At 46.1% G+C, this 105989-nt stretch carries 99 protein-coding genes, 2 tRNA genes and 1 other RNA gene (1 of these 102 only partly in view); 71 read left to right on the forward strand and 31 right to left on the reverse strand.

Annotation, left to right across the window (positions count from 1 at the left end):
- The 4 genes in view from LQZ19_RS14315 to LQZ19_RS14330 are tightly spaced (at most 40 nt apart) and all read left to right on the forward strand, a layout consistent with a single transcriptional unit that may run on beyond the window.
- On the forward strand, window positions 1-1252 hold the 3' portion of the coding sequence (locus tag LQZ19_RS14315) for a methylaspartate mutase subunit E (RefSeq protein ID WP_411048356.1). It extends 197 nt beyond the left edge of the window; only the last 1252 of its 1449 coding nucleotides appear in the window; the start codon falls outside the window, past its left edge; its stop codon occupies window positions 1250-1252.
- Window positions 1253-1292: 40 nt separating this feature from the next.
- A complete protein-coding gene (locus LQZ19_RS14320) occupies window positions 1293-2531 on the forward strand; it encodes a methylaspartate ammonia-lyase (RefSeq protein ID WP_411048357.1) in 1239 nt (412 codons plus the stop codon).
- Between the two features lie 2 nt (window positions 2532-2533).
- Window positions 2534-3430, forward strand: coding sequence for a glutamate formimidoyltransferase (gene ftcD, locus LQZ19_RS14325; protein ID WP_411048358.1), 897 nt, complete (start codon window positions 2534-2536; stop codon window positions 3428-3430).
- A gap of 9 nt (window positions 3431-3439) precedes the next feature.
- Window positions 3440-4066, forward strand: a complete 627-nt coding sequence (locus tag LQZ19_RS14330) for a cyclodeaminase/cyclohydrolase family protein (protein ID WP_411048359.1) — start codon at window positions 3440-3442, stop codon at window positions 4064-4066.
- A gap of 178 nt (window positions 4067-4244) precedes the next feature.
- Here LQZ19_RS14330 and LQZ19_RS14335 read toward each other — a convergent pair whose 3' ends face one another.
- On the reverse strand, window positions 4245-5234 hold the full coding sequence (locus LQZ19_RS14335) for a GntR family transcriptional regulator (RefSeq protein ID WP_411048360.1): 990 nt from the start codon (window positions 5232-5234) through the stop codon (window positions 4245-4247).
- Between the two features lie 289 nt (window positions 5235-5523).
- Here LQZ19_RS14335 and LQZ19_RS14340 point away from each other — a divergent pair, with 289 nt between their 5' ends.
- The 17 genes from LQZ19_RS14340 to LQZ19_RS14420 all read left to right on the forward strand — a co-directional run bounded on the left by LQZ19_RS14340 (window position 5524) and on the right by LQZ19_RS14420 (window position 24372).
- Entirely contained in the window at window positions 5524-6459 is a 936-nt protein-coding gene (locus LQZ19_RS14340) for an alanine-tRNA synthetase second additional domain-containing protein (protein WP_411048361.1), read from the forward strand.
- A gap of 8 nt (window positions 6460-6467) precedes the next feature.
- On the forward strand, window positions 6468-7307 hold the full coding sequence (locus LQZ19_RS14345) for a fumarate hydratase (protein WP_411048362.1): 840 nt from the start codon (window positions 6468-6470) through the stop codon (window positions 7305-7307).
- Window positions 7307-7885, forward strand: coding sequence for a Fe-S-containing hydro-lyase (locus LQZ19_RS14350; protein ID WP_411048363.1), 579 nt, complete (start codon window positions 7307-7309; stop codon window positions 7883-7885). Before LQZ19_RS14345 ends, LQZ19_RS14350 begins: the two co-directional genes overlap by 1 nt.
- 22 nt (window positions 7886-7907) lie before the next feature.
- Window positions 7908-8387 carry a YkgJ family cysteine cluster protein gene (locus LQZ19_RS14355; protein WP_411048364.1) on the forward strand — a complete coding sequence of 160 codons (480 nt, stop codon included), beginning with the start codon at window positions 7908-7910 and terminating at the stop codon, window positions 8385-8387.
- Window position 8388: 1 nt separating this feature from the next.
- Complete coding sequence (locus LQZ19_RS14360) at window positions 8389-9330, forward strand: MBL fold metallo-hydrolase (protein WP_411048366.1); 942 nt, start codon at window positions 8389-8391, stop codon at window positions 9328-9330.
- Between the two features lie 3 nt (window positions 9331-9333).
- Window positions 9334-10434: an endolytic transglycosylase MltG gene (gene mltG / locus LQZ19_RS14365; protein ID WP_411048367.1), complete on the forward strand. Its 1101-nt coding sequence runs from the start codon at window positions 9334-9336 to the stop codon at window positions 10432-10434.
- Window positions 10434-12239: a DNA primase gene (dnaG, locus tag LQZ19_RS14370; protein ID WP_411048368.1), complete on the forward strand. Its 1806-nt coding sequence runs from the start codon at window positions 10434-10436 to the stop codon at window positions 12237-12239. The genes mltG and dnaG overlap by 1 nt, the downstream gene beginning before the upstream one ends.
- Window positions 12239-14008 (forward strand): RNA polymerase sigma factor RpoD, encoded by a 1770-nt coding sequence (gene rpoD / locus LQZ19_RS14375; RefSeq protein ID WP_411048369.1) that lies wholly within the window; start codon window positions 12239-12241, stop codon window positions 14006-14008. The genes dnaG and rpoD overlap by 1 nt, the downstream gene beginning before the upstream one ends.
- 58 nt (window positions 14009-14066) lie before the next feature.
- On the forward strand, window positions 14067-14909 hold the full coding sequence (locus LQZ19_RS14380) for a zinc ribbon domain-containing protein (protein WP_411048370.1): 843 nt from the start codon (window positions 14067-14069) through the stop codon (window positions 14907-14909).
- A gap of 6 nt (window positions 14910-14915) precedes the next feature.
- Window positions 14916-15336: RNase P RNA component class A (gene rnpB / locus LQZ19_RS14385), an RNA gene on the forward strand.
- Between the two features lie 46 nt (window positions 15337-15382).
- Window positions 15383-16354, forward strand: coding sequence for a tetratricopeptide repeat protein (locus LQZ19_RS14390; protein ID WP_411048371.1), 972 nt, complete (start codon window positions 15383-15385; stop codon window positions 16352-16354).
- Between the two features lie 11 nt (window positions 16355-16365).
- Window positions 16366-17391 (forward strand): rod shape-determining protein, encoded by a 1026-nt coding sequence (locus LQZ19_RS14395; RefSeq protein ID WP_010258482.1) that lies wholly within the window; start codon window positions 16366-16368, stop codon window positions 17389-17391.
- 6 nt (window positions 17392-17397) lie between these two features.
- A complete protein-coding gene (mreC, locus tag LQZ19_RS14400) occupies window positions 17398-18261 on the forward strand; it encodes a rod shape-determining protein MreC (RefSeq protein WP_411048372.1) in 864 nt (287 codons plus the stop codon).
- Window positions 18254-18757 carry a rod shape-determining protein MreD gene (gene mreD / locus LQZ19_RS14405; RefSeq protein ID WP_411048373.1) on the forward strand — a complete coding sequence of 168 codons (504 nt, stop codon included), beginning with the start codon at window positions 18254-18256 and terminating at the stop codon, window positions 18755-18757. Before mreC ends, mreD begins: the two co-directional genes overlap by 8 nt.
- Complete coding sequence (gene mrdA / locus LQZ19_RS14410; RefSeq protein WP_411048374.1) at window positions 18754-20682, forward strand: penicillin-binding protein 2; 1929 nt, start codon at window positions 18754-18756, stop codon at window positions 20680-20682. Before mreD ends, mrdA begins: the two co-directional genes overlap by 4 nt.
- Window positions 20679-21989 carry a rod shape-determining protein RodA gene (rodA, locus tag LQZ19_RS14415; RefSeq protein ID WP_411048375.1) on the forward strand — a complete coding sequence of 437 codons (1311 nt, stop codon included), beginning with the start codon at window positions 20679-20681 and terminating at the stop codon, window positions 21987-21989. Before mrdA ends, rodA begins: the two co-directional genes overlap by 4 nt.
- A 43-nt stretch (window positions 21990-22032) precedes the next feature.
- The gene (locus LQZ19_RS14420; protein ID WP_411048376.1) at window positions 22033-24372 is read left to right on the forward strand and encodes a TIGR03936 family radical SAM-associated protein; all 2340 of its coding nucleotides are present in this window, start codon (window positions 22033-22035) and stop codon (window positions 24370-24372) included.
- Between the two features lie 99 nt (window positions 24373-24471).
- Here LQZ19_RS14420 and LQZ19_RS14425 read toward each other — a convergent pair whose 3' ends face one another.
- The 8 genes from LQZ19_RS14425 to LQZ19_RS14460 form a co-directional block, all read right to left on the reverse strand.
- Window positions 24472-25230 (reverse strand): hypothetical protein, encoded by a 759-nt coding sequence (locus LQZ19_RS14425; RefSeq protein ID WP_411048377.1) that lies wholly within the window; start codon window positions 25228-25230, stop codon window positions 24472-24474.
- A gap of 66 nt (window positions 25231-25296) precedes the next feature.
- Complete coding sequence (locus tag LQZ19_RS14430; protein WP_411048378.1) at window positions 25297-26022, reverse strand: hypothetical protein; 726 nt, start codon at window positions 26020-26022, stop codon at window positions 25297-25299.
- Between the two features lie 41 nt (window positions 26023-26063).
- Window positions 26064-26756 carry a tetratricopeptide repeat protein gene (locus LQZ19_RS14435; protein ID WP_411048379.1) on the reverse strand — a complete coding sequence of 231 codons (693 nt, stop codon included), beginning with the start codon at window positions 26754-26756 and terminating at the stop codon, window positions 26064-26066.
- 2 nt (window positions 26757-26758) lie between these two features.
- Window positions 26759-28273 (reverse strand): sigma-54-dependent Fis family transcriptional regulator, encoded by a 1515-nt coding sequence (locus LQZ19_RS14440; RefSeq protein ID WP_411048380.1) that lies wholly within the window; start codon window positions 28271-28273, stop codon window positions 26759-26761.
- A gap of 30 nt (window positions 28274-28303) precedes the next feature.
- Complete coding sequence (gene rpsA / locus LQZ19_RS14445) at window positions 28304-30742, reverse strand: 30S ribosomal protein S1 (protein WP_411048381.1); 2439 nt, start codon at window positions 30740-30742, stop codon at window positions 28304-28306.
- Window positions 30742-31494: a pseudouridine synthase gene (locus LQZ19_RS14450; protein ID WP_411048382.1), complete on the reverse strand. Its 753-nt coding sequence runs from the start codon at window positions 31492-31494 to the stop codon at window positions 30742-30744. Before LQZ19_RS14450 ends, rpsA begins: the two co-directional genes overlap by 1 nt.
- Window positions 31478-32023, reverse strand: coding sequence for an SMC-Scp complex subunit ScpB (gene scpB / locus LQZ19_RS14455; protein WP_411048383.1), 546 nt, complete (start codon window positions 32021-32023; stop codon window positions 31478-31480). The genes LQZ19_RS14450 and scpB overlap by 17 nt, the downstream gene beginning before the upstream one ends.
- Complete coding sequence (locus LQZ19_RS14460) at window positions 32023-32784, reverse strand: segregation and condensation protein A (protein WP_411048384.1); 762 nt, start codon at window positions 32782-32784, stop codon at window positions 32023-32025. Before LQZ19_RS14460 ends, scpB begins: the two co-directional genes overlap by 1 nt.
- A 404-nt stretch (window positions 32785-33188) precedes the next feature.
- On the opposite strand from LQZ19_RS14460, the gene LQZ19_RS14465 reads away from it, so the two are divergent.
- Genes LQZ19_RS14465 through LQZ19_RS14475 form a run of 3 tightly spaced genes read left to right on the forward strand, consistent with a single transcriptional unit; the run spans window position 33189 to window position 37093 of the window.
- Complete coding sequence (locus tag LQZ19_RS14465; protein WP_411048385.1) at window positions 33189-34394, forward strand: tetratricopeptide repeat protein; 1206 nt, start codon at window positions 33189-33191, stop codon at window positions 34392-34394.
- A 13-nt stretch (window positions 34395-34407) separates the two neighbouring features.
- Window positions 34408-35745 carry a tetratricopeptide repeat protein gene (locus tag LQZ19_RS14470; RefSeq protein WP_411048386.1) on the forward strand — a complete coding sequence of 446 codons (1338 nt, stop codon included), beginning with the start codon at window positions 34408-34410 and terminating at the stop codon, window positions 35743-35745.
- Between the two features lie 4 nt (window positions 35746-35749).
- Window positions 35750-37093 carry a tetratricopeptide repeat protein gene (locus tag LQZ19_RS14475; RefSeq protein WP_411048387.1) on the forward strand — a complete coding sequence of 448 codons (1344 nt, stop codon included), beginning with the start codon at window positions 35750-35752 and terminating at the stop codon, window positions 37091-37093.
- 26 nt (window positions 37094-37119) lie between these two features.
- Here LQZ19_RS14475 and recA read toward each other — a convergent pair whose 3' ends face one another.
- The 4 genes from recA to LQZ19_RS14495 form a co-directional block, all read right to left on the reverse strand.
- Window positions 37120-38451: a recombinase RecA gene (recA, locus tag LQZ19_RS14480; RefSeq protein WP_411048388.1), complete on the reverse strand. Its 1332-nt coding sequence runs from the start codon at window positions 38449-38451 to the stop codon at window positions 37120-37122.
- A gap of 96 nt (window positions 38452-38547) precedes the next feature.
- On the reverse strand, window positions 38548-39876 hold the full coding sequence (locus LQZ19_RS14485; RefSeq protein WP_411048389.1) for a leucine-rich repeat domain-containing protein: 1329 nt from the start codon (window positions 39874-39876) through the stop codon (window positions 38548-38550).
- Window positions 39877-39983: 107 nt separating this feature from the next.
- Window positions 39984-40781: a DUF445 domain-containing protein gene (locus LQZ19_RS14490; RefSeq protein WP_411048390.1), complete on the reverse strand. Its 798-nt coding sequence runs from the start codon at window positions 40779-40781 to the stop codon at window positions 39984-39986.
- On the reverse strand, window positions 40778-41182 hold the full coding sequence (locus LQZ19_RS14495; RefSeq protein ID WP_411048391.1) for a hypothetical protein: 405 nt from the start codon (window positions 41180-41182) through the stop codon (window positions 40778-40780). Before LQZ19_RS14495 ends, LQZ19_RS14490 begins: the two co-directional genes overlap by 4 nt.
- 3 nt (window positions 41183-41185) lie before the next feature.
- Here LQZ19_RS14495 and LQZ19_RS14500 point away from each other — a divergent pair, with 3 nt between their 5' ends.
- Entirely contained in the window at window positions 41186-42250 is a 1065-nt protein-coding gene (locus LQZ19_RS14500; protein WP_411048392.1) for an omptin family outer membrane protease, read from the forward strand.
- On the opposite strand, the gene LQZ19_RS14505 is transcribed toward LQZ19_RS14500, so the two are convergent.
- The 4 genes from LQZ19_RS14505 to LQZ19_RS14520 form a co-directional block, all read right to left on the reverse strand.
- A complete protein-coding gene (locus LQZ19_RS14505; RefSeq protein ID WP_411048393.1) occupies window positions 42237-42626 on the reverse strand; it encodes a (deoxy)nucleoside triphosphate pyrophosphohydrolase in 390 nt (129 codons plus the stop codon). The two genes, LQZ19_RS14500 and LQZ19_RS14505, sit on opposite strands and share 14 nt — an antisense overlap.
- Window positions 42627-42635: 9 nt before the next feature.
- Entirely contained in the window at window positions 42636-43046 is a 411-nt protein-coding gene (locus LQZ19_RS14510) for a hypothetical protein (protein WP_411048394.1), read from the reverse strand.
- Between the two features lie 70 nt (window positions 43047-43116).
- Window positions 43117-43695, reverse strand: coding sequence for a hypothetical protein (locus LQZ19_RS14515; RefSeq protein WP_411048395.1), 579 nt, complete (start codon window positions 43693-43695; stop codon window positions 43117-43119).
- Between the two features lie 21 nt (window positions 43696-43716).
- The gene (locus LQZ19_RS14520; RefSeq protein ID WP_411048396.1) at window positions 43717-44925 is read right to left on the reverse strand and encodes an LIC_12708 family protein; all 1209 of its coding nucleotides are present in this window, start codon (window positions 44923-44925) and stop codon (window positions 43717-43719) included.
- Window positions 44926-45059: 134 nt separating this feature from the next.
- Here LQZ19_RS14520 and secA point away from each other — a divergent pair, with 134 nt between their 5' ends.
- Both secA and LQZ19_RS14530 read left to right on the forward strand, forming a co-directional pair.
- Window positions 45060-47840: a preprotein translocase subunit SecA gene (secA, locus tag LQZ19_RS14525; protein ID WP_411048397.1), complete on the forward strand. Its 2781-nt coding sequence runs from the start codon at window positions 45060-45062 to the stop codon at window positions 47838-47840.
- Window positions 47841-47846: 6 nt separating this feature from the next.
- A complete protein-coding gene (locus LQZ19_RS14530) occupies window positions 47847-48020 on the forward strand; it encodes a hypothetical protein (RefSeq protein WP_411048398.1) in 174 nt (57 codons plus the stop codon).
- A gap of 35 nt (window positions 48021-48055) precedes the next feature.
- Here LQZ19_RS14530 and LQZ19_RS14535 read toward each other — a convergent pair whose 3' ends face one another.
- Both LQZ19_RS14535 and LQZ19_RS14540 read right to left on the reverse strand, forming a co-directional pair.
- Window positions 48056-49303: an SPOR domain-containing protein gene (locus LQZ19_RS14535; RefSeq protein WP_411048399.1), complete on the reverse strand. Its 1248-nt coding sequence runs from the start codon at window positions 49301-49303 to the stop codon at window positions 48056-48058.
- Between the two features lie 24 nt (window positions 49304-49327).
- Window positions 49328-49834 (reverse strand): hypothetical protein, encoded by a 507-nt coding sequence (locus LQZ19_RS14540; RefSeq protein WP_411048400.1) that lies wholly within the window; start codon window positions 49832-49834, stop codon window positions 49328-49330.
- 100 nt (window positions 49835-49934) lie between these two features.
- On the opposite strand from LQZ19_RS14540, the gene loaP reads away from it, so the two are divergent.
- The 32 genes from loaP to LQZ19_RS14700 all read left to right on the forward strand — a co-directional run bounded on the left by loaP (window position 49935) and on the right by LQZ19_RS14700 (window position 87031).
- Complete coding sequence (loaP, locus tag LQZ19_RS14545; RefSeq protein ID WP_411048401.1) at window positions 49935-50459, forward strand: antiterminator LoaP; 525 nt, start codon at window positions 49935-49937, stop codon at window positions 50457-50459.
- 25 nt (window positions 50460-50484) lie between these two features.
- On the forward strand, window positions 50485-51996 hold the full coding sequence (locus LQZ19_RS14550; protein ID WP_411048402.1) for a polysaccharide biosynthesis protein: 1512 nt from the start codon (window positions 50485-50487) through the stop codon (window positions 51994-51996).
- Window positions 51986-53236 carry a DegT/DnrJ/EryC1/StrS family aminotransferase gene (locus LQZ19_RS14555; RefSeq protein WP_411048403.1) on the forward strand — a complete coding sequence of 417 codons (1251 nt, stop codon included), beginning with the start codon at window positions 51986-51988 and terminating at the stop codon, window positions 53234-53236. Before LQZ19_RS14550 ends, LQZ19_RS14555 begins: the two co-directional genes overlap by 11 nt.
- A 2-nt stretch (window positions 53237-53238) precedes the next feature.
- Window positions 53239-55353: a xanthine dehydrogenase family protein molybdopterin-binding subunit gene (locus tag LQZ19_RS14560; RefSeq protein WP_411048404.1), complete on the forward strand. Its 2115-nt coding sequence runs from the start codon at window positions 53239-53241 to the stop codon at window positions 55351-55353.
- Window positions 55350-55835: a (2Fe-2S)-binding protein gene (locus tag LQZ19_RS14565; RefSeq protein ID WP_411048405.1), complete on the forward strand. Its 486-nt coding sequence runs from the start codon at window positions 55350-55352 to the stop codon at window positions 55833-55835. The genes LQZ19_RS14560 and LQZ19_RS14565 overlap by 4 nt, the downstream gene beginning before the upstream one ends.
- Entirely contained in the window at window positions 55819-56658 is an 840-nt protein-coding gene (locus tag LQZ19_RS14570; protein ID WP_411048406.1) for an FAD binding domain-containing protein, read from the forward strand. The genes LQZ19_RS14565 and LQZ19_RS14570 overlap by 17 nt, the downstream gene beginning before the upstream one ends.
- Before the next feature lie 199 nt (window positions 56659-56857).
- A complete protein-coding gene (locus tag LQZ19_RS14575) occupies window positions 56858-57988 on the forward strand; it encodes a 3-dehydroquinate synthase (protein ID WP_411048407.1) in 1131 nt (376 codons plus the stop codon).
- Between the two features lie 17 nt (window positions 57989-58005).
- Entirely contained in the window at window positions 58006-59568 is a 1563-nt protein-coding gene (locus LQZ19_RS14580) for a BamA/TamA family outer membrane protein (protein ID WP_411048408.1), read from the forward strand.
- 20 nt (window positions 59569-59588) lie between these two features.
- Window positions 59589-61400 carry an aminotransferase class I/II-fold pyridoxal phosphate-dependent enzyme gene (locus tag LQZ19_RS14585; protein WP_411048409.1) on the forward strand — a complete coding sequence of 604 codons (1812 nt, stop codon included), beginning with the start codon at window positions 59589-59591 and terminating at the stop codon, window positions 61398-61400.
- A 19-nt stretch (window positions 61401-61419) separates the two neighbouring features.
- The gene (locus tag LQZ19_RS14590; protein ID WP_411048410.1) at window positions 61420-62751 is read left to right on the forward strand and encodes a UDP-glucose dehydrogenase family protein; all 1332 of its coding nucleotides are present in this window, start codon (window positions 61420-61422) and stop codon (window positions 62749-62751) included.
- An 84-nt stretch (window positions 62752-62835) separates the two neighbouring features.
- Window positions 62836-64632: an ABC transporter ATP-binding protein gene (locus LQZ19_RS14595; RefSeq protein WP_411048411.1), complete on the forward strand. Its 1797-nt coding sequence runs from the start codon at window positions 62836-62838 to the stop codon at window positions 64630-64632.
- Window positions 64610-66271 carry a capsule assembly Wzi family protein gene (locus LQZ19_RS14600; protein ID WP_411048412.1) on the forward strand — a complete coding sequence of 554 codons (1662 nt, stop codon included), beginning with the start codon at window positions 64610-64612 and terminating at the stop codon, window positions 66269-66271. Before LQZ19_RS14595 ends, LQZ19_RS14600 begins: the two co-directional genes overlap by 23 nt.
- Window positions 66272-66285: 14 nt before the next feature.
- On the forward strand, window positions 66286-66774 hold the full coding sequence (locus LQZ19_RS14605) for a KdsC family phosphatase (RefSeq protein WP_411048413.1): 489 nt from the start codon (window positions 66286-66288) through the stop codon (window positions 66772-66774).
- Window positions 66767-67453 (forward strand): acylneuraminate cytidylyltransferase family protein, encoded by a 687-nt coding sequence (locus LQZ19_RS14610; protein WP_411048414.1) that lies wholly within the window; start codon window positions 66767-66769, stop codon window positions 67451-67453. The genes LQZ19_RS14605 and LQZ19_RS14610 overlap by 8 nt, the downstream gene beginning before the upstream one ends.
- Window positions 67454-67523: 70 nt before the next feature.
- Entirely contained in the window at window positions 67524-68711 is a 1188-nt protein-coding gene (locus tag LQZ19_RS14615; protein WP_411048415.1) for a DegT/DnrJ/EryC1/StrS family aminotransferase, read from the forward strand.
- Window positions 68708-69862 (forward strand): iron-containing alcohol dehydrogenase, encoded by a 1155-nt coding sequence (locus LQZ19_RS14620; protein ID WP_411048416.1) that lies wholly within the window; start codon window positions 68708-68710, stop codon window positions 69860-69862. Before LQZ19_RS14615 ends, LQZ19_RS14620 begins: the two co-directional genes overlap by 4 nt.
- 2 nt (window positions 69863-69864) lie before the next feature.
- The gene (locus tag LQZ19_RS14625; protein ID WP_411048417.1) at window positions 69865-70746 is read left to right on the forward strand and encodes an N-acetylneuraminate synthase family protein; all 882 of its coding nucleotides are present in this window, start codon (window positions 69865-69867) and stop codon (window positions 70744-70746) included.
- 42 nt (window positions 70747-70788) lie between these two features.
- Complete coding sequence (locus LQZ19_RS14630) at window positions 70789-71781, forward strand: class I SAM-dependent methyltransferase (protein WP_411048418.1); 993 nt, start codon at window positions 70789-70791, stop codon at window positions 71779-71781.
- Between the two features lie 29 nt (window positions 71782-71810).
- Complete coding sequence (locus LQZ19_RS14635; protein WP_411048420.1) at window positions 71811-72668, forward strand: hypothetical protein; 858 nt, start codon at window positions 71811-71813, stop codon at window positions 72666-72668.
- 131 nt (window positions 72669-72799) lie between these two features.
- Window positions 72800-73615, forward strand: coding sequence for a glycosyltransferase (locus LQZ19_RS14640; RefSeq protein ID WP_411048421.1), 816 nt, complete (start codon window positions 72800-72802; stop codon window positions 73613-73615).
- Window positions 73606-74487: a glucosamine inositolphosphorylceramide transferase family protein gene (locus tag LQZ19_RS14645; protein WP_411048422.1), complete on the forward strand. Its 882-nt coding sequence runs from the start codon at window positions 73606-73608 to the stop codon at window positions 74485-74487. Before LQZ19_RS14640 ends, LQZ19_RS14645 begins: the two co-directional genes overlap by 10 nt.
- Before the next feature lie 8 nt (window positions 74488-74495).
- Window positions 74496-75785 carry a nucleotide sugar dehydrogenase gene (locus tag LQZ19_RS14650; RefSeq protein ID WP_411048423.1) on the forward strand — a complete coding sequence of 430 codons (1290 nt, stop codon included), beginning with the start codon at window positions 74496-74498 and terminating at the stop codon, window positions 75783-75785.
- 26 nt (window positions 75786-75811) lie between these two features.
- Window positions 75812-76627: a hypothetical protein gene (locus tag LQZ19_RS14655; RefSeq protein WP_411048424.1), complete on the forward strand. Its 816-nt coding sequence runs from the start codon at window positions 75812-75814 to the stop codon at window positions 76625-76627.
- A 4-nt stretch (window positions 76628-76631) separates the two neighbouring features.
- A complete protein-coding gene (locus tag LQZ19_RS14660) occupies window positions 76632-77807 on the forward strand; it encodes a glycosyltransferase family 4 protein (RefSeq protein ID WP_411048425.1) in 1176 nt (391 codons plus the stop codon).
- Between the two features lies 1 nt (window position 77808).
- Window positions 77809-79476 (forward strand): hypothetical protein, encoded by a 1668-nt coding sequence (locus LQZ19_RS14665; RefSeq protein WP_411048426.1) that lies wholly within the window; start codon window positions 77809-77811, stop codon window positions 79474-79476.
- Window positions 79463-79882 carry a GtrA family protein gene (locus tag LQZ19_RS14670; RefSeq protein ID WP_411048427.1) on the forward strand — a complete coding sequence of 140 codons (420 nt, stop codon included), beginning with the start codon at window positions 79463-79465 and terminating at the stop codon, window positions 79880-79882. The genes LQZ19_RS14665 and LQZ19_RS14670 overlap by 14 nt, the downstream gene beginning before the upstream one ends.
- Window positions 79879-80745 (forward strand): glycosyltransferase family 2 protein, encoded by an 867-nt coding sequence (locus tag LQZ19_RS14675; protein WP_411048428.1) that lies wholly within the window; start codon window positions 79879-79881, stop codon window positions 80743-80745. Before LQZ19_RS14670 ends, LQZ19_RS14675 begins: the two co-directional genes overlap by 4 nt.
- A 32-nt stretch (window positions 80746-80777) precedes the next feature.
- Window positions 80778-81785, forward strand: a complete 1008-nt coding sequence (locus LQZ19_RS14680; RefSeq protein ID WP_411048429.1) for an NAD-dependent epimerase/dehydratase family protein — start codon at window positions 80778-80780, stop codon at window positions 81783-81785.
- Entirely contained in the window at window positions 81778-82608 is an 831-nt protein-coding gene (locus LQZ19_RS14685; protein ID WP_411048430.1) for a hypothetical protein, read from the forward strand. The genes LQZ19_RS14680 and LQZ19_RS14685 overlap by 8 nt, the downstream gene beginning before the upstream one ends.
- A 28-nt stretch (window positions 82609-82636) precedes the next feature.
- Window positions 82637-84307: a hypothetical protein gene (locus tag LQZ19_RS14690; protein WP_411048431.1), complete on the forward strand. Its 1671-nt coding sequence runs from the start codon at window positions 82637-82639 to the stop codon at window positions 84305-84307.
- On the forward strand, window positions 84304-85380 hold the full coding sequence (locus tag LQZ19_RS14695) for a glycosyltransferase (RefSeq protein WP_411048432.1): 1077 nt from the start codon (window positions 84304-84306) through the stop codon (window positions 85378-85380). Before LQZ19_RS14690 ends, LQZ19_RS14695 begins: the two co-directional genes overlap by 4 nt.
- Window positions 85381-85387: 7 nt before the next feature.
- A complete protein-coding gene (locus LQZ19_RS14700) occupies window positions 85388-87031 on the forward strand; it encodes a hypothetical protein (protein ID WP_411048433.1) in 1644 nt (547 codons plus the stop codon).
- Here LQZ19_RS14700 and LQZ19_RS14705 read toward each other — a convergent pair.
- The 3 genes from LQZ19_RS14705 to LQZ19_RS14715 all read right to left on the reverse strand — a co-directional run bounded on the left by LQZ19_RS14705 (window position 86996) and on the right by LQZ19_RS14715 (window position 92027).
- On the reverse strand, window positions 86996-88219 hold the full coding sequence (locus LQZ19_RS14705; RefSeq protein WP_411048434.1) for a CDP-glycerol glycerophosphotransferase family protein: 1224 nt from the start codon (window positions 88217-88219) through the stop codon (window positions 86996-86998). The genes LQZ19_RS14700 and LQZ19_RS14705 overlap by 36 nt on opposite strands.
- A 77-nt stretch (window positions 88220-88296) precedes the next feature.
- Complete coding sequence (yidC, locus tag LQZ19_RS14710; RefSeq protein WP_411048435.1) at window positions 88297-90957, reverse strand: membrane protein insertase YidC; 2661 nt, start codon at window positions 90955-90957, stop codon at window positions 88297-88299.
- Window positions 90954-92027, reverse strand: coding sequence for a glycosyltransferase (locus LQZ19_RS14715; RefSeq protein WP_411048436.1), 1074 nt, complete (start codon window positions 92025-92027; stop codon window positions 90954-90956). The genes yidC and LQZ19_RS14715 overlap by 4 nt, the downstream gene beginning before the upstream one ends.
- Before the next feature lie 79 nt (window positions 92028-92106).
- Between LQZ19_RS14715 and LQZ19_RS14720 the strand changes: the two genes are divergently transcribed.
- From LQZ19_RS14720 to LQZ19_RS14735, 4 genes are all read left to right on the forward strand, one after another.
- A complete protein-coding gene (locus tag LQZ19_RS14720; protein WP_411048437.1) occupies window positions 92107-92802 on the forward strand; it encodes a CDP-alcohol phosphatidyltransferase family protein in 696 nt (231 codons plus the stop codon).
- Window positions 92799-94247 (forward strand): undecaprenyl-phosphate galactose phosphotransferase WbaP, encoded by a 1449-nt coding sequence (gene wbaP / locus LQZ19_RS14725; RefSeq protein ID WP_411048438.1) that lies wholly within the window; start codon window positions 92799-92801, stop codon window positions 94245-94247. The genes LQZ19_RS14720 and wbaP overlap by 4 nt, the downstream gene beginning before the upstream one ends.
- The gene (locus tag LQZ19_RS14730; protein ID WP_411048439.1) at window positions 94248-95018 is read left to right on the forward strand and encodes a DUF6675 family protein; all 771 of its coding nucleotides are present in this window, start codon (window positions 94248-94250) and stop codon (window positions 95016-95018) included. It abuts the gene before it with no gap.
- A gap of 192 nt (window positions 95019-95210) precedes the next feature.
- A tRNA-Gly gene (locus LQZ19_RS14735) sits at window positions 95211-95282 on the forward strand.
- Between the two features lie 42 nt (window positions 95283-95324).
- Here LQZ19_RS14735 and LQZ19_RS14740 read toward each other — a convergent pair.
- From LQZ19_RS14740 to LQZ19_RS14770, 7 genes are all read right to left on the reverse strand, one after another.
- Entirely contained in the window at window positions 95325-95549 is a 225-nt protein-coding gene (locus LQZ19_RS14740; RefSeq protein WP_411048440.1) for a hypothetical protein, read from the reverse strand.
- A gap of 83 nt (window positions 95550-95632) precedes the next feature.
- Window positions 95633-96457 carry a helix-turn-helix domain-containing protein gene (locus tag LQZ19_RS14745; RefSeq protein WP_411048441.1) on the reverse strand — a complete coding sequence of 275 codons (825 nt, stop codon included), beginning with the start codon at window positions 96455-96457 and terminating at the stop codon, window positions 95633-95635.
- Window positions 96458-97006, reverse strand: coding sequence for a (d)CMP kinase (gene cmk / locus LQZ19_RS14750; protein WP_411048442.1), 549 nt, complete (start codon window positions 97004-97006; stop codon window positions 96458-96460).
- Window positions 97003-97869 (reverse strand): YicC/YloC family endoribonuclease, encoded by an 867-nt coding sequence (locus LQZ19_RS14755; protein WP_411048443.1) that lies wholly within the window; start codon window positions 97867-97869, stop codon window positions 97003-97005. Before LQZ19_RS14755 ends, cmk begins: the two co-directional genes overlap by 4 nt.
- Entirely contained in the window at window positions 97866-99347 is a 1482-nt protein-coding gene (gene murC / locus LQZ19_RS14760) for a UDP-N-acetylmuramate--L-alanine ligase (RefSeq protein WP_411048444.1), read from the reverse strand. The genes LQZ19_RS14755 and murC overlap by 4 nt, the downstream gene beginning before the upstream one ends.
- A 174-nt stretch (window positions 99348-99521) precedes the next feature.
- Window positions 99522-100286 (reverse strand): pseudouridine synthase, encoded by a 765-nt coding sequence (locus LQZ19_RS14765; protein WP_411048445.1) that lies wholly within the window; start codon window positions 100284-100286, stop codon window positions 99522-99524.
- Complete coding sequence (locus tag LQZ19_RS14770; protein ID WP_411048446.1) at window positions 100283-101119, reverse strand: RsiV family protein; 837 nt, start codon at window positions 101117-101119, stop codon at window positions 100283-100285. The genes LQZ19_RS14765 and LQZ19_RS14770 overlap by 4 nt, the downstream gene beginning before the upstream one ends.
- A 98-nt stretch (window positions 101120-101217) precedes the next feature.
- Here LQZ19_RS14770 and LQZ19_RS14775 point away from each other — a divergent pair.
- The 7 genes from LQZ19_RS14775 to LQZ19_RS14805 all read left to right on the forward strand — a co-directional run bounded on the left by LQZ19_RS14775 (window position 101218) and on the right by LQZ19_RS14805 (window position 103992).
- Window positions 101218-101289 (forward strand) — tRNA-Glu (locus LQZ19_RS14775).
- Window positions 101290-101416: 127 nt separating this feature from the next.
- Entirely contained in the window at window positions 101417-101755 is a 339-nt protein-coding gene (locus tag LQZ19_RS14780; RefSeq protein ID WP_411048447.1) for a hypothetical protein, read from the forward strand.
- 98 nt (window positions 101756-101853) lie between these two features.
- Window positions 101854-102051, forward strand: a complete 198-nt coding sequence (locus LQZ19_RS14785; protein ID WP_411048448.1) for a tyrosine-type recombinase/integrase — start codon at window positions 101854-101856, stop codon at window positions 102049-102051.
- A 596-nt stretch (window positions 102052-102647) separates the two neighbouring features.
- A complete protein-coding gene (locus tag LQZ19_RS14790; protein WP_411048449.1) occupies window positions 102648-102959 on the forward strand; it encodes a hypothetical protein in 312 nt (103 codons plus the stop codon).
- A 94-nt stretch (window positions 102960-103053) separates the two neighbouring features.
- The gene (locus LQZ19_RS14795; protein WP_411048450.1) at window positions 103054-103449 is read left to right on the forward strand and encodes a hypothetical protein; all 396 of its coding nucleotides are present in this window, start codon (window positions 103054-103056) and stop codon (window positions 103447-103449) included.
- Between the two features lie 65 nt (window positions 103450-103514).
- A complete protein-coding gene (locus tag LQZ19_RS14800; protein ID WP_411048457.1) occupies window positions 103515-103697 on the forward strand; it encodes a tyrosine-type recombinase/integrase in 183 nt (60 codons plus the stop codon).
- On the forward strand, window positions 103681-103992 hold the full coding sequence (locus LQZ19_RS14805) for a type IV toxin-antitoxin system AbiEi family antitoxin domain-containing protein (RefSeq protein ID WP_411048451.1): 312 nt from the start codon (window positions 103681-103683) through the stop codon (window positions 103990-103992). The genes LQZ19_RS14800 and LQZ19_RS14805 overlap by 17 nt, the downstream gene beginning before the upstream one ends.
- Here LQZ19_RS14805 and LQZ19_RS14810 read toward each other — a convergent pair.
- Window positions 103987-104391, reverse strand: a complete 405-nt coding sequence (locus LQZ19_RS14810) for a hypothetical protein (protein WP_411048452.1) — start codon at window positions 104389-104391, stop codon at window positions 103987-103989. The genes LQZ19_RS14805 and LQZ19_RS14810 overlap by 6 nt on opposite strands.
- Window positions 104392-104838: 447 nt before the next feature.
- Between LQZ19_RS14810 and LQZ19_RS14815 the strand changes: the two genes are divergently transcribed.
- On the forward strand, window positions 104839-105096 hold the full coding sequence (locus LQZ19_RS14815; RefSeq protein ID WP_411048453.1) for a hypothetical protein: 258 nt from the start codon (window positions 104839-104841) through the stop codon (window positions 105094-105096).
- Between the two features lie 54 nt (window positions 105097-105150).
- Here LQZ19_RS14815 and LQZ19_RS14820 read toward each other — a convergent pair.
- Window positions 105151-105989, reverse strand: an 839-nt coding sequence (locus LQZ19_RS14820; protein ID WP_411048454.1) for a tyrosine-type recombinase/integrase, incomplete at its 5' end; no start/stop codon positions are given.

Consider the following 105989-nt stretch of genomic DNA (forward strand, 5'->3'; position numbering starts at 1 on the left):
GGCCGGGGTTGCCCTTATTCCGGAGCATATCAAGCTGCTGACCTACCTCCAGGACAAGGGTGAAGCGGATCTGCTCCCCACCACCATAGACAGCTATACCCGGCAGAATCGGTTTCAGAAGGCAGAGGAGGGGATCCAGGAATCGATAAAGCAGAGCAAGTCCATGCTCAACGGCTTCCCTGCGGTGAACCATGGGGTAAGCGGATGCCGCCAGATCATAGACGCCCTGGACACCCCGGTGCAGGTACGCCATGGCACCCCCGATGCCCGGCTCCTTACGGAGATTGCCTACGCCGGGGGCTTTACGAGCTACGAGGGCGGGGGCATTTCATATAATATTCCCTACGCCAAAAATGCGGATCTGGAAAAAACCATACGGGACTGGCAATACGCCGACCGGCTTACGGGTATCTACGAGGAAGCGGGGATCTCCATTAACCGGGAACCCTTCGGCCCCCTTACGGGCACCCTGGTACCCCCCTGCATTTCCCATGCGGTGGCCATTATCGAAAGTCTCCTCGCGGCGGAACAGGGGGTTAGAAACATTACCGTAGGTTACGGCCAATGCGGTAATCTGCTTCAGGATGTGGCGGCCCTCCAGACCCTTCAGACCCTTACGGATGAATATCTCCGGGACAAGGGCCATGGGGACGTGAATATTACTACCGTACTCCACCAATGGATGGGGGGCTTTCCCCAGGACGAAGCCAAGGCCTTTGCGGTCATATCCTGGGGCAGCACCGTTGCTGCCCTGGCTCATGCCACTAAAGTTATTGTAAAAACCCCCCATGAGGCTATGGGGGTCCCTACCATGGAGGCTAATGCCCAGGGGCTGCGTTGTACCAAACAGATTATCACCATGCTGGGGGAACAGACCGTGGATACCAACTCCCTGATGGACGAGAAGCTTATCATATCCAGCGAAACCCGGTGTCTCGTGGATAAGGTCTTTGATTTGGGAGGCGGGGATTTAGCCAAAGGGGCAGTCCGTGCTTTTCAGGCGGGGGTCCTGGACGTACCCTTCGCACCAAGCCGTTTCAACGCAGGAAAAGTGCTGCCCGCCCGGGACAATGAGGGGGCCATACGTCTTTTCGATCCCGGCGCCCTGCCACTTACTTCGGAACTTCTGGAATTCCACCGGAACAAAATAGCTGCCCGGGCCAAGTTTGAAAAACGGGACGCTTCTTTTCAGATGGTGATCGATGATGTCTATGCCATCAGTAAGGGAAGGCTCGTCGGAAGACCAAACTGAAAAACCGGGGAATTATAGAAATATAGAGGAGTGTTAAACTATGAAGATTGTAAAAGCGGTTTGCGCACCCGGAAGGACGGGATTCTTTTTTGATGATCAACGGGCGATCAAACAGGGCGCCAAGGCGGACGGGGCGAGTTATGCCGGGACGCCGGTAACAGCGGGGTTCAGTTCGGTACGCCAGGCAGGGGAGGCCATTTCGGTGCTGCTCGTTCTTGAGGACGGGCAGATTGCCTGGGGAGACTGTGCGGCGGTGCAGTATTCCGGCGCCGGCGGGAGGGACCCGCTCTTTCTGGCGAAAGATTTTATCCCGGTTATCGAAAAACAAATTTTCCCCTGGCTTGTGGGGAAGGATATAAGCGCCTTCAGTTCCCTTGCCAAGGAACTGGAACAGATGAAAGTTGATAAGCGGAGCTTCCATACGGCCATACGTTACGGAGTATCCCAGGCCATATTGGACGCAGCGGCAAAGTCGAGCCACAAACTTATGTGTCAGGTGGTGGCCGGGGAATACGGATTGAAGCTGCGTCCCGAACCTATCCCAATTTTTACCCAGAGCGGGGACACCCGGTATGATAATACGGACAAGATGATTCTCAAGGGCGCCCAGGTATTACCCCACGGGCTTATCAACAATGTTAAGACCAAGCTGGGCGAGCATGGGGAACTGCTCCTGGAATACGTACAATGGCTGCGGGACAGAATTCAGAAACTGGCGCCGGGAAGCGGCTATGCGCCGGTATTGCACCTGGACGTGTACGGCACCATAGGCCAGGCCTTTGGTAATGATAACTATCAGAAGATGGCGGATTACCTTGCGGTCCTGAGCGAGGCGGCCAAGCCCTTCCGTCTGCGTATCGAAGGTCCCATGGACATGGAAGAACGGGAAAAGCAGATGCTGGCCCTGGCGGCGCTCACCAAAGCTGTGGATGATCGGAATATTCCGGTAGAGATTGTGGCGGATGAATGGTGCAATACCCTGGAGGATATACGCTACTTTGCGGATAACAAGGCCGGCCACATGGTCCAGATAAAAACCCCCGACCTGGGTGGCATAGGCAATATTGTGGAGGCGGTGCTTTACTGCAAGGAGCGGGGCATAGGGGCCTACCAGGGCGGTACCTGCAACGAAACCGATCGTTCCGCCCATGTCTGCGTCCACCTGGCCATGGCTACCCGGCCGGACCAGATCCTCGCCAAGCCCGGCATGGGTGTTGATGAGGGATATATGATTGTCCACAATGAGATGCAGCGGATCATTGCGCTGCTAAAGGTGTAACTGTGGCGAAAATTGTAGAGTTTATACCAAATTTCAGCGAGGGCCGAAGGCAGGACGTAATAGATCTGCTGGTAAAGGAAGCCCGTAGTGTTCCTTCGGTGATGCTGCTGGATTATTCTTCCGATACCAGTCACAACCGCAGTGTGTTTACCATGGTCGGCGATCCTGCCGGCATCGCAGAAGCGGCCTTCCGGCTTTGTAAACTGGCCGGTGAAAAAATCGATCTTCGGGAACACCACGGCGAACATCCCCGGATGGGGGCGAGCGATGTATTCCCCTTTGTTCCGGTAAAAGAAGTGAGCGTAGCGGAATGTGTGGAATTGTCCAAGGCCGTTGCCGAACGTATCTGGAAGGAATTACATATTCCGAGCTTTCTCTATGAAAGTTCGGCGACCCGGCCTGAACGCACAAACCTTGCCACGGTTCGCAATGGTCAGTTTGAAGGGATGCCGGAAAAACTGCTGAAGGAAGAGTGGGCCCCGGACTACGGTGAGCGGAAGATTCATCCCAGTGCGGGAATCATGGCCATAGGCGCGCGGCCTCCGCTCATTGCGTACAACGTCAACCTCGGTACATCGGATATCAGGATTGCCAATGCTATTGCAAAAACCATCAGGGGTTCAAGCGGCGGTTACCAATACTGTAAGGCCATAGGGGTCATGCTGGCAGAACGGAATATAGCCCAGGTTTCCATAAACATGGTGAACTTTGAAGGAACGCCCCTGTACCGGGTATTCGAGGCTATCAGGGCCGAAGCAAAGCGCTGGGGGGTTACCATAATCGGCAGCGAGATAGTTGGGCTGACCCCCGTAAAAGCCCTGGCGGACTGCGCTGAATATTATCTGCAAATAGAGAACTTTGATTACAAAAAACAGGTTCTTGAAAATCATCTGCTCTAAGGGGTTTATATGCTCATAGATCTTCCGGTGCACGAATTTATACAGGACATGAAGTCCGATTCCCCGGCGCCCGGTGGCGGCAGCGCATCCGCCCTTGCGGGGGCGCTTTCCGCCGCTCTGGGAATTATGGTTACCAACCTGACCACCGGTAATACCCAATATGCGGGGGTCGAAAAAAGGATACGGGAACTGCGGACTGAACTGGAATCGGTTCTCAAGGATCTGGAGCGGTATGTTGATGAAGATACCTTTGCTTTTAATGATGTGATGGCCGCCTATAAACTTCCCAAAGAAGGCGATGAAGAAAAAGCAATCCGGCGGGATCGCATTCAGTCAAGCATGAAAACTGCCGCCGAACTGCCGCTGCTCGTAGCGGGCTCCTGTCTGCGGGCTTTGACAGCGGCGGTAGAATTACTGCGTATTGGTAACAGCAATGCCGCCAGCGACGCCGCTGTTTCAGGCCGCCTGGCCTATGCGGCGCTCTGGGGCGCCGTTTACAATGTGCGCATCAACCTGGGTTCCATCAAGGATGCTGAATTCAACCGGGATAAACGGGCGCAGATTACGGCTCTGTTAAAAAAAGGGGAGGAGCTTACCCTTGAATTGAGCCGCCTTGCGGATGAAAAAATGCCCTGAAAATTTCGCTGATCCCGGAAGCGATAAACTTACGAGGAATAACGAACCGCAAAGTCGAATAAGTTTTTAAAGGAAAACGTCCTCTTTCCCCCCTTCCTTCTTCGCCCTCTTCGCCTTTGCGGTTCGTTATTCCCCTTAAGTTCACGATGTTATGCATGGCTGGAATAGTACAGGTGTTTTAACTCTTATCCTGATTGGTCTGGTAAATCCGGTTGATCTTTTCTTCCAAATACAGCAGCGACCCCCGTTCAATGTTGTAAAGGTAATTAATAGGCATGTGACTTCCCAGACAGGATTTAAGGATTAGATCCTCCTCCGGTGATGTAAAAAGAGAATAATTGGGCGGCAGGATCAGACGGTCGCATTTCTTTATCATCTTGGCCAGACTGTCCCCATCGTTAAAGTAGGTTTTCAAAATGGGATATTTCAGCTTACAAAATTTATCACAGGTGTTGAGGATGAGCTGGGCAAAACGCCGGCTGGCACAGGCGATACCTACCCGTGTATCCGTAGGTATGGTCGCCAAATCCACAGCGGTATTCACGGCTACGGTCATGACCAGCCGGACGGGCTCATAGCCCGGCGCTATCTTGCCGCACAGATCCTCGTAGTGGGTTGGGGTGGTTACCACCAGATCCGTGGCTGGATCAAAGGGGGCCGGCGACTTGAGAAGATCCTCCAGGTGGAACCTGCTAATATCCGTGTGGGGAAGCCCCAGTATCTGTTCAGACATGGCGCTTAAGGCTTCGGGGCAGCAGTCTACCGCCGCCACACTTACAAAGCGGACATGCTGCTCCCTTTCCCGCAGCTTCAGATCCAGGAAAATCCGTGTATCCTGGGGAGAAAAGGAAAGCTCTTGCATACGGTTCAGAAGGGAGTCGATGGCGTCCATGGCCTGAGCTTTAGCCCCCTCGCCCCTGGTTTGCTTTGGGATGCTGACGAAGGTACCGCTCCCCCGGGTTTTTCTTACAAGTTCCGTCTGCTCCAACGCATCGTAGGCATGTTTTATGGTACCCTGGGAAATACCGCTTTCAATTGCGAACTGGCGTACCGTAGGAAGTTGGTATCCGGGGGGTAGGCTGCCCCTGGTTATAGCCCCGGAGATCTGCTCCACAATTTGCAAATAGATAGGCATATCAGACGAATTATCAATATGTATCTGTAACATTTTCACCCTACTTTATTAATTGATATATATCAATTTGTACCATATTTTTGATTTCGTCAACAATTATTTAGTATAATTCTCAAATATATGTCTATATCTTTGTCGAAATGGCGCCGGCGGGGGCGGTGAATCCCCATTGCGGGATATTCTGGAATTCCCCCCCGGAGAAGACCCGAAGGGGCTTCATAGGGGGATTCTACAGGCATCCCGCAGTGGGGATTCACCACCCCCGCCGGCGTCTTTGCCACAGGGTTCTTCATTTTTTCAGGATATTGTATTATCCTGAGTCATGCCTTATTTAGATCCGATACAAAAAAGCTATCTCTATTCGGTTTTCTTTGCCCCCCGGGGTTTTGAACGCATGGCCGATCTTGGGATGCAAATAGCCCAGCAGTACCTAAGTCCTTTTGACAAACTTATTGGCCTGGTGGGACTTGCGGGCTCCGGTAAAAGCATGATGATTAAGGGCATGTTTCCCGGCCTGGAACTGGTAAACGACGACGACGGGGTAAATATCCGTCCCCTGCCCCTGCTTGAAGCGGGGGAGGAAACCACCCGGTTTTACAGCGCCCATACCTATCATGTGGATATCCATTTTGAGGCAGCCTTTACCCAAATGCACGTATTGGCTCAGGCGATTCTTGACGCGCTCAATCTGGGGAAGCGGGTGGTGGTGGAACACTTTGATCAGATCTATCCCTTCCTCAACCGTAACGCCCATCTCCTCATCGGCATCGGTGAAGAGGTAATTGTCACGAGGCCAACCCTCTTTGGGCCTGAACCCCAGGATATCGCGGGTATTGTTTTTAAATCCCAGCCTTTCCGGCGCATGACCCATTCTGCGGAGGATCTCTGCGAATTCGTCATGCGTAAGTACGGCCTTACGGAACCCTTTATCCATTCCGATGTCCGCCATGGTTTTATATTCAGCTTTCAAAAAAAACCAAAATTGGAAATCGGCCTTGATGAGGTGGAGCAGGAAGTAAATCACATGATTGCTGCGGATATCACCATCTCCTTTAAGGACGATACCCATATCCATATTGGAGATGTATTGTGGCTTTGCCACGGTCCCCGGATGCATGTCCGTAGTACCGGTGAAATAAAAAAATTCAGCCTGAACAGGGAATACCTTACGGAACCCATCACCGGGCGTTTCCTCCTGGTGGGGCTCGTGGGCGACAGGGTGGATCAGACAATGAAGGATTTGAATAAGATAGGGTAGGAGTACTTATGCGGATTGTAAAGGCGGCATTGCTCACGGAGGCGGTAAAACGGCTCTGTATAGGGGCTAACCGGAACCTGCCTCCGGATGTGCGGGAATGTATCAGAGATTTTCGTTTAAAAGAAACCTGGCCCGTGGCTCAGGACGTATTGGATAAGATCATCGGCAATTTTGAGCTTGCGGGGGAAAAGCAGGTTCCCATATGCCAGGACACGGGGATGGCCTGCGTGTTTTTGGAGCTGGGCGCCGATGTCCATATTGAAGGGGATTTGAACGCCGCCATTAACGAAGGTGTGCGTCAGGGCTATCAGGAAGGCTACCTCAGAAAATCTGTGGTAGGGGATCCCCTAAGGCGGGTAAATACCGGAGACAATACCCCGGCTATGATCTCCATAGATTTTGTGAGCGGAGATAGTATCACTATTACGGTGGCCCCCAAGGGCTTTGGCAGCGAGAATATGAGCCGGATCAAAATGCTCCGCCCCTCCGACGGGGTGGAAGGGGTGATAGACTTTGTGGTTTCCGCCGTGGAAGAGGCGGGGCCCAACCCCTGCCCGCCTATTGTGGCAGGGGTTGGTATAGGCGGTACCTTTGACAAGGCGGCCCTGATTGCAAAAAAGGCCCTGCTCCGCCCCCTGGGGACCCATAACGCCGACCCCTATTACGCGGATCTGGAAAAAACGCTGCTGGAGAAAATCAACGCCCTGGGTATAGGGCCCCAGGGATTCGGCGGGTATACCACCGCCCTTTCCGTGGCGGTAGAAACCCTGCCCACCCATATTGCGGGGCTGCCCTGTGCGGTAAATATCAACTGCCATGTTTGCCGCCATGCCCGGGAGATAATCTGATGGAATACCATATTGACCTGCCCCTAACCATGGAAAAATCCGCCTCCCTCAAAGCGGGGGACAGGGTTTATTTAAACGGGATCATCTACACCGCCCGGGACGCCGCCCACCAGCGGCTCGCTGCACTGCTGGACCGGGGCGAACCGCTTCCCTTTCCTCTGGAGGATTCTGTTATTTATTATGTAGGCCCCACTCCGGCTGCTCCGGGAGCAATTATCGGCTCCGCAGGACCTACCACCAGTTACCGCATGGACGCCTATGCTCCCCGTCTGCTCAGCCTTGGGCTTCGGGGCATGATAGGGAAGGGTAAGCGCTCCAAAGAGGTGATCGACGCCATGCAGAAAGCCGGGGCGGTCTATTTCGGGGCCATAGGCGGCGCGGGAGCCCTCCTTGCCCAATGTGTCCTGGAAGCGGAACTAACCGCCTTTGAAGACCTGGGCGCCGAGGCTATACGCCGTCTTAGGGTCAAGGACTTTCCCGTGGTAGTAGTCATCGACAGCAAGGGAAACAACCTCTACGAGCAGGGCCGCCGGTCCTACCTAAATCAACTGCTTGTAAATAAACCTGTTTTAGGGTAAGAATAGTCTCCATGGAGCCGCTATGCCGGTAGACAGACCTTTTTATGCCCAGGGACTTCGTTTTTCCTGCGCCCGTTGTTCTGAATGCTGCCGGATCGATCCGGGTTTTGTATTTTTACGGAAAAAAGATACGGAAATTCTGGTTTCGGCCTTAAAAATGAAATATACTGAATTTGTGGAGTTTTATTGCCGGTGGGTACCCGATTTAGATGGGGTTGAACAGCTTTCCCTAAAAGAAAAAGCTAATTTCGATTGTATTTTCTGGAAGAATGGATGTTCTGTATATGAAGCTCGGCCTCTGCAATGTCGAACTTTTCCCTTCTGGCCGTCCATTCTCCAATCTACCGATTCCTGGGAAGCCATGAACTGCCCGGGAATGAGAAAGGGGGCCTTGCATTCCATGATGGAAATAGAATCAATCCTGACCCGGCAGAAAGCGGAGCCTTTTATTAAGCGAGCTGTCGTTTTCGATAAAGCTATTAAAAAATCGGGGGAAATATAGAATGCGCATCCAATTTTGGGGTGTCCGCGGGTCCCTTCCGTCACCGCAATTACCATCGCAGATAAAGAGCAAGGTTTTTGCTATTCTGGAACGGCTCACTCCGGAGGACCTTCTTAGCCCCGAAAGCCGGGAACGTTTTATCTCGGAATTGCCCCCTTGGCTTTTTGGAACCGTTGGGGGGAATACACCCTGCGTATCCCTTAGCAACGGGGATCCCAAGAATCGTATTATTTTTGACTGCGGTTCCGGCCTTAGGGAAATGGGTATCGCTATGGCCAGGGAAAAACCCTTCCCCACCCATTACGATGTCTTTCTTTCCCACCTGCACTGGGATCATATCCAGGGGCTGCCGTTTTTCGGCCCCGCATACGATCCTACGGTAACCATCGATTTCTACTCCCCCATGAAAAACCTTGAAACCGCCCTCTCCGGGCAGATGAGTTCCCCCTATTTCCCGGTCCATATGCAGTCCATGGGTTCCCAAAAGGATTTTCATCTCCTGGAAGCGCCTTCAGTCATAGGGGATATGGTTATTACCTATAAAAAACTCAGCCATCCCGGGGATTCTTATGCCTTCAGGGTTACGGACGGAAAAAACCGGTTTATTTACGCCACCGATACGGAGCTTTCCACTGAAGTTTTTATAAAAAATGAGGAAAACGCCTCTTTTTTTGAGAATGCGGATCTGGTGGTAATTGATTCGCAGTATACCCTGGGGGAGGCGATTACCAAATACAATTGGGGTCACAGCGCCTTCAGCATGGGAGTCGATTTTGCCGCAAACTGGGGGATAAAACACCTGGTTCTTTTTCACCACGATCCTACTTATGATGACCGAAAACTCTTCAACATCCTCCAATCTGCCCGGTGGTATATGGAGCGGATGAATATCAGGGGGATAGAGATATCCCTCGCCATGGAAGGAATGGAGATAACCCTCTAAGTCATGGCAAGGAAACATACTACTCGTTTCGTCATTACGATAGTCAGCATCCTGCTGGGAACCCTCCTGTTTTTTGCCGCCCTGATCGTGGGGTGCCTTATCTATTTTAATAGCCCGCCGGATAAGCCCCCGGTAATTACCCAGGATGATCCTACCCTCAGAATCGATGAATCCGGCGCTAACCCTTTGGGTCAAACGGTCCGGCTGGAGCTTCGGCCGGGGGAGAGTGTCCGCTCCGTGGGGCAGCGGATGGAAGATGCGGGGATTATCCGGAACCGGTATTTCTGGGAGTTACTTTCCCATGTGGATAAGGAATACCTTAAGGCGGGGATCTACAGTCTTTCCCTTCCGGCAAGTCAGATGGAAATTCGTTCCGTCCTGGTTTCCGGTAAGCAGCTCCTAATCCGGGTTACGATTCCCGAGGGGGTAACCCTTAAAAAGACCGCCCCAATCCTCGCCGAAGCGGGGATCTGCGCCGAGGAAGATTTTCTCGCCGCCGCTTCCAATAGGGAGACCCTGGACAGTTACCGGGTACCCGGGGCCACCCTGGAGGGCTACCTCTATCCGGACACCTACCTTTTCCCCGAAGCATATCCCGCAAACCTGGTGGTAAAGGCCATGGCGGATACCTTCTTCAAGCGTCTGGCGGAAATACAGCCGGAAGCCCTTTCCCTGTCCCCGGCGGAGCTCAATAACCGGGTTATCCTGGCCTCCATTGTGGAGCGGGAGTACCGGGTGGCAGAGGAGGCGGCGCTCATGGCCGGGGTCTTCTACAACCGCCTGCGCATCGGCATGGCCCTCCAGTCCTGCGCCACCGTGGAATACGTGATCACCGAAATCCAAAATAGGCCCCACCCGGAACGGCTCTTTGACCGGGATACGGAGATCCGTAATCCCTACAACACCTACATGGTTCCGGGCCTTCCGCCGGGTCCCATATCCGCCCCGGGAGCGGTGGCCCTGAACGCCGCCTTCCACCCCGTTTCCAGCAATTACCTCTACTTTAGGCTGGTAAACCCCGCCGAAGGCCGGCATTATTTTTCCGAAACCCTGGATGACCATATCCGGGCCGGGGTCCTCTACGTTAAAAGCAGGAATAGCTGATGCCGTATATTGCCGATTCAACCATCCGGGAGCTCAACGACAAACTGGATGCGGTGTCCGTGATAGGCGATTATGTACGGCTGGAAAAAAAAGGCGGGCGGTACTGGGGGCTCTGCCCCTTCCATAATGAAAAAACCCCCTCCTTTACGGTGAATCCGGACATGAAGGCCTACCATTGTTTCGGCTGCGGTAAGGGCGACTCGGTGATAAATTTCGTTATGGAGATGGATAAACTTTCGTTTCCCGAGGCCGTCGAAACCCTTGCCAAGCGTATGGGCATCGAAATAGTCTATGAAAACGCCGGCCTTCCCCAGAAGGATGATGGGAAAAGAGCCCGTCTTGATGAATTAGCCGAACTTTACCGCCGGGTAGCGGTCAGTTTTCATCATTTTTTGCTGGAAAAGTCCGAAGGAGAGGCGGCAAAGCAGTATATTATAGCACGAGGGATAAGTACAGAAATGATAGACCGCTTCCGTCTGGGCTATGCGCCTGCAAACAGAACCTGGCTTTATAAATTTTTATCTGATAAGGGCTATTCCGCGGGGCTTCTTGCCTCTTCCGGGTTGTTTTCAAAAAACTACAACCAGAGCGCCTTCTTTTCGGACCGGCTCATCTTCCCTATAGCGGATCGCCAGGGCCGGACCGTGGCTTTTGGCGGGCGTATTCTTTCAGGTGAAGGTCCCAAGTACCTTAATTCCGGGGAATCGGATGCATACAAAAAGCGGGAAACCCTCTTTGCCATCGATCTGGCAATACCGGAGATCCGTAAAACCAAGGCAGCCTATATTGCCGAAGGCTATATGGACGTGATAGCCCTGCACCAGGCGGGGATTACCAACGCCGTGGCCCCCCTGGGAACCGCCTTTACGGACGAGCAGGCCAGGCTCCTTAAACGATGGGCGGAGCGTATCTACCTGCTCTTCGATACCGACGAAGCGGGGCAGAATGCGGCCATAAAGGCCATTATGACCTGCCGGAAAAACGGCCTGGAAAGTTTTGTGGTAACCCCGGATATGGACGGCATGAAGGACCCTGCCGATATTTTGAAAAATTTCGGCGCCGAGTCATTGCAAAAAAGTGCGAAATGTTTTATAAATGACTTTGAATACCTTTTAAAAAGGAGTGAGTCTCTTTTTGATCTTTCCGATTCCATAGGGAAGTCCCGGGCGGTCGCTTTTTTGTTTCCGTATTTGAAAACCATGGATTCAGATGTATCCAGGGATTCCTGTATTGGGGCCATAGCGGATGCCCTGGGGGTTGAACGGCAGGCAGTTGTATCAGACTTCCGCCGCTTCAGTACCGGGCAGGGAGGAACAGTCCAGGCAAGTAGTGATTCCGCTTCTCAGCGGCCGCTTAGTCTGAATGATGAGCTTTTTCTGCTCACCGCAGTTTTGGTAAACCATGATTTGTACCCTAAACTGCGTTCGGCGCTTATTGTCGAGGATTTTGATGACCCTGCAGCCCGGGAGCTTTTTATAGCCCTGGAGGAATGGTTCAGGAACGATATGCCCGGAATGGATGATCTCCTATCCCGGATAAACGATGGAGCCTTGCGGAATTTCGTCATTCAGCAGGGAGTTTCGGAGGCGTTTTCCATAAACCCGGAACGGCTTGTAAATGACGGGATCAGGAAGGTAAGGCAAAAAAGGCTGGAGCGCAGACTGGCCAGGATTATTACAGAACTGCGGATCACAAAAAATGAGCAAAACCAGGATAAGTTCCCTAGGGGAAGCCGACTTGAGGATTTGCTCGCCGAAAAAGTGCATCTTGATGCCGAATTACGTCTACTTAAGGAAGCTAACTAATGACGGAATTGCGCACGCCGAATGTGGCTACGCCAGACATGGCGCTTGATCCTGCTGTTGTAAAGCTGATTGAATACGCAAAGGAAAAGAAAACCCTTTCCTATGATGAACTTTCCGATTTTTTGCCGGAGAATATCGTAAATTCCGACAAAATTGAACAGGTTCTTATCCTTCTGGACGCGAATAATGTCCAGCTTATTGATGAGGATATCCTGGGAGAGGATGAAGCGGAACCGCAGGTCCGGAAAAAGGAAGAGGCGGAGAAAAAACGCCTGGTCTACAACGAGAAGGAATCCTCGGTGGATGATCCCATCCGGCTGTACCTGAGGGAAATTGGAAAGGAAAATCTCCTTACCGCCGAACAAGAGGTGGAGCTGTCCAAACAAATGGAGAGCGGGGAAAATATTATCAAGGGTGTTATCAAGAAATCGGGGATGGTTATCCCTGAATTTTACCATATCGCCCAGCGGGCCTTTTCCAAGAAGGACCCCCGGGAATTAAGTCTTACCAAAAAGGAAGCCACCGAATACCTTACCGAACGCCGCCGCTTGAACCAGTTCTACAAGGAAACCCTCAGGGTAATCGGAGGGGATCTGAAGAGTTATATCGAAAACAAGCGGCGGATCATCACCCGGGGTGGGGATATTTTCGAGGATCAGGAGCTTAGCGGACTGAGGATCCGTATCCTGGAGGTGATCGAATCAGCGGAAATCCATCCGGAAGAAATAGTGGGCTTTTCGGATAAATTTGTCCAGGCTTCAAAAAAAATAAAACGTTATAAGAAAGAGCAGGAACGGATAGAAAAGCGGCTCCGGGTAGGTTCCCTCAAGGAATTGCGGGCTCTGGGCCGGGGTCTGACAATCAAAGAAGACCGGGAGCGGTTGGAGTCCGGCCTGGGGCTTACGTCCGACGAAATTAAGGAACTTATCCGGCATATCCAGGTTACGGAGAAAAAACTCCGCCAAATGGAATCGGAATTTGAGGAGTCTATCGAAGATATCAACCTCATGGCCAAGGAGATAAACCGCGGCCGGGTGATGATGAAAAACGCCAAGGACCGGCTTATCAAGGCCAATCTCCGGCTGGTGGTTTCCATTGCAAAGAAGTACACCAACCGGGGGCTTCATTTCTTCGATCTGGTCCAGGAGGGGAATATCGGCCTTATCAAGGCGGTGGAAAAATTTGAATACCGCAAGGGCTATAAATTCTCCACCTACGCCACCTGGTGGATACGGCAAGCCATAACCCGGTCCATTTCCGACCAAGCCCGGACTATACGGGTACCGGTTCACATGATAGAGCAGATCAACAAGGTTGTCCGGGAATCCCGGCAGCTTATGCAGGTACTGGGCAGGGAACCCTCGGACGAAGAAATCGCCGAACGGCTCGGCTGGACCGCTTTGCGGGTAAAATCGGTAAAGAACGTGGCCCGGGAACCTATCAGCCTGGAAACCCCCATAGGGGAGGAAGAGGATTCCCTGCTGGGGGATTTCATCGAGGACAAGGATGTGGAAAATCCGGCGAATCAGACCGCCTTTACCCTGCTCCAGGAGCAGCTTTCCGGGGTGCTTTCCACCCTGCCTGCCCGGGAGCAGGAGGTCCTCAAGATGCGTTTCGGTCTGGACGACGGCTATTCCCTCACCCTGGAAGAGGTAGGGCTCTATTTCAACGTTACCCGTGAACGGATCAGGCAGATTGAGGCTAAGGCTCTGCGGCGGCTGCGGCATCCCAGGCGGAGCCGAAAACTGAAGGATTATTTAGATCATTAAAGTCTTGATAAAATACTTTAACAAGTATGATTTTGTATACAAATGAAGGGGAATATACATGGTAATGGAAGATGTTTTTGAAAAGTTGCGGGCTCTGCAAGATATCCTGTCGGAAAAAATAACCTTGGAACGGGATATTCAGGAGATACCGAAACTACTGACCACCCAGGAAGAGCTTCTGTCCCGGCTTAAGAAATCTTTTATTGAAAAGAACCAGGATTATGAAAAGGCCAAGCTTTCCGAAGGGGATTTCAGGAATCTTCTGGCACTGGCGGAATCGGATCGGGAAAAAGCCGAAAAAAACATGGATTCCATCAGCACCCAGCGGGAGTATGAAGCCCTGGATAAGGAAATACGGGATGCCACCGAGAAGGAGCAGCAATACCGTAAGGAGCTTCAACGGGAGGAACGGGTTCTGGCGGATCTGGATGAACAGATGAAGCAGAACGCTTCTCTTATTGAGCAGCAGGAAAAGGAACTGATGGATCGCCGGGCGGGTAATGATGCGGAGGTCGCGGAAAAGAATTCCAAGGTTGCCGCTTTGGGGACGGACGAACAGGCCCTTATCCCCGGGCTTGATCCCGAGGTGCTCTTTAAGTTTGAACGGATCATCCGGAACAAGGGCGGCCGGGGTATTGTGGCTATCAAAGGCGGGGTCTGTATGGGCTGCCATATGATACTTCCCGCCCAGTTTGCCAATATGGTTCGTAAGCGGGAAGAAATTGTCTTCTGTCCCTATTGTTCCCGTATCCTCTTCTACGAAGAATCCGATCAGGGTGAAGAAGAATTCTTCGATAACGAAGACGCCGGTACCCTGGCCGACCTTGATGACATGGAAGACGACGAATATGATGAGGATGAGGAAGAAGAAGAAAAGGTCAATATCGACTACGAGGAGTAAATTTTAACGATGAACCAGGTTCCCGCACCGTGGATTGCTGCTTTTGCTGCAATAAAGCGGTGAGGAAAGTCCGGGCTCCATAGGGCATGATGCCGGGTAACTCCCGGGCGGCGGGGTGTAAGGTCCCGCCGACAGACAGCGCAACAGAAAGCAAACCGCCAAGGTATTTTTGGTTTACCAAAAATACCCGGTAAGGGTGAAAGGGCGGGGTAAGAGCCCACCGCGGGGGCGGCAACGTCACCGGCACGGCAAGCCTCATCAGGAGCAAAGTCAAGCAGCGTCCAGTGCCCACTGGTTTAGACGCGGGTAGACTGCTCGGGACCTAGTCCCGGGAGGCCGTCCGTAAGGGCGGTCCAAGATAGATGGGAACCGGAAATAGCCCTAAAGGGCTATTTTTACAGAACCCGGCTTATGGTTCATCGTTTTTTTCGTAATTGACTTTTTACCATAAATAGTGTTAGATCAATTAAAATATGTTTAACGAACGACCACGGTCCGAATATGGTCATCAGGCCCGCCTGAAGCAGACTTTCAAAACCGCCTTATTGGTTATATTGGCGATTATCCTCTGTATTTCTTTGGTTTTTGTTTTATATGGCTGGAAGAACAAGTTAGGGACTGAAAAAAAGGAACTATTACGTCTTTGGGATGAGGGCGCCTATGATAAAGCCTTTGAACAGAGTCGTACGGGGCTTGAGGAAAAGCCCATGGATTATTTTCTTTTAACCCTGCATGGGTTTGCATCATACCAGCTTGCCATTGCCCAGATCAATAATTTTGATACCCTCACTTATATTGATGAGTGTATTTGGTCCCTCAGAAAGGCACTCCAGGTAAAGAACGATGCTAATGACGGGCGCCTTCAGTATGTTTTGGGAAAGGCCTATTACTATAAAGGGACGGGATATGCGGACTTAGCCGTCCAGTTTCTCGAAGAGGCCCGGGATTTATCGTATAACGCCGTGGATATTCCGGAGTACCTGGGGCTTGCCTATGCGGCGATACAGGATTACCGGAGCAGCGTGGAGGCTTTTTCCCAAGCCCTGGTTCCGCAGGCAGATGATGGCGGAAGTACATCCGATTATCCTTCGGATCTGCTTCTTTTAGCCATAGCTCGTTCCTATATAGCCCTGGAGGAGCCGGAAACGGCAATGGCCTATCTTCTGCGCTGTATAGAAACATCCCGGGATTCCAATACGGTTATTGCCGGCCGGCTGCTTTTGGGAGATATTTTGGCTAAGGCCGGAAAACCGGAGGATGCGGAAGCGCAGTTTCAGGCTATATTGGATGAGGATGGTGAAAATGCCGAAGCCCACTTCCAGTTGGGTGAACTATATGAAGAACGGGGGAATAGAACCCGGGCTCGGGCTGAATGGCGCCGGGCGTGGAATATTGATTCTACCCATGCTAAGGCACGCGAGCGGCTTGCGCGCTTGTCTAATTAAGAGGAGGGCTTATGTTTGGAAGGAATTCTTCAGATATTGGTATTGATTTGGGGACCTGTAATACCCTGATTTATATACGCGGAAAGGGGATCGTCATCAACGAACCATCGGTGGTAGCGGTTGAGCGGGGGACTAAACGGGTGATGGCCGTGGGGACAGACGCCAAGCGTATGCTCTGGAAGACGCCGGAAAATATTATCGCCATACGGCCCATGCGGGATGGCGTAATTGCGGATCTTGAATCCACCGAAAAAATGATCCGGTACTTCATTTCCAAGGTACTTCCCCGGTACCGGTTTATAAAGCCCCGTATGGTTATCGGTATCCCCTCGTGCATCACCGAAGTGGAGCGCCGGGCGGTTGAGGAAAGCGCCTATAAAGCCGGCGCCCGTGAGGTGATGGTTATCGAGGAAAGCCTCGCCGCCGCTATTGGCGCCGACATTCCGATTTTTGAACCCGCCGGACATATGATCTGCGATATCGGCGGGGGGACAACGGAAATATCGGTCATATCCCTGGGCGGCATGGTGGTCACCAGCGCCATACGCCTTGGGGGCGATGAATTTGACGAGGCCATTATCAAACATGTTAAGAGTGTCCATAACCTCATCATCGGGGAGCAGACTGCGGAACGGCTTAAGATTGAAATTGGGAACGCCTCGCCGGATAAAACCATTGAGAAGGTCGAAATTAAGGGTACCGATGCTATTACCGGCCTTCCGCGGCGCTTAGAAATAGATTCTGTTGAGGTTCGGGACGCTTTGAAGGACCCGATTACCCAAATCGTCGATGAAATTAAGGCAACCCTGGGAAAAACTCCTCCGGAACTGGCGGCGGATATTGTAGAACGGGGTATCGTTATGACCGGCGGCGGCGCGCTTCTCAAGGGCCTGCCAAAGCTCATCTCCAAAGAAACCGGAGTCCCGGTAATCCTGGCGGAACATCCTCTGGATTGTGTCGCCCTGGGTGCGGGAAAATACTTTGAAAATGCCAGGGGTTTCAATAATACCCGCAGCATCTATGATGATCTAAACTAAAAGTTTATGGCGATGAACGGAGACCGCAGAGGCAAAGGCCGATTTACCGCAGAAGTCTATGTTTTCATAGCCCTTAGCCTGGTCTCTTTTTCTATACTCCTCTTTTCAACCCGCAGTTTTATTGTCGATTTTCGGGATGTGGGGCTTTCTCTTTTTTCCGGCATACGGGGGAGCATCTACGGTGTTTCTTCATTTGTTTCGAGAACCGTTCTCTCTGTTCAGGAACTTGCTACCCTGCGGCGGGAATACGCTGAATTGACGGATCGCATGACCCGGTATGAACAGCTTGAAAGGACCTCTACGGAGATCCGACAGGAAAACAACCGCCTCCGGGAACAGCTTGGCTTTGCGGAAACACTCCAGCTAAAGTATGTCCCCGCCCGGATAATAGGCCGCGATCCGGATAATCTTTTTTTGGCCCTGGTTATTAACAAGGGTAAGCGTGATGGACTTGAAAACAATATGCCCGTCATTGCATACCAGAACGGAATCCAGGCCCTGGTGGGTAAGGTTGTCCAGGCAGGGCAGTTTGAAAGCCTGGTCATACCGGTCTACGATTTGAACTTTTATGCATCCGCCAGACTTGCGGACTCCCGGTACGAGGGGTTAGTTGAAGGTCAGGGAAATCCGGAAAAAGCATTACTAATGCGTACCATCCCGAAACGGGCCCGTGATGAAATTAATTACGGAGATCAGATCATTTCCAGCGAAATAGGCGGGGTTTATCCCGCGGGTATTATCATAGGCAGGGTAAGTGGAATTCTGTACCAGGAAGGTGAAACTTCCCTGGCCGTAGAATTGGAGAGCGCCGTTGATTTTTCCCGGCTGGAATATGTATTCGTAATAGATGTGGAATCCATCAATGGGTAAGAATGTTATTTGGGCAACAATTTTTGCCCTCCTGGCGGCCATTCTTCAATCGACCCTGCTTTCCCGGTTGGCCATATACCATGCGGTGCCGGATATTGCCCTGGGGATCCTGGTCTTCAGCGCCTACAATAACGGTACCATGACCGGACAGCTTACGGGATTTTCTTCCGGCCTTCTTTTGGATTTTATCTCCGCTGCCCCCCTTGGACTTAATACCCTTGTACGAACCATCGTGGGCGCCTCTGTGGGACTTATGAAGGGAACCTTTTTTTTGGATACCCTGCTTCTTCCCATGGCCCTTTGCGGGGGGGCCACCCTTATAAAAGCTTTGTTTTTTTGGATACTCCACCTGTTATTTGCCCCAGCGGTACCGGCGTATGCTGCCCAGAGTCCCATCCTTTGGGTGGAATTTGCTCTCAACACTTTAATTGCACCCTTTTTATTCGCCCTATTAAAGTTATTTAAACCCCTACTGGTGGAAGGGAGAGATGGTTGATACGGCCAACAAATTTTCTCGAGGAAGATAAAAAACCCGAAAAACGGATATGGTTTCTCCAAATAATTTTTATTCTTATTTTTGTTGCCTATTCATCGCGGCTCTTTGCGATGCAGATCCTCAGTGGTGATGTGTATCGAACCCAAGCGGCGGCTATAGCCCGGAGGACCTCGGTTATTCCTGCCCAGCGTGGGGAAATCTTTGATCGTAACTATAATCAACCCCTTGTTCTGAACACGGATTCCTTCGCGGTAAGCATTACTCCGGCGGATGTTCCCCCGGGGGAAATACCAAATCTAATTGCCCGGGTTGCGGAGATTACAAAAATCAGCCGGCTACAGATTGAGGAAAGGATACCCTCGCAGTATTATTATCTCTATCAGCCTGTGGAAATTGCGGCCAATGTCCCATTTTCAACCATTGCCGCCCTGGCGGAACATCGGGATTCTCTTCCCGGGGTCTCCTGGCAATCCAAGCCCATGCGGAATTATGTTAATAATATCGGCAGCCTTGCACATATCGTAGGGTACGTGGGGAATATCACCCGGGATGAGCTTACCATGCTTTATAACCAGGGATATCAGCAGGGCGATGTGATTGGAAAGGCGGGTATTGAAAAGCAGTATGATGAAATACTGCGTGGAAAAGAAGGTTCGGAAACCCGGACCGTGGATGTTCGCGGCAGAAGGGTAGGGGATACCAATAACCTGCGCATCCCCCCCGAGATGGGAAAAAATCTTGTATTAACCATCGATAGTTCAATTCAAACCCTGGCGGAAAAAGCCCTGGGGGAGCGGATGGGAGCGGTGGTGGTTTCACGTCCCAGTACCGGAGAAATTCTCGCCATGGTCTCATATCCATGGTACGATCCCAATATTTTTAATAGCAATGAATTGGGGACCGAATATCAGTCGCTGATCAACGATCCTAACAAGCCCTTTATTAACCGGGCAATCCAGTCCAGCTATCCCCCGGCCTCAACCTTTAAAATCGTCATGACCACCGGGATTCTGACGGAAAATACCTTTCCCAGGGAGCAAACCATTGAATGTCCCGGCGAAATCTCCTATGGGGGCCGTAATTGGCACTGTCATATCAATTGGAACGAATATGGTCCCCGTCGTCACGGGCGGCTCAATCTGCAGCAGGCAATGGCACAGTCCTGCGATATTTATTTCTGGGCGGTAGGCCGGGATCATCTGGGTGTTGAGCGGATTAATTCCTATTCACGGCAATACGGTTTTGGGGAAATAACCGGCACGGATCTGCCCGGCGAAGTAGCCGGGTTTGTTCCCACCCAGCAGTGGAAGGATCGCCGTTTCCATGAACCATGGGTTCCGGGGGATACCATGAACATGTCCATTGGTCAGGGCTATACCCTGGTTACCCCCATTCAAATGGCCAATATGGTTTCCATGGTGGTTAATGATGGTGTCATCTATAAACCCCACTTACTCAAGGAAGTTCGGGATCCCCTTACGGGGGCAGTGGAAAAAGCCGTCAATCCCACGGTACTCCGTAAGAGCGATATTGATCACGATGTTTTTGAGACCGTCCGGAACAATATGCGCAGCGTTATGAGCGAAGGTACCGCACGATTCCCCCTGAATATAAGCGCCGTGGAGATAGCCGGAAAAACCGGTACCGGAGAAGTTGGGCCGACCCAGGGACGTCACTGGCATTCCTGGTTTGCAGCCTATGCCCCCTATAAAACTGATAATCCCGAAGAACAGGTGGTTGTATCTATTATTGTGGAAGCAACGAATACTTGGGAATGGTGGGCCGTCTATGCTTCGTCAATCATTTTTCAGGGGATCTTTGCAAAACAGAATTACGAAGATGCCGTTGCTGCGCTGGTTATCGATCAGGGACCTGTTTTTAGAGCGGTCGTGCAGGGGCAGCTCACGCAGGGGCGCGGGGAATGAAACTCCGGAATTTTCTTGAAATAGATTTTCCTCTTATTTTTTCTGTAATAATTCTGTCTATTTTCGGTATTCTTTTTATCTATTCATCCGGGGTAACCTCTGCGGGGGTTTTAGTTTCCAACGAATATATACGGCAGATAATCTGGGCTATTGTGGGGCTTATCGGCGCCTTAGTTATCGCCATGGTAGATTACCGGCGCTTTTATGATCTTTCAATCTATCTATATTTGGGTACCATAGCACTTTTGGCATACACCTGTTTGTTTGGCCGTTTGGTTAATGGAGCCCGGGCATGGATTGGAGTTGGATCATTCGGCATACAACCTTCTGAATTTGCCAAAATCACCACTATTATTTTCCTGGCCCAGTACCTGGACAATTCAAAAAGAAACAGAAATAGTTTTGTTCGCTTTTTCTTTTCTTGTGTCATTGTTTTTGTGCCCATGGTAGTGATCCTCCTGCAGCCGGATTTTGGCACATCCCTGGTATTTATTCCCATATTGCTGGTAATGACCTTTATCGCCGGTATGTCCCTGCGGTATGTGCTTTTTTTAGGGGCCTGTATTGTATTTACCGCCGTGTTTATGGTCCTGCCTCTTTGGCAGAGCTATATTTTGCGTCAATCCATGCCTTCTATGAATATCCTTAACAATACAAAATTTGTGATGATTACTGTCCTTGCCCTGGGTATTATTGCTGTCATCGGTCTTTTTGGTTTTTTACGGTATAAAAAAAGATATTTTTACTGGATCGTTTATTTCACCGCTATAATAATTCTATCTCTTGGGGTTTCGTTTTTTTCACATAAGGTTTTAAAAGATTATCAGATCATGCGGCTCATAGTATTCCTGGACCCCAATGTGGATCCCCGGGGGTCGGGGTGGAACATTATCCAGTCAATTACCGCCATCGGTTCCGGAGGTTTTATGGGCAGGGGTTATCTCCAGGGTACTCAAAGTCATTACCGTTTTCTGCCCCAGCAAAGTACGGACTTTATTTTTTCTATTTTCTCCGAAGAATGGGGCCTCCTTGGAGGACTTTTGGTATTCACCCTTTTCTTAATAATATGTCTGCGGCTTGTGCGGATCATGAAGACCACATCGGACCCCTTCGGTTCCTATATCGCCGCAGGCCTATCCGCCATGTATATCTTCCATTTTCTGATTAATGTGGGAATGACCATGGGGATCATGCCGATTACCGGTATCCCCTTACTGTTCATGTCCTACGGAGGATCAGCCCTAACCTCCGCCATGACCGGAATTGGCATAGCTTTGAGTATTTATACCAGAAGGTTCCAGCATTAAAACTGTTACCCATATAGACCCCTTAAAGCATCCTGGGGAATTATTGCTAAACGTAGAGAAGCCCGCCCGATATACCGGTGGTGAATATGGGCAGCTTGCCAAGCCGCAGTCTGTCTCGTTACTAAATATGCTCATTGCCTTTCCGGATCTGTATGAAATCGGCATGTCCAACCAGGCTTTCAGGATTATCTACAATGGACTCAATTCAATACCCGGAATTTCCTGTGACCGTGCTTTTGCCCCGGCGCCTGATTTTGAAGAACTCCTCCGTTCCAATAGTATTCCCCTCTATGGCCTTGATACCGGGATAAGCCTGGGCAGTCTGGATATTTTAATGTTTACCCTGGGATATGAATTGGGTATAACCGGAGTCCTCACCATGTTGGACCGGGGTTTTATTCCCCTTAAACGGACTGAAAGAGAGGAGGAGGACCCCATCGTAATTATGGGGGGCCCCTGTGTTTCCAATCCCCTGCCTTATGAACGCTTCGTCGACGCCTTTTGGATAGGTGAAGCTGAAGCCGGCTTCTTTGATCTTGCAGCAGAATTGCGGGATCTGAAACTGGCGGGAGCGGGAAGGGGGGAACTCCTGGAAAAACTCCAAGCCCATCCCTCTGTTTGGACCTGGGGAAAAAAACAGGCAGTTCGTGCGGTGGATTCCCACTTTGCATCCCGTCCGGCGGTCTTTCCGGTTCCCAGTATAAAAATTGTTCAGCACCACGGGGCGATAGAAATAATGCGTGGCTGTCCTAACGGCTGCCGTTTCTGTCATGCCGGTATCTGGTACCGCCCCATGAGGCAGAAGAGTGCAGATACAATCCGGCAGGAGGCGGCCGCTTTTATCAATATCGGCGGCTACCGGGAAATAAGTCTTTCTTCCCTGTCCACCGGGGACTATCAGCATATCGATTCCCTGGTAGGATCCCTGAACGATGAATACGCTTCCCGGCATATTTCCTTTCAGCTTCCCTCCCTGCGGGTATCAACCTTTTCGATGCCCCTGTTAGAAAAAGTGTCGGCGGTGCGAAAAAGCGGGCTTACATTTGCGGTGGAAACCCCCATAGAGGCCTGGCAGATGGCAATCAACAAAGAGGTAAGCAGGGATACTGTTGTGGCTATTTTGACCGAAGCCAAACGGAACGGCTGGCGGGGCGCCAAATTTTATTTTATGATAGGTCTCCCGGTGGGGGATAGTGAACGGAGCGAAGAACAGGAGATTGTGGAGTTTATCCTGGAAATTGCCCGCCGCACCGGGATGAATTTCAACATCAATGTGGGAGCTTTTGTACCCAAAGCTCATACGCCCTATCAGTGGGCAGCCCAGATTGATGCAAAAACAGCCCGGGCTAAGATTGAATATATCCGCAATACCTTAAAAAAGCGCGGTCACAAGGTTAGTTTTAACGATCCCTTTATAGCGGTAATTGAGGGAGTCCTGAGCCGGGGAAACGAACGGGTAGGGGAGCTTATCGAAAAAGCCTATGAGCAAGGCTGCCGCTTAGACGCCTGGGATGAATATATAAAGAAAGATGTCTGGGCCGATCTTTTAGAAACCCATGCTCCTTTGGTTCAGGCTATCCATACGGCCGGCAACTTAGAAGAGCCCCTGCCTTGGGATTGTATCAACAGCGGTACAGCGGCATATTTTCTTAAACGTGAGTATGAAAAATCAAACCTTAAAGAATTTACATTACCATGTACAAATAATTGTACTAATCCCTGCGGAAATTGTGCTAAGGAAACAAAGGTAGTATACAATAATATACATCATGATAATTTACATTATGATATACCCCTGCTAGATGAAGCTAAAAAACAAGACCCGATAACTCTGAGAATTCTATTTTCATTTGAAAAACAAGGTACTGCCGTTTTTCTGCCGCACCTGGCCTTGATTGAATTATTCTCCATGGCCTTTATGCGCGCTAATATTCCGATATTATTTACCCAAGGATATAATCCTACCCCAAGACTGGATTTTGCTTCCCCCTTATCATTGGGCATCAGGGCCAACGCTGAAATTGCCACCGTCGATTTAAACTTAAGTGAGGGCGCCGATTTTTCCGCAGAAGATTTTCTTAAAAAAATCAATAAGAATCTTCCCGGGGGCATTATTGTCAAAGAAGCCATAAAAGTCAAAATCCCTACGGGCAGCAAAAAACATTCGGTTCCTTCATTGCTCTGGGGCTTTGAATACCAAGCTCCGGAGAACGGTTCTGATTTTATCCCCGTATTGGAAGAAAAAAATTACCGCACCCTACGAATAAATCCGGGATACTCCATATTCAATTTAACCCGCAAAGCAGTCCTGGCGAAAAGCTTAGGGGATACAAGTAAGCACGACTCGTATTTTAACGTTTACCGGTCTCTTTATCCCGATTGATAAAAAAGACCCCCGATTAAACTAGACAGAATATACATTATAGCTAGTAAAATAGTCACATTAAAACCCCTACAGCCTTTTGGACACCCTTCTTGCCTTTTACAGGTACTCCTTTCCGGCTTCTATTACCTTATCGAGCACGGCAAGCTCGTCCGAATGTACCGCATCCTCTTCAATATGGGCATCCAGAGAAGCCTCAACTTCTTTAAACTCCACATCCGTTAAGTACCGAAATTTGAATAGCTTCGGAAGCGGTTTGTCAAAGCCCTGGAAGAAAACGGCCACAGGCATCCCTGCTAATAACGGCTTAGCCAGCAACATCAAGGCCGCAAAATAAATGGCCTCACTTTTGGATACCCCTTCCACCGGAATCGGCGCTACCTTTCGGTCGTAACTTCCTACCCAATAGTCAACCAAGGACTCATAAAAGTCGTAGCTGGTTCTTTTAACAATTACCCCAGGGCCAAACACGCGCTCTGATTCGGCCTTCCACAGCTTGGCCACGAGCTCTTTCGGGATATAATCCCACGTGTACGCCGGTGAAAAGCGCTTCAAATATACCGAAATATCATCTACCGAAACTATTGGTTCTTGTACCAAGCTATTCATCGAAATCAGTCTATTGAGCTGCTCCGGACTGATTTCCGACGGCCCTTTATGCAGGATCTCACCAACAAGCAGGATGCGCTGTAACTGGGGGTCCCCACTCTCCACAATGGCCCGAATCACCTTGGAATCTTCCGGAATAACCTTCCCCCGGGAAGTCCAGGTCGCCCCTGCTGCCGAAGCTTCAAGCTTCTGATACGCCTCTGTTTGCCGTGCAGCATTGAGCACGATTGAAAAAGCTTTCTTGTCCATTAATTCCTCCTCCTGTCTTTTTCGACCTTTTCGACTTTGCGGTTCATTATTGTACCCACAACGGAATCAATCGGGTAAACGAAATATACCGATAAAGGTTGGCGTACTATAAACCGGAGAAAAATTGTTATCCATTCCATAAGCCATAATATACATAGACACATAGGTATATTTTGGGCCGGAAACCGAATTATTATTTGCAATGTCCAGGTTGGTAAAGGTATTCTGGTTAATAAAACTACCGGTATTTAAATCGGAATGGTTGGTAAAATACCGGTTACCCGCATAGGGGTTCATAATGCCACTCTCGGAATAACGCCAAAGGTTAATCGGGGTAAGCGTCCGATTTACACGGGTATCACCGGGAAAAAAGGCCGGCCGTAAAGGAAAATTTCTGGCAAAATCCAAAGTGATAATGCCCGACGAAGAACCTAAATAGCTTTCAATAGAGTTATTTTCTAAGGCCAGGGGATAATATTTCCGGTTAGAAAAAATACTACCCATGGTGGTGGGTACCACCGAATTGTCAGTATTGGTATAGGGATAAAATGCGTAATAATCGGAAAATAAAGAGGAATTAATTCGCTCCAATTGTTCAGTAGAGACAGTTCCTTCAACCAATAATCCGCTGATATAAATACGATAATAAATTATAAAATAACGAAAGTAATAGGGTTCACTGGGAAGCCTGATAAAAGCCTGTGTATTGAGTGTCAGTGGAATTCCCGGATCTACCGGCTCAAGGTACATATATTCTTCAATCCCGCAGGATCCAAGAATACTAAGTACCAAGACGGATAAAAATAACCGGAAAAACCGGAACCCTTTTGCCATTAGGATCCGCTGTTTGACAGGGTTATGATCCGGTCCTGCGCCAGGTTAACCCAGGTAGTCTCGTTTGCCCATTTTTCTGATATAAGCCTATAGGCTTCCAAGGCAGCTTGCGTATCGCCCTGGGATTCGTTAAGCCTGCCGATCGAGAACTGGGCACGGGCAGCGCCGGGAAAATCGGACACATGGGCGGCGCTTTCCGAATAGAAGCTTATAGCCTCTGCCAGGTTCCCCTGCTCTTCCGCTGCTACCGCAGCATTGAACAGAGCTACCGGAGCCAGGTATGATTTTCCCGCCAGCTTGGCGGAACGGGTCCATGCTTTCTCCGCTTCCCCCCAGTCTTTCCTTTCCATATATATTGACGCCACCAAGGAATAGGCCCGAGATCCGGCATAGCCTGAATGTTTTTCCCCAAAGGCGCTAAGCTCATCCAAGAGGGCCCGGACTTCCTCCGCCTTTGAAGCTTCGTTAATATCAATTACCAGGATATCATAACGCTGGGAAAAATCCTCAACAGCGTTAATGGCCTTTTCCTGCACCACATCCCGAATGGTAAAACCAGTGATAAAACCTATCACTATTACGACCGCTAATATCATGGTAATCAGCAGCTTCTTACGGTTACGCTGAATGAAATCAGCCAGACCATCACCAAAACTGCGTTTTTCCTTTGTTTCTTCCCTTGTTGTTGCCATAATTAATTCTCCTTAATGTTCATAATATCTAATTCTTTTATTAGCCGTGATAAATAAGTCCTTTGGATATCCAGGGATTTTGCGGCCTCAGTCTGATTCCAGTTATTTTCTTCCAGAACCTTTTGAATAAAGTGAGTCTTAAAAACATTGATCGCCGTTTTAAGATTCCTGTCTCCTTCATCGGTATCAGTTTCATTACCGAGCTTAAGGAAAAGATCCTCCTTCCGTATCCATGAATTTTTTCCAATAACGCAGGCCCTTTCGATACAGTTTTCCAATTCCCTGATATTCCCCGGCCAGGAATAGGACAACATGGCCTCTATTGCTTCATTAGAAAACCCAGCAAACTGTTTTTTGGTTTCCCGAATAAATTTCTTAAGAAAAAATTCCGCCAGTTCCGGAATATCCTCGGAACGCTGCCGCAGGGGCGGAACATAAATGGGTAATACATTCAAACGGTAGTAAAGATCACTGCGAAACTCTCCCTTTTCAACCTGGTCTTCAATATCCTTGTTGGTGGCCGCCAAAATACGCACATTTACTGTTACCGATACTTCGGAACCGATCTTCTCGAATGTCTTTTGCTGGATAACCCGGAGCAGTTTTGCCTGAAGCTGGAGGGGAAGATCCCCAATCTCGTCAAGAAAAATGGTACCCCCATCCGCCAATTCAAAGCGGCCCCGGCGGGTCTGGATGGCCCCGGTAAAGGCCCCTTTAACATGACCAAAGAGCTCGCTCTCCAAAAGGCCTTCCGGAAGGGCTGCGCAGTTTACCCGTATAAAAGGCGCCTTTGCGCGGGGGCTGCGGAGATGTATCTGCTCGGCAAATATTTCCTTCCCTACCCCGCTCTCCCCCAGGATCAGTACCGAAGAATCGGTTTTGGCAATCCTATCAATGATATCGATCTTTTCTATGATGATGGGGCTTTTCGCAATCATGGTGTGATAGCCCTTATCGTTTTTAATCTGATCCTGCAGTGATTCTATTTCTACTCTGACTTGTTCAAAGTTCCGGGCGTTCTGAATGGCTAAGGCCGCCTGGTTAGCGAATATTTCAAGCCATTCAAGATCATCCTGGGTAAATATTTTATTTTCTTTTTTATTTAACAGCTCAATAACACCGATACACTCATCTTTGCTGCGCATAGGCACCGCAAGCATGGTCGTGGAAGGATATCCTATCCGTTCAGAAATAGAACTTAGGTGACGTTTATCATTGATAACATCATTAACTATGATAGATTTATTATGCTGAGCAACCCATCCGGCTATACCCTCTCCGAATTTTACGGTGAACTTTTTTACCTCCGCCCCCTTGGTACCCAGGGCTATTTCAAAACGGAGCTCCTGGTTTTCACGGTTTACCATGAGGAGGCTTGAAGCCTCCCCCTCGCATAACCTGGTAGCGGACTCAAGAATTTCAGTTAGTAGTGAATTGACGTCCGTATAATTGGAATTAATGAGAGCATTAATCTCAATCAGAGTGTTAAATTTCTGAACGTCTATAGCTGACAGCATAAAGCGAACCTTTGGTTCGAGCGGTCTATCTTACCCCTCGGGAGTATTTTTTGATTTTAAAAAATCCCCAAGGGTAAAGGTAGAACCATCGGATTCTTCAGCCGCCATGTACCGCGATAACTCATCTCGCTGGACCTTCTTCTGATAATCCTTGATAGAAAAAGCTACCTTCTGCTTATCCGGTTGCATTTCTAAAACCACCGCTTTTATTTTATCCCCAACATTGTACTTTTTAAGAAGTTCATCCGGGTCGTCCTCCCGGTTTTCCGGAAGGTTGGATTTATGAATGAGCCCCTCAATACCGCCGGGTACCCGGACAAAAACACCAAAGTCGGTGACCGATGAAACTTCGCCCTCAACCAGGGAACCCGGTTTATAACTGGAGGCGAAACTCTGCCAAGGATCTTCCGAAAGCTGTTTAACACCCAGCCGGATGTTTTTGTCCTCCGCTTCAACACTGATAACCATGCACTCGATTTCCTGGCCCACTGAAAATTCGCTTCCCGGATGTTTGATCTTTTTAGTCCAGGAAATATCATCCCCGTGGAGGAAGCCGTCGATTCCCTCTTCCAGTTCGATAAAGGCCCCGGCATTGGTAATCTTTGCTACCTTGCGGGTAAGCCTGGTCCCTACGGGATACTTTGCTTCTATCTCGCTCCAGGGGTTTGGAGTAACCTGTTTAAGCCCAAGGGACACCCTACCCGCCTGGAGGTCGTAACCCAGGATCATACATTCGGTATCGTCACCTATGGAAAGTACTTCCTCAGGCTTCTGTATCTTTTTTACCCAGGAGAATTCTGAAATATGCACCAGCCCTTCGATACCCTCTTCAAGTTCCACAAAAGCGCCAAAGTCGGTAAGTTTGGTTACTTTACCTTTGATAATATCGTTGACGTGGTATTTATCCTCAAAATGGACCCAGGGATCATCGGAAAAATGCTTTAACGAAAGGTTGATCCGCCTTTCCTGAGGATCAATGCGGATTACCTTGAGGCGTATCTCCTGACCCTTCTTAACAAAATCCTTGGGCCGGGTTACATGACCCCAGCTCATATCATTGATATGGAGCAGGCCGTCGAAGCCCCCCAGATCGATGAAGGCGCCAAAGGAAGTAAAACTCTTTACCGCCCCGCTTACATCATCCCCGATCTGAGTTTTTTCAAAGAAATCCTTCCGTTTTTGCTCGATTTCTTCTTCGAGCCATTTGCGGCGGTTTACTACAATATTAACTTTTCCATCCGAATAGAGCCGTTCTACATAAAAATTGGTTTTAAGCTCCAGGAGCTTCTCCGGCTTATCTACTTTCTGGGCATCGGACTGGCTGATAGGCAGGAAAGCCCGTACTCCGGCGCCAAGATCCACATCGTATCCGCCTTTGACAAGCTTTTCGATGGTCCCCACTACCATGGTATGATCCTGAAAGGCCTGGCGTAAATTCTTCCAAAAAAGCTTTACATCCGCTTTTTGCTTGGAAACAATCACTTCGCCGTATTTATTCTCCTTTGCTATGAGAATAACCGACACCACATCCCCTACCTTGGGAACTTCAGCGAATTCTCCAATGGGGATTTTCCCTTCGGATTTATACCCCACATCAATAAAGACCTGATCAGGGGTAACCTGAATGACATGGCCGTCTACCAGCTGCCCCTCTTCGAGCTGTTCAAGGCTCTTGAGATACCTTTCCTGCAACTGCGTCTGAATATCGTCCTGAGAATTTGCAGGTTTCTGCGCGTTTGATTCTTCTATCGGACTAGTGTCCACCGGACTACCGTCCGCACCCACTTCCAACTGGCCCATGGTTGATCCTTCTATCTGTGTATTTATTATTTCTTTTATCAATTTCTCATAAACTTGGCTAATGGTCAAGTCCGAAGTGTCCAAATAACGCACTCCGGGAACGATTTTAAGGCTTCCTTCGGCTTTATTTTTGTCAATTTCGTCCCGCTCCCGGATAGCGGCAAGGATCTCCTCCAAACTGAGCTTGGAAACCCCCTGGCCAAAACGCCGCTTTGCCCGGGCTTCCGCCGAAGCGTCCAGGTAAAACCGGTATTTTGAATCGGTAAAAACCACGGTGGTCATGTCCCGGCCCTCTACCACCACATTTAAGTCCCCGGCGATTGCCCGGATAAGATCATTTACCAAGTGCCGTATGGGTACATGCGCGGATAGGGGGGCGACAAATCTGTCGATTTCGTCGGTGTGGAGCAGGGAAACCACATTTTCCCCCTCCAGGTATACATCTCCGTCCTTGTACGCAATACGTGCAGACTTGGCGAAACCCAAGGCTGCTGTTTGATCCAGGGGATCGATATGGCTACGGATACAGCCCAGGGTAATGGCCCGATAAAGGTTCCCCGAATTGAGGTAGGTAAAGGGCTTTTCCCCCGGCAGTTTCAGCTTTTCCGCTAAATTCTTGGCGATGGTACTTTTTCCCGATCCCGCAGGCCCGTCAATAGCAATAACCACTATGTTCTCCTCTGCAACAAAATTTCTTTTTCTTCCTCTGTAAGAGCTCGGGACTCCCCTACCCCAAGGCTGCCTAAAACCACCGGTCCTATTCTGATGCGATGGAGTTTGCTGGGGTGCAGGTGGAAATGGGAGAAAACCCGGCGGATCTCCCGGTTTTTGCCCTCAATAAGAACCACCCGAATAGACTTTCGACCCAGACGTTCAATTTCCGTGGAACGATAGAAGACCCCTTCGATTTCCAGGCCCTTCTCAAATTCTGCAATCATGGTATCCGGAATGGGTCCGGTGGCTTCCACCAGGTACTCTTTTTTAATTTTCGCCGAAGGATGGCTTACCTTTGCGGCGAAATCACCGTCATTGGTAAAGATGATAAGCCCCGAAGAGCGGTAATCCAGGCGGCCAACGTTGTACAGCCGTTCCCGGGGCATGGGGAGCAGATCCTTTGCAAGGGACCTGCCCTGGGGATCCGAGGAACTGCATATGTACATAGGCGGTTTATTGAGGACCAGATAGTGGAATTTCGTTTCGATTTGCAGGGCGATTCCATCCAGGCGTATATCATCGGTGGGTAAGACCCTGGTACCCAGAACGGTTACCACATTGCCGTTTACGCTTACCCGGCCGGAACTGATGAGCCCCTCGCAAGCACGGCGAGAAGCTACCCCGGCATGGGCGAGGTAGACCTGGAGCCTGAGAGCTGCACGAGAAACTTCGTTACAAGCTGCGGTAGTATTATCCGTTAAGTTCAAACCGTTCGGTCTCACTTTCGCTTAGTTTGGGTAAATCGGCGATACTTTCCAGGCGGAAAAATTTGAGGAATTCCCTGGTGGTACCATACTGGACGGGCTTCCCGGGTATGTCTTTTTTTCCCACCTCCCGGATAAGCTCTTTTTCCAGGAGCAGACGGATCATATTATCCGCAGAAACACCCCGCATCGCCTCAATCTCACTACGGGTGATGGGTTGTTTGTAGGCAATGATGGAAAGAGTTTCCAGAGCTGCCTTGGAAAGCTTGGATTCGTTCTTTTTGCCATACCGTTCCCTAAGGTTATCCCAGTATTCCTTCTTGGGAGATATCATGATTCCCCCGCCAATTCTGGACAGTTCTACCCCGGAATCTTCCCGGGCATAGCGTCCTTCCAGATTGCTTAACGCCTTTTGAATCACATCCTTGGATAGGCCGGATATGCGGACTAAGCCCGCTTCATCCAGAGGATCCGCCTCTAGGTAGAGGATGGCTTCTATCAATGCTGTTTCTTTCTCCGTCCGTATATCCATTACGATGAAGCTCCCTCTGCCGGAACTGTGCCAAAGCCCACCCCGGGGCGTATCAATATATCCCCAAACATGCGGTTCTGCAAAACTATAACCATCCTGAGTTTTACCGCTTCCAGCAGGGCCAGGAAGGCGCATACAATATCCATGATAGAACCATTTCTGACCACCAGATCGGTAAAGTTACACTCCCCCTTCGTCTCCAGAAATTCGGTAATAAGGGTTAGTTTTTCGTTAATCGAGACTTCCTCGTACATGTCGAGGATCCGTTCCCCGGGAAGATTGGACATGATGGACGAGAAAGTTTTTACCAGTTCCCAGATATCCACCTTTTCCCAGAGTTCATCCTCCGCAAAAGGCAGGGCCCGCTGGAGTTTTTTACGCTCCATGACCCATTCGGCCTCTTTTTCCTTTTCTTCCATTAAATCGGATAGTTTTTTAAACCGCTGATACTCGATGAGTTTATCCACCAGTTCTTGCCGGGGATCTTCAATATCGTCTTCCAGGTCCAGCTCAATGGGCAGGAGCATTCTGGATTTTATATACAGTAGGGATGCCGCCATGGCGTGGAATTCGGTAAGATCCTCCAGATCAAGCTGGGTGACAAAACGGAGATAATCCAGATATTGCTCGGTAATCTGGGCAATAGGAATGTCGTACAGGTTGACTTCATTTTTTTTGATGAGGAAAAGGAGAAGGTCCAGGGGGCCTTCAAACTCGTTTACTCTGAAGTTGTGGACTACGGAGGTGTTTGTGGTATCCATCTGTGGGTAGTATACGCGGATTGGGGGTGGGTAGTAAAGTACCCGCCTTGCCGGATTATGTGGCAAAGACGCCGGCGGGGGCGGTGAATCCCCGCTGCGGGATGCCTGTAGAATTCCCCTATGAAGCCCCTTCGGGTCTTCTCCGGGGAGGAATTCCAGAATATCCCGCAGCGGGGATTCACCGCCCCCGCCGGCGCCATTGTCAACTTAGCTGTACGATACAGAGAGATGTGCTAGCGGTTTCTGGGGCTTATCACCTTGCGGTGATTTCGCTGAAGCGGGCGCTGCTTGTTTGGTGTGACGGGTGGAGCCATACATAGCTTATTTGACAAAATTGCTTAGGAGTAGTATACTTTTTTCGGTTTTCTTTGCCTGAGAATTATTTTGGGGAGGGATTAAGTATTATGGGTATAATTGTGCCAAAACATGCCTGTCCGCCCCTAATCTTCTTTCTTGTTTTTTCGATCCTGTCATGTTCAACGCCGCCTCATGCTCCAATAAACGTCTTTAACGGGCAAAGTTCGGTATCAGTAATAGAACAAAATGCGGCGGAAGATGCAGAATCCGGAATACCTTCAATAGATAACGCTATAAAACAAATTGCGGCAACCATTGAAACCCGTTTGTCACAGGATGTGCGTATTGCGGTGGTTAATGTTAGCTCGCCTTCTGTCGTTTTTTCCGATTATGTCATAGAAGAGCTTATTATGGCGCTTATGCAAAACCAGAAACTACGGGTGGTTGACCGCAATGCTTTTAATTTTGCCTTTGTGAACACCGAGATTAATTTTCAGCTATCGGGGGCCATAAGCGACGAGACCCAGGTCTCTATCGGAAAGATGATGGGCGCACAATCGATAATGACCGCCTCGCTTATCGACCTGGGGGACGCCTACCGTCTGCGGGCGGCGGTTCTGAATGTTGAAACCATGGCAAGGGAAGCAACTGCCAGCACTGATGTGCAAAAGGACAGCAGGATCACTTTTCTGCTTACCACAACCGAGCTGCAGACACGAAAACAAATAGAAACCCCCGAAACCGCATACGATTACCGCAGGCGGGGCAACGAATATCTCCATGATAGAAAAGAATACGACCTGGCCATAGCCGATTTTACCAGTGCAATACGGTTAAATCCCCTTGATGCGGATGCGTACTTTTTCCGCGCATTAGCTTACACCAGAAAGGACGATTTCGATAAAGCCCTGTCCGATTACACCGAAACCCTGCGTCTTAATCCAAAATACGGCGCCGTCTATGCTTCACGGGGCGGGGTGTATGCACAAAAAAATGATTACCGGAATGCCCTTACGGATCTATCGGAAGCCATCAAGATAGACCCGAATGACGCGGTCGCCTATAACAACCGAGCATTAACCTATATCTATACTAAGGACTATACGCTTGCCCTTGAAGATCTTAACAAAAGCATATCCCTTGATCCTGCCAAGCCTATTTTTTTTGAAAACAGGGCGTATGTTTATGTTCATCTTAAGGACAAACAGAAGGCCGTTGAAGACCTTGAAAAGGCTTATGTCCGTGATCCCGGCAATGAGTTTATACACAATAGACTTATTAATTTGCGGGATTATGGTTTGTGGCGTGAATAACAGGAGTGTTAAAATGAAGAAATACTTTTTGCTGTTTTTGTTTCCGCTCTTGGCCGGATGCAGTTCGACGTACTATTCACAAAAAGCATCAGGTTATCAATCTGCCCAAAAATGGGAAAAAGCTATTGAAAATTATTATCGAGCAGAGAGCGCCACAAAAGACAGGCATGAAATTGCTGAAATAGATTACCTTATGGGTTTGTGCTATGTTGCTATGGAAGAATATTCCCGCGCATTAAATCGTTTTCTTAATGCGATTTTATGGCATCCTTCTGATAGTGCGTATGATAAGGTTCGTTATTTCAGAGCTTCTTATGACACTTATTATAAGCTATATGAACTATATAATGAAAATGGTGATCACAAAGAAGCATTCCGCTATCTTAATGACGCGATTCTTACTAATGCTTTAATGACCCAGAATCAATATGATACATGGAAACAATTTTTACAGGATTCTGAAAATACAGATAAGAGTCGTGTGGAAAAATCTCGTGGAATAATAGTATTTGATATTGACAACAAAGATAATGGCGAGGAACATGATTTTTTTTTCGAAGACAATTTTATTGATAAGTTTGCCAGGAAATATTATTTATCCGCTTTTTCTGAAGGGAATGTCCTTTTACTGCCGGAAGGCAACTATACTTTTCCTTTATACTACAAAAAAGGGAATGTTCAAAGCCCTGTCATGGACTTAAATACAGCTGTCCTGGCAGGGCATGTTTATACATTTGACACCGTTGCGGATAATCAGCAGGTTACTATAAGTTTTGTTGATATTACAGAAAAAGAATTAGGACGCGCCCCTGATACCAATCCAAGTGCAACGGTATCGCAAATCTATAGATTTAATACTGAAAAAACAGCTGTTGCGAGCAGTCAAAGCAAACCTGCAAGCCCCGCAACACCCAGTAATTCTTCAAATAATACACAGATAGTAGACTTGACTGGCCAAACCGACAATGAATTTACCATAACTGCGGGTAAAACATATAAACTCAAATTTACGCCGGAGAATAGAAGAAATGATGGTCTATGTACACATGATATTGTCTTAGATGTCCTGCCCGGTTATAAGTCGGTCACGCTTTATACAGAGGGAACACTTGACACCATTATAGATCAGCACCCTATGTATGTTACGTCTGACATATTACTCAGTTGGGGTAAAATTTCTGTCGACCCCAGACCTCAAGGCGTTACCAGTATTGATAATATTTCAGAAACAAACCGTAACAGCCGTATGTATCTCCCCTCTATTCCCGCAAACAGAAAAATTCTCCTGATCATATCTGAAGAATCCGGCAATGAAGGAACATATACCCTCGTTGTAGAAGGAACACGGTAATTTAATGAATAGAACATTAAAAACTGCAAAAAACCGTATATTTGTTGTCCTGTTGTTTTTATGCGGCGCACTTCTTAATGCCCAATCAAGGCGGGTTCAGAATCTTGATGAACTTATAAAAATAACCGCCCTGGAATTAGAAACCCGTCTGCAGGGGAATACCCGGCTTGCAATAACAAATATCCGATCCGATTCCGCAGCCCTTTCGGATTATATAATCGAAGAACTGTTTATAGCCCTGAGCGATAGCGGCAAAATAGCCGCCATTGATACAAATACCCTTAACCGTTCCCTGGCTGATACCGAAATTAATTTTCAGCTATCCGGATCTGTGAGTGATGAAACCCAGGTATCCATTGGAAAACTGCTGGGAGTTCAGCAAGTGCTCTCCGGCTCTTTTGCAAAAAACGGAAATGATTATCAATTACAAACAGTTCTTCTTGATGTGCATACAAAAAGGCAGTCCAATTTACCGGCCTTGGCGGTGGCCGGTAACCAAAGAATAAATGTCCTGATGGCGCAAAAGAGTGTTCAGGAGCCCCTGGTTGCAAAAAATCCGGTTACTGCCATTGAATTTCAAAGACGAGCAGAAATGCACCGTAAAAATAAGGATCATACAAATGCTATTGCGGATTTAACAAACGCAATTGCGCTTGGTCCGCAATATATAACCGAAATATATCTTAAACGTGGAAATGAGTATCACAAAATTAAAAGTTTTGAACTTGCAATTGCAGATTTTACCCGGGTGATAAATCTGAATTCAGACTATGCCGTCGCTTACCGTAATCGCGGCATGTCTTATGCAGCGGTGGGTGAATATAACAAAGCCTTATCCGATATTACCCGGGCGATACAGATAGCCGCAAATACCGCCAGCATGTATAGTGCCCAAGGAATAATACATGCCGCTATGGGTGAATATAATAGCGTAATTGATGATGCAAATAAAGCGCTTGCCATTGATCCGGGAAACACTATGGCCTATACCTTGCGAAGCGACGGCTATTATTCAACCGGCGAATTTGATAAATGCATAGAGGATCTGCAGCAGCTTATCCGCCTGGAACCGGGTAATATTGAGCATAAGAATAAGCTTTGTACAGTGCTTATTGAACGCGGAACATCTTATGGGCAGCAAGAGGAACATACAAAGGCCCTTCCCTACTTTAACCGGGCAATAGCTTTAAATTTGCCAAGGGCGGACACTTATGCCAACCGGGGCATGGCATACTATTGGCTCGGCGACATTGAGAAGGCCTTTGCCGACATGGCAAAGGCCGCTCAACTTGATCCCAATAATACACAGATACGATCCACGCTGGAGCGATTCAGCCGATTACGGTAAAGGCTTCACCGGGTTATTGCAGTTGGTCAAAAAAGGTCCTCGTCTCCCTTCCCGGGTTTCCGGCCTATGGAGATGGTCTCCGTGGGGGCGGGTTTGTTTAGGGGAGGTCTGCCGCGGCCCCGAGAGGCTGCCGGCGCTTCCGATGAGGCCGGGGGTGTTCCCAGGGTAATGCCTGCGGGGGGTTTTGGTGCGGCTGCTTGAACAGCGGTAGCTGCTGCTGCAAGACCGGCGGCCGGCGGCGGAGTAGGCGCTTCTACAGGAGCCGCTGTCTGGGTGACGGGGTTTAGTTTTCCTTGACCTTGCGGGGAGAAATCCCGGCCGGGGAACATGATTTTCCGGAGCTTCTGTTCCACCTCAACGGCGAAGGCAGGGTTTTCTTCCAGGTATTTTTTTGCATTTTCCCTGCCCTGGCCGACTTTTTCTTCGCCGTAGGAAAACCAGGCGCCTTTTTTTTCGATGATATCGTATTTGACCGCCGCATCCAGAAGGCTGGCTATGGCGGAAATGCCCTTACCAAAGATTATTTCCAGTTCCGCCTTCCTAAAGGGCGGGGCCACCTTGTTCTTTACCACCTTGACCCGGACACGGTTGCCCAGGGCATCCTCATCGCCGCTCCCTTCGATGGTCTCAAACTTACGAACGTCCAGACGCACCGAGGCGTAGAATTTAAGGGCATTACCGCCGGTGGTTGTTTCGGGGTTGCCGAACATGACGCCGATTTTCATGCGGATCTGGTTGATGAAGATGAGGATAGTCCGGGACTTTCCGATGGTGGCGGTGAGTTTTCGCAGGGCTTGGCTCATGAGCCGGGCCTGAAGGCCCATGTGGGCATCCCCCATGTCACCCTCAATTTCCGCTTGGGGGGTTAGGGCTGCCACGGAGTCCACCACGATTACGTCTACCGCGCCGGAACGGACCAGGCTTTCGGTGATTTCCAGGGCCTGTTCACCCGTATCGGGCTGGGAAATCCAGAGTTCATCCGTGTTGACCCCCAGATTTTTGGCGTAAACCGGGTCCAGGGCGTGTTCAGCGTCCACAAAAGCCGCCACACCGCCCATTTTTTGGGCCTCCGCGACAACGTGGAGCGCCAGGGTGGTCTTCCCTGAAGATTCCGGGCCATAGATCTCGATGATCCGCCCCCGCGGAAAGCCGCCTATCCCCAAAGCTTCGTCCAGGAGCAGTGCTCCCGAGGGGATCACCTCTATGCCTGAGGCGTTAATATGGGCGCCCAGCTTCATCAGTGACCCGGAACCAAATTGTTTTTCAATCTGGAGCCGGGCAGCCTCCAGGGCCTTCTCTTTTTCTTCGTTTGAGGCCAGGGGGTTTCCCCTGGTTTTTTCTACTTCATTCTTCGCCATGCTTTCTCCCTCCCCTGCAATACGACGCTACGGATGATTTTACTTTATATCGTAAAAAAAATATAGCGAAGCCGCAGGATTTTCCATTGAATTTTTTTAAGGTAATGCCCTTACCTTAGCTTTTAAGGCATCGGTCCAGCCTATGGTTACCGTATTTTGATACGTATCAATAGCCGATGGTGGTACGTATATAATCCCCGGGTTTTTGTCCGCAAACACCGTCTTCCCCAGTTCAGGGGGCGTCTCCCCAAGGATGAGACATTCAAGGCTGGTACAGCCTGCAAATGCCTTATCGCCAAAAACGCCGACCTGGGGCAAATAAACAATGGAAAGGGATGTACAGGAATTAAAGGACTTTTTTTCAACTTTTACAGCCCTTGGCAAAAATACCGATGTAAGGGCGGTACAATTATTAAAAGCTCCGATTGTATCACCGCCGTCATTTTCTATACGTTCCACGTTATCCAAATATAGCGTTTCAAGTTTGGCGCAGCCGTTGAACGCCCCATGAGAAATGGTGGTAACCCCGGGCATATCCGCTGAAACCAACGCGGAACAACCCACAAAGGCATTGACGGGAATGGTTTTTAATTCAGGGGGTAAAATGAGCGCCCGTATTTTGGCCTTATTGGGCGCCTTTGTTAGGGTAAATTTGTAAAACAATTCCCCGAAGCAGTCACTGAGGTCCAGAGCCGCATAGCGGTTTAAAACCGTATAGAGATCTATCAGATTATTTTCAGTTGCCGTGGACTTGGAGCTTGACAAATTAATACCCCCTACCTTGATGATATAAGGGTTTGCCTCGGTATTGGTTTGTTGTGCCGTAAGATAGTCCTGTAACTCTCCGGTACCGGTCAATTCTATCGGGCTCGGAAATTCAGAGGTGTCAAAGTGATAGGCTGGTACGATGGTTTCCGTTTCGGGATAAATGTTCAGAATCTCAGTTTTAGCTATCCTGGGGTACAGAGAATTCAGACTTAGTTCCAGGCGGTAACAGCCGGGAGGCAGGGTAAGGGAACCTGTACTGGCGACGCCGGCATAATTCTCCCGGAGATCCAGGATAAGCCTGGGCCGGTATTGACCGGCGCTATCCAGCCTGGATAGGGTCATCAGGGCGGACCGGACCTGATCCCCGGGAAATTCCACGGTATAAGACAGGGTTCCGTCGGCCCCCTCCCCTTCAGGAGATTCCGCCTCATGGTCATCCGTATCATCCCCATCATCTGAATCATCGGGGTCCTCCGGGTCTTCGGCATCTTCCGCATCCTCGGGATCCGATGTTTTATCCGAAGGCTTTTTATCTTCCGGACTTTCCTGGTTAACCGGCCCATTCCCAATAGCGGGATTATCCGGACTATCGCATGATCCCAAAAACAGCAGAACCGCGGATAGCCAAACCACAGAAACAAAACACATTCTTTTCATAAAACCTCCCCGTAATACCCCTATTAGGGGGGGAAGGTAAAATTTGCTTTAGTAATAGATAATTTTTTTTATTTTTTTTCGATATCCTCAGCCGGAACCGCAATGCTCTAGCGGATAAACCAGGAAAAGACCGACTGGAAGAGTCCGATAAGGGCGCCCAGGATTGCGCCAAAAATGTTAATCCACTTGAGCTGGTTAGCCATTACATCCAGAACGATATGTTCCACCGAAAGCATGTCCAGGGAATCGATCCTCGCGGAAACCAGGGCTTTAATATTGATAGTCTTTAACAGGACAGCGCTTTTTTCTTCCAAGGATTGGAGGCTCCGTTCCGAAATTTCATCCCCAAGGAATGTTAGTATTTCCGCTTGTATGTCCCGGTCCTTCCGGATTTCATCCAGCTGACGGATAAGGTCGTCGATAATCTCCGGCATCCGGTCATGGAGGGTGTTGTCAAATTGGCCGGCGGTTAAAAAGAAACGCTGAAATGCGTTTAGTCTAAGGATTGCGTTGTTCAGAAAAACCCGGCCATGAATTTCCAAAAGCCGGTGAATCTCCGGTTTTTTCAGAAAATCGGCAAGAGATTTGGCAGTATCCGGGGCGTTTATTAGTTTTTCCATATATCCGACTATGGCAGTCTTAAGTTTGCTCTGCACATCCTCCTGCCGCAGCCGGGCAACAAGTATTTCCGGAGTCAGGAGCTGCCGCTCCACAATGGCGCCAATATTTTCCGCCAACTTATGCCGCTGCCGGGGCAGTATCCCAGGGGTAAATGGCAGGCGGATGCCGAAAAGCCGGACCTCCTTTAGGGGCCGGAACAGCATTTTTATGGCCACCGCATTGGTTACATACCCTATCACAGCCCCGATAAGGGGGGGGATAAGCCACATCAGGCGGGGGGTCATCGGAGCTCTGGTCCGCTGCTTAGTGATTCCGAGGCGGTCATAGCCTGGGCTTCATTATCATATATCTGCACATCCGCTTCTTTAATCCAGCCTCGATAGGTGGTATTTACCCGGATCCAGGCTTCCGGAGCCCCACGGGTGGTTATAATCCTGCGTTCCAGGATCTCCGCCACAGAACCCCGGCGTAAATAGCCCAGGGAAACCGATTCGGGGGCAGGTTCGTTCTGCACATGGGTATAGGAACTGCTTATCACCCCGTAGCCGATTACTGAACGGGATAGGGGGGGAGTGACAGGCGGAATAAGGGGCATTTCTTCAGAACCGTGCTTACAAGCTCCAAGAAGAATAACTAAGGTAAGGGCCAACACTTGACCAGAACATAAAGATACACCTACTCTCATAATATGAAAAGTATATACGCCTTTGCATTTTTCGTCAGTATGACTATTGGCGTATTTCCTGTTTTAAGCTATGGCCAGGATGCTATAGACTTTACTATTTTCAAGACCCCCTACAGGGTTTCTCTGGCTACCGGGGCAGGGGTACTCCTGGGGCAGTCCGAAGAAATTGTCTATAAAAATTCCAATACGGATAACAAACTCAGCCAACTCCTCTGGGACCTAAAACCCCTGGTATATATTGGTACAGCCCTGTCTTTTTCCCGCGCCAACCCCCTTGCCGGTCTTGGCGCCGTGACGGATCTGTCGGTCAAGTTCGGGCTTCCCCTTTTAAGCGGAACCATGGAGGACCGGGATTGGCAAGATTCTAATCCCGATTTGCTGACCAATTTTTCCTCCCATGACGCCTATATCCAAGGGGCTATGCTTCTGGATTTTTCCGGAGGGATTGCGATCCCCATTGTTTCAAGGGTGGTAATAAAAGTCTTGGCTTCCTTTTCGTACATGCGTTTTTCCTGGATAGCCCGGGATGGCTATGCCCAATACAATGAAAGCGGCTGGAATTCATCGCTGCCGAAAACATATTCTCAAGGAACCGGTATCAGTTATGATCAGGAATGGCTTATCCTCTCCCCAGGGCTTGGACTTTTCTGGCCTTTTTACCGATCCTTAAATCTGGATTTCCGTTTCTTTATCAGTCCCCTGATATTCGCCAATGATCTTGATAACCACTTTTTTAGAGATCCGAATGCTTTCGGGGACGGCGACATATTTCGGGCAAAGAAAAGTGAGCGATATTTGCAATTTACCGACCATACCCGGGATGGGATATACCTGGAACCATCCCTGAATTTAACCTTTTCCCCCAACCCCTACCTATCCCTGCTTTTTCATGGTTCCTGGCGGTATATTAGCGGCGTCCGCGGCGATACGTATACATTAAAGACGGGTCCAAATACTACTACCCCATTTAAGGATCCGAATAGCGCCGGAGTCGGTTATTCAGCCTTTGACTTAGGGCTCTTTCTAAAAATCGCCCTTCCCTTGGGGAGGCTTTCTAAGAAAAACTAGCCTTTTTTAAAGCCGGAACCAGCTTGAGATCCGAATCGACAAAGGGCAGCCGCTCAATTTCTTCAAGGGCAGCCCAGCGCCATTGGGTATGTTCCGAAAGTTTGAAATTGGTGTTAGAAAAAAAGATACGATAGGCATTTACCCTGCGCTCGATCCCCCGGTGTTCGAAAACGGCGCTTCCCAAAAAGGCGCCTATAGTAATGCCCACTCCGAATTCCTCGTCGTATTCACGTTTGAGGGCCATTTCGTCGGATTCCCCTTCTTCCACCTTGCCCCCGGGAAATTCCCACCTATCCCCCATTTCCCCGCCGCTGATGCGCTGCGCTATGAAGAAACGTCCATTATCCCAGGCGATTCCTGCGACTGAAGTATGCAAGGGGGAACCCTAAAGGAAAAGAACCGTGGGAAAGAGGAAATGAAGGGCCGCGGCCGCCAGGGCAATGAAACCTATCCATTTTTTATTATGTATCAAAAGCTGTTCAATCTTTTCGGTATGTTCCGGTTCCAATGTGGACCGGCTGCGGTAATATTCAAATACCAGGACAAACCCTGCAAGGAAACCCGCCAGGGCGGGAATGAGGTCCCCAATGATCTGCACATCCCCCTGGACCGAAGAGAGGATTTTCAGAAACCCCATCACGATGGTCAGTACCCCCAGGATAAGCCGGAAACTTTCATTTTTGAGGGACAGGCGGAACCCGGAATCCAGACTGGTATCCTCTTCACCGGTATCAACCACAAGGGTATACCCCGCCAAACCGTTCAAAAGGATGGACAAAAAATAAAACTGAATCATACCGTTCCCCACATTTTATAAACATACCGTAATAATGCCCTTCGGTCAAGAAAGAGATAAAAAGGAGGCGCTATTTGGTTTTGACCCGGGTAGAAGCCCTCTGATCCCCTACCTGAAAAAGGAGCATATAATTTTCCGCACTAAAGGGCAGAACGAGACGGTATTCTTCCTCAGGTTCCATAGTAAAAAAGATCTGTCCGGTAAAAACAGGAATATCGGCGGGATTTGTTTTTCCCGATGTCTTTAGAATCGGGGAAACCCCCACATATGCCTCTCCGGTATACGGGTTTTCCTCCCCCTCGGCAATGCTTTTATTGATAGTGATAAAGGATGCATCCCGGCTGCGGCCGGCGCTGATTTTAAGGTCATTGCCCTTAAGGGTAATAACTCCCCAGGGAGCTTGCAGGGCCGAAAAAATCATGATCATGGCCATGACGATCAGGATGGAGATTAGGAGAAATATATGGGATTTTGTGGAAGTGAGGGAATGGATAAACCCGCCCTTCACCAGCCTCTTTTCATTAAGAGCCTGTACCGCAGGGGATGCCCGCTCAAGACGGCGTTCCCTATTATAGTAAAAGATCAGTTCCCGGTCCAGGTTTTGGAGGGGATCGTCGTTTTCTTTTGGTTCCTTTTCCTTTGGTTCCATATATAAACTCCATGCACACCCCTATAGGGGGCTGCCCTCTTCCAGTAACTTGTCGGTGCGCCACCAGACCAGTTTTGCCTGAAAATCTGTGGCAAGGAGGGCTGATAGGATACCCTCGGCGGAGATAGTAAAAGCATTGTATTGGAGCTCCTCATCCTTTACTTGGATAAAGCCCCTGCGCTGTTCGTGGGGATCCTCAGAGAGGATCATGATGGAATACCCTTCCTCCACCGGAAAGATGAGGAATACCCGGTCGTTTTTTACCGTCCCCAAAAGAGAATAGAGGAGTTTTTCTGTGATGCGGCGGTTGTTTTCAATAACAGGGTGCTCGAAAAAAGGTACCTCAATGGTACCGCTGTAGGTTCCCTCTTCCACATTCATTATCCAGATTACGGAACTATCCGGTTCCGCCCCAAGCTTGGTATTGGTGGATTCATCAAAGGTTTCCCGGTAATAATCAACTTTGATAAAGAGCTTCCGGCTGTCCGGGGACACCGCAATAGTATCTATTGAAGGAAATACGGGCATCCGGTCCGGGGGTATGGGGATAATTTCATTTCGCAGGGGAAGAAAATACAGCAGGGTTCCATCGGCGTCATACCAATAGATATTCCAGCCCGTGGGCATACGGCAGACAACGGCGAATTCATCCTGCACCGAAACGCTGATCCGTTCGATTTTGGGAAAGGGTGATCCCCCTATTCCCTCCTTACCGAGATATTCCACAAAACGACCATTGTGGTCGAAATGGAGGACAATGGCGTCCTCAATGATCCTATTTTCCGCGTCAAAACTACGCCGCTCATAGGGAAGCCGGTCCTCCACATAGATATGTTTGCGGGTATCCACGGTGATGTTTCCCGGTTCTTCCAAAGGATAGGGAAAAGCCCCCCGGGTTCCCACCCCTTCGGTTTCCACATCGGTCCGCAGTGTCAGGGGCGGCGGGTTGCTCTTTTCGTTATAGATCATGAACAGGAGATCCCCGTAGGAGGTATAGTGGACCACCTTTCCCCCGTTACCGTCGGCAATATAGAACAGGCCGTCCCTCATTGCCAGGGAAGTTTTTCGGTTGCTCCGGCCCCCCTCAAGGTTGTAGAGATCAATCTGATCCTCTAAACGACCGATCTCCAGGGCAAAATGGTCCTCCCGGGCAATTGAAACAAGACCCTGCCGGGTACAAGCGCTGAAAAGCATAAGGGGAAAACAGACAAGCAGAGGATGCAACTTCATAAATAAAACCTTAGACCAGGGGCGGCGACGTGTCAAGGAAGAAAATGTAACCACGGACCACACAAACGTGTGGTCCGTGGTTACATTCCTCATTCCTCTTGCCAATAAGCCCCTTTCAGCGGTAAAGTAGTACTATGTTTGAAAAAATCGTAAAAGCCCTGTTCGGCTCCCAGCACGAACGGGATTTAAAGGCCCTTTTGCCAATATTACACTCGGTGAACGAGAAGGAAGCCTGGGCTGCGGCTTTGCCCGCAGAGGAATACCCCAAAATGACCTCCCTGTTCCGGGAACGCTACGCCAAGGGGGAATCCCTGGACGCTATGCTCCCGGAAGCCTTTGCCCTGGCCCGGGAAGCTGCCCGGCGGAACCTGGGGGAACGGCCCTACGATGTGCAGGTCCTGGGGTCCATCGTGCTCCACCAGGGAAAGATCGTAGAAATGAAGACCGGGGAAGGCAAAACCCTGATGAGCGTGGCCGCCACCTACCTCAATGCCCTGAGCGGCAAGGGTGTCCACGTGGTTACGGTGAACGATTACCTGGCAAGCCGGGACGCCGAATGGATGCGGCCGGTTTTCAGCTACCTGGGTATCACCGTGGGGACCATCCTTTCGGACATGGACAACGACCGGCGGAAGCTGAACTATGCCTGTGACATCACCTATGGAACCAACAACGAATTCGGCTTCGATTATCTCCGGGATAATATGCGCTGGGACCTGGAAGGACGGGTCCAGCGGGGTCACAGTTTTTGTGTGGTTGACGAAATCGACTCCATACTTATTGACGAAGCCCGGACCCCCCTGATCATCTCCGGGGCAGCCGAGGACGATACCTTCAAGTACGCCGAGGTGGACAAGCTCCTGGGTACCCTGGAGGAAGTGAAGAAAAAGGATAATGGCGAATACCCCGACGAAACCCAGGGCGAAGAGGTGATCGGGGATTATAAACTCAACGAAAAAAATAAGAACATTTCCTTTTCCAACACCGGCATGGCCAAACTTGAGGATCTGCTCCAAAAGCGGAACCTGATCAAGGGCGCCATTGTGGATGAGGAAAATTTTGAGTACCTCCACTACTTTACCCAGGCCCTGCGCGCCCACAAACTCTTCCATGTCGATGTGGACTATGTGGTCCAGGATGGGCTGGTCCAGATTGTGGATGAATTTACCGGGCGTATTCTCTATGGCCGCCGCTACTCCGACGGTCTCCACCAGGCCATTGAAGCCAAGGAACGGATCAAAATAGCCCAGCGGAACCGGACCCTGGCCACCATTACCTTCCAAAATTACTTTAGGTTGTATGAAAAAATATCCGGTATGACCGGTACGGCAGATACTGAGGCGGTAGAATTCGCCAAAATCTACAATCTGGAGGTGGTGGTCATCCCCACCAACCTGCCCGTAACCCGTAACGACCAGGACGATGTGGTTTACCTGAACGAAGATGAAAAGTTCGGCGCCCTTTGTACGGAAATTGCCGAGGCTCACCAGAAGGGCCAGCCCATGCTGGTAGGTACGGTTTCTATCGAAAAGTCGGAAAAGCTTTCGGGCCTTCTTACCCGCAGGGGTGTACGCCATGAGGTGCTTAACGCGAAAAACCACGCCCGCGAGGCCATCATCATTGCCGAAGCGGGTTCCAAGGGCGCCGTAACCATTGCCACCAATATGGCAGGCCGCGGTACGGATATCAAGCTTGGGGGCAGTCCGGAACACCGGGCCCGTAAGCGCGCCGGTACCGACGCTCCCCCGGAAAAATACGTGGCAGTTTACAAAGAAGAATACGAAACTTGGAAAAAGGACTACGAAGAAGTCAAATCCCTTGGAGGTCTCTATGTGATAGGTACGGAGCGTCACGAAAGCAGGCGTATCGATAACCAGCTTCGGGGCCGTTCAGGCCGCCAGGGGGACCCGGGACGATCGAAGTTTTTCATTTCAATGGATGATGATCTTATGCGCCTCTTCGGCGGGGACAATATCAAGAATCTAATGGCCAAGATCGGTATGGAGCCCGGTGAACCCATCTACCATCCCTGGCTCAACAAGAGTATTGAGAAGGCACAGAAAAAGGTAGAGGAGCGGAACTTTGAGATCCGCAAACACCTTCTGGAATACGATGATGTACTAAACCAACAGCGAAAGTTTATCTATGAACAGCGGGATGCTATCCTCCGGGACGTTAATCTGCGAAACAGGGTAAACGAAGCCACCGCCGATATGGTGGAGTCCGCCCTGGGGCGGTACCGTAACACCCAGCGGCAGGATCAGGGGGAAGCACTAAAAGAACTAACGGCGTACCTCAAAGAAAAATTCGGCCACCCTCTTCATATGGAAACCACAACCAAGGATGCCCAAACTCCGGAAGCCCTCAGTGCGGTGATCATACAGGAGCTGGAAGCGGACATTACCAATAAGGAAAACCTGGTAGGTGAAGAAGGCATAAACCATTTTATCCGGGGGCAATACCTCCAATTAATAGACCGGAAGTGGCTGGATCACCTGGAAAATATGGAAGGCCTCCGTGAAGCGGTTTACCTCCGGGGCTATGCCCAGAAAAACCCTTTAACGGAATACAAAATTGAAGGTTTCCAGATCTTTGATACCATGATCGACACCATCCGTGAAGAAATCGCCTCCCGGGTACATCTGGTCCGTATCATGGCGGCGGGTGAACGCACCACCGGCCGGCAAACCACCCTGGGTACCGCCCAATCAGCCAGCCACGGCAGCATCGGCGCATTTGCTTCCAGCGGAGCTGCGCCTAAAGGCGCCGCTGCAGGAAACGGCCGTCCCTCCGGCCCCTCTTCTCGTTCTGAACCTGATGCGGTTACGGTGGTTCGTTCAGTACCTAAGGTCGGACGAAATGACCTCTGCCCGTGCGGAAGTGGCAAAAAGTATAAATTCTGTCATGGTAGGTAACCCGGTGTGGCAGAACCTATTCTTGACCCACAAATAAAAAAGAAGAAAAACCGCAAGGTCGCAGAAGGCGAAGAAGAAAACTACCAGGAAATACAGGAAAGCCCCATGCTTTCCCCCCCCTCTTTCGCCTTCTGCGACTTCGCGGTTAGAAATTTCTTCGTGATAGGTAATCATGATTGATTTGTGGGTCAAGTTTAGCCCTAATCGGGGGGGATTTACTGATACCTCACAAACGCATCCGGATACCCATTACTTTTAACCCGTTGTAAAACCGCACCGCTTTCTCCCAAATTAAGGGGCCCAATAAGCAAACGATAAACATGGCTATTAAGAGAACCGTCGGGCTGAACCGTCAGCGGATAGCTCTTGATACGGGCGGCCACGACTTCAAGGGTATCAGGCTGGGTAAAGGCGCCAATCTGTATGTAGTACTTACCACCTTCCAACCGGTTGCTTATGGGAACTGAAAAAAGCGGCTCTTTAGGTAACGACGGCTGTTGAGGAACCACCGAAGCTGTCTGGGGCACGGGGGCAAACACTACCGGAGGGGTAGATCGGGATGCAGGCCGCTGGTGCGGAGGAATAGGGCCGATAAAAAACCGCGGGTCCAGATAGGTATCATCCTTGGATGGCTCCGGCCCGGCATTCCGGGGTGAAACAGACCCTATTTCGGTTCCCGGCGTTATGCTTACCGCACTCTGGGGAGGACGTTCCTCAGCGGGAACAAGGGTAATCACCGGCGGTGGCGGCGGCGGTATTAGTACAGCCGCAGACGGTGAAGCCGGTTCGGGCGCCGGTACTGCAATCAGGGCGGGCTCAGGAACCGGAGTTGGAGCCGCCTCCGGATAAACAACTTCCGCAATAACCGGTACGGGCTCAACTTCTTCGGGAACCCAGTTAGGCCGCGCCTCAACCTGCACAGAACCATCGGCAGGATAGCTTACCGATGGAGGGGTATAGGTTTCGGGTTTGTTTACAACGTCACTGTAAAAACGATCCGCCGGGGTTGCAGATGCAAGATCCCCCGTTCTGGCGGTTCGTACGGTAGCACTGACCACCAAGGGCGTATTGGGCACGGCATTGACCTGATCCTCAGGGTTTCCCGATGATTCGCGGCCATCGGTAAAGCGGGAGTAGGCGACAGGGTCCGAGGGTTGGGTCATGCGGATACGGCCTATACCCCGGGTTTGTATGCCTATGGCGGTGGCGGCATTCCGGGAAAGCATGGCCAGGAGTCCCGGCGAATCCAGGCTGGCGGCTACGATTACCCGGATGGTCCTGCCGTTTTCCAGATTCGTTACATCCACCACCGTATTGCGGGGAAAGGAATTGGTTGCCGCATAATAAGCCCCTTCGGGAAACTCTCCCGAAGTGGATACCGCAGCGGACCCTTCCCAAACTGAAGCGCCAATAAAAATCAAGGCAGCCGTTAATGCGCATAGGGCGATATTGATTTTTTTCATTCTATGTTCCTATCCTTTTTTCTGTTAATCTTTCAGATGCGCCGCTATAGCCCTGGCCGCGCGCATGGCACTGGCCAGATCATCCGTATCGGTGGTACGAATTTCGGCTGCGGGAGTATATTCCTGGGAAAATATGAAACGGTAGGGCTCTGTTTTAAAAAGCCTGATGGAAATACTGCGCGGTTTTGGAAGCTCTATCCCGGTCTTTGGCTGGTTCTGGTAATCCAGTACCGCCAGGATGAAAAAGTCCGCTCCCCCATCAAGGGCTTCGCCCAGGGAGGCCTTTGCCTCATCGGGAAGGTTTTTTTGAGGCTTTTCCGAGACCCTCAAGATTGGGGTGTTGCTCACAATATGGCCGGTATCGAAAAATACACCCAAAAGGGCATCTTCCCAGAGCCTTGAGGACTCTATGGCAGGAGTCTCCGCCTTTAGCCCAGTCTCAATCACCATAAAAGAAACCGTGGCCCCCTGGGCAGAAACGGCTAAGACCACGGTCAAAAATGCAACGATACTAATATTTTTTATAAACATGGCGAACCCCCCTTAACCTATCGGCATAAGCAGCTCTAATCTAAAGCAGCGGAACAGAACTACTGGCTAAAAAATATATAGTATGCTACTCTTTTATTTGATGAAGTACTACGCTATTCAGGTAAAAACCAGGGCCGAAGAAAAGTATATCCGGCTTTTTAACGCACTGCATCCGGATATAAGCATAAAAACCTATTTTCCCAGGCGGCAGATTGATATACGGCGCCAACATAAGATTACCCATACAAATACGGGAATATTTCCGGGCTATGTTTTTATTGAAATTGACGATACAGAGGATCTTCATACCTACCAATGGGCTTTTCGTACCACCGACGGGTTCTACCGTTTTCTGAAATCCAACCAAAACATCTGCGCCCTCCAGGATAAGGACCTGGAACTGGTGCTTCATTTTATTAAAAACGTCGGTCCCCTGGCAGGAAAATCAAAGGTCTATTTCGATGAAAATTCCCGCATAGTAGTAACCGATGGACCACTAATGGGGCTTGAGGGGAAGATCATAAAGGTCGATAAAAGAAAAGGGCGGGCAAAGATCAAACTGGACCTGTATGACGATACCTTTGCCATTGACCTGGCTTTTGAGGTGATAGGGACAAAGCACTAAGTTTCTGAGAGGGGGGGGATGATATATGGATACACAAAAAACAGGACGTCTGTACATTATCGGAGCAGGGTTTGCCGGTCAAGCCCTGGCAAATGAGATTAAGACAAAGGCTATTTTCGGGGAGGTCGTCGCCTTTCTGGATGACAATCCCGATACCATAGGCCGCAAAATCGACGGTATCCCGGTTCTGGGGCCCATTAAGGATGTAGCCCGGCTCCTGCGAATGAACCCTGCGGACGAAGCTATCATAGCCATGCCCGGGGCTTCCCGGGAATACTTAAAAGAAATCTACGGCATACTCAAACGGGCGGGCTTTATGCGTATCCGGATACTCCCGGGTATGTCCCAGAGTGTCGAAGATGACGCCCACCTGATCCAGACCCGCTCCATCGACCCCCAGGATCTGCTGGGCCGTACCCCGGTGGCGGTAAACCTGAAACAGAGCCTGGCCTACCTGCGGGGTAAGCGGGTACTGGTTACCGGCGCGGGGGGGTCCATCGGCAGTGAGCTTTGCCGGCAGCTCCTTTCCGGCGGGGTGTCCCGGCTCTACCTGTTTGGGCATGGCGAAAATTCCATCTACCAGATTGACCGGGAACTGAGGCTCCTCCAGGAAGAGGGGGTTGGCGAAAAAACCACCCTTATCCCCATCATCGGGGACCTCAAGGATCGGGAATATATGGATTTTATCCTGGCCCGGCTCAAGGCTGATGTTATCTTCCACGCCGCTGCCTACAAACATGTACCCATGATGGAAGAAAACGCGGTGGCGGCCATCGAAAACAATTTCTTCGGTACCGACAATCTGATAAACGCCGCCCGGCATAGCGGGGTAAAGCGCTTTGTCTTTATTACCACCGACAAGGCGGTGGACCCCGTTTCGGTTTACGGCGCATCCAAATACCTCTGCGAGCGGCTGGTCCTGGAGGCAGCGGCCAAGGCGGCGTTGGAAGCTGAAAAAACAAACTATATGGTGGTACGGTTTGGGAACGTCCTGGGTTCCCGTGGTTCCATCATGCCCCTTTTCCAAAAGCAGATCGAAAAAGGCGGCCCGGTAACCATCACCCATCCGGAGATGCGCCGCTATTTTATGACCATCCCCGAAGCCTGTTCCCTGGTGCTCAAGGCCGGCGGAGTCGGCGAAAGCGGCAAGCTCTACCTGCTGGATATGGGGGAACCGGTACGGATCCGGGACATGGCGGAACAGATGATACGCTTCTACGGCTTTGAGCCGGAAGAGGAAATTAAGATCGAATATATCGGTCTGCGGCCCGGGGAACGGCTAGACGAGGATCTCTGGGGAAAGGATGAAATCCCTCTGGATACCGAATTCAAGCGGATACGCCGGGTGGAGCGGAAACGGCCTTCCACGGTTGATCCGGAGGATTTGCTGGAAAAACTTAAGCCCGTGGTCCACTTTGATCCTGAAAAATCGCAACAGTACCGGAACACTACCCTTCTCCGGGAAATTCTGGAAGATGCCATTCCCAGTCTCATGCCTCTGCGCCTTGCCCAAGGGATCACGGTTAATGGGTACTAAAGAAACCGAAGGTTCCAATATACCCTTTGCCCGCCCTTTTATCGGAAAAGAAGAGGAAGAAGCGGTTCTGAGGGTGCTCCGTTCCGGATGGCTTACCACCGGAAAGGAGGCGCTGGCCTTCGAAAAGGAATTTGAAGACTTCCTTTCCGAAAGTTCTCCCGGCACGTTGCGCTGTTTAGCGGTGAATTCCGCAACATCCGGTCTCCACCTTGCCTTGGAAGCCTGCGGCGTCGGGCCCGGAGATACGGTGCTGGTACCTTCCCTCACCTTCACCTCCACCGCCGAAGTGGCCCGTTACTTAGGCGCCGAAGTGGTCTTCGTGGATCTTGCCCCCGGTTCTTTCCTTATGGACCCGGCTGCCCTGGAGAAGACCCTGGACCGCCTGTCCCGGGGCTTGCCTGCGTACGGCGGGCTAAAGCCCGATGGCCGCGGCGATTTTGGTCCCACGGGAAAGCCCCGGGCGGTGATCCCGGTCCACTACGGCGGCCTCCCCTGCGATATGAAGGCCATCATGGAAATTGCCCGCCGCTATGACGTTAAGGTAATCGAAGACGCCGCCCATGCTTTCCCCTCAAGATTGAAGGACGGCAGTTTCGCGGGAACCCTGGCCGACGCCGGGGTCTTTTCGTTTTACGCCACCAAGACCATCACCACCGGCGAAGGGGGGATGGTGGCAACCCGGGACCGGGCAATCGCAGACCGGGTTGCCGTAATGCGTTCCCACGGCATAGACCGGGCGGTGTGGAACCGCTATACGGACCGGAAAGCCTCCTGGTATTACGAGGTGGTAGAACCGGGGTTTAAGTATAACCTGCCGGATCTTTTGGCCGCCCTGGGAAGGGTGCAGCTAAAACGCGCCTGGCGCCTTTTGGAAGAACGGCGGCAAATAGCCGCCCGGTACAACGACGCCTTTGCGGGGGACAATCGTTTTATCCTACCCCCAACGGGAGATGAAAATGCTTGGCATCTCTACCCCCTGCGCTTAAACCTTGCAAATTTTGACCTTTCACGGGATACTATGATTGAAAGGCTTCAGGATAGGGGCATCGGAGTTTCGGTACATTTTATTCCCCTGCATATTATGCCCTATTACCGAAAACGGCATAATCTTCTTCCGGAGGATTTTCCCGAATCGCTAAGACGGTTTAAGGGGATCATCTCCCTTCCCATTTGGCCCGGGATGGAGCAGGATCAGATTGAAAAGGTCATCGCCGGGGTTAAACAGGAGTACAGGACATAATTTTGAAGGAAAGGCCAGGATTTGTTTCAGACATTTCGATCCGGGGAACCCTGAGCGGGTTAACCATCCGTTCAACGGTTTCCAAGGGCAGGCTTAATTCCATTGATTGTCCCCGTATGCCCGCTTCGTATACCCTTATCCGGGCGGAGGATATTCCCGGAAAAAATCAGCTCTTTGACCTTGCCGTTCCGGTTTTGGCAAAGGATGAACTTTCCTATTTCGGCCAGCCCGTAGCCATCCTGGTAGGCCCCGACGAATCGCGGCTGGAAGAATTTGCAGCCCAATGCCGTGTCCATGCGGAAGAAGAATTGCCGGTTCTTTCCCTCAATTCTCTAAAGGATGAGGATCTCTTTGCCCGGCGGGAAATAATAATAGGCGACAGCGATACTATCCTTGGGGCAGCCAAATCCGTGATAAGCGGTACCTACAGAACCGGTATACAGGAGCATTGGTATTCTGAACCCATTGGGGCCATCGCGGTGTATTCAGAAAAACTGTTGATCCATACGGCAACCCAATGGCCCTTTCATGTCCGTAATTCAATAGCCCAGGTTTTAAAAATTGATCCCCGAACGGTTACGGTAGAACCGGTGGGCAGCGGAATCCCCATGGACGGAAAACTGTGGTACCCCTCCCTGGTGTCCTGCCATGCCGCCCTGGGGAGCTGGCTCACAAAAAAACCGGTACGGCTCCTATTGACCCGGGAAGATGATTTTCGGTATTCCCCAAAGCGGAACAGAACCGAAATCCGTATTTCCAGCGCCCTGGACGATCAGGGCCGTCTGCTGGCCACCGAAATCCATGCCCTCACGGACATGGGCGCCCAGGGTGTCTTTACCGATGAGATCCTGGACCGGGTCTGCCTGGGCGCATTGGGAAGCTACAAGCACCGGAATGTAAAAATCACCGGTTCCGCCGCTAAAACCAATGTTCCCCCCGAGGGGCCCTTTTCGGGGTTCGGGCTTTCCCAGGGCTTTTTCGCTATGGAGCGGCATATTTCCCGCATCGCCGATACCCTTAATCAGGATCCGGCGGACTGGCGAAAAAACAACTCCTTTGGCCGTCAAAAAAACCTTGCCATAGGCGCCCCCATTAAGGACCCAATTCCCCTTGATGCGCTGCTGGATACCGCCGCAGCCATGAGTGACTATCATCGTAAATGGGCCTCCTATGAGCTGCTTCGGGATCGCCGCCGGGCAGAAGGAGAGGGGGATCACACTGACTTTCCGCGAAGTCCGACGGAAGCTTTCCGGGGTATCGGTATAGCCTGCGCCTATCAGGGCAGCGGATTTTTGTATAACAGCGGTGATAAGGCAAGCTACGCGGTGGATGCTACCCTGGATAAGGACGGTGTCCTGGAGATAAAAACCAGTATAAGCCCTTCCAACAGTGATGCGTTTGATATCTGGAGGAGCATAGCTGCGGAAAGCCTGTCCCTGGAGGCTGCTGCGGTCCGCATTGTTTTTGGCTCCACCGATGATACCCCCGATTCGGGACCGGATACTCTTTCCCGAAACATAAGCATCCTCACAAAATTGGTGGAAAAAGCCTGTGGGGATATCCGGAAGCAGCGTTTTCGGGACCCCCTGCCCATAACGGTACACCGGGCCTATCGTCCCGCAAAGGTTCCGAACTGGGAGGGCAAGCTATTCGATGCCCAATCCCTCTCCCTGCTCAGCTTGGGGGCAGCGGTGGTGGAAGTGGAAGTGGATCCCTTAGAGTATACCCCAAAGATCCGCGGCGCCTGGCTTGGGGTTGATGCGGGAAAGATACTTTCAGAAATCCGGGCACGGCGTTCCTTGAAATTTTCGATTATCCAAGCCCTGGGCTGGGCTTCCCGGGAACAGCTTTCTTACGTGGACGGCCAAATACCCCTGCGGCATATCTATGATTACGATATTCCCAGCCCCCAGGATATTCCGCATATTCAGATAGATTTTATATGGAATGATACGGTAAAGGCCAAGGGTATCGGAGAATTGCCCTATAGCTGTATCCCCGCAGCTTATGTGCAGGCGGTATCCCAGGCTATGGATTATCCCTTTGAAAAAATTCCCATAACCGCCCGGGATGTATGGGAAGCGATTAAGCTAAAAAAACGGGAGGGAGAGGCATGACCCTGGGGTTTATCCTTAACGGTGAAGACGTTGTGGTAAAGGCCGATGCGGATCGCCGGCTTATTGATATTCTACGAAACCATTTCAAACTCCTCGGAGCTAAAGAAGGCTGCTTAAGCGGGTCCTGCGGAGCCTGTTCGGTGATCTTTAACGGCAAGGTGGTTCCTTCCTGCCTCATACCCGCATTCCGGATCAGGGGAAGCGAAATCATCACCATAGAAGGATTCTCCCAAACCGATGAATACCAGGATATTAAAGAGGGTTTTTCCCGGTCCGGGGTGGAAAACTGCGGGTATTGCGATGCGGGGAAAATACTCGCCGTAGAAACCCTATTGGAAGGAAATCTCCGGCCCACCAGGGATGAGATTTTAGCGGCCTTCAAGGGCATTAAGTGCCGTTGTACCGAACCAGATAGTTTGATAGAGGGTGTATTAGCCACCTGCGATATCCGGCAGCGGAGGTTATATGGACGCTCTGCATAACCAGGTATTTTTCCCCTCCTCCCTGCCTGAACTTTTCTCCGCCTGGACCCGGTTCCCCGACGCTGTCCCCTTTGCCGGCGGCGCCGAGCTGCTGCGGAACCAGGGTAAGCAGGTCCTCAGCCTCCCCCGGAATATCCTTGCCCTGGAACAATTGGATGAACTCCACCGGATTACCCGGACCGAGCGGTACCTGGAAATCGGCGCCATGGTTAAGATCAGCGAGATCATCCGCCTGGGGAAGACGGTGCCGGAAGCTCTTACCCAAAGCCTTTTAAACATAGCCAGTCCGCAGATGCGAAACCTCATAACCATAGGCGGCAATATCTGCAACCCCTTCCGCCGCCTGGATGCCGCCGCTCCCCTGGTTGCCCTGGATGCCCGGTTCGAACTACGGACCGCCGACGAAATCCGCTGGGTTTCCGCTTCCCGGTTCTCCACGCTTCCCGGCCCATTGGCCCTTAACCCACAGGAACTGCTCACCCGGATACGTATCCCCCTGGAACAATGGCAGTATTCGCTATATAAAAAATTCTCCGATCAGTACCCGGTGGATGAATCCGGGGGCGGCGCGGTATTTATGGCCCGTATACAGAAAAATATTCTTACGGATCTGCGGATGGTTTTTGCCGGACAGATTGTGCTTCGGGATAAAAACAGCGAAACCGTCCTTGTTGGGAAGCAGCTCCCCCTGGATCGCCGGGATGCGGTACATTTTTCAGAACTCTGGAAGACCTTTCTTTCGGCGGTAGAGATCCCGGGATTCATGCTCCGGGCGAAGCTCTTCAATTTTGTTGAATCCTGCATTTTAAGCCTTTCTGATTAGGTCCTTTCTATTGAAATTCCTATATCCCTATGTTATATTGTCCAGGAACTGAATAAACATACGGTATCATAGAACGTGTTTCGGCCGTCTATGCTCTGTCGAGTGTGCCAAATCTCGTTTTATGATTTTTTCCGGAATTTTATCCGAAAAAGGTCTTTCTTTGCCCTAATTTCGAGTCTGCTATGAAGGTTTTACGAAGATGAAACAGAGGGATTACAGTTTTACCTTTGGTCAAGCGCTTTCACAGGTACATATATTGGAGCAGTTCCCTCTGCCGGCGACCATCCTGGAGGATTCCGGAGCCATCCCTTCCCAGGGCATTCTTTTGGTATGCGATACCAATACGGAGTACATAGCAAAAAAGATCCGGGGATCCCAGAATCTACCCCTTTGCGTTCTTGAGTGCGGTGAAGCAGGGAAATGTTGGACATCGATTGAGCGCATCATTACTGCGGCAAAGAGCGCCGGGCTGGGACGGGACGGGCTTTTTGTCGGAATAGGCGGCGGCGTCATCACCGACATGACTTCCTTTGCAGCTTCGGTGTATATGCGGGGCGCCCGGCTTTGCCTTATTTCTACCACCCTTCTGGGAATGGTAGATGCCGCAGTGGGCGGGAAGACCGGGTTTGACCTTCTGGGTATAAAAAATCTGGCGGGGACCTTTTTCCCCGCCTCCCATATTTACATGCCCATGGATGCGTTAAAAACCCTGCCCTCCGGGGAATGGAAATCCGGAATGGCGGAACTGATAAAGACTGCCGTGTTGGATTCCGCTATTTGCAACGAAGTTTCCCGCGCCGAAACACAGGTTTCCCTGGATAAGCTTAAAGCGCTGGGACCCGTCAGTATTGCTAACGGCATCCCTTCCGCCCTTGGGGAACTGATCGAACGGGCAGTCCTGGTCAAAGGCCGGATCGTGGAAGCTGATCCTAAAGAGCAGGGTACGGAACGTGCGCTTCTCAACCTGGGCCACACCTTTGGTCATGCCCTGGAAGCGGCCGCCGGGTTAGGAAAGCTTTCCCACGGCGAAGCAGTAGCCTGGGGCATGGTCCGTTCCTGCGAGCTGGGACTGGCCTTAGGAATAACACCGGAAAACCGGGCTCGGGAAATTACCGAGATCATCGCCGCCTACGATTATGAAACCGCCGCTCCCCATCCTGCAATGAAGGATGCCGCATTTTTCATGCAAGCCCTTGCGGGGGATAAAAAAAAGAAAGCCGGTAAACTTACCTTTGTTGTTCCCGATGCACAGCGGGCGGTGTTGGTTTCGGCGGATAGAATAGAACCTCAATTTTTAGAGCAAATAATCAAAGGAGAATTACAACACTGATCAACAAAACATCTCTTTTGATTTTTCTGGCATTCTTTAGTCTTCTTACATGGATGCCCCTCTTCGCCCAGGAAACTTTGGACGATGGACAGTTTTCAGAATCATCCCCGGATTTACAGCAGGATTACGCCGTTCCGCCGGAAGAGACCGTATACTTCATACAGAAAATTGATTTTACCATCAATGGCCGCACCCGCCCATTCGCCCTTATGGATAAGGTGGATTTGGAAATCGGGGAACGCTTGCATGGACAGCGGGCTCTGGAAACCTACATACGGCGCAGGACCCAGGTGCTGCGAAACCAGCGGGTATTAGAAGCGGATCAATCCAGGATTGAGTATATCATCGGCGAAGCCGGGGCAGACGGCCTGGTTCCGGTGGATCTCACGGTCTATACGGCGGATACCTGGAATTTCATTGTCCTCCCTGAACCTAAATACGATTCCAACACCGGTCTGTCCCTTACCTTAAAAGCCCGGGATTATAATTTTTTAGGAACCATGAGTCCCCTGGCGGTCAACCTGGGATACAAATTGGAGGATAATAAAAATTCCGTTTTTTTAGATATAGATTCGGATACCCCCTTTCAATTATTCGGCTATACATGGAATTTAAATTTTGATAATAGTTTTATATATACCGAAAACGATCCTTTCTACTATAAAAACACCACGGGTATTTCCCTTGAACTGCCCTCCTGGGCAAAAAGCACCTTTACCTTTGGGCTGAACCAGTCCTTTATTCTCAATGAAGAGACCAGTGATGATGAAAAGCATAGAATCGGTACCAGCGAAGAATTTTTTCCCGACGTTTGGTTCATGTCCAGTGAAGCCTACGTGCAATGGAAGATACCCACAGGAGTTGAGGTTGGTGATTTTGGGGATCTGTCCTATACGCCGAAAATTACAGAGAAGATCAATTACCGCCCCGGCGGGGATATCGGGGAATACCGGAGAGGTCCGGCAACCATCTTCAGCCATAGTTTTGGTTTTGGACAGACTAACTGGAAAGGGAATTACCGATCAGGTATTGATGTCAAATTGGAAAACGAAAACGAATTCAACAATTACTCCTTAAAATGGGACAACGATCTGAAATTTACCGCCATAGGACATTTCAAGATAAGCTCATTCTTTGGTATTTCCAGCCGGTTTCAGTACCGGCAGTACTTTAACAATCCCAATATTGAAGCCGGGGATGTCCTGCGGGGCATGATGGATGATTCCCTGCATGCCGACGCCATGCTTTCCTTAAACATGGAATTTCCCCTGAGGGTACTCCAGTTCCTTCCTTCCCAGTGGTTTGGATATCGGGCTCTTCGGCCGTTTAATTTCGAGCTGCACTTTGCGCCCTTTATTGATTTAGCTTTGTTACGGGGAGAAGATACCCATGGCGAGACCTACTCTTTTAAAGAAATTATTCCTACCGGTGGTTTTGAGTTTATCGCCTATCCCCTTTCATGGCGCAGTTTTTATATACGGGGTAGTTTAGGATGGAATTTACAGAAACTAATCCAGAATAAAAAATTGCCATCCGGAGATTTTCGGGAAATATATATCGGCGTGGGTCATTTTTATTAAACTGACAGAGGAGAATTATTATGCAGGCAGTTATTCTTGCCGCAGGTATGGGCAATAGATTAGGGAAATATACTAAGGATAATACCAAATGTATGCTCCCCATTAACGGCAGGACCCTTATAGAACGGGCTTTGGATGCCCTGGATATAGGGGGAATACGTAAATGTATTATGGTTGTGGGATATAAAAAGGAAAATGTTATAGCCTTTCTTGGGAAAAAGTACAAAAATATTTCCATAGAATACGTATCAAATGACATTTATAATAAAACTAATAATATATATTCTCTCTACCTTGCCAAAGATTATTTGCTGCAGGATGATACCCTGCTCCTGGAAAGTGATTTGATCTTTGAAGAAAAGCTCATATCGGACATGCTCCAAAATCCGGAACCAACCATTGCTGCGGTAGCGCAGTACGAATCATGGATGGATGGTACGGTGGTTAAGCTTGCGGATGATAATATTATAGCCAGCTTCATACCTAAAAAAATCTTTAACTATGATGAAAAGGAAACGTATTATAAAACGGTAAACATCTATAAGTTCTCAAAAGAATTCCTGCGGAACATTTATGTACCCTTTCTGGAAGCCTATTCCCATGCCATGGGAAACAATGAATATTATGAGCAGGTATTACGGGTAATCACCACATTAGATCAACATGAGCTTAAAGCCTTTATCCTAACAAGACAGAAATGGTATGAAATTGATGACATCCAGGATAAGAACATCGCCGAAGTAATTTTCAGCGATACTGCCTCCGAACGGCTTAACCGGATTACGAAATGTTACGGCGGGTACTGGCGGTTTCCCCGTTTGCTGGATTTCTGTTATCTGGTTAATCCTTACTTTCCCACAAAACAGATGTTTAATGAAATGAAAGCCTATTTTACAGACCTTATCGCATCCTATCCTTCGGGCCTCAATACCCAGAATTTGCTCGGGGGAAAGCTCTTCGGGATAGATGATTCGGCTATCCTGGTTGGAAACGGAGCGGCGGAACTGATCCGTGCTGCGGCGGCCACCTTACGGGGTTCACTGGGGGTTATCTACCCTACTTTCAACGAATACCCGGAAAGTTTTGCGGAAAACAAAATTGTTCCACTGATCCCTGAAGGTTTTTCCTATTCTAAAAAAGATCTTTCTATTTTTGCCGAAAAATGTGATATGCTCCTGTTAATAAACCCCGATAATCCCACAGGAAATTGTATCCCCGCCGGAGATATCCTTGATCTTCTGGACGAATTAAAGACGAAAAATAAAAAATTAATTCTGGATGAATCTTTTATAGATTTCTGCGATTTTGATGGGGAGTCTTCTCTTTTAAAACAGGACATTTTAGATAAATATCCAAACCTTATTGTTATTCGCAGCCTGAGCAAAAGTTTTGGCGTTCCGGGAATACGATTGGGAGTTCTTGCCTCGGGTGACAAAGAATTTATTAAAAAAACCCGCTCCCATATTCCAATATGGAACATCAATTCCTTCGGGGAATATTTCCTGCAAATCATCGGTAAATATATCAAAGATTACCGCTTCTCCTGTACAGAGCTTATCAGGGAAAGGGAGCGTTTTAAGAAAAATCTGGAAAACATTGGTTTCCTTAAAGTTTACCCCTCCCAGGCAAATTATTTATTTTGTCAAATAAAATCCAACATTACTGCCCGGGAATTAGCGGAACATCTTTTGGAACATAATGATATACTGATTAAGGATCTTGCGGGCAAGAAGGGTATCCCGGATGCGTCCTATATACGGATTGCGGTACGAGGTAAAGAAGATAATGATAAATTAACTAATAAGTTAATGCTGTTTTATAAGCAGTTATAAATATTGATTAGGAATTAAAATGGCAAATATTGTCGTAATAGGTACAGGTTATGTGGGTTCTGTTTCCGGCGCCTGTCTCGCAGATTTTGGGAATTATGTAACCTGCGTGGATAATAATATTGATAAAATAGAAAAACTAAAAAAAGGGATTATTCCCATTTATGAATCGGGGCTTGATGCCATTGTGGAACGTAATATTATTTCCGGCAGATTGCGATTTACCACCAATTTAGCAGATGCGGTCAAATCAAATAATGTAGTATTTATCGCCGTTGGCACTCCGCCCAGGGACGATGGAAGCGCCGATTTAAGTTATGTGGAAACTGTTGCCAGAGAAATAGGGAGGGCAATAGAATCCTATACGGTGGTGGTAGATAAAAGTACTGTTCCTGTGGGAACAGGCCGAAAGGTAAGCGATTGGATCGGAGAAGAACTTAAAAAAAAGGGCGCCGATATCCCCTATGATGTGGTTTCCAACCCGGAATTCTTAAGGGAAGGTTCTGCGGTACAGGACTTTACCCATCCGGATCGGGTAGTTATCGGTACAGAAAGCGAGAGGGCCCGAAAAATCATGAAAGAAGTGTACCGCGCTCTTTATCTGAATGAAACTCCTTATATAGAAACCAACCGCGAATCGGCGGAGATGATTAAATATGCCTCTAATGCGTTTCTGGCGCTTAAGATCACCTTTATTAATGAGATAGCCAATCTTTGTGAAAAAATCGGCGCCAATGTACAGGATGTGGCTAAGGCCATGGGCCGGGATGGACGGATAGGCGCCAAATTCCTTCACCCCGGTCCCGGATATGGCGGTTCGTGTTTTCCCAAGGATACCCAGGCCATGGCCAGGATAGGCCGTGATTTTGGTTCCCCCCTTTCTTTGGTAGAAACCACCATAGCGGCCAATGAACGGCAGCGGCTCAAAATGACGGATAAGATTGAGGCCGGTTTCGGCGGACCCGGTTCCCTGGCAGGGAGAACCATCGCCATCCTTGGGTTAGCCTTTAAGCAGGATACGGATGATATGCGGGAATCGCCCGCCATTTCTATCTGCGAAGGGTTGGTAAAGCGCGGGGCCAAACTTCGGGTTTGGGACCCGGCAGCCATGAAAGAGGCAGTATGGCGTCTTGATGCCATAAAGGACAGTGTCTTTTTTGCCAATGGGGAATATGATGCAATTGAAGGCGCCGGCGCCCTGGTAATCCTCACTCCATGGAATCAATTCAGAAATCTTGATTTAGTGAACATAAAGAAGGCACTCACCCTCCCCCTCTTTTTCGACCTGAGAAACATTTATAAGCGGGAAGAAGTTGAAGAAGCGGGTTTGCAGTACTTTTCAGTTGGAAGATAGCAACTATGATAACCACCTATTTTGATATGCCTGGAAATATCATTCATGTTTGCTGATAATAATGAGACATTAGGATAAATTATAATGAAACTTGGATTGATCCTTTCGTTTTTTAACAAACATGAAAAAAACCAACTTATTTTAGTGCTTTTTGCAATGCTCATCATGGGGTTTATCGAATTAATCGGGGTTGGTTCAATCGGACCTTTTATTTCAGTAATATCCAATCCTGATATGATACATTCAAATACATATTTAAATAAGGTATATGAGATTTTTAATTTTTCATCCGATGCCGATTTTACTATTGCTTCCGGTGTTTTTGTTGTTATTGTTTTAGCGCTTAGTAATTTATGTCTTTCCGGAATTAATATTCTTATTTACTTTTATTCAGCCAAAAGACGACATTCTATCAGCATGCAGCTTTTTGAACAGTACCTACGGCAGCCGTATATTTTCTACTTAAATGTAAATACCGCCGATTTATCTAAAAATATTCTGAGTGATGTAAATACCTTTGTTAACAATATACTTATTGCTTTTCTGCAAATTATATCAAGTTCTATAATTTCTTTATCAATTATTATTTTATTGATCGTTTTAAATCCCTGGTTAGCCTTAATTCTTAGCTCAATACTTGGATTTTCATATATTGTTATTTTTTCCTTTGTAAGAAAACTATTGGCAAGAAAAGGAAAAGAACGGGCACAACAAAATTTTTTAAAGTATAAATACATAAATGAAACCTTTGGGGGCATTAAGGATATAAAAATATTGAGCAAAGAACACGTATTCGTAAAACTATTTTCCGGACCTTCGAAAAATTTTTCTATGAATGATGCAAAAATTGATGTGATTAATGAATTCCCCAAGTATTTACTTGAAACAATCACATTGGGCGGAATAATTATGGTTATTGTCGTAATGATACATACCGGAGTAAAAATTGATGCATTCCTTCCCGTTCTAACAGTTTATGCTTTCGGGGCATATAGACTTTTGCCTTCACTTCAAAAGGTATTCAGATCCGTATCAAACATTAAATACTATTTCCCTATCGTCGAAACACTCCATAAAGACTTCAATGGATTACCCAAACAAAATGAATTGGTAGAAAACGTTCAAAAAATGGATTTTTTTAACAATATCAAACTTGAAAATATAGTTTTTTACTATCCACAAACTAACAATGATATCATTAAGAATCAGAGTATTACTATCAAAAAAAATACATCAATAGCAATTATTGGCCCAACCGGATGCGGAAAAACTACTTTTATAGATATAATTTTAGGATTATTGGAACCCCAAAGCGGAAAAATATCTATTGATAATACTGAAATTAATAGTTTTAATATAAAAAAATGGCAAAAAAATCTTGGATATGTACCTCAATCTATATATTTAACCGATGATACGATCAGAAATAATATTGCCTTTGGAATTGCTCCTGATAAAATAGATGATAATGCAATATTTAGGGCTGCACAGTTAGCCAGTATTCACGATTTTATTAGCAGCGAACTCCCTGATGGGTATAGTACTATAATCGGAGAGCGCGGCATCCGATTATCCGGTGGTCAGCGGCAGCGTATCGGAATTGCCCGGGCAGTTTACCATGATCCTTCAGTTCTTATTCTGGATGAAGCTACCAGTGCTTTGGATACTTTGACGGAAAACGCGATTATTGATGCTATTAAGAATTTAAACCATAAAAAAACAATAATTATGGTTGCGCATCGTTTAACAACTGTAAAAAACTGCGATATAATTTATTTAATGGGAAAAGGAATTATTGTTGATTCAGGAAGTTTTGAAGACTTATATCAAAGGAACAGTGAATTTAAAAAGATGTCCGATGGAATTAATCATGATTTATAGATATAAATTTATTTGTTTTTTTACATTCTTAATATTTTCTTTTAAAATCAGCGCCCAAGAGGTCTTGCTGTCAGATAACGAGCGGTTTTATGATTTTCTTGCGTTGCAGGGGATAGTAGAACGCCCTTATTTAAATTTCAGAACCTTATCAGATTCAATTTGGATAATTGATAAAGATGTGATCCACCCTTGGACAAGTTTAAATTTAGGTAAAAAACGAGTACTTAATAACGATATTTTTATGCGCATATATGATACTGAATTATTTACGTCATATAATTCATCCATTCCTTATGGTCAAAATGACGGAGCCCTTTGGCAGGGAAAAGGAATAAATTCCAGTATTACCGGCGGCGTCAGATTTGAAGGTTATGGAATAGAATTTACTTTTAAACCACAAATTAGTTTTTCACAAAATCTTAACTTTAATTATATTACCCCTGCTTATGTAAGTAATTCTGATTATGATTTTTCGAATAAAGCGGATAGATTTGGCGATTATGGTGTAAAATATATTGATGCGCCGCAGCGATTCGGTGATGAACCTTTTTTTATATATGACTGGGGTGACAGTGAAATTAGATATGTCTGGAAGACAATAACCATTGGTTTTGGAACAGAATCAATTTGGCTTGGGCCTGCACGCATTAATCCTATTATCCACTCGAATAACGCCCCAACATATCCTAAGCTAGATCTGGGCGTCCGAAAACAGCCGGTAACGATTCCGAAGTTGAATTGGTATATCGGCGATATAGAGGCTCGCGCATGGTGGGGATATTTATCTGAATCTGAATATTTTGATAATGATACTTCAAATGACCATAATCTTATAACCGGTTTTTCTTTTTCCTATGCCCCGTCATCTCTACTAAAGGGTTTAACCATAGGAATAAATCGTATTATGCTGACAAAATGGGATGAGTTTGATTTCACAGGCATTTTTGATTTACTTAATCCATTAATGCAATCATCTTCTACGGGATATGATGAAAGGGATCAACGCGCTTCAATGGTCTTTAGTTATTTATTTCCAAGCGTCGGGTTTGAGTTATATTTTGAATGGGCAAGAAACGACGGAACCGGTAGCGGAATTTATGGTTTAATCAGAAATCCCTTTCATACTCAGGCTTTTACATTAGGGGGTAGAAAGAATATTATATTTAATAGCGCTTTCCAGGGAGAACTATTGGTAGAAATAACCAATCTGGAATCCACAAGAGAGTATGAATTTGCTTATCCCACTACTTTTTATGCTCATCATATTATTACACAAGGGCATACGAATAGGGGACAATGGATTGGTTCCGGATCTGGTTCAGGTGGAAATAGTCAATATTTGGGTTTTACCCTTTTTTATAAAAAAGGGTATTCAGCTTTATTTATTCAACGAGAAGGAATTAACAATGATTATCTTTGGTTTAGAAAATTTGACGAACCCCTTTCGGAAAAATTTGAGGAGGATTATAATTTCAAAGCATTTTTATCCTTTGGGATTAATAATTATCTAAACATATATTCCCATTTTGGTTTATTTTCGAGTATTGTATATACTGAAATCATTAATCCAACATATGATCATCATAATAAATACGATATGAATTTTCGCGCATCCATTGGCGTTAAATATATTTTCTGAATAGGTTTGAATTAATGGCAATAGAAATATCAGATATACCATTAAGCTTAATTGTTTATGACTTTGATGGGGTTATGACTGATAATACGGTAATAGTAGGTGAAGACGGCCGGGAAAGCGTTATTTGTAACCGTTCCGATGGATTAGCCGTTTCAATAATAAAAGAATGGGGGCTTCTCCAAATTATAATTTCCACTGAAGAAAATGATGTTGTTGCCTGTCGTGCTAAAAAATTAAAGATCCCCGTAATTCATGGAATAGCAAAAAAAAATGAGGCTGTTTTTGCCTATTGTAAAGATAAAAATATAAAACTAGAAGAAACTTTATATATTGGCAATGATCTTAACGATCTTGAAGCAATGCTAGCCGTAGGTTATCCTGTATGCCCTAATGATGCCTATAGGGAAATAAAAGAAATATCCAAGCTTATACTTCCTGTTAATGGGGGGCACGGGGTAATTCGGGAATTATTATATTATTTAAAGAAAGGGAAACATGACTAAGAATATTATTGGGATTATTCCAGCCCGTGGCGGGTCGAAGGGTATACCCCGGAAAAACATAATTAATTTTTGTGGTAAACCTCTTCTCTCTTGGACTATTGAGCATGCCAAAAAAAGTGATTCAATACGAAATGTTTATGTATCTACTGACGATAATGAAATTTCTGATATATCTTTTCAATATGGCGCGAATGTAATACGCCGTCCCCCTGAAATAGCGGGAGATACCGCCAGTTCAGAATCGGCGCTTATTCATGCCTTAAATGAAATCGAAAAAAAAGAAAAAAAAGTTGATCTAATTGTTTTTTATCAGGCCACGTCCCCTCTGCGGCAGCCTTTTGATACTGACAAAGCCGTAGATCTTTTTTATCAAGAAAATGCCGATTCTCTTTTTTCCGCAACCACGCTTGATGATTTTACTATTTGGGGAGAACGCGATGGGATTTTACAAAGTATAAATTTTGATTATAAAAATCGTGGAAGACGTCAGGATAGAAAACCAAATTTTCTTGAGAACGGATCTTTATATATTTTCACACCTGAGGTTTTACGGAAAGAGAATAATCGTATCGGAGGAAAAATTTCAATATATATAATGCCTTTTTGGCAATCCTACGAAATAGATAGTTATGAAGAAATTGAGTTATGCGAATATTACATGAAGAAATGTCTTTTGTAAGTATAGAGCAGAAAAACAATGCAATCCCATCTTAGAAATTAGAAAATTATTATTCATGGAGGAAGAAATCATGACAATTAACTGGAGTGGACGAGCTTTTGATTACAATGATGAAGAAATTGCCGTCTTAGTGGAAGCAGCGCGGCATGCGGATCCTTTGACACAGGGGAAATATCTTGAACAGTTTCAGAAAGATTTTTCCGCGTATCTTGGTGTAAAAAATTGTTTCGCCGTAGCGAATGCAACTAACGGACTCGATTTAGCTGCAATATTATCAGGATTAAAGAAGGGTGATGAGGTTATTCTACCAGGGCATACTTTTTGTGCTTCGGCCATACCCTTTGGCAGAACAGGAGCAAAAATAAAATGGGCAGATATTGATCCTGAAACCCGCCTTATTTCTGCTGAATCGATTGAGAAACTCATTACAAAAAAAACAAAAGTTGTAGTACCTGTCCATCTGTATGGCCTTATGGCAGATATGAAGGCTATTATGGCCCTTGCCAGAAAGTATAATCTTTTTGTTATAGAAGATTGCGCCCAGTCTATCGGCGCAGAATTAAGTGGAAAAAAAGCCGGGACTTTTGGCGATTGTGGTGTATTCAGTTTCCATGGTCAGAAAAATCTTACTACCCTTGGTGAAGGAGGAACAATAGTTGTTAAGTCCGCCGCATTAGCAGCAAAAATTCCCGGATTACGCCATAACGGAGCACGTCCATATACGCAGAAACGCGAACATTACTGGATTCCTGCGATGTCAAATGTTGATCTTGATATTGAAGGAGTATGGCCATATAATTTCTGCTTAAGCGAACCTCAATCCGCTTTAGCTTCCGCTGTTTTGAAACGTTTGGACAGTATGAATGATAAACGTATTGCACGGGCCGAATACTTCAGAAAAGAACTTGAAGAATTTCCGGAGATTTCATTTCAGAAAGTACGAAAGGGTTATAAACACATTTATCATTTACTTTCCGCAAAATATGACGGTAAAATATTTGGAAAGTCAAATAATGATCTTATAAAGTCTTTATTTTATGAATATAATATTAAGGCGATTGTTCAGTATTATCCATTATATCGTTATCCTTTATTTCAAAAGATGGGATTTGGTAAAGCAAATTGTCCAAATACGGATGAATTCTACGATAATATGATTTCATTTCCCTTTCATCTCTGGATGAGTGATGATGAATTTTCTTATATTCTTGAAAGTACAAAAAAGGCGCTCAAAACGCTTCGCGGAGGTAAAAAATGATTCAATTTGATGCAAAAGCAAAAATTGTTATTTCCGATTCTTTATCGGAAGATATTTTTGCTATTTTACAGGAAGAAAGCGCATCGGATATTGTAATTATCACCGATGCCAGTGTGGCGGATAACCCATCAATTAAGAAATTAAAATTATTTCTTGAGTCTAAATTTAAAATCCGTTACGAAACTATTAAGGTAGTAGAGCCGACAACTGACATTGTAAACAAATATACCAGCGAATTCAGAAAAAATCCTCCGGATTTGCTCATCGGTATTGGTGGGGGGAGTACCTTGGATCTTGTTAAGGCTCTTTCGGTCATGATTCTTCATGAAGGACCCGTAGAAGATTATCATGGTACAGGAAAACCTTTTACCCGGGGAATTCGTAAAATATTAATCCCTACTACTGCCGGAACAGGCAGCGAAGTAACCAAGGGCGCTGTTCTTGTAAATGAGAAAACAAAATTTAAACGGGCCATTGGCGGTAAATATGTCACCGCAGATTATGCAGTTTTAAATGCCGATTTAACCATAACAATGCCTGATACGGTAACCGCATGTACCGGCATGGACGCTTTGGCCCATTCAGTGGAATCCTATACCGCGAAATGTTCAAATGAAATCACCCGTATGTACTCTTTGCAAGCATTCTCACTTATCTATAATTCCTTACCAAAAATCTTTGAAGACAAAAATAACCTTGAATACCGGCGTAATGTTCTTCTGGGAAGCAATCTTGCAGGCTTTGCAATATACAATTCAGATACAGGCGCTTGTCATGCCCTCTCCTATCCTTTGGGCATATATAACCATGTTCCCCATGGATTTGCGGTTGCAACCTTGTTTCCTGAAGTTGTCGCTATTAATGTTGGAAAAGGCTGCAATCTTTACGCAGATCTTTATGACCGTATAGCCGGTGCTCCCCGTCTTGAAAATCCTGCTGAGAAATCAGCGGCCTTTGCAAAAATGATTGCTTCTTATAAACCATTAAGTTATTTGGGGAAGAAATTTCGTGATTATGGAATAGATGAGACAAAGATAGATTTTCTTGCCGAACGTGGCCTGGATTTAAAATCTGCTCTGAATAATAACCCAATAGAATTTACTTTTGAAGATTCTAAGAGTGCATTTCTAAAGGTCATTGGAGGAAAATAATTATGTCAAAGAAAAAAATTATCCTTGAAAATAATTTATCTATTGGAGATGAAGAACCTATTTTCTTTATTGCAGAAATAGGAATTAATCATAATGGAAACATTGAAATTGCCAAAAGGTTGATCGACGCTGCTTTTGCAACCCAATGGCATTGTGTAAAATTTCAAAAAAGAACCCCTGAAATTTGTGTTCCGGAGCATCAAAAAAATCTCATGCGGGATACCCCATGGGGTCAAATGACCTATTTGGATTATCGTTTTAAGGTTGAGTTTGAAAAAAAAGAATATGATTATATAAATTCTTATTGTAACGAAAAACCCATCCTTTGGACTGCCTCTGTATGGGATACAAAAAGTCTTGAATTTCTACTTACTTATAATATCCCCTTTATTAAGATACCATCCGCAAAAATAACGGATATGGAACTTCTTACAAAAAGCGCCCAATCAGGAAAACCAGTGTTTATTTCAACCGGTATGAGCACTTATGAAGAAATAGATGCTGCCGTAAACATTCTGGAGAAACATAGCAAAAACGGCTATGTGCTTTTTTATACCAATTCAACCTACCCTACACCACCGGAAGATCTGAATCTCCGTCTTATATCTGAATTGAAAAAACGCTATGACTGTATAATTGGATATAGCGGTCACGAATATGACTTAGAGCCTTCAGTTATTGCTGCTACTCTTGGAGCAAGGGTTATTGAACGACATATTACACTTGATCATACACTATGGGGTTCTGACCAGTCTGCTTCTCTGGAAATTCATGCTATGGATTTATTGCGAAAGCGTATAAAAGATCTTGATACAATTTTAGGAGATGGGATAAAACGTATTTCTGAAAAAGAAATGGCTGTAAAGAAAAAATTGAGAGGGTAAATATCAACAATTAATGAGTATAAAAGGAGTTATTTGAATAGCATGGAAAAAAACATAGTAAATAATCAATGTCCGATCTGTAGTTTTACTTCAAATACTTTTTCATCAATAGAATATCTTAATACGCTTTTTAATACATCCATCTTCTTATCAAAGAAAATTATAATTTGTCCGGAATGCGGATTTGGTTTTTTGGATTCTTATTTTGAACAAAATGATCTTAATCAATTTTACGCAAACCACTATAGATATGGATCGGTTTTTCAACGCTCTGTTTTCAGTGATGCATTTCGAATACCATATCGAGCTATTGCACAACTATTATTAGTAAACACATTTATTTCACAAGTTAAGGTAGAAAATATATTGGATATCGGTGCCGGTCATGGTGATATATTTGATATTGCTAAAATTATATTTAATAAAAGTCAATATTATGCATTTGAACCTGATAATAGTACACAAGTAAAATTAGAGAAAAAATATGTTAATATTTTCAAAGAATTATTTTCGGCAAAAAAAGATTATGCTGATATAAAGCAACGTTTTGATATAATCATAATGTCACATGTTTTAGAACATTTTAATGGACATGATATTTTATCAGTATTGAAAAATATATCATATTTATTATCAAACAAAGGAGTAGCACTTATTGAAGTTCCAAATGATGATATGGAATATAATGGGAAACATCGTGAAAATGATGCTCCCCATCTATCTTTTTTTACCATTGAATCCTTAACCAAGGCAATAAAAAACTCAGATTTAGAACTTTTATATATAACTACTTGCGGAATAACATTAGAAGAAGAATTTAATATACAATCAAACATAACACAAAAAAGCAAATTAAAAGAGATAGTAAAAAAAATACCTTTGTTAAAATGCTTTTATACGTTTTTAAAATTTATTATTTCTATTGTTAAATATATGCTCCATAAACATGACTATAGAATGATAATATCTAATAAATATTTTATGTATGGTGATGATCGTATATGGATAAGAGCAATTGTAAAGAAAAAAAATTAAATATGAATAAATTTTCTATTATAAATATCATGAAAACATTTGTCCTTTTGTTAAAAACTATCCAATTTTGTTTTCGAGTACTGGTTAAAGAGGGACTAAAAAATTATGTTGCAGAAATTGGCCCAAATAGTATGCATCCATCAAGAGAACTTGCTGTTTTTGGGAATGGTCCTTCTGTGAAAGGTATAGTGAATGAAGAAAACAATTTTAATTTTCAAGATATGGATGTTTTTGCTACTAATGACTTTTGTTTCGATAACATATTTACTGAAATACAACCGAAATATTATATCCTGTCAGATCCTGTGTATTTTTTACCTGAAAGTCCTCTTAAAGATGAAGTCGATAAAACGTTTAATATTCTAAATGAGACTGTCGGCTGGCCAATGTTTCTTTATGTCCAGCTTTCCACACAAAAAGCGTGTCAGGATAAGATTTATAACATAAATATTAAAGTTATTCCATTTCATTCTTTTGAATATAACGGATACCAGGGGTTTAGAAATTGGTTTTTAAAACATGGGTTATGCAGTGAAAGTTATGGTACGGTCGTGCTTAATGCTGAACTTATTGGGATTAATATAGGATATAAAATAGTATATCTTTTTGGTGTGGAACATACATTTTTTGATAATCTCTACATTGATGAAAATAACAGACTTTGTAGTGTTATAAGACATTTCTTTGATGATAAACCGGTATTAAGGCCAATTGTTAATTATCATAATTTAGGTAGGGAAACCAGATATACCATGTCAGAATTTCTTGAAAGAAATGCTAAATTGTTCCATGGTCATGAAATACTAAGAGAATACGCTGACTATTGTTCTGTTAATATATATAATTGCACAAAAAATTCATTAATTGACGCATATGAAAGAAAATGAAAATCAAAAACACAATAAGTAAATATTTTCCGTACATTATAAAACAATGGCGCATTCATAAATTTCATTGTATTAGTACAAAAAAGTATTCAAGAGAAATAGATCGATTTTTTAACCATATAGAATCTTCAATGCTTTTATATAAAAATAAAAGACAAATAGATAATCTTATTTTGTCATTTACATCCTTCCCTGCCCGGCTGCAGTTTATTGAGTATACTTTATTTTCAATAATACAACAAACCATAAGGCCGAAAAAAATTATACTTTGGCTTTCTTCCGACGAATTCCCGAAAAGGGAAAAATCAATCCCGGAAAATGTTTTAAGATATAAGCCTTTTAATTTCAAAATACAATTTGTAGAAAAGAATTTCCGTTCTTATAAAAAACTGATTTATTCATTAGAAAAATACCCTGATGATATCATTGTTACTTTCGATGATGATATTTATTATAAACCTGATTGGCTAGAAAAATTATATAGTACTTATAGTAATTTTCCTAATGATATTATATCACACCGTGTACATGCAATTTCTTTCAAAAATAACCATATCGATTTGTATCAAAATTGGTCAGAAGGAAAAATAGGCGCATCCTTTTTAAATTTTTTTACCGGAGCCGGTGGAATACTCTATCCGCCCCGTTCACTTTATGATGATGCTGTAAAATCTGAGTATTTTATGAATCTCTGCCCTTCTGCCGATGATATATGGTTTTACGTTATGGCCTTGTTACAGAAGACACTTATCCGTAAAGTAAAAAATGGCTATGACAAAGCAATTGATTTCGACTATGTGTTTGATAGAGATTATGTCACTATTCCAAAACTTACAAATATAAACCTTGACGAGAACCGGAATGATATACAGTTTAAGGCGGTATTGGAACATTACGGTATATATGAGTCATTCTATGCCTTGTATGGTGGAAATACGTGTTACTAAACCGTATAAAACGAAAACTTATCAAGATATTTTTCCGGGAACAATGGTCGTTATTACTATGCAATCAGGATGGGGATATTCTGAAACACATTATTCCGCCGCAGGATCGGATATGGGCGGATCCTTTTCCGGTTGAATCTGGCGGCAAAACTTATATTTTTATTGAAGAACAGATTGGACATGGTAATGGGACTGTTGGCTTTATTGAATTACATTCTGATTTGACCTATTCGTCCTTTGTTCCTATTCTGGAGAAAGAATATCATCTTTCTTTTCCGAATATATTTAGTTTTGAAAAAAATGGATATATTACCTGGTATATGATTCCTGAAACTCATGAAAATAAGACCATTGATTTATACCGAGCGGTTGATTTTCCATTCCACTGGGAATTTGAAACGACTCTAATAGACACGGTTGATGCCAGTGATACCACTTTGTTGTTTTTTAATTCATACTATTGGCTTTTTACAAGCATAAGAACAGGAGGAGTATCAAAAAATCAGAATCTATCTATTTTTTATTCTGATACTTTTCCTTCACAAAAATGGATCCCACATCCCGGTAATCCGGTATGTTCCAGTTTTGAAAACAGCCGTATGGCTGGCGCTATCTTTTTTAACAAAAATACCGGAAAGCTCAATCGCCCTTCTCAAAATTGTTTAAACGATTACGGCCGGGAAGCCAACATAAATGAGATAATTGAGTTAACTCCCCTTTCTTATAAGGAAGAACGGATTAGCGCCATTTACCCGGAGCGCGATCTTCATGCTGTCTGTACCCATACTATAAATTATTCCGATACGTATCTGCTGCGGGATATAAAAACAAGAAATTTACGATTCCTCTCTCAAATAAGCTTAAAGGCGTAGGAGTTTATATGTCATTTCCACAAAATCCGTCTATTGTTGTTATTGGGCTTGGCTATGTCGGACTTCCATTGGCGATTCAATTTGCACATAAGTATAAAGTTACCGGCTTTGACATGAAAAATCAAAGGATCAATCAATTAAACGCTGGCCATGATAAGACCGGTGAAGTATCTGATGAGAGTCTTATCGCAGCTAAATCAAACATAAACTTTACATCTGATAAAGAAAGTATAAAATATTCTGATGTATATATTGTGGCAGTTCCGACCCCGATTACTCGTAACAATATTCCCGAACTTCACCCTCTTACGGGCGCCTCGAATACGGTTGGCAAGGTTATGAAGAAAGGCGCAGTGGTTGTATTTGAATCGACCGTATACCCGGGCTGTACCGAAGAGGTCTGTGTTCCTATTCTGGAGGCCGAAAGCGGGCTTAAGTTTAATCAGGATTTTTTTATCGGCTATAGTCCTGAACGTATTAATCCCGGCGATTCGGTGCATACAATTGATAGGGTTGTAAAAATAACCAGCGGAAGCACCCCCGAAACTGCCGATTTTGTAAACAGAATATACTCTTCCGTAATAAGCGCCGGTACGTATAAGGCATCATCGGTTAAGGTAGCCGAAGCGGCAAAAATAATTGAAAATACCCAGCGGGATTTGAATATCGCCCTTATGAATGAACTAGCGCTTATGTTTGCGCGTATGGGGCTGGATACCATAGAGGTTCTGGAGGCTGCGGGAACAAAATGGAATTTTTTGAATTTCAGACCCGGGTTGGTCGGAGGCCACTGTATTGGAGTGGATCCCTATTATTTGACCTTCAAAGCTCAAGAACTCGGTTATCATCCTGAGGTAATTTTGGCAGGACGCCGTCTGAATGATAATATGGGTGTTTATGTTGCTTCTGATCTTGTTAAATTGATGATAAGGCATGGAATGAAGGTTGTGGGCGCCAGAATATTGATTTTAGGTATTACTTTTAAAGAAGATTGTTCCGATGTCCGTAATACCCGGGTTATTGATGTGGTTCATGAATTAGCTGAATATGGTTGTAATGTTTCAGTATATGACCCCTGGGCAGATCCTGATGAAGTCAAGTCAGAATATGGCTTGGACCTATTGCCCGAATCACCGGAAACAAATATTTCTATAAAAGAGCCATACCAGGCATGTATACTGACGGTAGCCCATCATGAATTTAAAAATCTTAATCCTCGAAAATTTCTTATTCCAACCGGCGTGGTGTATGATGTGAAAGGTGTTTTGCCTAAAGAAACTGTGGATAGAAGATTATAAGCTGTTATTCATAAGGGACGAAGATAATGATATATTACCGCACAAAAAACGGTATTAAACTTGCGGAAATTTGGTATAATCCGGCGGAATTGCCAGACAAAAAAGTTGATATTCTCAGATACAGGTTTGTTAAAGAGAAACATGTTAAAGCCACTTCTATTGAAGAAAAATATACCCTCCTTTCGGATTTAACAAACGATGAAAAAGAGTTATTTTCAAAAATACATAAGAACACCAAATATAAAATTAACCGCGCAAAAGAACGAGATAATATTGAATGTAGTACTTTTTTTGCGGCGGATGAAAAAAACACTGAAAAATTATCCCAATATCTTGACTTTTTTAATACCTTTGCCGATTCAAAGGGCCGTTCATCCGCGGCTCTTTCCGAATTTGAACAATTTTTTGAAAAAGGAACCCTATATATAAGAAGTGCAATGAAGGATAATACGATCCTAGCAATGCATGCATATATTGTTTCTGATAATATTGCAAGACTTCATCAATCCGCTTCTCATTTCCGTGATAGTGAAGATTCTGAGTACAGAAATCTTGTTGGCCGGGCAAATCGTTTTTTGCACTGGGACGATATGATGTATTTTAAAAGTTTTGGCGTGTCATGGTATGATTTTGGCGGATGGTATGCTGGTCATACTGATAAAGAAAAACTTCTTATAGGGCAATTTAAAGAATCGTTTGGCGGAGAAAAATGCCGAGAATATTTGTACATTGTTCCTGTTTCTGTTTTAGGGAATATTTCAGTGTATGTTCATGCCGTATTTAGGATCGGGGAAAGAATAAACTGGCGTTTTAAAAAAACATTCAGAAAGATATTTAGGTAATATAATGACCATACTTGGAATTTATTTGCTAAACCAGATCAGAACCGGCGGCAATAGAAAGTATCTTGAAATTGTTGAAGGTCTAGCTTCCCGTGGTGTTACTGTTTTTGTCATTATGAATAGTTTTTTAGACTATACCCCGGTTAATTTTATTAAGATTGAATTACCTATAAAATATGGTCAACATAAATTCCCTCCGGCTTCTTTTTTATTCAAGAAAAACGTTAAGGAAAATATTAGACAAATTGAGGAGTTCATTTCTGGATATATCAATACTTCTGTTGATTTTATTCTAAGTTTTGGAGATACACATTTAAAGTCCGCATTGTTTTTAAGGAAAATATTTAAGGCTCCCCTCTTTTATGGATTCAGAGCCAATGATATTGATCGGGCGCATATATTAAGGGCCTATGGAGGAATGAGCTTACTGGAATATTTATTTTCTATTCTTTATGAACCTATTAATCGGTACAGAGAAAAACAGGTTGCTAGGAATGCCGAATTGATAAGCTTTCTTAATAATTCTGACAAAAACCGTTTTATTGAACGAACAGGATGTTCAGAATCGAAGATAACCGTTATTCCTAACCACATAGGATTACCTCGGTGTACCCCTGAATTTAAAAATAAGAATCATTCTGAAGAAGTTAAAAACATTGTCTATGTTGGTTCACTATCTGCTGACAAAGGGCTTTGGGATCTATTAAAAGCCATAGCTATTTTAAAAAAGGATGGTTATACAAAACCTCATTATTATATGCTTGGTAGACCGGAAAATATTAATCCAACCCTTAATCTTATTAAGGAGTTGGATATTGAAGAACTTATATCAATTGAAGGGTATAAAGACCCATTTCCGTATTTTGCAAAATATGATCTTTTTATATATCCTTCTCTTTACGATTCTTTCGGTAATGTGGTAACGGAATCTCTTCACACAGGTTGTCCTGTTATTGCTTCTTCGGTTGGAGGAATTACTGATATTCTTTCTTATCCGGAGTTACTATTTAAGTCCGGAGATTTTCAGGAAATTGCCGATAAAATAGAACTCTGTATAAAGGATAAGGACCATTATCATAAAATACGCCAATTGTGTTCAGAGAGAGCTGAAAAATATTATTTTGACTGGGCTGAACGATATGAAAATGCTATGAAGGCCTATAAATTAAAGGTGGATTAAGATGAGTAATCTCATAATGCAGATAAAAAAAGATGCCGATTTGTTAGCATCATTCTTTATTCTAATAAAAAATAAATACCATTCTTTAAACCTAACCTTTTATAATATGATATCTAACAGAAGGAGAAAATATGTAACATTTTATATGGGGCTTTTATCAATATATATTTCCCTAATTACTTATTTTATGAACAGCCTCATATTTACCGATAATATCAGAACAATAAAATCTCTTGTAACAACATTATTTTTAATATTTATTATATTTAATTTGCTTAAATTATTTTGTATAAAATTAAAGGACTTTTATATTCCTATAAATTCAGAAAGGAAAGAAATTAGAAAATTAAGCGTTCTTTATATCTCCTTAATTAGTTTTTTTGTTTTTTTTATTTTATTTCTTATAAATTTTCCGGGTATCCTTACAACGGATAATATAAATCAATGGAATCAGATTCAAAAATTTGAATTTGTTAATTGGCACCCTGTTATTCATACTTTTCTCATGTGGCTCCTGTCAAGAGTCATTAACCATTACGGGTTTATTATTTTTTGTCAAATACTACTATTTAGCGTAAGCATCGGTGTATTATTGGCAACATTTGAATCTTGGGGTTATTCCCGCAAATTGATTTTGTTTATATTATTTTTTCTTGCCTTGAATCCTATGGTAAAAAATATTCTTATGTTCGCTTATAAGAATACCGTTTTTACTATATTTTTGACCTTTACAATAACATCATTAATTAATATCTATTTTTCAAACGGAAAATGGCTTAATTCAATTTTAAATATCTTAAAACTATCCTTCTGCATCGCCATGATGACTGTAATTCTTCACAATGGAATACTATACACCGGACCGTTAACATTATTAATAATTGTCATTTATGCATGGAAACAGAAAAATATTTTACTCACAATTCCCATTATCGTTGTACTCGTTTTCTTAATCCGTATACCCTTATATAAATCACTTGATGTTACATACCCTAATAATGAAAATTCAGAAGTGGTTGGTCTTCTGATGACTATCATGTGTGATGTAATGGTAAAAAATCCGGATGTTATGCCGGTTGAATCAAAAAGATTCTTACTTGAGGCTGAAACTAAATCCCAATGGATGAAAGAATATGAATTAGGTAATTATTCATCAATTAAGGGTAAATTTGATGAAACAAGAATCATTAACAACATTCCAACAGAACAATTTTTAAAAATGTCTATCGATACTATTATGGCTGATAAAAGAAATTCATTTCTAGCGTTTCGCAATCACACTGCCTTTGTTTGGGAGTTATTTCCACCGGAAAACACTTTTATTAGTGCGCCATGGAAAGATGCACTTTTTAATGAAACAAATAAAATTAAAAAAATTGCGGGTTTCATTTCAGTTGGTTATGATAATATTATAACATCAATTTTACCTATAGGTTGGTTCTTTGCGAATAATGGCTGGCAGTTGTTGCTACTGCTATTTGTCGGTTTAATTGTATTTTATAGAGGAAATCATAAAGCTGCATTTTTGTTCATACCATTGCTTTTTTTTACATTCTCTACAATGATGTTATTAAGTGCTTCTGATTTACGCTATTTCCAGTATAATTCGGTAGTTATATTACCGTTAACAGTAGCTTTACTTTCAAGAAATAAAAATGTCTCTAATTAAAAAGTTATTCAATAAAGAAATTATCAGTTATGGCATATGGGGTGTCTTAACTACTATTTGGAATATCGGGATATTTCAGTTTTTTTTCTTTATCGGCATTGACTATCGAGCCGCTAATGCTATTGCGCTCATTACAACAAAAATAATAGCCTACATAGTTAATAAATTATTTGTATTTAAAAGTCATTGTAAAACTAAAAGGGAATTATGGGCGGAAATATTTCGTTTTATCGTTACAAGAGGTATTACTATGGTCATTGATTTTTTTGGATTAATTTTATTAAATTATATAATTGACCCAAAATTTGGTAAAATTTTAACAACTATTGTTGTTGTTACTATAAATTATATCTTTGGTAAACATCATGTTTATAAGGTAGGTAAAGAACCGGAGGGTGTAAAATGATTTCAGTCGTAATTCCCGTATACAACGAAGGAAATGCAATAAAAAATACGGTTATCGAAATTCGGAAAATATTTGAAACCGAAAATATCAACGAATATGAAATAGTTCTTGTGAACGATGGTTCTACCGATAATACCCCTAATGAAATAGAAGATTTGGGGTGCACGATAGTTACTAACCCGCATAACATTGGTTATGGTTTTTCATTGAAACGAGGCATTCAAAAGGCAAAGTATGATATAATTGCCATTACCGATGCTGATTTAACGTATCCCTTTGAATACATACCTCAATTTTTGAAAGAATTTGAGAAAGGTTTTGATCTTATCGTTGGGGCGCGTACAGGAAAGAATTATAAAGAATCTTTTCTGAAGGGTCTATTAAGGATGCTACTACAAGGTTTTGTAGAGTTTGTTGCGGGTAGAAAAATTAAAGATATTAATTCAGGCCTTAGAGTATTTAGTAAACAAGCAGTCTTGCCTTTCTTTAATAGATTGTGTAATACATTTAGTTTTACGACTTCTCAAACTTTAGCTTATATGATGAATGGTAAATTTGTAAAATATATTGATATACCTTATCACAAAAGAGCAGGGAAAAGTAAGGTAAAACTATTTAAAGATTCCGTTCATACTATGCAATACATTATCGAAGCTGCCGTTTATTATAATCCTCTAAAGATATTTAGCGCATTTAGTGTATTCTGCATACTGCTTTCTATTATTGGTTTTATATTTTCGACTACCTTGAATATCAATGTTGGTTACTATCTTGGTATTGGCGGCTTGTTAGTTTCATTAATTATTTTCTGTATAGGTTTGTTGGGGGTCCTTCTGAAGCAGATAATGGATAATCAGAAATAAGCCTAAACCCAGTAACTAAAAAAGAGTAATTTATGAAAATATTAATCACCGGTACTGCGGGTTTTATTGGTTATCATTTAGTTAAAAACTTGGCAGATAATAATGAACAGGAAATTTGTGGAATTGATAATATTAATAATTATTATGATCAAACGATTAAGTATGCCCGGTTAAAAGATACTGGAATTGAACGGGAAGCAATCAAAGATATTTTACCTGTACAAAGTAATAAATATAATAATTATCAATTTATAAAAATTGATCTTGCTGATAAGGAAAATCTGGAAAAAATATTTATTAAATATAAACCTGATATTGTGGTAAATTTAGCCGCCCAGGCGGGGGTTCGGCATTCTTTAGAAAATCCGGATGCGTATATTCATAGTAATATTAATGGTTTTTTGAATTTACTTGAATGTTGCCGCTTTAACCCGATAAAACATTTAGTTTATGCAAGTTCGAGTTCAGTTTATGGGAATAGTGCAAAAATTCCTTATTCTGAAAACGACAAAACAGACAGTCCTGTTTCCTTATATGCCGCTACAAAAAAATTTAACGAATTATTGGCGTATTCATATAGTCATCTTTACGGTATACCTGCAACAGGACTGAGGTTTTTTACCGTTTATGGACCATATGGCCGCCCCGATATGGCCCCAATGCTTTTTACAAACGCAATTTCTAAAGGCGAGCCAATCAAAGTATTTAATAATGGCGTGATGATGCGGGATTTTACTTATGTCGATGATATTATTGAGGGGATTGTAAGGGTAATTAAAAAAATCCCTGAGAATAAACCGCCTCACAAGGTCTATAATATTGGATGCTCAAATCCTGTGAAGTTAATAGACTTTATAAATATTCTTAAAGAAGAAATTGGCAAGGAAGCGCATATGATTATGTTACCGATGCAACAAGGTGATGTCTATCAGACATATGCGGATACGAGATTGTTGGAAGATGACATTGGATATAAGCCAAACACTTCGTTAAAAGATGGGATTAAATTATTTGTTGAATGGTATAAACACCATGCCTAAAATAAGAAAAGGCCTAATAACTATTGCCATTGGCAAAAAATATGCCATACAGGCAAAGTATCTGGCCTATTCCTGTATGCTGCATACACCCCATACCATCCGGGCGGTCATTACCGACCGCCCGGCCCTGCTTACCGGTTATTTTGATATCCTGATACCCTATAACCCGGAGTATGGAGATCCCTTTGCCGCCAAAACCATGCTGCATAGGTATACCCCCTTTGAAAAAACCCTCTATCTGGACGCCGATTCCCTGGTGATGACTGGCATAGACTCCTATTGGGAAGCCCTGGAAACCCGCTCTTTTGCGTATACCGGGGAACTGGTAAAAGAAGGGGAATGGTATTTTGATATAAAAAAAGTAATGGCCAAATTATCCCTGCCCTGGATACCGAAGTTTAACAGCGGTATGTTATTATTTGATTCAAGTGAAAAATCAAAGGTCATTTTTGATACGGCAAATGATTATATGGAAAATCATGGCGAACTTGAGGTATCCTTCTTCAGAGAGAAGATGCTTCCCGATGAGCCTTATCTTGCTATTGCACTGGCGAAGCAGGGAGAAAAACCCTATACGGATTATGGCCGGTTTTCCCGTACCCTCATAGGCGCGGATCATATTCATCTGGATTCTATCAAAGGTTTTGCTTCTTTTATAAAAAGGGGCGTACAAGTTTTTCCTCAGGTAGTTCATTTTTGCGGACGGTTTGGACAGTTTCTTTATCTTTCCGAGAAAATAAAGCTTTATTTTTGCTTTAATCCGCCTCTAAAAACATTTTTTAATTGCATTTTCACTATAATAAGAAATATGATGAACAGGTAAATTAATTGATATACTGTTGGAAAATTATATGAAATCAATAAAAAAAGTATTTATCCTACTTTTCGTTCTATGGTTCTCTTTACCGGTGTTATCCTTTGGCGAAACCTACTTTATTGATTCGCCGGAAGTAGGTACCCTGCGCTACCTGTATAGCAGGGCGAAAAAAGTTTTCCCCTTTAGCGCCTTCCCGGTTCATGGCAGTGACCTTCTGGATATTGCAGAGAAGCTTCCCCCTCTTTCTTCTGAACAGGATCAACATCTTCTTGACAGTTTGGTTGATGAATTTAAGAAACAACAGGAGAAAAATATTTCGCTTAAGGGAGACCTTGCGGTTTCCTACGAACACCGCCTGCGTACTGCTTCTGTATTAGCCGATAAGGGGCTTGTAAAAAATGGCATGGATTTTCAGCGGCAGTACCTTTCCGCTCCGCCGGTTTTTGACCTCAGCGCCGGGATAGGAACTTTTACCGGCATTCTTGTAGAGGCAGATATTGCCCTGCGCCAAGCCTGGCACGATGATTATGAGCCGGTGAATAATTTTCTTTTCCCCGCGCCCGATTCCGAGCTGGGTATCAACTTCGACATCCTTAACAGGGGGATGCTATTCTGGAACGGTAAACATATTAATGTCGGTTTAGGCAGGGATAAGGTTCATTTTGGAAATACCCCCGGGGGAACCCTTTACCCTTCCGCATCCCTACCCTATTTGGATGGTCTTAGAATATCTACTCCCATTGGACCATTTACCATGGACTATGCGCTTTCCACTATTCAGGCAAGACGAGCAAAAAAACTAGAAGGAAAAGAAATATTAAAAGGGACTTACACCGGTGATGATTACGATGCGTATGACCATTTTGGTTTTATGATGGATGAAAATCCTACTACTATTTTAACTGCCACTCATCGTTTTCAATGGAATTTTGGGCAAGTAAAGGCGGGGATTGGGGGAACTGTGGTATACGCCCGCAGCAATAATATGTTCCTCGCAACCGATTTTATTCCGATACAAATTTGGCATAATGCGGATGTGCGTCCCAATAATCTTAATATGATGCTTGATGCTTCCTGGGCATTGTGTCCCGGCTTAACTCTTTCGGGAATTGTTGGATTTGACGATATTAACGCCAATTTTATTGGGATTAATGATACGGAAGTGCCAACCATACCGGCGGGAATTCTGCAGCTGGAATATGATCTATTAACCCCTGCGTTAAAGGCAAATTTCCTTTTTGAGGCGGGCGCCACACACTTTCTCTGGGGCAATTATGGTTACGATGGGGAACCTGAGGACGGCAAACCCTGGGGAGGGGTCTATCTTGCAAGGGCTATATACCGTTATTCGCCAAATAATGACGGTGTGCTGCTGCCTTTAACAAGCCCTTACGGACCTGGGGTGTATTGGGGCCGTATAACAAGCAGTTTTACTATTTCTGATATGCCATCTCTTAAAATCGGCGCCGATTTATTATTGTTAAAAAAAATACGGGGGGCAAACCTTGTTACCACCGGGTATAATAATGGCGGTGTGGCGGATGAATCCCAATACTGGTTTTTCTCCCTGGATTTACCCTGCTCGTATACATGGGAGTTTCTTCAATTTTCCTTTACCCCTGCGGTACTGGTAAATAACGGAGATATTGGTTTTGAATTTAACCTGGGTGTAAGATACAATATTCAAGGGAAAACATACTTTTGATTACCGTCCTGGTCTGCTATGAACGTATTTCCCTCTTCCATACCATGGAACCATTTTTTATTAAAAAGTTCCGCCGTCTATTTTATTTTACCCAGTCGGCTGAATATTGCCTGACCCGGGATAAAAACAGCATCCTTTTTATGGAGCGGCGTTTTCAGTACCGAGATCCCAGAGATTTAGTCGATGGAGAGTTTGATCTTATTAAACGATTACGGGATAAATATAAAACCATAGTTTTTCTAAACGGCCAACCTGAAGCCGGTACTAATCGTCTGGATCTGCTTCCTTATGTGGACCGGCTTTTTTATAAATCCGTATTCGCTGATCTCAGTAATTATTCTAAGGATCTCTATGCGAAAAATCTTTTTACCGATTACTACCATCAGAAATATGGCATATACGATAAGGATAGGGAATACCGGTATAAGCCCGCCATAAACCCGGAAGATACTAAACGAATTGAACTTTCCTGGAATATCGGTGTTGGGGATTATCCCCGCAGGAATTGGCCCCAGCGTATGGGGACAGTATTAGCCCGGGCGGGTCTTCCCGATCTGGGACGGGTTTTTAAAACCGGGCATAGGCCCCCTTCGGATTTTTCAGGTTCCGCCAGGACTATTGCGGTTCATGCCCGGATCGATCCCGTATCCTGTGAATCCATCGCATACCAGCGGCGTTTATACCTTGAAAAAATAAAAGATGATACGCGTTTTTTAACAGGAATGGTTTCACAGGATATTTATTACCAGGAACTACGGGATGCAAAGATAACCCTATCCCCCTTCGGTTGGGGTGAAGTCTGCTTCCGGGATTTTGAAGCGATTATCTCCGGCAGCCTGCTTCTAAAGCCCGATATGTCCCACCTAAAAACCTGGCCCGATGTGTATATTCCCTATGAAACTTATGTTCCTACCAACTGGGATGGAACGGATATTTTAGAAAAGGCTGAAATCTATCTTAAAGATGATAGGGAACGGCGGCGTATCGCCCAAAATGCCTGGGAACAATACTGCGATCAGCTGTGCAGCCTTGAAGATCGGTTTATTTCACTTTTTAAAGATATATTAGTATAAGAGGAAGATGATGAAAAAAGTATTTGTGAGTGTGTTTTTTTTAATATGTATTTGCATGTCCCTTATTGCCGAGGAGGCGCCGGAAACAGATGCTAAGCATAAGGTATTGATCCCCGCCTTTGATGCCATGGATATTGACTTCCTGAATATTGGCATTGGGGTCGAATTGGGGATTAAAGAGGAGTCCTTCTACAATGCGAATAATCTTCGCATGGATTTTGTTACCAACCATTTTAGCTTAGTGGCAGATCTTGCCATGTCTAATGATCAGAAATATGCGCCCGCCCGGGTAATGATCCCCGAAGGAAGTTTTATGGGGTATTACTTCTTTATGAATGAAGGCGGACTCAATTTTAATCTATGGAATTTCAATTTTGACCTTGGCCGGTTCAGGATCTACGATGTTGTGGATTCACCCTACTCCCTGTTTATCAACTCCCTTGGTCATTCTACCAATACCATGAATATAAAATATGACGGGCCGCGGTTTCTCTACCAGACCAAATGGATAGAACTCAATTCCCGGAACGCCGTTTCCAGCCCGGCGTGGGATGAGTACCATTACAGACAGGAAAATGGTATACCGCTTCCCGGTGAAATTACGGATCATCCGGATCCGGAACCGTACCCAGATTCTCCACAGGAACTTGGTTTTCCGGACCGGGGGGCGAATTATAAGATCTACGCAGTAAAGGTGGGGGATTGGCGGCTTGGGTTTTTAGATGCAGCGGTTTATACCGGACGGTCCTTTGATTTTGAGTATTTTCTCAACCCTATTCCCCAATATTTTATACAATATGTAAAGGTCACTCCCGGACGCCCCTGGACTACCGATGCAAATGAAAACAATATGTTTGGTCTTTTTTGGGACATTGATAAAAAGGACCGGTGGAGCGCCTATGCCCAGGTCTTGGTTGATGATTTCAGCCTTGAGTTTCTGAAATTCCTGTACGATGGATTCTCCGATAATCCATGGAAGGCTGCCTGGGCTTTAGGCGGAAGGCTTCATACTCCCTACGGCTGGTTTGGGTTTCACCATGGCGGCGCCCTTAAGTATACCTTTGAACCCATAGGATCCCCGGAAGGCCGGTATTCCGGGGATGATACCAGGACTGCCTACGGATACACCTACTATCCTGAAGCGCAGTACTACGATGATGAAAATAACGGGAAACTGGTTTCTATTCTAATCAAAGATAATATGATTGGTTATAAACACGGGGAAAACAATATTGCCTTCCAAGTGGATTATCAGAACAAATTTTCCGGTTTTCTGGTAACATCGGAACTTGAATTCTCCCTTACCGGGAACAGTTCCCTGGCCAATCCCTGGCAGGATTATACCGCCCGGTCAAGAATACCCAGTGGAGAAAGAGGGACCCGGATACTGGATGATGCGGAGCTTGAAAAACGTCTTGAATTCAGGGTGAACGTTTCCCGCCATATCGGCCGTTGGAATTTTTATGCCGCCACTGCTCTTGGTGGAATTTTCAATAAACTTGAGCTTAAACCGGCCGATATAACTATGAATTCATCCCCCGATTCCGATAGCGGAGTTGCCGACAGTATAATGATATGGAAGGCATCGCAGGATAATGAATTTATTTTTCGATTTTCAATTGGTTTCAGATATAGCCTGGGGGTGCTGTAAAGTGCTAATCGCATCAACCACTCTTTTACCCGCTTCTCCAGGATACATATAAGCTTCGTTCCGTAAGTTCCCGCTTATTTCTTTCTTCTCCCCTCCTCCGATAATTCTATCCAGAAACCCCTCTATTTCCTCAAAATTATCCTCGTTCACCGCCGTTCCCAGGTTTCGTATTGCCCGGAAGGTCCAGGCTTCATCTTCGATGTCCGCCAAATCGTATGGCCGTTTATCAAAATCGAATCGGGGGTAAATTACCGGGCGGTCAAATAAAAATACATAATCAAACACCACCCCTGAAAAATCGGAAATAAGTGCATCGGCGCGGGACAGGGCTATCAGGTTTTCTGCGTCGAAATTCCATTCCACGTTTTTATAGGAATCCAAGCTTTTCTGCAGCGCTTCTATGGTGTTTTTTTCTGAAATCATACTTTGCGGATGGGGACGGATAATTACCCTGTAGGAAGATTTAGCAAGGGGCTCCAGTAAGCGTAAACCGTAACGGCGCATAATACCGTTTGCCCCCCAGGACGGCGCTACCAAAACTGTTTTTCTATGGTCCCCCTCTTTCGGCAATTCTTTTATATGCTCCGCCATTACATCAAGGTAGGTACAACCGCTTACAAACAGCTCCTTACGGGTTGTACCCCGCTGTTCCTCCAACTTCCGTATATCCTTTTTTTGATATTCGCCGGTTAAAAAAACTGAATCATAATAGTCCAAGCCGAAAAGACGGTAGGTGGTTGTGTCGGTAACCGTGTGGAGTATATGTGCATAATGCCCTACCCCCGGGGACCGCTTAAGCTGAAGCACATCGAGACCGGGTGTAGTCATAAGGCAGATATCGGCTTCAAGAAAATTTAAAAAACTATATGCCGCGTTTCCTTTCCCGATAAACTTCTTTTCCAATAAGCTACCCGGCGCTTGAAACGACAAGCCCGGATCATCTTCACCGCTGGTATAATAAACACAGGGCATCCCCCGGAGGATCAACTCTTCAAGTACCGGTTTAAATACATTCCAATACTGTTTCCCTTCGGAATAGATAACCAACGGAGGCCGTGCTGCCGAAGCGGTCTTAGCATTACGCTTACTGTTTTTATTAAACAAAGATCCGGTTTTAATTTTAATAAGAATATTCTTAAAAAAGAAAAAAACCGTAACCGCCAGACCTGTTAAGAGTGAAAAAAGCATACTCCCTGTGCCGGGATCAATATATGCATAAAGCGGAAGAGGCAGTATTAGTGCAAAGAACAGTATATATATTTTTTTCATTGTTTTACTTTCTGCCAGGGCTCCCATGAATCGGCGTTAAAAATATTTGGGGCTATGAGTTTTCTCTTTCTGCTTAGATTGAGAAAAATCGGTCCATGGCGGCGGGGTTGAAAAGAAACTGCATTTACAACCGTCAACGGTCCATTTTTTGGAGACGACCCTATGGGTGTTCCCAGATAGGGATTTACCGGATTGTCCATATCCGCAGTCACAATGGTACTCATATCGGCGTTGGTCATAAATTCACCGGATATGGACAAGGTTCCATGAACGCCCGGTTGTTTTACCATTAACAACGGGTTATAGGATGTCATATCGGTATATTGAAAAATATCCGTACTATACCCATCTCCATGATCGGCAACGATAACGATCCGGGTATTATCATAGACATCCATCTCCTTTAATGAATCTATCCAACGGCCCAGGGCTTTCATGGCAGCCATGAAGGTGTACATATACGATGTGTTATCTTCAGAACCAAATATGGCGATTTCCTCCGGACTGTAGCGTATTGGTCCCGGTACGGGTATTAAGTCTGCGGTATAAGCCCCCGGTTCATGGGTGGTCTCGTTCATAAAAATATTTAAAGTATCGGCTCCGGTATCGGCGGCGCAGACATCGGATAGATAGTAGAGGCCCGCATATTCGGTAAGTCCCCGGCCATAGGCATTTGAAGCCCCGTCTCTCCACCAGCTTCCTTTATAGTGAATGCCGTACCGCAGGACCGGCAGCGCAATCCTGAATAGCCCATACCGGAATAGAATATCAAAATCAAAACTATCAATAAGCCGTTCCGCTTCATGGGGGAATTCTTCCATAAAACGCCGGTCAAATCTGCCATCCAAATTATGGGCGCTTACATTCTTCATACCGCTGAAAACGGTAAGGTCCGGAACAAGTTGGAGGTTTGTCATGGCCGGGTCCGTAATGGATACCCGGTATCCCGCTTCACCGAAAAGTTTCGGTAGCATGGTAAGCGCCTCATTCACCTTGTCTTTCAGGTTTACCGTATCCCTGGCATTGATGTTTTCGGGAGAATAATCATACCCCCCCATCATCGCGGGGAGCCCAACAATGGTACACTCGCCGAAGGACATGGTATTGGGATACCATGTAAATCCGTCAAGTTTTTCCGCCAAGCCCGGCATCTGTTCCAGGGCGGTATAAAGGGCTATGCCCGTAGCTCGATCAAGAAACACAACAAAGTTATTAGTTCCTGTCCTTGTAAGGGGAAATACCGCCCGGGATATGTCCCGGGAACCGGTGGTTTTCTGTAATCCGGAAAGCTCTTTCGACTCGCTAACGATACTGCTAATATTAATAATGGTTAATAGCAATACCGCTATGGCGGTGGCGTTGAAAATTGATGAAACAATTTTCTGTAAACGGAAAATAATAAAAACACCGCTTATACCGCAGGCGATAAGCATCGCGATAATGTTCGCCCAAAGAGGAAAGGCGTTTACAATTGCTTGAGTATCCTCAATTTTAAAACTATTGGTCATGGCCCCATAGGAGGCGCTCAGGGCAAATAAACAAATGAGGGCCAATATGACTAATAAGCTGAATGTGAAGGAAAGGATGGTCCGCACCGATTGGCTTGCAAACAGCCAGATCAACAGGGGCAGCAGTACAAAAAACGCAAGGCTTTGCAAAAAGGTTCGTATAATAAATTGTAACGGATCGTTAAAGTCCGCAACCGATGCGGCAATAACCTGCGCGGGAATAAGGACGCCGATGAGCAGACAGAGCAGAGCGAGGGCGGAAAAATACAACCTAGAGCAGTCCGCCGCGGGCAATGGGTGGGCGGAGATTATATGGATAAGCCCCTTCCAAATAAAGGGAGCGGCCAGAAGGACGAAACCCAGACCGGTGAATAAGAAGACATACCGGTCGATATCAAAAGCGCCGGACAGGGACCCGATTATCAGGAGGAGCGCAAAAACTGAGATCACCAATTGAAGCGCCTTACCGGGAGCTTTCAGTTTAGCGCAGGCGATATTTTTTCCCAGGGAGAACACATTATTGCAGGTCCAGTAGAGAACAAGTCCCGAAGGTGAATTATAGAGCAAAATTAAAAATAAAAAGGATATTCCAAAGAGCTGTATCTTTTCCCGTTTACCCAACCCCTTGGTGTAAATGAAAGCTGAAGCAATATTTACCGCAGTCATGATAATGGGCATGATATTAAAAGCGCGGCCGCCAAACTGTATAAGCCCGTCGGGAAGACCGAGGTTCCTTAGCAGCAGGAATGATTCGCCGTCAAGGGACGGAGTATGGGATAAAAATTGATAGGCTGCGAAAAAGAAAGGAATCTGCAATAAAAAACCAAGGCTGGATCGCAGGGCATAGAGGGGGGAATAGCCCATCTGACGGTAATAGGTATTGATGATCAGCTGCCGCTCATCACCGAAAAAAACCGCACGGATATCCGCAAGCTTCTTTTTCATCCGATCCTGAAGTCCGCGTTCCTCCTGCTGCCAGCGGTCGGCAACCGTGTAGATAGGCAGCAGCAGGGTATTTACCACAACGCTTAAGCCGATAATGGCCAGCCCGGCGTCATAAAAGGTGCGGTTAAAAAGCACAAAGAGGAATTCAATGATAGCCCGTATGGGCCAGATACAAAGGGTATACAGTATATCTGTTATGTTCATGACGATACCGCAAGGGCCGTATATATAGTACCGTAGCCCTCCCCCATCTTTTCAACCGAGTAATCGGTTCCCACCATGTTTCTGCTTTTTGCTCCCATGGCAATAGTTTTAGCCTGATCCCGGAGCATACGGCCAAGCAGCTCTATCCCTTCACGCGCATCCTTAAAAAGATATCCGTTTTTGCCGGAATTAACCAGATCACGGTTTCCCGGTACATCCCGTAGTAATAATGCGCAGGAACCGTTCATGGCCTCCAGTACCCCAAAGGGAAGGCCCTCCCAGGCGGAAGTGGAAAGGTACACCAGGGTTTCTGCTAAATAGGAATCCACCCGTTGTTTGTCCACCCAGCCGGTGATGGTACAGTTTTTCGATTTCAGCGTATCCGCCAGGGGCCCCTCCCCGACCCAGCAAAAGGGAACGCAATCGGCATCAAAGGCCGCTGCAATTTCATTAAACAGGGCCGGATCTTTTTGGGTACCCGCAATCCCTACAAAGCTGACGAGACGGGGAAACGGAGCTTTCCTTATTGGGGTAAGGGCAACCCCATTGCATACATAGAGGGTTTTTTTTCCAAGGGGGGCGTATATTTCCGCCTCCGATTTGCCGCATCCTACCACGGTTCCCCCAAACCATCCGCCTACCTTTTCCAGGAAGCGGAAAAGCCGCCTTTTGAGGGACCCGATATCGGTACGGATAAAAGCGGCGCAGTGGGGGGTATAGATTACACGGGATATACCGAGAAGCCTGCACGCTAAGCGCCCGAGGAAGCCGGCTTTTGAGGAATGGAGGTGGATTACCGTTTCGGGAAGCCTTCGGTAGGGTTTTAAAAGGCGGATCAATGCTCCAAGGGCACGGGCATCCTTAATCAGGTTTATTTCCCGGTCCGCAAAGGGCCATGCAATAAATTCCACCCCCGGGGGAAATTTGTTTTGCACATTGGCGGCTTCATCAACCCACATCCGTGAACCGTGGATTACTATGTGCTTTATCTTTGGCAGTTGTTTTGTTATATTAATTACTGCGGTGGTAACACCGGATGCAAAGGGTTCAAGTACATGAACAACGGTCATAGATAAATAATAGGGAACTATGGTTCATTCTGTCAATCGGTAGTACATTATTGAGAGAAAATGCGGAGGAGACGAAAAAATGGCGTACACCTTTCGGGATATTATTGATTCCCTTCCTGCGGAGAAGAAACAGGAGGACGGCCTCTGGAGTAAGTTTGTCCTGCGGCCCCTGGCCTTGCCCTTTACCTGGCTTTCTCTGCGTTTAGGCCTGAGCGCCAATGGAATTTCCTATATTTCTGTATTTTTCAGCCTTGCCGGCGGGGTACTTTTTTCCCTAAACGGGTTCATCTATCCTCTTTGGGGGGCCATACTGCTGAATTTTTTTTCCGTCCTTGATTGCGTGGATGGTTCCATTGCCCGGGTAACCCGGACAGCCGGCCCATGGGGAGGATGGGCGGATGCGGTCATGGGGTTTATCGCCTATACGGCGGTATTCCTGTCCACGGGTATTTATGTGTACCTGCGGACCGGCTGGTGGTGGATCCTGGTGGTCACCGCCCTGACTTCATCGGCAAATCTGCTTACCCGGGTGGCCTACCAGATCTATAAAAACATCGAAGGCAAAACCGCCCATGGGACGGTCTCCTTTGAGCGGAAACTGGCGGATAATGTGGGCATTACGGGATTTATGATGCCCGCCCTGATTATATGCCATTTTTTAGGCGGCGTGGAATATATTGTAGGATTTAACCTCCTGTTTTATCTGGGAGGCTGTTTGTTAACGATATTTAAGCTTGCCAAAAAAGCGAATTTATCCCATAGTATTGACATATGACTCTGTCAGATTTTGATATCTGGTACCGTTCCAGATACCGGCGTACCAGTTCCGCCCTTACCGCTACTGCTATGATTTTAGCGGATATTTGGGGGATCATGGTTTCTTTTGGGACGGGTTTCTTTCTGGTCAATCTTTACGATTTGAGCGCCATTAACTTTAGGTCCTTTGTTACCTATTGGCCCTACCTGCCGCTGTTTATTGTGGTATTTCAGATAGCCCACCTATACCCCGGCGTTTCCCTGGCCCCGGCTGAAGAATTGCGGCATTTTTGCATTAGTTCCCTCATGGCCCATGGGGGTATTATTTTTTCCCGCTTTATTGAGGATCGGGAATTTGACTCTATTTCTATCGCCTTTATCATCAGCTTTAGTTTTTCAACCGTCATTCTTTTGGTTTGCCGTTCCATTATGCGGACCCTGCTGCGTAAGTCTAAACTGGGGGGGATCCCGGCGGTTATCTACGGCGGCGGCGAAATGGGCCGCCTCGTCATCGACAAGCTGCTGAATAACCATGCTCTGGGCTATGTGCCGGTACTGATCCTTGACAACAATTCCGGAATCGGTGATATCTACCGGGGTATATACGTACTGCACGACACCAGCTTAGGCCCGGAAATCGTTAAACGGTACCGCATCAAAATGGCCATCGTTGCCATGCCTAACCTGAATCAGGATGAACTCTCCCAAATATTGAATACTTCGGTTTCCGCTTTTCGGTACAATGTCTTTATTCCCCAATTTTTTGTCAGTACCAATATTTGGATGTCGGTGCGGGAATTTGACGGTATACTGGGTTTTGCAACCAGCGACCGGCTTAAGATGCCCTGGAACCACGAAATCAAAAGGCTGATCGACCTTTCCCTGACCATTCTGGGGGGACTTATCATCTTACCCTTTCTGCTCTTTCTGGCATTACTGATAAAAATTACATCCCCCGGGCCGGTTCTCTATACGCAGCCGAGGATAGGCAAGAACGGAAAGGTGTTCCAGATATACAAATTCAGGTCCATGATAATTGATGCGGATAAACGGTTGAAAGAAGTACTGGATGCTTCTCCGGAAATGCGCAACGAATATGAAATACACCGTAAACTGAAGGATGATCCCCGGATTACCGGTATAGGTAAATTGCTGCGGCGTACCAGTTTTGATGAGTTTCCCCAGCTTTTGAATGTGCTGAAGGGCGATATGAGCCTGGTCGGCCCCCGTCCCATCCTTGCCGATGAGATTCAAGAATATGGGGTTGATTTCAAACGGAATTTTTCGGTACTGCCCGGGATGACCGGGTTGTGGCAAATTTCAGGCAGATCGGACACGGACAATTTTTTTACCGCCCATGTTTTTTACGACACCTATTACTTTCAGAGCTGGTCTGTGTGGCTTGATCTTTGGATTCTGTATAAAACCGTCGGGGTTGTGGTTAGAGGAAAAGGAGCATATTAAGTGAAGATAAAGGTATTCCTGCTCCTGATGTTCCTAAATGCTTTTGCCCTCTTTGGTCAGCTCCGTTCCTTTAACGATCTGTTTCCAAATATTGATACGGAAAAAAGAGAAAAGGTATTTTCCGGCATCCTCACCGAATCAAGAGATAAGGATGGTAGTTTGCGTTTATTACCCTCCGGGGAAATCGGAACGAAAATTTTCGATTTAACGGTAACAGGCCTGAGTCCTTCCTGTTTGGTGGAATCCTTGACGGTAATACCCTATCTCAATGAACCGATGGGACTTTTAGCGATATACAATGCCATGGGGAAGATACGGGATTTAAAAGGGCGTTTGTATCATTCCGCTACCCGGGATAAGAACACGCCTCTTTTTGAAGAAGCAACCCGTATTGAAAGTCCAAGGCATACCAGGACTATACCGGACCCAGGGGATTCTACTGTCCTGCCCCGGTCGGACAGACTCTACGTATTGTTGAAGGATGTTAATTTTGGCAATTCCTATTATCAGGCGGATATTTCTACCGAATCCAATGGATTGCTATATGGGTTATCGAATTTCAGGAATCTCTCCTATATAATTCCGGTAATTAAAGAAGGAAACTTCAGGGCTCTATTTTATGTTGAACCGGTCTCTGAGGGAGTCTTGGTTTATAGTGCCGCCGCAGCGGAGGTTTCCGATTTTGTTGCGAACAGGATCAACATCTCTTCAGCTATCCGAAAACGTATCGAGGTTATTTTAGGCTGGCTGATTGATAATTTATCAGAGTAATTCGAATGATGATTTTTTTAAGAAAATCCTACCGCAAAGGCACAGAAGGCGAAAAAGGAAAGATTTTTATAAAAACCTTCTGCGCCTTCTGTGCCTTTGCGGTTAAAATTTTTTAAATTAAAGAATGCTTCGAATCTTGACACGAATATGGTTTTTTTAGTAGAATATCAGAAAGGCAGTTGGGAACAACTTGCGGATGTCGTATAACGGCTATTACCCCAGCCTTCCAAGCTGGAGACGACGGTTCGACTCCGTTCATCCGCTGTAGTTTAAAGGCTGGGTGTTTGCGCACCCAGCCTTTTTTTGTCAGGTCCCTGTACCGGGGGTTAAAAAGTCGGGGTTCTTAAGAAGGGGCCTTTTGGGAGCGGGGGCTTTCTTGGGTTCGGAAGCTTTTTTGGCAGCGGTTTTTGTTTTTGTGACTACGCCTTTTTTAACGGTCTTTGCCTTAGCCGGAGGGGCCTTAACTGCCTTTGGTTTTTTAGGTATTACGGTAAATTCAAGTTCTTTCCCGCAATGTGGACATTTTGCCATGGTATTTCTCCTTTAATGGTTGAATTCCTTAGTTAAATATCGGTAAAAAACAGTAAGCCTTTACGAAGAATTATTATGCCTACCTAGATGGCGCCTATCCTATAAACCCCGTCCTCTTCCGCTACCATGGATTCCTTTTGTAATGCTTCCAGGGCTTTATAAAGATCCGTTTTTTCTATTCCCGTGCGCTTGCGGAGTTCCTTTGCCGAGGCCGGCCCTTCGGAAACCAGGGTACGAATTAGACGGCCCCGGACCTGCCGGAAGGAACCTTCGAAGGGGCTTTGCCGGGTATAATGGGCGCTGCGGCGGTTGGGGTTTGGGGTGATTTTTTTCAACGCCGCCCCGTAATCCATCAGGGCCCAGTACCATTTACGGGGATTTCTTTTATCCAGCACCGACTCAAGGATGGGAAAAATTTCGGCATCCGATATTTTATTGTCCAACGCTTTGAGGCGTTCCTGAAAGTAAAAGTGGATCACCGTTGCCCGTATGTTAGTTTCGATGAAAACCGCGGGGTAGTTATAGGCAAAGCAGGAAATAGCCCCGGCGGTATAGGCGCCGATTCCCGGCAGGGGGAGAAGCCCCTCGGGGGTATCCGGAACCTTCCCGCGATATTCGGCGGTGATGCAAGCGGCGCACTCCTTGAGGTACCGGGCCCGGCGGTTGTAGCCCAGGCCGCTCCATTCCCGGAGCACCTCCTCCAGGGAAGCCTTTGCCAGATCCCCCGGTTTTGGCCAGAGCTTCATCCACCGCTCCCAGTAGGGGATAACCCTATCGGTTTGGGTCTGCTGGAGCATGAACTCCGAAACCAGAACACCCCAGGGATCGGTATCCTGGCGCCAGGGGAACACCCTCCCCGCCTTTTTAAAATTGGTATAGATAATATTTCTGAATTCCGTCCGGTCCATTCAGCTTAGTTTTTCTTTGACCTTGGCTGCTATGAGATCCGCAATCCCCTTAGGATCGAGGGCATCGGTGTCCACAACGAGATCCGCGAAGCTGTAGTCGTCGTTATCGATATTGTAAATCCGCAGGTACCGTTCCCGGTCCTGCCGGTCCCGTTCCGCAGTAAAGGCCGCCACGGACTCGATGGTTCCGCCTTCGCGCTTAACGATACGTTTTGCCCGGGTTTCCGGCGCAGCCGTAAGGTATACCTTGAGATCCGCCTCGCCCAGCATCCAGATGGCCAGCCGGGAACCAAGTACGCAGCCCCCGTCCTCCCGGGCAATACTTATCTGCCGCCGGTCCACTTCACGGTCCCAGGAATCGTCCGCAGCAGCATGGGAGAGCACTTCCTCAAGGCTCATTCCACGCTCCAAGGCTAAACTGCGGAAGGTAAAGTTAATAAACCTAAGCCCCAGCAGCTCCGCAACCAGCCTGCTGACCGTGGTATTTCCGCACCCGCTTTTTCCCGATATGGCGATCCGTGGACCATCAATACGTACATCGTCTTTCATTCTATATTCCTTAACTGTTCCTTGATATTTTCCAGGGCGTTTTTCATATCCACCACCGCTCGGCTCACTTCCAGAACCGGTGTTTTGGATCCAATGGTATTAACCTCCCGGTTAATTTCCTGGCAGAGAAAGTCGAGTTTCTTCCCGGGGCTTGGGTTCCGTTCTGTTTCGGAACGGAACTCCGCAAGATGCGATGACAGTCTGGATAATTCCTCAGAAATGGTGTACTTCATTAACAATACTGCGGTTTCGGCCAGGATACGGTTCTCGTCGATCCGGTCCCCCAGTAATTCTGCGAACCTGGTTTTCAGGTTTTCCTGAATCGATGCTTCAAGGACGGGGACATGGGCGGCCACAGTTTTATGCGCTTCTTCCAGATAAGTGATGTGACCCAGTATATCTTCCTGGGTATGCTTTCCTTCCCTGATCCGTTCCTCCTCAAACTGGTCCACAGCTTTTTGAAGCAAAGGAGTAATAAGGCTGCGGTACTTTTGATCGTCGCGGCTCTTTTCTATTTCCAGTACCCCTTCCATTCCCAGGATCAATGCCAAACCCGGTTTTTCCGAGAGCCCAAGCTCTCCGGCTAAATCAAGGATGCTATCATGATATGCCCTGGCTGCCTTATGATTTATCGAAACGGAAATATCAGAATTACGTTCCTTAACACGGATATTCACCTCTACTTTTCCCCGCTTAAGCCGGCTGCCGACATAGTCTCTGATTTCTCTTTCCAGCGAAGACAAAAAGGGGGGAAGGTTGATGAAAAGATCCAGGAAACGGCTGTTATATCCCTTTATTTCCACCGATAGTGAGATCTGTTCATCCTGGATTTCCTGGCTGGCATAGCCGGTCATGCTTTTCATTTCGCAGTATCCCTGGCGTAATAATCAAAAAGAAGCTTACCGAGTTTCCAGTTATCACCGGCGCCCATGGTAAGGAAAAGATCCCCCGGCTTAAGTATTCCCTTTAAAAGTTCCGCCGCCTCCACGGGCTCTTCAATGTAGTACACTCCGTCCTGAAGCTCCTTGGTTTTTTCAAAGAGGGTCCATCCGGTAATTTCCTTACTAGACGTTTCCCTGGCGGAACCGTAGATTTTGTGGAGTACCACCTGATCAGCGCTTTTAAAGGACGCGGCAAATTGATCCAACAGGGCTGCTGTTCTCGTATAGGTATGGGACATAAAGCTCAGGACAATCCGGCGTTTGGGATAAAATTCCCGCAGCCCCTCCAGGGTGGTTCGGATGGCAGTGGGGTGGTGTCCGTAGTCGTCCATAAAAAGTATACCCCCCGCTTCCCCGAGGATCTCCTGCCGTCTCCGGCTGCCCCGGAAGTCCTCCAGGGCCTGCCGTACCGCTTCGCGTTTCTCGCCGGTCCATCCGCCGTATTCGGCTTTTACCAGGGAGTCCGTCAGGGCCAGGGCTGCGACGGCGTCCAGGGCGATATGCCGTCCGGGAAGGCGCAGCTTTAATTCTCCGGGAAATCCCGCTATCCGCAGGGTAGTCCGTTCCTCCCCTGTTTGCAGTGATACTATTTTAAAATCACCCTTGGCATTTACGCCATAGGGTATAAGCTTGACGATCCCCTTGTTAACCGAATTGGCGACCTCGGATGCACCGGGATCATCGGCACAGTAAATCAATTCGCCATTGCTTGAAAGCAGCTTGGTATATTCAATAAAAGCATTCCGGATCGATTCATAGGTAGGATAGTAATCCTGATGATCGCTTTCCACGCTGGTCAGGACTATGCGCCGGGGATGAAAGGACAGAAAGTGCCGGCGGTATTCACAGGTTTCGGCTACAAAGTACTTGTTTCCAAGGCTGAGGGTTGAGCGGCCGCCGAATCCGTTAACGGCGCTTCCCGCAAGGATCCGCGCAGGAAGCCCCGCCGCCCGTATGAGGGTTCCCGCTATGGCGGCGGTGGTGGTTTTCCCGTGAACTCCGGCAATGCCGGATGAGTCAAAAAGAGCAGAATAGGCCCCAAGAGCCTCGGTGTATTTCAGTACCGGGATGCCGCGCTTTTCCGCCTCCGCAATTTCACTGTTGCTGTCCCTGGAATAAGCCGCCGAACGGATCACCAGAACGGCGTCTTGGGGAATATGTTCGGGGGCAAAGGATTCGTAGTAGGGAATACTCAGTTCCTTGAGGATCCCATCGGTATAAAAGACCTCGTCCTTATCGGATCCGGATATATTGAACCCTGAATTGTGGAATAATTCCGCCAAGGCGCACATGCCGGTACCCTTGATGCCGATGAAATAAACAGTTGGCGCTGCTTGCAACGAAGTTCCGGAGCCATCGGTTCGAAAACCGTTCCGGAAAAGAAGCTTCTCAAAATTCATATAGCTATGGTAGCCCATGGGATCTTTTTTTTCAACCGTGAGACCCCTAAACAAAGCAATTCTCAGTTTAAACTAATGATAGGTAAGAAATTACGACCGCGAAGGAGAATAAGGCGCAGAAGGAAAAGAAGATCCCTATGTATCTTTCCTTTTTTGCCCCTTGCGCCTTGGCGGTTAAAATTCTTCAGTATTAATAGGGAGGAGCTGATAGTTTCTATCCTCACCTGAGAGAGGGTCTCGGAATGACAGACCCTGAGCCTTTAATGCCACGGGACGATCCGTACTGTCCGTTTCCTGACTCCCCCCGTAAAGCGTGTCATTGAGAATGGGATAACCCAGCCATGCCAGGTGGCAACGTATCTGGTGACGGAATCCCCGGGCAATGCGTACCCTGAGGCAGATGGCTTTTTCGGTAGAATTCAGTTCCAGAACCTCGGTTTTGTAGAAGCTTCCCCTATCCAGGATAAAATCCCGGCGTTTTGGGGGAGAGAAATTATTTGATAGAACGGGCCGTACCGCCCTTCTCCCGGGGCCATAGGGACGGAAGCCGCTTTCAATGGTAAAGGGAACCGTCCTTGTAGAGATTTCAGGAAACCCCGTGGGGGGAAATGCCGGCAAAGGAGGCTGGGCTATGGGGCTTGTAAGGGCGCCGTATTCCTTAACGAGGGTCCCCTGCTCCTGTTGTTCTTCCAGGGCTTCCAAAGCTTCCTGAGTCCGGGCAATCAGGACCAGTCCCCGGGTTCCGTAATCAAGCCGGTGAACAAGGCCCCCCTCCCACTCAAGCCTGCTGCGGGGACTGCGGACCTCCGGGTAAATATTTGCGCACCAGTCCAGGAGGGTATCCCCTCCCCCGCCCTTAAGGGGCGCCGAGTGCATCATGGGGGGTTTGTAGACCACCAGGAAGCCTTCGGTTTCGGCCAGTACCCAAGGCTCAATCACCGAAAATCTTTTGTCAGGACAAGGCCGCGTTCGGTAAACAGACCTTCCAGTTGATCATAGGGAAGGACTATTTCTATGAGGCCCGTCGAATAGGGGGCAATTTCATAGGGATCCCATTGGAACCCCAATCCCTGGGAATTTAAGAAGAAATCTTCCAACTTATCCACCGAATTTTCAAAGAAACCCTGTTCGGATAGGGGAATCCAGTCCGGTATTTCCATTAGTTTACGGAGCGCAGCTTCCACCAGATCATTCACGGCTGTTTTTGCATCTTCCCGGAGGATATCATTGAGGGTAAGCCGCTGCTTTTCTTCCAGGCCAAAGACATAATAGTCCTTATTCCGCATACCATGGGCGCCGCCTGTATAATATTCCCATTCCCGGCTAATTACCGCTACCTTTGAAGTACCGGCGCTGAGTTCAAAAGCTTCGTTGTAAAACCAGTTTAGCGCTTCCCTGGGCATATCGGGAATCCGTTCCGCCACGAGCCGCATTTCCCCGTACATTTTGTCGTAGCCGAAAAGCCGCTTATTGGCATATTCGTCGGTATTTTGACCCTCATACAAAACAGTAAGAATGAATTGTTTACCCGGTGCGGTGATATCAAATAATGAAAGGGTAATTTCCATTTTGGGACTGGTATCCGGCGCATCGGGATAGAGGAAAACAGTCCGCTGACTGTACAGGGGTATATAATCACGGGCTTCCCGTATGGTCCCGGGACTTGAGCCGCCGGAAACCGCCGATCCGGTACTTGCGCAAGCCGCAGAAAACAGCGTCAAAAAGCAGAGAAGGGCCATTTGGATGGTTCGTTGCAATTGTTTTGTTTTCATACTTTAGGATCATGAAGTCTTTGTACCATTGCGTCAAGGTAATATTGACAAGACCGGGAAAATTTTATATATTCATTTCTACCCCTTGTGGGTGTCATGTCTCCTTCGTCTAGTGGTTAGGACATCGGGTTTTCATCCCGACAACGGGGGTTCAATTCCCCCAGGAGATGATAACGTAATTCTTTATGGTATAAGGATTTACGCGAAACTATTTAAGGTCACCTTCAAGAGTAAGGGCCTTGCTTTAATCCACAATGAGAAAAAGAGTAGAAAAGGCTCTTTTTCAAGGGGGAAGCAATGCGCCCGAAGAAAAGGTATTATACCCACACACGTTATTCCGGAATCATTTACGCTGAACTGGTGAACCTTGTTACCGGCCAAAAACTGGCCGCCCGTAGCACCGGAACCGCAGACCATGACGAAGCCGTACTTGCAATCGCTGATTGGTTAAAAAACGGAATCCCCACGGGAAGGACAAAGAAGCCCACAGAGGGTTTGATTAACTTTTCCGGGGAAGTAAAAAAACGGGGCGTATTAACACCGCTGGAAGCACAAGCCCTCTTTGCTCATCCCTGGAAAGATGAACGGGCCTATGTCGGCAATCTATTGTCCTGTACCACCGGAGGAAGGACATAGCCGGAAATATCACCCCGGACAATATCGACCGCTTAAAGGCCGCAGGGCTTACCCTCCGGGAACCATTCAAAGACCGTACCACAAACAGTATCGAGATCATGATTGCCTATCACATAAAAAAACTATTCAAGGCTGGAAAGGTAAAGGCGCCTTATTCTTGCCATGACTTCCGTCATGCCGCAGCAGTCCGGGAATATCAGAAAACCAAGGATGTATATCACGTCAAGGAATTTCTTTTTCATAGCAGCGTAACCGTAACGGAGCGATACCTCCGCAGCTTAAATGTCGAACTCTAGGGGGGATAGGATGGCAAAGGAACAGCTTACACCGTTAAGCCATGATGAAGCCTTGACCGCCATGAAGGCGGGGGATCGGCTCCGATACTGGACAGAACATCACGCGCCTTGTTGTTGAGATAGTCGCATCTTTCCTGGACTGCCATTTCCGCTGTTTCATCCTGGAGCTTGAGCCGGGCAGCGTGAATTTCTCTTAAGGGCTATACCAGATAGAATGATCCCCTTTACCATGGCGCTGAAAGGTACAGCCGTTTTCGGTCAGTTTTTCCCGGACCTTATTTTCATAATCGGCCATTATGCTACAACTGCCTGGCGTTCCATTTTGAATAACAGGTTAACCGCTTCATGGGTCTGGCCACTGAATTCCAATAAATCCGGCGCCGGGCAAGGATCACCCTCACCGCTTAACAGGAAATACGGGCCACCCTTCGGGGCTGGTCCTCCCTGGGTCCGTATGGATCTGGGAATATAACCGGCCGGGATAACCCGGTAAAGGAAAAACCAATGAAATACCGGAACGCCCCGGAGGACATACCGCTCGATCTCACCGATCCCATGGGGTGAGTTACGAACAGAATCGCAAATAGGAGGATTTTATGGAATTAGAAACCAGATCGGATGTGATGAGCCGAATATTAGAACGGCTGGACCGGCTTTCAGAAATCGGGGTTATCGCTCCGGACGGGGACATCCTAATCGATGTCAAAGAAGCTGCGGCTATTGCCTGTGTGGACAAGGACACAATTTTGACCTGGGGGCAGAACGGGAAGATCCCCCGGTACAAGATATCCGGGTGTGTCCGGTTCGGACTCCGGGAGTTCTGTAATTGGGTTTCCAGTTGCAGACAACCATCCCTGGCGGAGCGCAAGGCGGAGAAAATGAAGGCGAATTGGGTTTTGTCCAAATAAAAACCCTGCTGATATACGAACATTTGAAGGACATGAGATAACCCGTGAACAATTCGCCCAGATATGGCCACAACTGGGATTATGAGGAGCCGTCATGCAGGAAGAAAGTAAAATCTTTAAGGAATTCGGTTTCATTGATGATTATTCCCGGTGGGATGACATAATCAATGAAAGGGTAAACCGCTTCTATACCCTGTACCGGGTACACCCAAACATCCTACTTGCGTCCGGGGCAACCTTCGACAGGATTGACGCTTTTTTACGGCTGCACCCTGAAAATCTGGCCTATTCCGGGGAAGGGGAGGCGCCGGACTTTGACGGGTTTTCAACATTCATCGGCGAGGATTACACGCTTGAATTCTGTCTGGATGCAGACCAGAGGGAAAACTATTTTATTCTGGTATTCGATGAAACCCCGGACTTTGACGGGGAAGCAGAACCGGAAACCGAGGAGGAAGAACCTAAATTCAGTTACCGGATAGCAGGATAAGACGGGTAACTTTCCGAGTAATCCCAGGGCTGGAGCCGGGAAAGGCAAAGTTTATCCCTTTCCTGCTGCGGTTCTGGGATTTTCACTCATTCCGACACTTATTTGCCACCCGCATGGCGGAACGCATGGAAGGCGATAAAGTGGCCAAGGTCACCGGCCACCGAAGCAAGGCTGCGGCGAAGATATACCAAGAGCCTCACCGACCGAACGCCGCTTCGTTATTCCGGAACGGTGCCCAGCGCCTATAAGCCTTCTTCAAAACTAAAAGAGCATTGCAAAATATACTTTGTTAAACCCGAGCTGCATCACTTGGGGATTATTGAAGCGCCTTCCGGAATGGGGCATTCTATCATCGCCTATAACCGAGAACGCACGATCTGTGATATTTTACGGAGCCGCAGCCGAATTGATATTCAAATTATTACCGATGCCTTAAAGCGATATTCAGCCGGAAAAGAAAAAAACCTAAACTTGCTCGCCGATTACGCTCAGAAATTTGGTGTACAAAAAACACTTCATCAATATTTGGAAGTACTTCTATAGGTTTTTTGTGGTATGTATCTTTTTAAGGAACTTAGCGGCATAATAGGCGGCGCATATCCATAATCCCATCATGGCAGTATTTTCGGCAAAAACGGCAAGGGCGTTTTTCTCAAAATCAAAAAAAGCAAACTGACTACGAAGAAACATATAGGACAGGATATTCATCTTATAAAAATTCCATGCTCCATATACGGCAATGGCTATGGCTATGCACATCGGGACAGGGGCGGGCAAGGTCAAGATAGGTGTCCGCTTCATGGGTTTTTGAAACATGGTTATTACCATGCCCCAATGCAAGCCAAGTATGAGGAACAATACGAACATTCCTGCGCCTGTCCATTCGTGCGCTTCCTGTCCGGTTACTTGAAACGCCATCTGTACGAGTAGTAATATGGTCATTACAAGGTCAATGGATAATTTTAATAAAGAGTTAAATTACATTTTCATCATAACCTATTCTAAAATAAATTAACAGAGGGTTTCAAGGTATATTCAAGGGAAGGGAATAAACGCTAGGAATCTTTACATTTAACCGCCTAGGTATACCTATAGAATCATTGAACATCCTATATAACACTAACACCTATACATTCTAAGATATATGTACTTTTTTGGAATGAACCGGATATACCTTCCTACAGAATCATTAAGTTCTTGTATACCACTAACTACAGTTCTTTCTGGTATACGCCACCAAAAAAAACCGGATTACTTTTTCTAACAACTAACTAACTAACATATAAGGGAATAATCCCCCTTGTAATCATACAACCACCGTTTACGGTATAACCAACACCACCACTATTCATTCAATAGTGGTTTTTTATTTTTTATACTAATACTAATATGATTACATTATTCAAAGGGATTATTTTTAATCCCACTACTAACAAAATCGCCGGTTCATTAGATGATTATATTCTAATGAATGATACTTACCCAGGAACCACCACTAGTTTGAAATGGGCTTCATTCGCTGTTAAAATGTTTCTGTTAAAAAGAGGAACACCAAAACTACAACATTGGGGCCATTCAAGATTAGAATATATAACAAAAAATATTTTTAATATAAAGAGTAATCCTGATTTTGAATTGATAACATAAAAACTAATAATTCCCCGGAAATAAAAATATAATTTCCGTGGATTGTTATATATACTATTTTCTTTTTTTATTACCTTTACTATTCCTAAGCTTAGTTAAACCATCCCAAGAATTATTCTCTTGTTTCTTAGAAGTTAGATAGGAATCCTTACTACTTAAATCTCTATGATTCACCATTCTTGAAATACTAACACCATCAATACCTAGTTCATTTAATTCTTGAATAAAGGTATGCCTAATACAATGAGAGGTTATATGTTTATCAATATTAAGGGCTTTTAAGGCCATTTTAAGCCCTCTATTCATCATAACATCAAGGTTATAGGAACCTTGAGTTTTCCAACGCTTTACAAGCTCATTAAACTTTACAGAATTACTATTCCTTATTTTCAAAGGTGTTAAACATTCTTTACCTTTACTAACATAATAAGCTAGGCCATTAACAATTTTAGTAATTTTAGAGAATGAATCAATCCTAACACCAAAATTAATTTGGTAATAAAGAGTGTTGTATAAGTAATCATCATTCTTTTTGAACCAGTTCAACACTTTTAATTCTTCATCATAGGATAGTAACTCTTTCTGCTTTTTTAATTCACGGCCATTCTTATTTAATTTTTTTTGATTGAATGGGTTTTTCATACTCTCCATATATTCATCATTATCAATAATGAACTGAAATAACAATCTAATCGCCGTAGTATAATTATTGATAGTTTTGTTAGAAAAGCTATTTTTTTCTAGGTAATGTTTGAAAGCTCTCGCCGTTTCATTTTGAGAATACGCCGGTTCAATTCCGGTTTCATTACAAAATTGAATATACTTATTGATTCCCGCCCTATAGGTTTTAGAAGTGTTTCCTTTATCACTATAGGTTTCTAGGAATTGATATA

This window comes from Treponema primitia (genome assembly GCF_046533075.1).
GTDB lineage: Bacteria > Spirochaetota > Spirochaetia > Treponematales > Breznakiellaceae > Termitinema > Termitinema primitia_B.

Bases quoted from the DNA above. Each gene is read 5' to 3' on its own strand.
- LQZ19_RS14550 (WP_411048402.1), top strand. From the start codon at position 50,485: ATGGATACACAAAAAACAGGACGTCTGTACATTATCGGAGCAGGGTTT.
- LQZ19_RS14680 (WP_411048429.1), top strand. From the start codon at position 80,778: ATGAAAATATTAATCACCGGTACTGCGGGTTTTATTGGTTATCATTTA.
- rodA (WP_411048375.1), top strand. From the start codon at position 20,679: ATGAAACTCCGGAATTTTCTTGAAATAGATTTTCCTCTTATTTTTTCT.
- LQZ19_RS14650 (WP_411048423.1), top strand. From the start codon at position 74,496: ATGTCATTTCCACAAAATCCGTCTATTGTTGTTATTGGGCTTGGCTAT.
- LQZ19_RS14615 (WP_411048415.1), top strand. From the start codon at position 67,524: ATGACAATTAACTGGAGTGGACGAGCTTTTGATTACAATGATGAAGAA.
- LQZ19_RS14795 (WP_411048450.1), top strand. From the start codon at position 103,054: ATGCAGGAAGAAAGTAAAATCTTTAAGGAATTCGGTTTCATTGATGAT.
- LQZ19_RS14350 (WP_411048363.1), top strand. From the start codon at position 7,307: ATGGAATACCATATTGACCTGCCCCTAACCATGGAAAAATCCGCCTCC.
- LQZ19_RS14465 (WP_411048385.1), top strand. From the start codon at position 33,189: ATGGGTATAATTGTGCCAAAACATGCCTGTCCGCCCCTAATCTTCTTT.
- LQZ19_RS14770 (WP_411048446.1), bottom strand. From the start codon at position 101,119: ATGAAAACAAAACAATTGCAACGAACCATCCAAATGGCCCTTCTCTGC.
- LQZ19_RS14475 (WP_411048387.1), top strand. From the start codon at position 35,750: ATGAATAGAACATTAAAAACTGCAAAAAACCGTATATTTGTTGTCCTG.
- LQZ19_RS14485 (WP_411048389.1), bottom strand. From the start codon at position 39,876: ATGAAAAGAATGTGTTTTGTTTCTGTGGTTTGGCTATCCGCGGTTCTG.
- LQZ19_RS14675 (WP_411048428.1), top strand. From the start codon at position 79,879: ATGATTTCAGTCGTAATTCCCGTATACAACGAAGGAAATGCAATAAAA.
- cmk (WP_411048442.1), bottom strand. From the start codon at position 97,006: ATGAAAGACGATGTACGTATTGATGGTCCACGGATCGCCATATCGGGA.
- LQZ19_RS14640 (WP_411048421.1), top strand. From the start codon at position 72,800: ATGCTTTTATATAAAAATAAAAGACAAATAGATAATCTTATTTTGTCA.
- LQZ19_RS14740 (WP_411048440.1), bottom strand. From the start codon at position 95,549: ATGGCAAAATGTCCACATTGCGGGAAAGAACTTGAATTTACCGTAATA.
- LQZ19_RS14540 (WP_411048400.1), bottom strand. From the start codon at position 49,834: ATGTTTATAAAAAATATTAGTATCGTTGCATTTTTGACCGTGGTCTTA.
- LQZ19_RS14565 (WP_411048405.1), top strand. From the start codon at position 55,350: ATGACCCTGGGGTTTATCCTTAACGGTGAAGACGTTGTGGTAAAGGCC.
- LQZ19_RS14390 (WP_411048371.1), top strand. From the start codon at position 15,383: ATGTTTAACGAACGACCACGGTCCGAATATGGTCATCAGGCCCGCCTG.
- LQZ19_RS14625 (WP_411048417.1), top strand. From the start codon at position 69,865: ATGTCAAAGAAAAAAATTATCCTTGAAAATAATTTATCTATTGGAGAT.
- LQZ19_RS14440 (WP_411048380.1), bottom strand. From the start codon at position 28,273: ATGCTGTCAGCTATAGACGTTCAGAAATTTAACACTCTGATTGAGATT.
- LQZ19_RS14620 (WP_411048416.1), top strand. From the start codon at position 68,708: ATGATTCAATTTGATGCAAAAGCAAAAATTGTTATTTCCGATTCTTTA.
- LQZ19_RS14320 (WP_411048357.1), top strand. From the start codon at position 1,293: ATGAAGATTGTAAAAGCGGTTTGCGCACCCGGAAGGACGGGATTCTTT.
- LQZ19_RS14495 (WP_411048391.1), bottom strand. From the start codon at position 41,182: ATGAGAGTAGGTGTATCTTTATGTTCTGGTCAAGTGTTGGCCCTTACC.
- LQZ19_RS14630 (WP_411048418.1), top strand. From the start codon at position 70,789: ATGGAAAAAAACATAGTAAATAATCAATGTCCGATCTGTAGTTTTACT.
- LQZ19_RS14335 (WP_411048360.1), bottom strand. From the start codon at position 5,234: ATGTTACAGATACATATTGATAATTCGTCTGATATGCCTATCTATTTG.
- LQZ19_RS14380 (WP_411048370.1), top strand. From the start codon at position 14,067: ATGGTAATGGAAGATGTTTTTGAAAAGTTGCGGGCTCTGCAAGATATC.
- LQZ19_RS14705 (WP_411048434.1), bottom strand. From the start codon at position 88,219: ATGCTTTTTTCACTCTTAACAGGTCTGGCGGTTACGGTTTTTTTCTTT.
- LQZ19_RS14500 (WP_411048392.1), top strand. From the start codon at position 41,186: ATGAAAAGTATATACGCCTTTGCATTTTTCGTCAGTATGACTATTGGC.
- LQZ19_RS14425 (WP_411048377.1), bottom strand. From the start codon at position 25,230: ATGGACAAGAAAGCTTTTTCAATCGTGCTCAATGCTGCACGGCAAACA.
- LQZ19_RS14780 (WP_411048447.1), top strand. From the start codon at position 101,417: ATGCGCCCGAAGAAAAGGTATTATACCCACACACGTTATTCCGGAATC.
- mreD (WP_411048373.1), top strand. From the start codon at position 18,254: ATGGGTAAGAATGTTATTTGGGCAACAATTTTTGCCCTCCTGGCGGCC.
- wbaP (WP_411048438.1), top strand. From the start codon at position 92,799: ATGACTCTGTCAGATTTTGATATCTGGTACCGTTCCAGATACCGGCGT.
- LQZ19_RS14745 (WP_411048441.1), bottom strand. From the start codon at position 96,457: ATGGACCGGACGGAATTCAGAAATATTATCTATACCAATTTTAAAAAG.
- LQZ19_RS14555 (WP_411048403.1), top strand. From the start codon at position 51,986: ATGGGTACTAAAGAAACCGAAGGTTCCAATATACCCTTTGCCCGCCCT.
- LQZ19_RS14535 (WP_411048399.1), bottom strand. From the start codon at position 49,303: ATGAAAAAAATCAATATCGCCCTATGCGCATTAACGGCTGCCTTGATT.
- LQZ19_RS14395 (WP_010258482.1), top strand. From the start codon at position 16,366: ATGTTTGGAAGGAATTCTTCAGATATTGGTATTGATTTGGGGACCTGT.
- LQZ19_RS14610 (WP_411048414.1), top strand. From the start codon at position 66,767: ATGACTAAGAATATTATTGGGATTATTCCAGCCCGTGGCGGGTCGAAG.
- secA (WP_411048397.1), top strand. From the start codon at position 45,060: ATGTTTGAAAAAATCGTAAAAGCCCTGTTCGGCTCCCAGCACGAACGG.
- LQZ19_RS14460 (WP_411048384.1), bottom strand. From the start codon at position 32,784: ATGGATACCACAAACACCTCCGTAGTCCACAACTTCAGAGTAAACGAG.
- LQZ19_RS14570 (WP_411048406.1), top strand. From the start codon at position 55,819: ATGGACGCTCTGCATAACCAGGTATTTTTCCCCTCCTCCCTGCCTGAA.
- dnaG (WP_411048368.1), top strand. From the start codon at position 10,434: ATGCCGTATATTGCCGATTCAACCATCCGGGAGCTCAACGACAAACTG.
- LQZ19_RS14690 (WP_411048431.1), top strand. From the start codon at position 82,637: ATGAAATCAATAAAAAAAGTATTTATCCTACTTTTCGTTCTATGGTTC.
- LQZ19_RS14810 (WP_411048452.1), bottom strand. From the start codon at position 104,391: ATGACCATATTACTACTCGTACAGATGGCGTTTCAAGTAACCGGACAG.
- LQZ19_RS14435 (WP_411048379.1), bottom strand. From the start codon at position 26,756: ATGGCAACAACAAGGGAAGAAACAAAGGAAAAACGCAGTTTTGGTGAT.
- LQZ19_RS14510 (WP_411048394.1), bottom strand. From the start codon at position 43,046: ATGATTCAGTTTTATTTTTTGTCCATCCTTTTGAACGGTTTGGCGGGG.
- scpB (WP_411048383.1), bottom strand. From the start codon at position 32,023: ATGGATATACGGACGGAGAAAGAAACAGCATTGATAGAAGCCATCCTC.
- LQZ19_RS14595 (WP_411048411.1), top strand. From the start codon at position 62,836: ATGAAACTTGGATTGATCCTTTCGTTTTTTAACAAACATGAAAAAAAC.
- mreC (WP_411048372.1), top strand. From the start codon at position 17,398: ATGGCGATGAACGGAGACCGCAGAGGCAAAGGCCGATTTACCGCAGAA.
- mltG (WP_411048367.1), top strand. From the start codon at position 9,334: ATGGCAAGGAAACATACTACTCGTTTCGTCATTACGATAGTCAGCATC.
- LQZ19_RS14490 (WP_411048390.1), bottom strand. From the start codon at position 40,781: ATGACCCCCCGCCTGATGTGGCTTATCCCCCCCCTTATCGGGGCTGTG.
- LQZ19_RS14790 (WP_411048449.1), top strand. From the start codon at position 102,648: ATGGAATTAGAAACCAGATCGGATGTGATGAGCCGAATATTAGAACGG.
- LQZ19_RS14520 (WP_411048396.1), bottom strand. From the start codon at position 44,925: ATGAAGTTGCATCCTCTGCTTGTCTGTTTTCCCCTTATGCTTTTCAGC.
- LQZ19_RS14815 (WP_411048453.1), top strand. From the start codon at position 104,839: ATGATTACATTATTCAAAGGGATTATTTTTAATCCCACTACTAACAAA.
- LQZ19_RS14360 (WP_411048366.1), top strand. From the start codon at position 8,389: ATGCGCATCCAATTTTGGGGTGTCCGCGGGTCCCTTCCGTCACCGCAA.
- recA (WP_411048388.1), bottom strand. From the start codon at position 38,451: ATGGCGAAGAATGAAGTAGAAAAAACCAGGGGAAACCCCCTGGCCTCA.
- rpoD (WP_411048369.1), top strand. From the start codon at position 12,239: ATGACGGAATTGCGCACGCCGAATGTGGCTACGCCAGACATGGCGCTT.
- LQZ19_RS14575 (WP_411048407.1), top strand. From the start codon at position 56,858: ATGAAACAGAGGGATTACAGTTTTACCTTTGGTCAAGCGCTTTCACAG.
- LQZ19_RS14330 (WP_411048359.1), top strand. From the start codon at position 3,440: ATGCTCATAGATCTTCCGGTGCACGAATTTATACAGGACATGAAGTCC.
- LQZ19_RS14665 (WP_411048426.1), top strand. From the start codon at position 77,809: ATGAGTAATCTCATAATGCAGATAAAAAAAGATGCCGATTTGTTAGCA.
- LQZ19_RS14635 (WP_411048420.1), top strand. From the start codon at position 71,811: ATGAAAACATTTGTCCTTTTGTTAAAAACTATCCAATTTTGTTTTCGA.
- LQZ19_RS14585 (WP_411048409.1), top strand. From the start codon at position 59,589: ATGCAGGCAGTTATTCTTGCCGCAGGTATGGGCAATAGATTAGGGAAA.
- LQZ19_RS14590 (WP_411048410.1), top strand. From the start codon at position 61,420: ATGGCAAATATTGTCGTAATAGGTACAGGTTATGTGGGTTCTGTTTCC.
- yidC (WP_411048435.1), bottom strand. From the start codon at position 90,957: ATGAACATAACAGATATACTGTATACCCTTTGTATCTGGCCCATACGG.
- LQZ19_RS14515 (WP_411048395.1), bottom strand. From the start codon at position 43,695: ATGGAACCAAAGGAAAAGGAACCAAAAGAAAACGACGATCCCCTCCAA.
- murC (WP_411048444.1), bottom strand. From the start codon at position 99,347: ATGAATTTTGAGAAGCTTCTTTTCCGGAACGGTTTTCGAACCGATGGC.
- LQZ19_RS14655 (WP_411048424.1), top strand. From the start codon at position 75,812: ATGATATATTACCGCACAAAAAACGGTATTAAACTTGCGGAAATTTGG.
- LQZ19_RS14685 (WP_411048430.1), top strand. From the start codon at position 81,778: ATGCCTAAAATAAGAAAAGGCCTAATAACTATTGCCATTGGCAAAAAA.
- LQZ19_RS14605 (WP_411048413.1), top strand. From the start codon at position 66,286: ATGGCAATAGAAATATCAGATATACCATTAAGCTTAATTGTTTATGAC.
- LQZ19_RS14785 (WP_411048448.1), top strand. From the start codon at position 101,854: ATGATTGCCTATCACATAAAAAAACTATTCAAGGCTGGAAAGGTAAAG.
- LQZ19_RS14755 (WP_411048443.1), bottom strand. From the start codon at position 97,869: ATGAAAAGCATGACCGGCTATGCCAGCCAGGAAATCCAGGATGAACAG.
- LQZ19_RS14660 (WP_411048425.1), top strand. From the start codon at position 76,632: ATGACCATACTTGGAATTTATTTGCTAAACCAGATCAGAACCGGCGGC.
- LQZ19_RS14715 (WP_411048436.1), bottom strand. From the start codon at position 92,027: ATGACCGTTGTTCATGTACTTGAACCCTTTGCATCCGGTGTTACCACC.
- LQZ19_RS14345 (WP_411048362.1), top strand. From the start codon at position 6,468: ATGCGGATTGTAAAGGCGGCATTGCTCACGGAGGCGGTAAAACGGCTC.
- LQZ19_RS14470 (WP_411048386.1), top strand. From the start codon at position 34,408: ATGAAGAAATACTTTTTGCTGTTTTTGTTTCCGCTCTTGGCCGGATGC.
- LQZ19_RS14355 (WP_411048364.1), top strand. From the start codon at position 7,908: ATGCCGGTAGACAGACCTTTTTATGCCCAGGGACTTCGTTTTTCCTGC.
- loaP (WP_411048401.1), top strand. From the start codon at position 49,935: ATGAAGTACTACGCTATTCAGGTAAAAACCAGGGCCGAAGAAAAGTAT.
- LQZ19_RS14600 (WP_411048412.1), top strand. From the start codon at position 64,610: ATGGAATTAATCATGATTTATAGATATAAATTTATTTGTTTTTTTACA.
- LQZ19_RS14670 (WP_411048427.1), top strand. From the start codon at position 79,463: ATGTCTCTAATTAAAAAGTTATTCAATAAAGAAATTATCAGTTATGGC.
- LQZ19_RS14340 (WP_411048361.1), top strand. From the start codon at position 5,524: ATGCCTTATTTAGATCCGATACAAAAAAGCTATCTCTATTCGGTTTTC.
- LQZ19_RS14700 (WP_411048433.1), top strand. From the start codon at position 85,388: ATGATGAAAAAAGTATTTGTGAGTGTGTTTTTTTTAATATGTATTTGC.
- LQZ19_RS14720 (WP_411048437.1), top strand. From the start codon at position 92,107: ATGGCGTACACCTTTCGGGATATTATTGATTCCCTTCCTGCGGAGAAG.